Genomic DNA, 115343 nt, shown 5'->3' with positions numbered 1-115343 from the left:
CGGAGCGCAGCCAGGCCGCCGTGTCCTGGGGCAGCCGGCCCGCGTCGTCCAGCGGGCCGCTGGCGAGCAGCAGTCCGCACGGCGCGGGCAGGTCCACGGGTTGCGGGGACAGGTTGACGAGGCAGCTCAGCCCCTCCCCGCGGGCGAAGGCCAGCACGCCGTCCGGCGCGTCCAGCCAGCGGAAGTCGCCGCCGCCGAAGCCCGGTTCGCCGCGGCGGACCCGCAGCGCCGCGCGGTACAGCGAGAGCATCGACTCCGGGTCGTCCCCCTGGCGTGCCGCCGCGTACGGGGCCCAGTCCGCGGGCTGCGGCAGCCACGGCTCGGCGCCCTCCCCGAACCCGTACGGCGGCCGCGCGCCCTCCCACGGCAGCGGTACGCGGCAGCCGTCCCGGCCGGGGTCGACGCCGCCGGAGCGGAAGTGCATGGGGTCCTCGATGCGGTCCGGCGGGACCGCCGCTTCCGGAAGGCCCAGTTCCTCGCCCTGGTAGAGGTAGACGGACCCGGGCAGCGCGAGCGACAGCAGCGCGGCGGCGCGTGCGCGCCGGGTGCCGAGCGCCAGGTCGGTGGGGGTGTCGAAGCGCTTGGCGGCGAAGTCGAACCCGCTGTCCGTACGACCGTAGCGGGTGACCGTGCGGGTCACGTCGTGGTTGCACAGCACCCAGGTGGCGGGGGCGCCGACGGGGGCGTGCGCGGCCAGGGTCAGATCGACGGAGGCGCGCAGCCGTGCGGCGTCCCAGGGGCAGGCGAGGAAGTCGAAGTTGAAGGCGGTGTGCAGCTCGTCGGGGCGCAGGTAGCGCACGAAGCGGTCGGTGTCGGGCAGCCACAGTTCGCCGATGAGGACGCCGTCGTACTCGTCGGCGACCGCCCGCCAGGCGCGGTAGACGTCGTGCAGCTCGTCCCGGTCGACGTACGGATGCGGCTCGCCGTCGGCGAGGTCGGGCAGCGCGGGGTCCTTGCAGAGGAGCGCGGCGGAGTCGATCCGTACGCCGGCGGCGCCCCGCTCGAACCAGAAGCGGAGCACATCCTCGTGCTCCTTGCGCACCTCCGTGCGCGCCCAGTTGAGGTCCGGCTGGCGTGCCGTGAACAGGTGCAGGTACCAGTCCCCCGGTGTGCCGTCGGGGTTGACCGTACGGGTCCAGGCGGGGCCGCCGAACTCGGAGGTCCAGCCGTTCGGCGGCTCGGCGCCGTCCGGGCCGCGGCCGGGCCGGAAGTGGAAGAGGGCGCGCTCCTCGGCGTCCGGGTCGGCGAGGGCGGCGCGGAACCAGGGGTGCCGGTCGGAGATGTGGTTCGGGACGATGTCGACGATGGTGCGCAGGCCCAGTTCGCGCGCCTCGGAGATCAGCTTCTCGGCCTCGTCGAGGGTGCCGAAGGCGGGGTCGACGGCGCGGTAGTCGGCCACGTCGTATCCGCCGTCGGCCATCGGGGACAGGTACCAGGGGTTGAACCAGAGGGCGTCGACGCCGAGTTCGGCTAGATACGGGAGCCGCGCGCGTACGCCTGCCAGGTCGCCCGTGCCGTCGCCGTCCGCGTCGGCGAAACTTCGCACATAAACCTGGTAAATGGCAGCATCACGCCACCAGTCGTGACCGGAGTGGGGCACTGGTGTTCCTTTCAGTGGCCGTTGGGGGGCCGTTGAGGGCCGTCGGAGGGAGCGGGCGACGAGCGGCCGCCGGCGTCAGCCCTTCAGGCTGCCTGCGGTGAGACCGGACAGGATCTGCCGCTGGAAGACGAGGAACAGCGCGATCAGCGGGGCGCTGGCCAGCACGAGTCCGGCGATCAGGATGTTCAGCGGGATGTCCGGGGCCACTCGCTGCAGGAAGACGCTGATCGGCTGCTTCGCCGGGTCGGGCAGGACCACGAGCGGCCAGATGAAGTCCTTCCACGCCGTGACGATGGACAGGATGGACACCACCGCGATGATCGGCCGGGACAGCGGCAGCACGACGCGCACCATGGTGGTGACGGGCCCGGCGCCGTCCATGCGGGCGGCGTCGAGGAGTTCGTCGGGGACGCGGTCGAAGAAGTTCTTCAGGATGTAGATGTTGAACGCGTTGGCGCCGGCCGGCAGCCAGACGGCCGCCGGGGTGTCGATCAGGTTCAGGCCGAGCAGCGGCACGTCGACGACGGTGAGGTAGACGGGCACGAGCAGCGCCGTCACCGGCATCATCAGCGTGACGAGCATCAGCCCGAGCACCAGGTTCCCGTACCGCGGGCGCAGCTTGGACAGCGCGTACGCGGCGGGGATCTGCACGGCGAGCTGGAACAGCCACGCGCCGCCCACGAGCAGCAGGGTGTTGAGGAAGTAGCGGGTCAGGTCCAGCTCCTGCCAGGCCTCGGCGAAGTTCCCGAGTTGCCATTCCCGCGGCACGTACGTCGGCGGGTTCTGGGCCACCTCCGGCGCGCTCTTCACCGCCCCGGTGCCCATCCAGTACAGCGGTATGACGAACGCGACGGTGAACAGCAGGAGGACGAGGGCCAGCACCGCCCAGTAGACGGTCCTGCCGCGCCGGGTGCGGAGCACGGCGGGTCGGATCAGGGTGCGCATCGCGTCGGCTCCTCACGTCTCTCGGGTCCGGGTGAGCCGCAGATACGCGGCGGAGAACAGCGCCAGGACGAGCAGGAGCAGCAGGCTGAGCGCGCTGGCGGTGCCGAAGTCGTTGTAGACGAACGCGTAGCGGTAGATCAGCAGCATCACGGTGACGGTGGAGTCCTCCGGTCCGCCTCCGGTCATGACGAAGGGCTCCGTGAACACCTGCATGGTGGCGACGACTTGCAGCAGCAACAGGATCAGCAGCACGAACCTGGTCTGCGGGATGGTGACGTGGCGGATCCGCTGCCACAGGTTCGCGCCGTCCAGCTCAGCCGCCTCGTACAGCTCCCCCGGGATGGTCTGGAGCGCGGCCAGATAGATCAGCGTGGTGGTGCCCATGTTCGCCCAGGTGGCCACGATGACCAGCGAGACGAGCGAGGTGTCGGCGGAGTCGACCCACGAGGACGTCGGCAGGTGTACGGTCCGCAGCAGCTCGTTGATCAGGCCGGGCCCCGGGTCGTAGAACCAGTTCCACATCAGCGCGACGACCACCGGCGGGAGCATCACCGGCAGGTAGACGAGGATGCGGAAGTACGCGCGGGCGTGCCGGAACTCGTTGACGACGACGGCGGCCGCGAAGGGCACGGCGTAGCCGAGCAGCAGGGCGTAGAGCGTGAACAGCGCGGAGTTCTTCCAGGCGGTGCCGACGAGCGGGTCGTCGGCCAGCCGCCGGAAGTTCTCCAGACCCACCCAGCTGTTCCCGGTCGCGAAGTTCACGTCCTGGAAGGCGAGCAGCACGTTCCGCACGATCGGGTACCAGGAGAACAGGGCGAAGACGGCCAGCGCGGCGCAGAGGAACCCGTACGCGGTGGCGTGCTCGCCGAGCCGCCTGCGGCGCCGTGCCCGCAGCTGCTCCGCCGGGCGGTACGGGCCGCCGGGTGCGGCGGCGGGCCGCGACGTCACGGAGGTGCCCGTCGTGACGGTCATCGGACGCGTGCGTAGATCTGGTTGACCTCGTCCTCGGCCTTGTCCAGCAGGCCGCCGATGTCGGCGTCCTCCTTGGTGAGCACCGCCTGCATGGTCTTGTCGAGGGCGGCGTAGACCTGTTGGGCCTCGGGCGGTTCGATCACGCCGGGCACGTTCTTGTCGGTGAACGCCGCGTAGTTGCCCACCGGGACGTTGGCGTTCGCCTTCTTGATCTTCTCCACGGCCTGCCGGGTCGCGCCGTTCCAGTTGTCCGGGGTGGGCGCGACGGGCAGCCCCACGGGGAGCTTCCGCTTGTGGTGCCATTTGGCGGTCCGCTCGATGGTCTCCGGGGTGAGGAACCGCCAGTGGATCCACTTCACCCCGGCCTTGATCTGCTCGGGGGACGCCTTGGGGTTGAACATGTACCCCTCGCCGCCGATCAGCGTGCCCCTGCCCTCGGGGACCGGGGCCAGGCCGTAGTCGTCGTACTGGCCGTCGAACTCCTTGACGACGACGGGGATGTTGTCACCGGCGGCGACGTACATCCCGAGCTTGCCGGCCCCCATCATGCGCTGCAGGTCGGCGTCCTCGAGCAGCTGCTTGCTGCCCATGGAGCCGTCCTTCCAGCGCATGTCGTGCAGGGTGCGCAGGACGGCCTCGCCCCTCGAGTCGTTGAAGGACGCCTTCCACGTGTCACCGTCCTGCTTCGCGACGGTGCCGCCGCGCGAGTACAGCTCGGCGGTGAAGTGCCAGCCGCCCTGGTTGTTCTTGGACAGATCGGCGTAGCCCACGTGGCCCTTGCCGAGTCCGGAGATCTTCTTGGCCGCGGCGCGCACCTCGTCCCAGGTGGCGGGCGGCCGGTCGGGGTCGAGCCCGGCCTGCTCGAACAGCTTCCGGTTGTAGACCAGGCCCATCGAGTAGTTGGCGGTCGGGAGGCCGAACTGGCGGCCCTCCTCGTCCTGGTAGATCTTCAGCAGCTCGGGCTTGATGTCCCCGTAGTGCGGCAGGTCCTTCACGTGCTCGGTGATGTCGGCGGCCTGCCGCTTGGCTATGAGGCCCGCGGGGTCCGTGAAGTAGGTGTAGAAGACGTCCTCGAGCTTGCCGCCGGCGAGCTTCGTCTGGAACGTCTTCGGCTCCATGAAGCCCTCGTGCGGCACCAGGTCGATGTCCGGATTGGCCTTCTCGAACGCCTTCACGTCGGCGTCGAAGAGCGCGCGCTCCTGCTGCTGGCTGCTGGGCGGCTGGCCGTTGATGTCCAGCTCGACCTTGCCGCCGCCTCCCCTGTCGCCGTTGTCGCCGTCGGAGCCGCAGGCGGCGGTGACGGAGAGGACGAGCGCGGTGGCGAGTGCGGTGGTGACCGCGGTCTGGATACGGCGGGACCCGGTGCGTCTCATGGGTGGTTCCCCTCGTGGGCATGCGGGGTGACCGCCACGGCATGCTGCTGTGGCGTGGCGCACACTCAACCACCGTCGACACGGATCCGCAATATCCAGAACACAAGCTGCAAAATTTTGACAGCCACGGCATCGGAGCCCGACGGCTCGTTGCCGTGGCTCCGCTCAGCCCTCCCCGCCGCCGTCCGTGCCGCCGTCCGCGGGGCCGTCGGCCGCCGGCCCGGTGGACGCCCGTACGACCAGCTCCGGCTCGAACAGCAGCTCGTCCCGCGCCACCTCCCGGCCCGCGATCTGCGCCGTCAGCAGGTCCACCGCGGCACGCCCCATCGCCTCGATCGGCTGCCGTACGGTGCTCAGCGGCGGGTCTACGCACGTCATCAGCGCCGAGTCGTCGTAGCCGATGACCGACAGGTCGCGGGGCACCTCCAGCCCGCGCCGCCGCGCCGCCCGCACCGCTCCCAGCGCGATCGGGTCGCTCGCGCAGATCACCCCGGTGACCCCGCGCTCCAGCAGCCGCGTGGTGGCGGCCTGGCCGCCCTCCAGCGAGTACATCGCCCGCGCCACGTACTCGTCCGGCAGCCGGCCGCCGCCGGCGCGCGCCACCGCGCGCGCGGCGTCCAGCTTGCGCCGGGACGGCACGTGGTCGGCCGGGCCGAGCACCATGCCGATCCGCTCGTGCCCGAGCGAGGCGAGGTGCCGCCACGCCTGCTCCACGGCGCTGGCGTCGTCACAGGACACGCAGGGGAAACCGAGCTTGGCGATGGCCGCGTTGATCAGGACGACCGGCAGCCGGCGGTCGGCGAGCAGCTGGTAGTGGTCGTGCGGCGCGTCGGCCTGCGCGTACAGCCCGCCCGCGAAGATCACCCCGGAGACCTGCTGCTGCAGCAGGAGGTCGATGTAGTCGGTCTCCTGGATGCCGCCGGGCGTCTGCGTGCACAGCACCGGGGTCAGCCCCTGCTGCGCGAGCGCGCCGCCGACCGCCTCGGCGAAGGCCGGGAAGATGGGGTTCTGGAGCTCCGGCAGCACCAGCCCGACAAGGCGGCCGCGCTCACCGCGCAGCTGCGTGGGGCGCTCGTAGCCGAGCACGTCCAGCGCCGTGAGAACGGCCTGCCGGGTGGCCTCCGAGACGCCCGGCTTCCCGTTGAGCACCCGGCTGACCGTGGCCTCGCTGACGCCCACCTTCTGTGCCACCTGAGCAAGTCGTCGTGTCATACACGCAAGATTAGCGCAAGACACGCAAGCTGCTTACGGAAAAGCCCGGGACCAGCGGGATCGTCCGCACCCGTACCGTAGGAACACCCCACCCGCGGCGTACGAGCCCCCACGCCGGCGCCCGTACGGGCTACCGTCCGCCTGTGAACGGAACGGACATACGGACCCGGCCCCGGCGCCGCCCCCGCCTCCGCCTCGGCTGGCCGAAGCGGGTCTTCTCGCAGGTGCTGCTCATGCAGCTGGCCATCGCCACCGGCGTGACCGCGCTCGCCACCGGGTTGTTCCTGGCGCCGCTCAGTGCCGAGTTCGACAACCGGGCGACCCAGCGCGCGCTGGCCATCGCGCAGTCCACCGCCGTCCAGCCCGGCCTGGCCGACCTCCTCGACTCGGGCACCGGACCCGATCCGGACGGCCCCGTGCAGCAGCGCGCCCAGCGCGTGCGGAACGCGTCCGGGGCGAGCTACGTGGTCGTGCTGGACACCCGCGGCATCCGCTGGTCGCACCCCACCGCCGCCCGCATCGGGCAGCGCGTCTCCACCGACCCCGGCCCGGCCCTGGCCGGACGGGAGGTGCGGCACATCGACGTCGGCACCCTGGGCCGATCCGCGCGCGGCAAGGTTCCGCTGCGCGACGAGCACGGCCGGGTGGTCGGCGCCGTCTCGGTCGGCATCGGCTACGACAGCGTGCACGACAAGCTTCTGGCCGCCGTACCCGAGCTGCTGGCGTACGCGGGGGGCGCGCTGGGAGTCGGTGCGCTGGCCGCGCTGGTGGTGTCGCGGAGACTCCAGAAGCAGACGCACGACCTGGCCTTCTCCGACATCTCCGCGCTGCTGTCCGAGCGCGAGGCCATGCTGCACGGCATCCGCGAGGGCGTGGTCGCGCTCGACCGGAAGGAACGCATCCGCCTGATCAACGACGAGGCCCAGCGCCTCCTCGAACTCCGCCCGGAGGACACCGGCCGCCCACTGGAGGACGCCCTCGGCCCTGGCCGTACGACCGAGGTACTCGCGGGCCGGGTCACCGGCGCGGATCTGCTGACCGTACGCGGCAGCCGGGTGCTGGTCGCCAACCGCATGCCCACGGACGACGGCGGTGCCGTCGCCACTCTCCGCGACCGCACCGAGCTGGAGTTGCTGGGCCGCGAACTGGACAGCTCCCACGGCCTGATCGACGCCCTCCGCGCGCAGGACCACGAGCACGCCAACCGGCTGCACGTCCTGCTCGGCCTCCTCGAACTCGGGCTGTACGAGGACGCCGTGGACTACGTATCCGACGCCGTCGGCGTGCACCGCGCCACCGCGGAGCAGATCACCGGCCGGGTACGCGACCCGCTCCTCGCCGCGCTCCTGGTGGGCAAGGCGACCGTGGCCGCGGAGCGGGGCGTCGCGCTGACCGTCGCCCCGGGCACGCTGCTGCCGGACCGGCTGGTCGACCCGCGCGAACTGGTCACGATGGTCGGCAACCTCGTCGACAACGCCCTGGACGCGGCGGCCGGTTCGCAGGACGCACGGGTGGAGCTGGAGCTGCGGCCCCTGGAGGCCACGGACGGCGCGGAGGGTACGGAGGGCACTGGGGACACCGGGGACATGCAGCACGCCGGGGGCGCGGACGGCGCGGACCGTACGGGCGCCTCCGCGGACGGCACCGGCCTGCGGCTGCGGGTGTGCGACAGCGGGCCCGGCATCCCGTACGAGCAGCGCGAACTCGTCTTCGCCGAGGGCTGGTCCACCAAACCGCCGCCCGCGCACGGCAAGCGCGGCCTCGGGCTGGCGCTCGTACGGCGGCTTGCGGAGCGGCACGGGGGCAGCGCGCGGGTCGGCGAAGGGGCGGGCGGCGGCGCCGAGTTCACGGTCGTACTGCCGGACGCGCTCCGTCCTGATCCGGCCGAGGACGGCGCGGCGGACGGTGCCGACGGGCCGGACCGGGCGGACGCCCCCTCCCGTACGGCTTCCCCCGCGCCTTGACCCGTGGCCGTACGGCCGGGCTACGCCGCGCCCGCGCCCGTGAGCGCCCGTACCTCCGTCTCCGCGTGCCGCGCCGGGTCGGCCGGTTCGCGCGAGGTGACCGTGCCGAGCCAGCCCGCGAGGAATCCGAGCGGGATGGAGACCAGTCCGGGGTTCTCGAGTGGAAACACCGCGAAGTCCACGCCGGGGAACAGCGACCGCCCGCCGCCCGACACCACCGGCGAGAGGACGACCAGCAGCACGGCCGGCACCAGCCCGCCGTACACCGACCAGACGGCGCCCCTGGTGGTGAAGCGGCGCCAGAACAGCGAGTACAGCAGGACCGGCAGGTTGGCGGACGCGGCGACAGCGAAGGCCAGCCCGACCAGGAACGCGACGTTGAGGTTCTGTGCCGGGAGCGCCAGCCCGATGGCGACCGCGCCGGTGCCGACGGCCGCCGCGCGGCCGACCGCGACCTCGCCGCGGACGCGCCGCTTGCTCAGCGATGCGTACAGGTCGTGCGACACGGCGGCCGAGGAGGCCAGCGTGACACCGGCGACAACTGCCAGGATCGTTGCGAACGCGACCGCCGCCACGACCGCGAGCAGTGCCGAGCCGCCCGCGGAGCCGGCGCCTCCGCCCAGCTCCTCGGCGAGCAGCGGAACCGCCGTGTTGCCCGCCGAGTTGGAGCCGCGTACGGCGTCCGGGCCGACCAGCGCGGCGGCGCCGAAGCCGAGCACGATGGTCATGAGGTAGAAGCCGCCGATCAGCCCGATGGACCAGACGACGGACCGCCGGGCGGCCGGCGCGGTGGGCACGGTGTAGAAGCGCGCCAGGATGTGCGGCAGCCCCGCGGTCCCCAGCACGAGCGCGACGCCCAGGCTGATGAAGTCGAGCCGCGCGGTCCAGTCGCCGCCGTAGCGGAGGCCGGGCGCGAGGAAGTCGCGGCCGTGGCCGCTGCGTTCGGCGGCGCCGGTGAGCAGCGCGCCGGGATCGCCCGAGTACCGCACCAGCACCAGCACGGTGAGGGTCACGGCGCAGCACATCAGCAGCGCGGCCTTGACGATCTGGATCCACGTCGTCGCCCGCATCCCGCCGCACGCGACGCAGACCACCATGAGGACGCCGACCACGATCACCGCCACGCTGCGCGCCGCACCGCCCGTACCGACGGACAGCATCGCCACGAGGGTGCCCGCGCCGACCATCTGCGCGACGAGATAGAGCACCGAGACGGTGACGGACGAGGCGCCCGCGGCGATCCGTACGGGCCGCTCGCGCATGCGCGCGGCGACGACGTCGGCGAGGGTGAAACGGCCGCAGTTGCGCACGAGTTCGGCGACGAGCAGGAGGACGACGAGCCAGGCGACGAGGAAGCCGACGGAATAGAGCATTCCGTCGTAGCCGTACAGCGCGATGAGGCCGGAGATGCCGAGGAAGGACGCCGCGGACATGTAGTCGCCGGCGAGGGCGAACCCGTTCTCCACGGGCGAGAACAGCCGCCCGCCCGCGTAGAACTCCACGGAGGAGCCCTGCCGCCGGGACGCGGCCCAGCGCGTGATGGCCAGCGTGGCGGCGACGACCGCGGCGAACAGGAGCAGCGTGAGGGTCTGGTGGCTGCCGCTGCCGTTCAACGGACGGACTCCCGCTCCCGTACGGCGTCCTGCGGGGCGGCGTGCTCGGGGGCCGGGTGCTCGGGGGCGGCGTGCTCCGGAACGGCATCCTCCGCGGCCGTGGACGCCCCCGGTGCGGCTCCCGCGACCGGGGCCGCCGCGGCGCCGCGCGTCATGTCCTGGGTCTCCCAGCGCAGTTCGAGCGCGGCCCGGTCGCGGTGCCGCCGGGCGTGCCGCACGTACGCCCACGTGAGCAGGAACGTGGTGGCGAACTGCGCGAGGCCCGCGACCATCCCCACGTTCAGCACCCCGGCCACCGGGCGGGCCATCAGGCCGGGGGCGGCGGTCGCCACGACGACGTAGGCGAGGTACCAGCCGAGGAACGCCACCGTGGCGGGCAGCACGAAGCGCCGGTAGCGCCCGCGTACGCGCTGGAAGGCGGCGCTGCGCTGCACGGTGAGGTAGACGGCGGCGGTCGCCTCGGGGCCGCGCTCCGGTGGATCGTTCCTGCAGCCGTCCGCACGCCGAGCGCCGGGCGGGCCGGTCGGGCCGGGCGCGGGCGCACCGGATACGGCGGCCGGCCGGGGTTCCTCCGCCCGGCCGGAGGCGAGATCGTCGTGCCAGGGATCGTCGATGGGCATGTCCAAGGATGGACACGGACACAGGAGCGCAGAGGGGGCAATACGGCCCGCACCACTCGTTCAGGTGACAATGCCGTGCCGGTACGCGTACCGCACCGCCTGCGCCCTGTCCCGCACCCCGGTCTTGGCGAAGAGGTTGTTGATGTGCGTCTTCACGGTCGCGGTGCTGATGTGCAGCGCGCGGGCGACCTCCTGGTTGCTCAGCCCTTCCGCGACGAGCGTGAGCACCTCCGCCTCGCGTTCCGTCAACCCGTCCGGATGCCCGGCGCGTTGCCCCTGCCGCGCGCCCCCCGCATCCTCGCTCCGCGCCTCCTCCCGCGGCGCCCCGCCAGCCAGCCGGTCCAGCAGCCGCGCCTGCACGGAGGCCGCGAGCCCGGCCTCGCCGGACAGCACGGCGCCGACAGCCCGTACGATCGCGTCCGCGTCGGCGTCCTTCGTCAGATAGCCGCGCGCGCCGGCCCGCAGCGCGGGGAAGAGCGAGTCGTCATCGTCGTACGTGGTGAGCACCACGACCTGCGTCCCGGGATGCTCCGTACGCACGTGCCGCGTCGCCTCCACCCCGTCGCAGCGCGGCATCCGCAGGTCCATCAGCACCACGTCCGGGGCGAGTTCACCGACGAGCCGTACGGCCTCCTCGCCGTCCGCCGCCGACCCGACGACCTCGATGCCGGGCAGCAGCCCCAGCATCATCACCAGCCCCTCACGCACCACGGTCTGGTCCTCTGCGACCAGCACCCGCGCCGGGCCCGTACGTTCCGTCCGCCCGGTCATACGGGCACCCTCAGCCGCACCGCGAAGCCCCTCCCGTCCGGGCCTTCGTACGGGCCCGACTCCAGCGTGCCGCCGAGCAGTTCGGCGCGCTCCCGCATCCCCACCAGACCGTACCCGGCGCCGGTCGCCGCCAGCTCGCCCGGCGCCGGGCCGCCGCCCGAGTCCCGTACCTCGAGGGCCACCTCGTCCCCCTCGTCCCCGTCGAGGTAGTCCAGCCGTACGGACACCCGCGCGCCCGGGGCGTGCTTGCGCGCGTTCGTGAGCGCCTCCTGCACCACCCTGCGCACCGCCAGCCCGGCCTCGGCGGGCAGCGCGCGCGACTCCCCCGTCACCTCCAGAGCGGCGCCCTCAGTGGCCGCCACCGTCCGCAGGAAGTCCTCCACGGGGACCATCTCGCCGCGCAGCGCGGAGAGCGCCTGACGGGTCTCCGCAAGGCCCTCACGGGCCATCCCCCGGGCGACCACGACGCGTTCGAGCACCGCGTCCGGCTCCCCGCCGCGCTCGATCAGCAGCCGCGCGGCCTCCAGGTGCACCAGCTGGGCGCTCAGACTGTGCGCCAGGATGTCGTGGATCTCCCGTGCGATGCGCGCCCGTTCGGCCAGCGCGGCCGACTCGGCCTCCGCCGTACGCGCGGCGCGCTCCTGCGCCAGCAGCCGGAAGCCGGTGCCGCGCGCCTCCGCGTCCAGCCGGATCGTGTAGCCGGACAGCAGCGTGATGGCGAGGATCACCGCCGACTCCGTCAACTCGCCCCGCCCGCTGAGCGCGTAGCCGCCCAGCGGCAGTACGGCCGCGGGCAGCGCGGCGGCGAACGGCAGCCGCCGCATCGCCAGCCCCGCGGCCACGATCCACAGCGCCAGCCCGGGGGTCTCGGCCCCGGCCGCCAGCACGCCCGCACCGGCCGCGGAGATCACCAGCAGCAGGCCGAGCGCGGGCAGCAGCCGGTGCCGTACGGTCGCGACGTGGAAGCCCGCCATCGCGGCGGCCACGCAGACGGCGCCGGCGGTCAGGGCCGCCAGGCCCCAGCCGCCGAACGACCCCTCCCGCACGGCCCGCCAGACAAGCCACGCGCCCAGTCCTGTCCAGGCCAGCCCGTCGAGTACGCGGCGCGCGCGGGGCACGCCCTCGCCGGACAGGGCCTCACGCAGGGGCCATGCCAGCCATCGGTTCACCGGGTCGTGCGCCCCTTCCCGTGTACGCCGCCGTGACCTGCGGGGTGACCTGCGGGGTGACCTGCGGCATGTCCCGCGGCGTGCCCGTACAGGTCCCGGTCCCGGTCCGGGCCGTGCCCGCAGCCGCCACCGTGCCCGCAGTCGTGCGCGTCCTCGTGCACCGCCCGTACGAGCGCGCCGGGCCCGTCCGTACGCAGCACCACCACGGCACTGCGCGTGAGCAGCGCCGCCGCGAGTGCCAGCGTGGTCGCCGCGCTCCCCTGGTGCACGCCGGCGAGCAGCGCCAGCCCGTGCAGCGCCCCGCGTACCAGCAGGGCGCCGGCCCAGACACCGAGCGTGGTCAGCCGGCCCTGGGCCCAGTACGCACCACTGTCGTCCTCCCACACCCGCGTCGTCCACGCCCACGCCATCCCGGTCGCGGCACCGGCCAGCACCGAGGCGGCCAGCAGGAAGACGGACACCGTACGGTGCCGCGGATCGACCAGCCCGCCATCGCTCACCGTCGCCACCACGAGCACCGCGGGCAGCACCCACCACGCCCGCGCCTCCGTGGCCACGCGCTGCGGACGCAGCTGCGCGACCAGTACGACCACGATGATCCCGGCGATCACCACACCGTCAGGCACACCACCCATGACACCCGCCTCCGTCGGCCGAGGGACTTCCGAACGCCCTCGACGCTACGGAGCACGGCACGCCGGCGGATCGGCTCCAGGGTGGGGCCGCGGGTGGATTCCGCCGGGGCGCACCGGAGCGCGGCTCCACCCGCGGGTGGAGCTCAGACGTCGATACGGGACCGGTCCAGCGTCGCCGCCGAGCCGGTGATGAACTCCCGCCGCGGCGCGACATCGTTCCCCATCAGCAGGCTGAACGCCTCCTCCGCGGCCTCCAGATCACTGATGTTGATCCGCCGCAGGGTGCGGTGCCGCGGGTCCATGGTGGTCTCCGCGAGCTGGTCGGCGTCCATCTCGCCGAGGCCCTTGTAGCGCTGGATGGAGTCCTTGTAGCGGACACCGGTGCGTTCCAGCTCCAGCAGGGTCTGGCGCAGCTCGTTGTCGGAGTACGTGTAGACGTACTTGTCCTGGCCCTTCTTCGGATGCGTCAGCTCCACGCGGTGCAGCGGCGGCACCGCCGAGAACACCCGGCCCTGCTCGACCATCGGACGCATGTAGCGCTGGAAGAGCGTGAGCAGCAGGCAGCGGATGTGCGCGCCGTCGACGTCCGCGTCGGCGAGGAAGATCACCTTGCCGTAGCGGGCCTGGTCGATGTCGAAGGTCCGCCCGGAACCGGCTCCTATGACCTGGATGATCGAGCCGCACTCGGCGTTCTTGAGCATGTCCGAGACGGAGGACTTCTGAACGTTGAGGATCTTGCCGCGGATCGGCAGCAGCGCCTGGAACTCCGAGTTCCGCGCGACCTTCGCGGTGCCCAGCGCCGAGTCGCCCTCCACGATGAACAGCTCCGTACGGTCCACCTCGTCGCTGCGGCAGTCAGCGAGCTTCGCGGGCAGCGCGGAGGACTCCAGCGCGGTCTTGCGCCGCTGCGCCTCCTTGTGCTGCCGCGCCGCGATCCTCGTACGGGCCGCGGCGACGACCTTGTCCAGCACCGAACGCGCCTGCTGCTTCGCGTCCCGCTTCGTGGACGTCAGGAACGCCTTGAGCTCCTTGCCGACCACCTGCGCCACGATCCGCGACGCGGCCGAGGTGCCCAGCACCTCCTTGGTCTGCCCCTCGAACTGCGGCTCCGCGAGGCGTACGGTCACCACCGCCGTCAGGCCCTCCGTGGCGTCGTCCTTCGCGATGTCGTCCTCGGCCACGCGCAGCATCTTCGACGAACGCAGCACCTCGTTCACGGTCCTGGTCAGCGAGCGCTCGAAGCCGGACACGTGGGTGCCGCCCTTCGGGGTGGCGATGATGTTGACGAACGACCGCACGGTGGTGTCGTAACCGGTCCCCCAGCGCAGCGCGATGTCGACCGTCAGCTCGCGCTGCACCTCGGTCGGGATCATGTGGCCGCGGTCGTCCAGCACCGGCACGGTCTCCTTGAACGTGCCCGAGCCCTGCAGCCGCAGCACGTCGCACGCCGGCTTGTCCGGCGCCAGGTACTCGCAGAACTCGCTGATACCGCCGTCGTAGCGGAAGACCTCCTCGGACACCGGGGCGCCCTCCAGGCCGCGCTCGTCCCGTACGACGAGGGTCAGCCCCGGCACCAGGAACGCGGTCTGGCGGGCCCGCGCGTGCAGCGTCTCCAGCGAGAGGCGGGCGTCCTTGAGGAAGATCTGCCGGTCCGCCCAGTACCGGACGCGGGTGCCGGTGCGGTTCTTCGGCACCTTCTTGCCCTTGAGGAGCCCGCTGGACGGGTCGAACGGCGCGTCCGGGCCGGACTCCGTGAAGATGCCGGGGACGCCGCGCCGGAAGCTGATGGCGTGCGTACGGCTGTTCCGGTCCACCTCGACGTCGAGCCGCGAGGACAGCGCGTTGACCACGGAGGCGCCGACGCCGTGCAGACCGCCGGAGGCGGCGTACGAGCCGCCGCCGAACTTCCCGCCCGCGTGCAGCTTGGTCATCACGACCTCGATGCCGGACAGCCCCGTCTTGGGCTCGACGTCGACGGGGATGCCGCGCCCGTTGTCGCGGACCTCGACCGAGCCGTCCTCGTGCAGGGTCACGTCGATGCGGTCGCAGTGGCCGCCGAGGGCTTCGTCGACGGCGTTGTCGATGATCTCCCAGAGGCAGTGCAGCAGGCCACGGCTGTCGGTCGAGCCGATGTACATGCCCGGGCGCTTCCGCACCGCCTCGAGTCCCTCGAGGACCAGCAGGTGCCGAGCGGTGTAGTTGGAGCCGCCGTCCCGGTCTGCTCCGGACAGCAGGGCGGTGGACGACGGCACGGACGTCTCGGCGGTCACGCGGTTCGCTCCTCGCTGAATTCTGATTTCGTGGTGGCTGTGTTGCCGTCAGAGAGTACCGATGCCCAGGACAGCACGTGTGCAAGGGCGCTCAATCCTACCGCAGTCTCGCATGTACGTTCGAAAACACGTGGGCGTGACAGGTACATCACGTTCCCTTTGAGGCATGAACCATTTAGGCTCCGGGCACGTCCTCATGAACGAACCGGTAGCCGGTTCGGGGATCGACAACCAGACAACAACCGCCAGACAACGTGAACAGCAAGCAACCGACGTAAAACGGCTCATTCGCCGCCACCGGCAGCATCGGCCATTCCGCGGAGAGTTCTCCCAGAGTGAAATCTCCACGGGGAAGCCCAGAGCGGGAACGTTTTCGGCCTGGTTGGATGTTGACCCTGGTACGACAGCTCGTCGAGCTAGAGAAGAGGCGACGTGACTACTGTTCTGACACCCGCGACCCCGCTGACGGCCGCTGACCGCTGCGACCGCTGCAACGCACAGGCGTACCTGCGCGTCGTGCTCCTCAGCGGCGGAGAGCTGCTGTTCTGCGCCCACCACGGCCGCAAGTTCGAGCCAGAACTCAAGAAGATCGCCGCAGAGATACAGGACGAGACGGAGAAGCTGACCGCGACTCCTGCCACAGCGGACGACGACGGCCGATGACCGTCTGACCCGACGCAGCACGTCCCATCCGACGAGCTCGGACCGGCCCAGGGCCGGAGCGGCGGGCGGCCACCCCGGAACCCCGGGCAGGCCGCCCGTCGCCGTGTCTGCGTCCGATCACCGACCGACCACCCACCACGGGCGGCGCCCGCCGGACCGGCCTGGTTACGGCGCGTCACCCCCGTACTCCCCGACGGAACCGCGTTCCTTCACCGACCCGGACTTCCCGACGGACCCGTGTTCCCTGACGAGCGGCAGCGCGTCGGACATCCGCGTGTAGACGCCGGGCCGGCCCGTCTCGCCGCAGCCCGTCCCCCACGACACCAGCCCCACCAGCCGCCCCCGCGCGACCAGCGGCCCGCCGCTGTCGCCCTGACACGCGTCGCGGCCGCCGCCGGTGAGCCCGGCGCACACCATCGACTCCGCCTGGAACGTGCCGTCGGCGCTGCCCGGATAGGCGCTCTCACAGACCGTGTCCGCCAGCACGTCCACCTCTGCGGCGAGCAGCCGGGAGGCGTAGCTGCCGTTCCCCTGCGTGTCCCCCCAGCCGTACACGGTGGCCGGGGTGCCCGGCTTGTACGCGGCGTCGCCGGGGCCCGCGACGCCGATCACGTACGACTCCGGGAGCGGCTCGGCGAGCGTGATGACGGCGATGTCGCCCGCGTTCGTACGGGCGTCGTAGTCCGGGTTGACCCACACCCGCGCCGGTGCCGTCTCCCGCCCGGCGTCGCCGGTGAGGTCGCCGCGGCCGGAGACCACCCGCAGATCGCGGATCTTGGCGCGGTCGGTGCCCAGCACCTCGCGGCTGAGGCAGTGCGCCGCGGTGACGACCGTACGGGTGCCGACGACGGCCCCGCCGCAGAACTGGCCTGAACGTTCCTCGCCGAAGCGGTCGCGGCTGGCCAGGGCCACGACCCAGGGATGCTCGGCGGCTTCGACCGGCTGGCCCCCCACGACCACCCGGTCCTTCTCCGGTGCCCCCGCCGCCACCAGGGCGGTGAGCAGCAGGGGTATCAGACACGCGAGCGGGCGGCGGGAACGGAATGGGCGAGGGCGCATGCGGTCTCCTGTCCGTACGAGAGCACGTGACCACCCAGGGTCACCCCCGCAGCGGCACTCCGCATCTCGAACGGCGGCCCCCGTTCCCGGCTCTCTCCGCGGCCCCGGACACACGCAAGGGCCGGCACCCGCGGCGGGTGCCGGCCCTCGTACGCCGTGCGGCGTGCGCCGCGGCGCTCAGTCCAGGTAGTCCCGGAGGACCTGGGAACGCGACGGGTGGCGGAGCTTCGACATCGTCTTCGACTCGATCTGGCGGATTCGCTCGCGGGTCACGCCGTAGACCTTGCCGATCTCGTCCAGCGTCTTGGGCTGGCCGTCGGTGAGGCCGAACCGCATCGAGACCACCCCGGCCTCACGCTCGCTGAGCGTGTCGAGCACGGAGTGCAGCTGCTCCTGGAGGAGCGTGAAGCTCACGGCGTCGGCCGGGACGACGGCCTCGGAGTCCTCGATGAGGTCACCGAACTCGCTGTCCCCGTCCTCACCCAGCGGAGTGTGCAGCGAGATCGGCTCACGGCCGTACTTCTGCACCTCGACGACCTTCTCGGGCGTCATGTCCAGCTCCTTGGCCAGCTCCTCCGGAGTGGGCTCGCGGCCCAGGTCCTGGAGCATCTGGCGCTGGACGCGCGCGAGCTTGTTGATGACCTCGACCATGTGCACCGGGATACGGATGGTGCGCGCCTGGTCGGCCATGGCGCGGGTGATGGCCTGGCGGATCCACCACGTCGCGTAGGTCGAGAACTTGTAGCCCTTGGTGTAGTCGAACTTCTCGACCGCGCGGATCAGACCGAGGTTGCCCTCCTGGATCAGGTCCAGGAACAGCATGCCGCGTCCGGTGTAGCGCTTCGCCAGCGAGACCACGAGCCGGAGGTTGGCCTCCAGCAGGTGGTTCTTGGCGCGGCGGCCGTCCTCGGCGATGATCTCCAGCTCGCGCTGGAGCTTCGGGGCGAGCTTGTCGGCCGCGGCGAGCTTGTCCTCCGCGAACAGCCCCGCCTCGATGCGCTTGGCGAGCTCCACTTCCTGCTCGGCGTTGAGCAGCGGAACCTTGCCGATCTGCTTGAGGTAGTCCTTGACCGGGTCGGCGGTGGCGCCCGCGGCGGCGACCTGCTGGGCCGGTGCGTCGTCCTCGTCGTCGTCGGAGAGGACGAAGCCCTCGTTCTCGTTCTTGGCCTCGGCGGCCGGGCCGTCCTGGGCACCGGGCTTGCCGGGCTTGCCCACCAACGGCTCCTCCGGCGCCTCCTCGTCGCCCTCGAGCAGCTCGTCGACGACGGACTTCTTCGTGGTGGCGGCCGTCTTCTTCGCGGGCGCGGCGGCCTTCTTGGCCGTCTTCTTCGCCGCTGCCTTCTTCGCGGGCGCGGCCTTCTTCGCGGCGGACTTCTTGGCGGGCGCGTCCACATCCGTGGCCGGCTCCGCGGCGGCGGACTCCTGAACGCCGTTGGCCCCCGCGGCCGGTACCGGATCGCTCTCGGCGGTGACCGGGGCGGGTTTCTTGGCCGTGGCGGCCTTCGTCGCGGCAACCGTCTTGGTGGCGGTGCGCTTGGCCGGAGTCTTCGCTGCGACGCTCTTACGGGTGCGCTTGGGCGCCTCTGCGGCACTCACCATCAGCGTCACACCCTCCTCGTCGAGGATCTGGTTGAGGCTGCGCAGAACGTTCTTCCACTGGGTTGGCGGAATCTGGTCAGCCTCGAAGGCCCGACGCACGTCGTCGCCGGCGATCTGCCCCTCAGCCTTTCCCCGCTCGATGAGCGCCATCACAGACTCGGACTCGGCGATCTCCGCAGGGAGCGTACGGGATGTGCTGGCCGACACGAACAACCTCTCGGAACGATGGAAATGGCGGACCGTCGGCGGAGAAGAACCAACGGCGCGGGCTGAGCCGGGACGTCCTACAGCGGCCGGGACGGCCTCCGTATTCCTTTCACGGCTGTCACCTCTTGAGTCATCGCACTGCGGCGCGAAGCGTTACGTGCTATCCACGTGGCCCGAGTCACACCCAGTATCGGCCTGTATACGGTGAGAGTCGGGCGAAACCGGATCTTTTACCGGCTCCTTACATGCGGCAGCGCCGCCGGATTCCCGACGGCGCTGCCGGCACCGCTGCGGAACGCTCAGTGCTCGCGCGGAGCGGGCACCACGTGATCAGCACCGCCGGCTCCGGCCGCGCCGCCCGCGACTCCGGGCTGACCCGCGGTGGGCGGGGCCTCCACGTGCGCCGCGAGCAGCTGGCGCATCGCGCCCTCCGCGGTGGCCGACTCACCGGAGGCCACCGCCTCGACGATCTGCCGGTGCTGGGCGACGGCGGACTCGCTGGGGCGTACGCAGCCGCTGGCCGGGCCGCCGGAGACCTGCAGTGCGGACGACACGATCCCGGACAGGTGCTCGAGCATGCGGTTCCCGCCGGACTGCAGCAGCAGCGTGTGGAACTCCGCGTCGGCGCGCGAGAACGTCAGCGAGTCGCCCTGGCCCAGGGCCTGGCCCATGATCCCGACCATGTCGGCGAGGCGCTGCTGCACGTCGTCGCGGCAGCGGCCGGCCGCGAGGCCGGCGGCCAGCGGCTCGATCGTCCAACGGAGTTCGCAGAGCTCGCGGCGCTGGTCCTCACGCTGGGGACCGAAGGCGCGCCACTCGATGATGTCGGGGTCGAGGAGGTTCCAGTCGCTGACGGGGCGGACGCGGGTGCCGACGTTGGGGCGGGCGCTGACGAGACCCTTGGCCTCGAGGACGCGGAGGGATTCACGGACGACGGTGCGGGAGACCTCGAAGCGCTGGCCGATCTCTTCGGGGACGAGGGGGCGGTCGGCGCCCAGATCGCCGGAGACGATCATCTGACCGAGCTGCTGGACGAGTTGGCCGTGCAGGCCGCGACCCCGGCTGCCCGCGGCGCGCCGGCCGGCACGGCCCATATCGGCCTCCGGGCCTTCCCAGGCCGGGATGTTGGTGGTCGTGCGTGCCGAACCGGAGGACTCGGCGTACGCGTAGCGGTCCAGCTCGCCCGGGCCGACGAGGCCGGCTTCGAGGGGGCGAGCCGCGGTCATCGTGGAGTGCGCAAGGGTAGTCACGAGACCTTTGTCGGCGGGCCCCAGGACCGCCTTGAGGGCTTTGGTGAAAAGCACACGAAAGGGTGATCGCTGGCTTTCGCATAATTGACGCCTTATCGGAAAGAAACAGGCTTCAGGGCGCGGTGTTCGATCGTTTCTGCGGCTTGGGCACTGGGGCGGAACGTTGCCGCCCGCGGGCACGAAGTCCCACTAGCAGATAACCGCAGAGGAGCACGAACGCCGACAACACCGTTGCCTGGCCCACGGGTTGGCTGAGCACGCGCCAACAGGCGGGCGCCACGCGCTCGACGACGGACGGCCAGGAGACGAAGTACGCCGGCTCGAGGCGGCCCGGGAAGCCCTCGAAAGCGCGTCCGGACGGACCGGCGAACAACTCCCGTACGGACGGCACCACCAGCATCGGGACGGCGAGCACCGCGGCGAGGCCCACGAGCGTCGACCGGCAGACCGCGGCCGCGAGCAGACCCGCCCAGCCGCAGCCGACGGTGACGGCGAGCGCGGACAGCGCCTGGACCGACTGCGCCGGTGCGCCGGCCGGGACCGCCAGCACGTCGCCGCCGAACAGCAGGCTGAGCACAAGTGCGTTGACGGTGGCAGTGACGGCGACGAGGGCGGCGGCGGTCGCGGCCGAGACGGCGAGCTTGGCTCCGAACAGTCCGGGGCTGCGCGGCACGGGCGTGTTCGCGGGGGACAGCGCCGGATACGCGAACTCCTGGCCGTACGCGAGCGCGCCGAGCACTCCCGCCACCACCGCGGCGGGCGACAGCAGGAACGCCGGGCCGGGAGGCCAGCCCGCCAGCAGCGGCAGCGGGTGCGCGGGCCCGTGCCCATACAGGCTGCTCTCCATGGCGACCAGGGCGACGGCCATGCCGAGCGCGAGGAGCACCGCGGCGGCCATGGCCCACCAGGTGGCGCCCAGGCCGAACATCCGGTGCAGCTCGTAGCGGAACGGCGCGGCGGGCCCCGGCCGCGGAATGGCGGGCAGCCGGGGCGTCGTGTCGGTCCCGGCGCCGTAAACGGTCCCGGCGGGCACCGCGACGGCGCTGCCGATGCCGGCGTCGGCGTCGGTCGCGGCCGCGTTCACTCGGGGGCCGGTGCCGTTATGGGGCTCGTCCACGTCACGGGAACCGCCGGCCTTGCGCCCGTCGGCGCGTGCCAGCGGCGTCTCGAGGGTGACGCCGACGTCTGCCGTCTCGTCCGCGAGGCGGTGTACGAGGATGCCGTTGCGGTAGGCGATCTCGCCGACGGCCGCACAACTGCTGCCGTAGACCGAGAGCCGGGCACCTCCTTCCCTGACGACTTCCACCGTGTCGTGCGTACTGTTCTCTGTTTCCGCCGGAAGCGCGGCGCGCGCCTCTCGCGAGAGCAGCATCGCGAGCCGCTCGGCGTGCGGCGAGCTGACGGCCACGCGAGGGCGGAGCCTGGCGCGTGCGTACTCGGCGGTCTCCTGGTCGGCGATCAGGCGGCCGTTGTCGATGGTGACCACGCGGTCCGCGATCCGCGTCGCCTCCCGGGGGTCCCGGACGGTGGTGAGCACCGCCCCGCCCTGGTCCGCGTACTCGCGCAGCAGACCGTGCAGCCAGCTCGCCTCGCGCGGGGACAGCCCCTGCGACGGTTCGTCCAGCACCAGCGTGTGCGGGTCTCCCAGCAGGGCGGCCGCCACGCCGAGCCGACGGTCCATCCCCAGCGAGAAGTTGCCCAGCGGCTCGTGGGCGAGGCCGCTGAGGCCGACGAGGTCGAGCAGGTCGTCCGCCCGCTCGGCCGGGACGCCGGCGACCGCGGCGAGCATCCGCAGGTGTCCCCTGGCAGTTCGGGCCGGATGCCCGGGAACATCCCCGAGCAGCACGCCGACTTCGCGCACCGGGCACGGGACGCGGTACAGCGGCCGCCCGCGGAGGAGTGCCACGCCACGTCCGCTGTCGAGCCGCAGGATCAGCCGCAGCGCGGTCGTCTTGCCCGCGCCCTGGGGTCCGAGCAGGGCGGTGACACGGCCGGGGCGCGCCTCGAATGTGAGGTCGTCGACGCGCGGCCGCTCGTGCCGCCGGGGCACACTGGTGAGTCCGATGGCCTGGATCATCGCTGGCGTCGGGGAACGCGTGGACAGCACACGCGAGCACGATAGCGCGATATGTCCGATTTTCCGTGCAGGGCCCGGGGTTGTCAGACCTCGGGTCGCAGCATCGGCGGATTCAGCAGCGTGGCTCCGCCGGCCCTGAACAGCTGGGCCGGGCGCCCTCCCTGACGGGTCGTCGACCCGCCGGTCGGGACCAGGAAGCCGGGCGTCCCCGTCACCTTGCGGTGAAAGTTCCGCGGGTCCAGAGCGACACCCCACACCGCCTCGTAGACCCGGCGGAGCTCTCCCACGGTGAACTCCGGCGGGCAGAACGCGGTGGCGAGCGAGGAGTATTCGATCTTGGACCGCGCGCGTTCCACCCCGTCCGCGAGGATCCGGCCGTGGTCGAAGGCCAGCGGGGCGGGCTGGCCCGCGTCCCGGCCGCCGCCTCCCTGGGGCGCGATGAACGTATCGACGGGCGCCCACCGGACGCTGTGCGCGTCACCGCCGGGTGTGGGTGAGGGAAGGTCGGGCGCGAGCACCAGGTGGGCGACGCTGACGACGCGCATCCGAGGGTCGCGTTGCGGGTCGCCGTATGTGGCGAGCTGTTCCAGATGTGCCTCCGTGGTACTGCCGCCCGACTCGTGAGCGCGCAGGCCGGTCTCTTCGTTGAGCTCCCGTGCCGCGGCCGATCCGAGGTCCTCGTCGGCTTTGACGAATCCTCCCGGCAGCGCCCATCGCCCCTGGTAAGGCGGCTCACCGCGGCGGACAGCCAGGGCACAGAGAGCATGCCGGCGCACCGTGAGCACGACCAGGTCAACGGTGACGGCGAAAGGCGGGTAAGCCGACGGATCGTAGGGCATGGCGCGATGATAGTCGTCTCCCTGACGATAAACAGGTCCCTCCCGTCACTGGCGTCGCCCACTTCACCCACCTCCGTACGGCGCGCGTGGCACCGTGCGGCGCGTGCCCCTCGTCCGCCTGCGTCGCTTCCTGCGGCGCACGGCTCGCTCCTGGCGCATGCACCGCCGCAAGGGCTCCGGATCGAGCCCTTCGTTGCAGGCCCGGTGCATCAACTGCGCGAAGACGCAGTCCGGATCGGTCTGCAGGGCACGGCCGAGCGCCACGCGCGCCGCCGGTTCGTCCCCGGTGGACCACGCGATCCAGCCGGCGAGGCTGAGCGTCGCGACCGCGTGCTCGTCGTACGCCCCGACGCAGCGGCGGCAGAGGGCCCGCCACAGCCGCAGAGCGGTGGCGGCGTCCCGGCCCTCCATCCACTCCGCGGCCTGGTCGCGGGTGCGGTGGTCCTGGAGGCCGAGGATCAGCGTGGCGGCCTCCTCGTGCGAGAGCAGCGCGTCGTCCTGCGCGTCGGCCGCGGTCTGGCCGACCGAGCCGTCGGCCGCCGAAGCGGCGTGGAGCCGCTCCATCAGCCGGCGCGCCAGCCTGAGGGTCTCGCCGGCCAACGCATCGCGGCCGGCGGTGTTGAGCATGCGTGGCATGAGGGCCGCGGCGGCCTTGTCGAGAGCGCACTCCTGTGGTGTCGCGAACGGCTCCCCCAGCGGTTTCAGCCGGGCCTCCATCTCCTTCTGCGTGCCCCGCACCTGGATCCCCGCGAACGCGGCCGCGGCCGCCATGGCCGAGGTGCCGGGAGGCGAGAGTGGCTTCCCCTCGGCCGGACAGCAGGCCGCGTCCGGGCAGCAGTACGACCAGTACCTCTTGTCGGAGATGCACAGTGCCTCGTAGACGGGCATCTCCAGTCCACCGCAGGCGACGCGGAGCCGCTGCGCGAGCGGCCGCAGCCGCTCCGTCACGGCCCGGCCGGACTCGCCGTCGGCCGGGTCCTGGCAGAGGAAGAGCAGGGCGCCCTCCGGTGCGGCGCCGCGTGCCACGGAGTTCCCCTTCAGGCAGGCGGCGAGCTGGTCCGCCACCGCGGGCCATTCGTCCGGAGCCGTGGGAATGCCGATCCGGAGCCTGCCGCCGAAGCGACCGCGTTCGCCGTGCAGGGCGACGACGACGATGGAGTCGTCCGGCTGGAATCCCAGCAGATACGGCAGCGCGTCGGCCAGTTCGCCGGGGCTGCGCAGGGAGATACGGGGGCGGTGGGTCTCGGAGAGCAGGTGGTCAGGGCTTGGCTTGCTGCTGCCGTGTTGTGTCATGCGTCGAGAGTGACCCGAAGTGGGCTTCCGGCGTCGGCCGTTGTCCACAGGCAGCCTTGATAGTCATACAAGCGCACTTGTCAGGTGTTTTCCACAGGCCGGGTTCGCCACTGTCGGCGGCATGGGTTTGCATGGGGGTATGACCGACCCAGACCTGCGTGCCGCGGCCGATGCCGTCCTGTCCCGTCTCGTGGGCGAGCCCGCCGAAGGGGCCCGCCTCCGTGAGGACCAGTGGCGGGCGATTGAAGCGCTCGTCGCCCACCGGCGCCGTGCCCTGGTGGTGCAGCGCACGGGCTGGGGCAAGTCCGCCGTGTACTTCGTAGCGACGGCACTGCTGCGGCACCAGGGCAGCGGGCCGACCGTGATCGTCTCGCCGCTGCTGGCCCTCATGCGGAACCAGGTGGCGGCGGCCGAGCGGGCGGGCATCCGGGCGCGCACGATCAACTCCGCGAACACCGAGGAGTGGGAGACGGTCCGGACCGAGATGAGCGCGGGCGAGGTCGACGTGCTGCTGGTCAGCCCCGAGCGGCTGAACAACCCGGAGTTCCGGGACCAGGTGCTGCCGGAGCTCGCCGCGGCCACGGGCCTGCTCGTCGTGGACGAGGCGCACTGCATCTCGGACTGGGGCCACGACTTCCGTCCCGACTACCGTCGGCTGCGGACCATGCTGGCCGGGCTGCCGCCCGGCGTCCCGGTGCTGGCCACGACCGCCACCGCCAACGCCCGTGTGACGGCCGACGTGGCCGAGCAGTTGGGCACTGGTGCCGGCGTCGAGCAGGGCGGCGCGGGCGGTTCCGCGGAGGCCCTGGTGCTGCGCGGGCCGCTGGACCGCGAGAGCCTGAGCCTCGGCGTCCTGCAGCTGCCGGACGCGGCACACCGCATGGCCTGGCTCGCGGAGCACCTGGAGAAGCTGCCGGGCTCCGGCATCATCTACACGCTCACCGTCGCGGCCGCCGGCGAGGTGACGGCGTTCCTCCGGCAGCACAGACACGCCGTGGCCTCGTACACGGGCCAGACCGAGAACGCCGACCGCGAGGCGGCCGAGGGAGACCTGCTCGCCAACCGCGTCAAGGCCCTTGTCGCCACCTCCGCGCTGGGCATGGGCTTCGACAAACCCGACCTCGGCTTCGTCGTCCATCTCGGCTCCCCGTCCTCCCCCATCGCCTACTACCAGCAGGTGGGGCGCGCCGGGCGCGGCGTGGAGCACGCCGAGGTGCTGCTGCTGCCCGGCCGTGAGGACGAGGCGATCTGGCGGTACTTCGCGTCCCTCGCCTTCCCGCCCGAGGACCAGGTGCGCCGCACCCTGGACGTGCTGGCGGCGGCGGACCGGCCGATGTCGCTGCCCGCGCTGGAACCGCAGGTGGAGCTGCGGCGTTCGCGCCTGGAGATGATGCTCAAGGTGCTCGACGTGGACGGCGCGGTGCGGCGGGTGAAGGGCGGCTGGACCGCGACCGGTCAGCCGTGGTCGTACGACGCCGAGCGGTACGCCTGGGTGGCGCGGCAGCGCGAGGCGGAGCAGCGGGCGATGCGGGAGTACGCGTCCACGGACGGCTGCCGGATGGAGTTCCTCCGCAGGCAGCTGGACGACGAGGAGGCGGCCCCGTGCGGGCGCTGCGACAACTGCGCCGGGGCCCGTTTCACCACCGAGGTGTCGGCAGGCGCGCTCGATGCCGCGCGCGGCGAGCTGGGCCGGCCGGGCGTGCGGGTGGAGCCCCGCAAGATGTGGCCCACCGGGCTGCCCGCGATCGGCGTGGACCTGAAGGGGCGTATCCCCGCGGAGCAGCAGGCCGCACCGGGACGGGCGCTGGGGCGGCTCTCCGACATCGGCTGGGGCAACCGGCTCCGCCCCCTGCTGTCGCCGCAGGCCGCGGACGGCCCGGTCCCGGACGATGTGGTCAATGCCGTGGTGACGGTCCTCAGCGACTGGGCGAAGGGCCCGGACGGCTGGGCCTCCACCGCCCCGGGCCCGGAGGGCTCACCGGAAGCCGTTGCCCGCCCAGTCGGGGTGGTGGCGATGCCCTCCCGTACGCGGCCCGAGCTGGTGCGTTCGCTGAGCGAGCGGATCGCCGAGATCGGCCGGATGCCGCTGCTGGGCACGGTGGCGTACGCGGACGGGCAGCCGGACACGGGCGTCCCCCGGAGCAACAGCGCACAGCGGCTGCGCGCGCTCGACGGCGCCCTCACGCTGCCGCCGCAGCTCGGTCAGGCGCTCGCGGAAGCGGACGGACCGGTGCTGCTCGTCGACGACTTCACGGACACCGGCTGGACGCTGGCGGTGGCCGCGCGGCTGCTGCGCGGGGCTGGGGCGGCCGGTGTGCTCCCGCTGGTCCTCGCGGTGCAGGGATGATCTTTCCGGGCCCGCACATTGCCGCACGGCGGCAAGTGCGGGGACAATTGAACTGGTTCGACGGACGAAGGGAGGACCGTGAGCTTCGGTTTCAGCCCGCCTCCCGCCACCGACTCCGCCTCCCGGCTCGCCCGCACCCTCGAGCCCTCCGAATGGGCCGCCGCGGGCATCCCGTTGCTGCGGAGTCCGCGCGCGGTCGTCAACAACCTGTGCGAGCGCCACCGGCCCCGGCTCTCCACGGCGGTCGTCGCGGTCATCGGCCCGGACGAACGGCTCACCGCCAGCGCCTCGTTCACCCAGGACACGGAGCACCCGGACGGCTGGGAGTTCCGCAACGCCCTGCTCGACCGGCTCCGCCGGGTCACCCCGCACGATCTGCGGCGCCGCACTCCGGCCCGTACGGCCGTGCTGCTGTTCTGCCGGGACGGCGCGCCCCACTGGACCGAGGTGGACGGCGCCTGGATGTGGGGCCTGCGGGACGCCTGCACGCTGCACGGCCTGCGGTGCGGCGCGTACATCACGCTGACGCGCTCGGGCTGGCAGGTGCTGGGCGAGGGGCGCGGCGGACGGCGGCCGCACGCGACCCAGTCGGGCAGAACGGAGCCGGACGCACCCGCGGAGCCCGCTGTTCCGCTCCCCGTGCCCGTACGTTCCAAGGTCCCGCCGCAGCCCGGCGGCGAGCCCAGGGAGGAGCTGCGCCAAGCCGCCGGCTGACGGGCTGACGAACTGACGGGACGCGCACTCCGGCGGGACGCTCAGAGGAGGGCGCGCAGCCGCTCCGGGTCGCCGCAGACGATCAGTTCCCTGCCCGCCTTCGCGAGCGCCGCGGGGAGCGCCTTGGCGGCCTCCGCGTCCGTGCCGCCGTTGACGGCGAGCACGACCACGGACCGGCTGCCGACACGTTCGGCCGCGGAGGCGTGCGCGCAGAAGACGTCCTCACCGTCGGTGAGTTGGCGCCAGTACGACTCCTCGCCGAAGGACCGTTCGTGCTGCGCCCACGGGTGCTCCTCACCGGTGGTGAGCACCAGGATGTCGCCGGGGGCGAGACCGCCGTCCAGCAGCCTGTCCACGGTCTCGTCAGCGGTGTCCACGGCCGTCGCGTCGGTGGCCTCGACGAGCTGGATCTGAGCGGTGCCACTCGCCTCGGCGGTGGCGTTCTGTGCCGACGGGCTGCCGGCACGTCCGCTGCCCGGGCGGCTCGGGCCCGGCCGGTTCCGGTCCGCGCGCGGCGGCGCGGGACGGGGTGTGGGCCGGGGGCCGGGGAGCGGTGGTACGGAGCGGGAGGCCGCAGCGGTGCGGGATCCCGGAACACTCTCGTGAATCTGTGGCTCCTCAGGGGTGAGAGGCATGGTGAGTTGTCTATCAAACGCCGGTGCGGGTCGCGTCGGCGGGTTGTCCCAAGGTCGGTGCCGTACCGGCAGGACCGGCGGGGAGGTCCGCGGGTGTGCCGCGTGCCTCCTCAGAAGAGTTCGGCCTGCTCGACCGGCTCGACCCTGGGGCGCTTCAAATGCTTCCAACGCGGCAGGGCGTCCAAGTATGCCCAGGAGAGCCGGTGCTGGGGAGTGGGGCCGTGCTGTGCGAGTGCGGAGCGGTGCACGGGTGAGGGGTACCCGGCGTTGTCCTCGAAGGCGAACGGGGCGTGCTCCACGCCGAGTTCGGCCATCATGGCGTCGCGGCGGACCTTGGCCAGCACCGAGGCGGCGGCGACCGCGATGCACGACTGGTCGCCCTTGATCACCGTACGCACGCGCCAGGGGCCGCCCAGGTAGTCGTGCTTGCCGTCGAGGATCACCACCTCGGGCCGCACGGGCAGCTCCTCCAGCGCCCGCAGGGCCGCCAGCCGCAGCGCGGCCGTCATGCCCAGCCGGTCGATCTCCTCGGGCGAGGAGTGGCCGAGGGCGTGCGAGGTGACCCAACTCTCGAGTTCTCCGGCGATTTCGGCGCGGCGCTTGGGGGTGAGGAGCTTGGAGTCCGTCAGCCCCTCTGGCGGCCGGCGCAGGCCCGTGACGGCGGCGCACACGGTCACCGGACCCGCCCAGGCTCCGCGGCCGACCTCGTCAACTCCCGCGATCACCTTGGCGCCTGTGGTGGCACGGAGGGATCGCTCAACGCGGTGTGTGGGCGGCTCGTACGGCATGTCGGGTGCCAGCGTAGCCGGTGCGTCTTCCGTCGTTTCAGCCGGTCCGTGGGGCGAGCAGGGGCAGCATGACCTGGTCGACCATCTCGGCAATGTCGGACTCACCGAGACGTGAGCCGGTGACCTTGTGCCGGTACATCATCATGGCCGGGGCGACGTCGACGACGAGCTCTCCCGTCGCGTCCTCGCGCACTTCGCCGCGTTCGATGCCGCGGCGCACGATGTCACCGATGAGCCGCTTGCCGGGCTCCACGACACCGCCCATGACCAGTTCGTGGAAGCGCTCGGCCTCGGGGCGGTCACACTCGTCGAGGATCGCCCTGAGCGCGTTCCCGGAACGGGAGTACATGGCGTCGAGCATGCGGCCGCACATCTCGATCAGGTCCTCCCGCAGGTCCCCGTGGTCCGGCGGAAGGCCGGTCTCCGGCAGCCCGGCGCGCAGGGCGTCGGCGACCAGGTCGCCCTTGGTGGGCCAGCGGCGGTAGACGGCGGCCTTCCCCGTACGGGCCTTGGCGGCGACGCCCTCCATCGTCAGGCCGGTCCAGCCGTGGGTGCCCAGCTGTTCCAGCGTGGCATCGAGGATCGCGCGTTCGAGCTCGGCGCCACGGCGTCGTATGGCCGGTGGACGGCAGGTCACCATCGCCTTCTTTCTTTAGGGAACGCTTGCGTTCCCTACACGGGGTCATTACAGTGGTCGACTTAGTGAACGGTGGCGTTCACTCTTTCTCAAGTGGGGGATCTCCAGAGTGACAACCTCTTCATTGACGACGTCTGACAGCAGTCCACCGAAACCCGCTCCCCGCGAGAGCCGGCGGGGCATCGCGCTGGCCGTGATCGCCGCGTGCCAGCTCATGGTCGTTCTCGATGTCACCATTGTGAACATTGCGCTTCCGCACATCCAGGGTGCGCTCGACTTCTCCACCACCGGGCTGTCCTGGGTCGTCACGGCGTACACCCTGACCTTCGGCGGGCTGCTCCTGCTCGGCGGGCGGGCCGGGGACATCCTGGGCCGCCGGCGGGTGTTCATGGTCGGCATCCTGCTGTTCATCGCGGCCTCGCTGCTGGGCGGGCTCGCACAGGAGCCCTGGCAGTTGCTGACCGCGCGGGCGCTGCAGGGGGCGGGCGGCGCGATCGCCTCGCCGACCTCGCTCGCGCTGATCGCGACGACCTTCCCGGAGGGGCCGGAGCGGAACCGCGCCTTCGGTGTGTTCGCCGCGGTCTCCGCGGGCGGCGGCGCGGTCGGCCTGCTGGCGGGCGGCATGCTCACGGAGTGGCTCGACTGGCGCTGGGTGCTGTTCGTGAACGTGCCCATCGGCCTTCTGATCGTGGTCCTCACGCCGCTGTACATCTCGGAGTCGGCGCGGCACCCGGGACGGTTCGACCTGATGGGCGCGCTCACCTCCACCGGAGGCATGGCCTCGTTGGTGTACGGGTTCGTGCGCGCGTCGGAGGACGGCTGGACCGACGGATACACGCTCGCGGCGTTCGGGGCCGCGGTCGTGCTGCTGGCGGCGTTCGTCGTGGTCGAGTCGCGCGCGGCGGAGCCGATCACGCCGCTGCGGATGTTCACCGACCGCAACCGCTCCGGCTCTTACGTGATCATGCTGAGCCTGTCCGCCGCGATGTTCGGGATGTTCTTCTTCATCGTGCTGTTCGTGCAGAACGTGCTGGGTTACAGCCCGATCAGAGCCGGCTTCGCGTTCCTGCCGGTGACCGTCGCGATCGTGGTCGGGGCGGGGCTCTCCCAGCGCTATCTGCCGGTGCTCGGGCCCAAGCCGTTCATGGTGGTCGGCTCGCTGCTGACGGCGGTGGGCATGGCGTGGCAGACCCTGATCGAGCCGGACAGCGGCTATATGGGCGGCGTTCTCGGGCCGATGGTGCTGTTCGGGTTCGGCATGGGCCTCAACTTCGTCACGCTGACCCTGACCGCCGTCTCCGGTGTGGCCCCGCACGAGGCGGGTGCGGCGTCCGGGCTGCTGAACGCCACGCAGCAGGTGGGCGGTTCACTGGGGCTGTCGATCCTGCTGACCGTCTTCGGCACGGCGAGCCGGGACGAGGCCAAGGCGCAGATACCCGACTTCATGGCCAACGCGTCGCCCGCGGAGAAGGCCGAGTTCGCCAGAACGCACGAGCTGCCCGGGCCCTGGGGCAGCGAGGTCCTGGCGCACGGGATATCCACGGCGTTCATCGCCGCCGTGGCCCTGGTGGTCGTGGCGCTGATCACGGCGGCCACGGTGATACGGGTGCGGCGCAGCGATCTGGAGGCGCTCAGCGGAGTGGCGGGGCCGGGCGGGGTGGCCTGATCCGCGGCGGTACGGGTCTCGCCGCCCTGCGGGCCCGTACCACCGCGCCGCCGAAGACGGCCGGATCCGGCCTCCGCGGTGCGGAGGCAGCATCGGTCATCGGCCGGGACGGTCACACGGTCCAGTTCGGCTCCAGGTCGATCACGTCGCCCGCGATGGCCGCCACGTCCGCGCCCGTCTGGGCCCGCAGTGCCAGCCGTTCGACGCGTTCCGTCCGGTACTTGCCGTGTTCGGCGGCCGAGTCCCACATCGACAGCACCAGGAACTCGTCCTCCGGTTGCGCCTGGGCGAAGATGCCGCGGAGCATTCCCGGCGAGCCGGCCATCGCCGGGTTCCACACCTTCTCCTGCATCAGGACGAAGTGGTCCACGCGGTCGTGCCGGATCCGGCAGTGCGCCACCCGCAGCAGATCAGCCTCGGTGAAGACCGGCTGGAAACCGGTCTTCACATCGAAGCGGTATTCGAAGAGACGCACTTGGAGGTCTTTGTACGTGCCGACCTGTGAAGCGTTCAGCCGGTCGTGCGAGCGCGCCATGAAGGAGTCGTAGAAGGCCCTGCTCTCCCAGAAGCCGAACAGGTGCACCACGCCGGCCTTGGACCGGCTCCATCCGCCGCCCTGCCCGCGGAATCCCGGCTCGCCGAGCAGCCCCGCCCACTTTCGCTGAGCCCGCTCGAACCCCCGACGGTCGACGACGGTGCAGCGCATCCACTTGACCAGCACCGCGCCATGGTACGGCCATCCAGGTGACAGACCGTACGGTCGGGGCGCGCGAGCCGGTTCGCGCGCCCCGTTCCGCTGCCGTACCCCGGCCGTCGAGCCGGCCCGAACACCCCGCCGTACGCGCCCCGTTGGCCCGGCGGCAGGGCGCGGCGTGTCCGGTGTCAGCCGCGCGGCTCCACCGGTGTCAGTACGCCGACGCGCTCCTCGATCACCGCGGCGGCGTCCAGACACTGATCCTCACGGAAGAACCTCCCGATGACCTGCACACCCTGCGGCAGTCCGCCGAACACCCCGCCCGGCACGGCCACGGCCGGCACACCCACGAAGCTGGTGACGCTGCACAGCCCCAAAGCCCTACCGAAGAACTCGTGGCCCTCCGCGCTCGCCGACTCGGCCCCCGGCGCCACCGGCGGCTGTGCGAACACCGGCCCGAGCAGCAGCGGATACTCCCGCTGGAACTCCGCCCAGGCCCGCTGGATGTTCAGCCTGACCCCGGTGAGCCGCAGATACTCCGCGAGTTCCACCGGCGCGGACTTGTCCATCGACATCTCGATATAGCGGTGACCGTCCTTGCCCAGCAGGGTCCTGACCACCGGCCAGCTCCCGCTGAACTCCGTCATCACCATCGACGAGTAGGCGTCCAGCGCCTCCTGGAACCGCGGTACGTCCTGCACCTCCTCGACCGCGTACCCGCTGTCCGAGAGCGCCGACGCCGCCGCGTCCACCGCCGCCCGTACGTCGGGGTGCGTGTCCCTGCCGCCCGCCCGCGCGACCACGCCGACCCGAGGCGGCCGTCCTCCCGGCCCGCCGAGCCGGGTCGGCACCGGTACGGCCCGCGGGTCAGCCGGGTCGGCCCCCGGCCCTGCCAGCGCCTCGAAGGAGAGCCACAGATCGCGCACCGTACGCGCCAACGGCCCGTCCACCACGAACACCTGGGAGCACAGCGCCGGATCGTCCGGCCCCAGGCGGTGGTCGGCGGGAAACCGCCCGGTGGTCGGCTTCAGCCCGGCCGTGCCGCAGAACGCCGCGGGCAGCCGGACCGAGCCCCCGGAGTCGTTGCCGAGGCCGATCGGCACCATGCCGGCGGCCACGGCCGCGCCGTCGCCGCCGCTGGTGCCGCCGGGGCTGATGCCCCGGTCCCAGGGGTTCCAGGTGTCGCCGAAGAGTTCACTGCGCGGATGTACACCGGCGAGGATCAGCGTGGGCATGTTGCTGTGCCCCACGGGGATCGCCCCGGCGGCGCGGAGCCGGGCCACGGGCGGCGCGTCACGCGGCGCCACGTGGTCCTTGAAGCGGACGGCGCCGAAGGTGGTCGGCAGGCCCTCGATCGCGGTGGTCTCCTTGACCGTGAACGGCACGCCGGCCAGCGGCCCCAGCTCCTCCCCCGTCGCGCGCCTGCGGTCCAGGGCGGCCGCCTCCTCACGGGCCCGGTCGGCGAGGAGCTGGGTCACGGCGTTCACGGCGGGGTTCACCGCGGCGATCCGTTCCAGGTGACTGTCGATCACCTCGGCGGCCGTGACGTCCCCGGCCCGTACGGCGGCCCCCACGGCCGCCGCGTCCTGCTTCCACCACTCGCTGCCCATGCCTGCCGCTCTCCTCGTCGTTCCTGCCCGCGATCGTTCCGATGCGGACGCATCACAACGGGCAGGGTAACCTCGAACCGATACAAGCGCATCGGAATATGGAGTGAGCTGCCGCATGCCCCGTCAGATCGACCACGACAGCAGGCGCCGGCACATCGCGGACGCCGTCCTGCAACTAGCCGACGAGAGCGGCCTGGAGGGCGTCACCCTGCGCGACGTGGCAGCGCGGGCCGACGTGTCGATGGGAGCGGTGCAGCGCTGCTTCCGTACGAAGGAGGAGATGCTCGTCTTCGCCCTCCGGCAGGTCGGCGCCCGCGTCAGCTCCCGGATCGGCGCCAGCATCGGTGCGTCACCCGCGCAGTCGGCCCGCACCGTCCTCGGCCACGCGCTCACCGAGGTCACGCTGATCGGCGAGCCGCACCGGGCGGAGGCACGCGTATGGCTCGCGTTCGTCGCCCAGGCGGCCGTCACGCCGGCCCTGGCGGCCACCCTCCGCGAGAATTACGCGAGCCTGCACACCCTGCTCGTACGCCTCGTCACCGAGGCGGTCCCCGGCATCACCGCGGAGGACGCGGCGTGCGAGGCCCGTACGTTCCTCGCCCTCGCCGACGGCCTCACCACCCACCTGCTGATCGGCCACCTCTCCCCCGCCGACGCGCTCACCGTGCTGGACGACCGGCTGAACCGCCTGTGGCAGCGAGATGATCCTCGAAAGTGAGCCGCCCGACCGCCCTCTCCGGCGCCAGGTGCCCGCCCGCGCGGTACGCACCGAACGCCCGCCCCGGCAGCCGCAGCGGTACGACCCGGCGCCGCCTCACGTACGCGTCGAGGGTGCTGCGCGCCAGGTCACGGGCCGTACGCACCTCGGGCCCGCCCATGTCGGCGACGCGGCCCGCCGGTTCGGCCTGCGCCAACTCCACCAGCCGGTCGGCGACCTCGCCGGAGTCGACCGGCTGGAAGCTGACGCCGGAGAGCGTGAAGACGACCGGCAGCCGCCGCTGGCAGGTGGCCATGAGGGCGATCAGGTCGTGGAACTGCGTGGTCCGCAGCACGGTGTACGGCAGCCCCGAGCTTTCGAGTACGCCCTCGGCGGCCAGCTTCCTGCGGTAGTAGCCGAGGGGCACGCGGTCGATGCCGACGATCGACACGTAGACGAAGTGCCTGAGCTCGGTGTCCGATTCCCGCACCGCGCCCAGGAGCCGGCGTGCGGCCGCCTCGTCGTCGCCGGTGAGGGTGGTCGCACAGTGCACGATCGTGTCCACTCCCGCCACGGCCGCGTCGATGCCGCGCCCCTTCGCGAGGTCACAGGACGCCCACTCGTACGGCGCGCGGTCACCCGCCGGCCGGGCCCGCCGGCTCATGACCCGTACGGCGCGTTGCCGGTCCAGCAGCCGCCGCACCACCTGGCGGCCGAGCGTGCCGGTGCCGCCGGTCACCAGGACCGGCCTCCCCGGCGCAGCACCGCCCGTGCCACCTGCGCCACCCGTGCCTTCCGCACCTGCTGTGCTGTCCGTGCTGTCTGTGTTCATGGATACGGCCTCCGGGATCTCGTACGAGTGCCTTCCGGGAGGCTGACCGGGCAGCCGTCAGAAACGTGACAGCGCCTCCGCCTGCCGGGCCACGGTGCGGAGCTTGTCCGGGTTCGCCACGATCCGCAGGCCCGCTATCCGCTCGCCGTCCGGCTCCGCGCCCGCCACCTCCACCGTGACCACACCGGCCAGCCGCCCGCCGGCCCACGCCAGCGCCGCGGGGCCGCCGTTCACTTCCGCCACCGTGAAGTCCACACCGGCCGCGAACCTGGCCAGCCCGCCGGTGAGGTAGCGCGCGACGCGCTCGCGGCCGGTGACAGGCCGCCGTGCCGTGCCGACCACGCCGCCGCCGTCCGCCCACGAGGTGACGTCGGCGGCCAGCAGCCGTTCCAGGCCGGCCATGTCGCCGTCGCGGGCGGCCGCGAGGAAGCGTTCCACCAGCCCGTGCCACCGTTCCCGGTCGGCGGGCGCGGAACGGGACGCGGCCGACGGCGGTGCCGCGCCCAGCCGTTGCCGTGCGCGGCGCTGGAGCTGGCGGCAGTTCGCCTCGCCCAGCTCCATGATCCCGGCGATCTCCCGGTGCGGATAGCCGAACGCCTCCCGGAGGACGAACACCGCGCGCTCGGCCGGAGTGAGCCGCTCCAGCAGGACGAGAAGGGCCATCGAGACGGATTCCCGCTGCTCCACGGTGTCCAGCGGGCCGAGCGCGCCGCCCTCGGTCAGCACCGGTTCCGGCAGCCAGGCCCCCACGTACTCCTCGCGCCGCACGCGCGCGGAGGCCAGCCGGTTCAGGCAGAGGTTCGTGACGGCCTTCGTCAGCCAGGCCGCCGGGACCGCGATCGCCGCGCGGTCCGCTGACTCCCAGCGCAAGTACGCGTCCTGCACCGCGTCCTCGGCCTCCGCTGCGGAGCCCAGCAGGCGGTACGCGAGCCCGAACAGCCGTCCGCGCTGTGCCTCGAATTCACTCACCGTACGGTCGGCCACACGCAATATTCTCGCAAAGCCTCGGCGCGCGGCCCCGCGCGCCCGGCGCGTGAACAGCGTCGGTGAACGCCGCCCGCGCGGCCTTTCCGCCCGTTCCGGCGCCCCCGCCACTGCCCGTCTGACGTGGCAACATGGGTAATTCGCGTACAGCCCCTGGAAGTTACGGACATGATCTTGTGACGAGGTGTGTTCGCCAGGGGCTGCCGTCTGTCCGCGGCCGTGCTCCGGTCATCCGGTCCGCCGGTGTACGGGGAGAGGCGTACGCGCTCCACGCCGGCGGGGAATCCGAGGAAGGGAAGTCTCGTGAGTAGTCTCAACAAGGGCATCGGAAAGGTCGAGGTGACGCTCAAGTGGCAGCCCAGCCCCCTGGGTGAGCCGGACCACGACCTCGACATAATCGCCGCCACGTACCCGGCCGACGACCCGTACGGCGACCCCGCCTATCTGGTGCACTTCGACAGCCGGTCACCGGACGGCACGATCACCCTCAACCGGGACAGCAAGACCGGTCAGGGCTTCGGCTTCGACGAGGTGATGACCCTGGAGTTCGACCGGCTGGCCGAGTCGTACGGGCGTGTGGTCGTCGGGGTGGCGATACAGCAGACGGAGGTGCGTACGACGTTCGGCGAGGTCGCCGACACGGATGTACGGATCATGGAGGGGTATCACGAGCTGGCCGCGAACGATTTCGCCGTGGTCTCGGGGGCCACGGCCGCGACCGTCGCGGAGTTCACCCGGCAGGGCTCGGCCGAGTGGTCGTTCCACGACTTCGTGTGCGGATTCGACTGCGACCCGGCGGAGTTCGTCCGGGTCATGGGGCGCCGGCAGCCCTGAGGCCCCGCGGGCCCGCACCGCGGCCAGACAGGCCGTGGAACGGCACGGAGGGAGCCGGTCCAGGAACGGCTCCCTCCGTGTACCGCTTCCGGCGGCGGCCGTTGAGCCGGGCACGCGTCACGCGTGCCCGCTCGGCCCGGCCCGCTCAGCGCCTCAGGCCGACCCGGCTCAGCGCAGACCGCTGAGCCGGGCTCCCGCTCAGCTGCAGCCGCTCGTCGAGCCGCAGCCCTCGCAGAGGTAGCAGCTGCCCGCGCGGCGCATCTTCGTGCCGCAGGAGAAGCAGAGCGGGGCGTCGGCGTTCAGCCCCAGCTGCATCTCGACCAGTTCGGTGGAGCTGTGCGCCTCCACCGGGGCGGGGGTGGGCGCCTGCGGTTCCGTGGACGACCCGCCCGACCGGTTCTCGCTGTGCAGTGGCGCGGACTGCGCCAGGCTCTCGACATCGAGCTCCTCAGACGAGGACTCGTACGAGCCCGTCTCCAGGTGCCGCTGCCGTTCCTCGGCGGAGTGGATGCCGAGGGCGGAACGGGTCTCGAAGGGCAGGAAGTCCAGCGCCAGCCGGCGGAAGATGTAGTCCACGATGGACTGCGCCATCCGTACGTCCTGGTCGTCGGTCATGCCGGCCGGCTCGAAGCGCATGTTTGTGAACTTCGAGACGTACGTCTCCAGCGGCACGCCGTACTGCAGGCCCACCGAGACCGCGATCGAGAAGGCGTCCATCATGCCCGCGAGGGTCGAGCCCTGCTTGGACATCTTCAGGAAGACCTCGCCGAGGCCGTCGTCCGGATACGAGTTGGCCGTCATGTAGCCCTCGGCGCCGCCGACCGTGAAGGAGGTGGTGATGCCGGGGCGGCCCTTGGGCAGCCGGTTCCGCACGGGGCGGTACTCGACGACCTTCTCCGGCTCCGCCGCCTTCTCCTTCCGCTTCGCCGAAAGCGGCTGGCCGACCTTGGAGTTCTCGACGTAGACGGCGAGCGCCTTGGTGCCGAGCTTCCAGCCCTGGAGGTAGATCTCCTCGACGTCCTCGACAGTGCTCGTGGACGGCATGTTCACCGTCTTCGAGATGGCGCCGGAGAGGAACGGCTGGGCCGCGGCCATCATCCGTACGTGGCCCATCGGCGAGATGGAGCGCTCGCCCATGGCGCAGTCGAACACGCTGTAGTGCGCGGGCTTCAGGCTCGGGGCGTCGACGACGTTGCCGTGCTCGGCGATGTGCTCGACGATCGCCTCGACCTGCTCGGGCTGGTAGCCGAGCCGCTTGAGCGCCTTGGGGACCGTGTTGTTCACGATCTGCATGGAGCCGCCGCCGACCAGCTTCTTGAACTTGACCAGGGCGAGGTCGGGTTCGACGCCGGTGGTGTCGCAGTCCATCATCAGGCCGATGGTGCCGGTGGGCGCGAGCACGGACGCCTGCGCGTTGCGGTAGCCGTGCTTCTTGCCCAGCCGGACGACGTCCTGCCACGCCTCGGTCGCCGCGGCCCACACCGGGGTGTCCAGGTCGTCGGAGCGCTTGGCATCGTCGTTGGCGTCCGCGTGCTGCCGCATGACGCGCTGGTGCGCCTCGGCGTTGCGTGCGTAGCCCTCGTACGGGCCCACCGCGGCCGCGAGTTCGGCGGAGCGGCGGTAGGAGGTGCCGGTCATCAGGGAGGTGATGGCGCCCGCCAGGGCGCGGCCGCCATCGCTGTCGTACGCGTGCCCGGTGGCCATCAGCAGGGCACCGAGGTTGGCGTAGCCGATGCCGAGCTGGCGGAACGCGCGGGTGGTCTCGCCGATCTTCTCCGTCGGGAAGTCCGCGAAGCAGATGGAGATGTCCATCGCGGTGATGACCAGCTCGACGACCTTGGCGAAGCGCTCGGCCTCGAACGCCTGGTTGCCCTCGTCGTCGTCCCGCAGGAACTTCATGAGGTTCAGCGAGGCGAGGTTGCAGGAGGAGTTGTCCAGGTGCATGTACTCGCTGCACGGGTTGGACGCGCTGATGCGGCCCGACTCGGGCGAGGTGTGCCAGTGGTTGATGGTGTCGTCGTACTGGATGCCGGGGTCGGCGCAGACGTGTGCCGCCTCCGCCATCCTGCGCAGCAGCGCCTTGGCGTCCACCTCTTCGACGGTCTCGCCGGTCATGCGAGCGCGCAGCGGGAACTTCACGCCGGCCTGGGCGGCCTTCATGAACTCGTCGGTCACGCGGACCGAGTTGTTCGCGTTCTGGTACTGGACGGACGTGATGTCGTCGCCGCCCAGGTCCATGTCGAAGCCCGCGTCGCGCAGCGCGCGGATCTTCTCCTCCTCCTTGACCTTCGTCTCGATGAACGCCTCGACGTCGGGGTGGTCCACGTCGAGCACGACCATCTTCGCGGCGCGCCGTGTGGCGCCGCCGGACTTGATCGTGCCGGCGGAGGCATCGGCGCCGCGCATGAAGGAGACGGGGCCGGAGGCGTTCCCTCCGGAGGACAGGAGCTCCTTGGAGGAGCGGATGCGGGACAGGTTCAGACCGGCTCCGGAACCGCCCTTGAAGATCATCCCCTCTTCCTTGTACCAGTCGAGGATCGACTCCATGGAGTCGTCGACGGACAGGATGAAACAGGCGCTGACCTGCTGCGGCTGCTTGGTGCCGACGTTGAACCAGACCGGCGAGTTGAACGCGAAGATCTGGTGCAGCACGGCGTAGGCCAGCTCGTGCTCGAAGATCTCGGCGTCCTCCGGGGAGGCGAAGTAACCATTCTGCTCACCCGCGGTCCGGTAGCTCTTGACCACGCGGTCGATGAGCTCCTTGAGGCTCTTCTCGCGCTGTGGAGTGCCGACCGCGCCGCGGAAGTACTTGCTGGTGACGATGTTGACCGCGTTCACCGACCAGAAGTCGGGGAACTCGACGCCACGCTGCTCGAAGTTGACCGAGCCGTCGCGCCAGTTGGTCATGACGACGTCCCGGCGCTCCCACGTCACCTCGTCGTACGGGTGTACGCCGGGGGTGGTGTGGATGCGCTCGATACGCAGACCCTTGTTCGCCTTGCCGCCCTTTGCGCGGGAGCCGCGTGCCGGGCCGCTCGTCGTCTCTGTCATTCCGCCTCCCTGTACGGGCATAACGCCCCCATGTGTCCCGATTCTTCCCGGGACACGGTGTCTGTCTCATGGCCGTGGCACCGTGCTGCCGTGCCGTCGTAGTGCTGTGGAGCTGTGGCGCCTCGGCCGGTCTCGCTTGAGCCGTCAGCCGGCGGCCTGCGTCGCGGGAGCGGGGACCTCAGCGCCCCCACCCGCTCCGCTCTCCCCCGAGGGAGGCGGCGCGTCGCGGAGCTCCGCGATGGCGGCCTCGAAGTCCTCGAGCGACTCGAACGCCCGGTACACGGACGCGAACCTCAGATAAGCGACAAGATCAAGATCCTGGAGCGGACCGAGTATGGCGAGGCCGACGTCGTGAGTGGACAGCTCCGCGCTGCCCGTACTGCGTACGGCCTCCTCGACCCGCTGGCCGAGCTGTGCGAGGGCGTCCTCGGTGACCGGCCGCCCTTGACAGGCCTTGCGCACCCCCGCGATCACCTTGTCCCGGCTGAACGGCTCGGTGACCCCGCTGCGCTTGATCACCATCAGCGACGCGTTCTCGACCGTGGTGAAGCGCCGGGAGCAGTCGGGGCACTGGCGGCGGCGCCGGATCGCGGTGCCGTCGTCGGTCGTACGGCTGTCCACGACGCGGCTGTCGGGGTGCCGGCAGAAGGGGCAGTGCATCGTTCCCCACCCTCCTTGAGCCCTCACCGTGCATGACTGAACAGCCCTCTCGGGTGACCCTTCCGGGCCCCCTTGAGGTTGCCACCAGCATAGTCGAAACCCGAGCCCTTGAGCGACGAGGGACCACAACTTGTAGGTGACTCTCGTCAAACTACCCACTAGATCTGGTGCCGGGGAAGCAAGGAGGTCCTGCGCGTGTCGCGCCGCCGCCGGGCCCGTCGAGCGTACGTGAGCGGGCCCGTGCGGCCCTCGCCGGGGGCTCACACGGGGGCCGGCGCGGGGCCCGTACGGGACGGGCGCGGGAACCGGCGGGAGAGTGCACACGGAAGCCGGCGGCGGGGCCGGGCACGGAACGGCGACACCTCCGGGAGAGGGCGCGCCGGAAGGTCTCCGGTGAGCACCGAAGCTCTCCTCCTACACCGGCCCGCGTGATCACGTCAGACGAATAACGAATTTTCACTCGAACGTGTGTTTGGCGCAACCTTTCGAAACCAACTACCGTTGTCCAACTAGGGACAACCGCTCGAGAGGGGCTGACGTGACCACGACTGCAGACAGCGCCACCATCACCACTCAGGACCGTTCTACACCGGCGTCCGAATCCGCACACCAGATCCTGGAGAACCCGCCGGGCACGGACGGGGACGCGCCACCACCCGTCCGGGCGCTGCCCGGACGACCTCCCGGCATCCGGGCGGACAGCTCCGGGCTCACCGACAGGCAGCGGCGGGTCATCGAAGTGATCCGCGACTCCGTGCAGCGCCGCGGATACCCGCCGTCCATGCGCGAGATCGGCCAGGCCGTCGGCCTGTCCAGCACGTCCTCCGTGGCACACCAGCTGATGGCGCTGGAGCGCAAGGGCTTCCTCCGGCGCGACCCGCACCGCCCGCGGGCGTACGAGGTGCGCGGCTCCGACACCCCCAGCACGCAGGCGGCCACCGACACCACCGGGAAGCCGTCGGCGTCGTACGTGCCGCTGGTCGGCCGGATCGCCGCCGGTGGCCCGATCCTCGCCGAGGAGTCGGTGGAGGACGTCTTTCCGCTGCCGCGCCAACTGGTGGGCGACGGCGAGCTGTTCGTCCTCAAGGTCGTGGGTGACTCGATGGTCGACGCGGCGATCTGCGACGGCGACTGGGTCACCGTCCGGCGCCAGCCCGTCGCGGAGAACGGCGACATCGTCGCCGCCATGCTCGACGGCGAGGCGACGGTGAAGCGCTTCAAGCGGGAGGACGGGCACGTGTGGCTGCTCCCGCACAACGCGTCGTACCAGCCGATTCCCGGCGACGACGCCACCATCCTCGGCAAGGTCGTGGCAGTGCTGCGCCGCGTGTGACGGATGCGGCCAGTGCGACACGCGTGACCGGCTGTCCCAAGGACGGGCCCCGGAACCCCTGCGCCGGTTCCGGGGCCCCGAACACCTCGTTCTCCACGCGCTCCCGTTCGCCGGGCGGGATCGCGTCCGATCACGGCGCGGGGCCGGTCGACGCACTCACATGACCGCGCCTATGCGTCCTGTTCGTCCTGCTGGGCCGCCGCGTTGATGGCGGCCAGCGAACGGCGCACCTGGTTGCGGTCCGTCGTGTACCAGAAGTCGGGCATCGAGGCGCGCAGGAAGCCGCCGTAACGCGCCCGCTCCAGCCGGGGGTCGAGGACCGCCACGACCCCCCTGTCCCCCATCGCCCTGACGAGCCTCCCGGAGCCCTGCGCCATCAGCAGCGCGGCGTGCGACGCGGCGACCGCCATGAAGCCGTTCCCGCCGGCCTCCTCGACCGCCTTCTGCCGGGCGCTCATCAGCGGATCGTCCGGGCGCGGGAACGGAATCCGGTCCATCACCACCAACTGGCAGCTGGCACCCGGCACATCGACGCCCTGCCACAGCGAGAGCGTCCCGAACAGGCACGTGCCCGGATCGTCCGCGAACCGCCGGATCAGCTCGCCGAGCGTCTCCTCCCCCTGCAGCAGGATCGGCACGTCCAGCCGCCCGCGCAGCTCCTCCGCCGCCGCCTGCGCGGCCCGCATCGAGGAGAACAGGCCGAGCGTACGGCCGCCCGCCGCCTCCACCAGCTCGGACAGCTCGTCCAGCATGTCCGCGCGTGCGGCGTCCCGGCCGGGCTGCGAGAGGTGCTTGGCGACGTAGAGGATCGCCTGCTTGCGGTAGTCGAACGGCGAGCCCGCGTCCAGCCCCTTCCACGGCGGCTGGTCCTCGCCGCCCTGCCCCTCGGGAGCCAGCCCGAGGGACGCGCCGACACCGTCGAAGTCGCCGCCGAGCTTCAGCGTCGCGGAGGTCAGCACGACGGAGCGGTCCGTGAACAGCTTCTCCCGCAGCAGCCCCGAGACGGACAGCGGCGCCACCCGCACCGAGGCGCCGAAGCGGTCGTGCCGCTCGTACCAGATCACGTCGTACTCGGAGCCCTGCACGATCCGTTCGGCGACGTCGTGCACGTTCTCCATCGCGGCCAGCGCCTGCTTGCGGACGGCGTCCTCGTCCTGGACGGACTTGTCCCGCGTGTTGCCCAGCGCCGTGACGCAGGAGCGCGCGGCGTCGCGCAGCGCCATCAGCGCGTACCCGAGGTCCTCCGGGACGGTCTCCAGCCGGCCGGGGAGCGCCAGCTCCATCAGCCGCTCGAAGGACTCGGCGGCGGTCTGAAGCTGGTCGGCGGTCTTCTCGTCGATCAGCTTCCCCACGCGGCGTACGGCGCGGTTGACGCCGCCGGGCGACAGCTCGCCGGTGGCCACACCGGTGACCCGCGAGACCAGCTCGTGCGCCTCGTCGACGACCAGCACCTCGTGGCCTGGCAGCACGGGTGCGCCCTCGATGGCGTCGATGGCGAGCAGCGCGTGGTTGGTGACGATCACCTCGGCGAGCTTGGCGCGCTCGCGGGCGCCCTCGGCGAAGCACTCCGCGCCGTACGCGCAGCGGCTGGCGCCCAGGCACTCGCGCGCGGACACCGACACCTGGGACCAGGCGCGGTCGGAGACGCCCGGCCGCAGGTCGTCGCGGTCGCCCGTTTCGGTCTCGTCCGACCAGTCGCGCAGCCGCAGCAGGTCCTTGCCGAGCTTGCTGGTCGGCGCGGCCGCCTCGAACGGGTCGAAGAGGCCGTCCTCCTCTTCCTGCGGCACGCCCTCGTGCAGCCGGTGCAGGCAGAGGTAGTTGGATCTGCCCTTGAGCATGGCGAACTCCGGCCGGCGGCGCAGCTGCGGCTGCAGCGCCTCGACCGTGCGCGGCAGGTCGCGCTCGACGAGCTGCCGCTGCAGCGCGAGCGTCGCCGTGGCGACAACGACGCGCTCGCCGTGCGCGAGCGCCGGCACCAGATAGCCGAGGGACTTCCCGGTGCCGGTGCCCGCCTGGATGAGCAGGTGCGAGCCGTCTTCCAGGGCCTCGGCGACGGCTTCCGCCATGGCCACCTGGCCTGGGCGTTCCGTGCCTCCGACGGCGGTGACGGCGGCGTGCAGGAGATCGGTGAGGGCGGGCTCGCTCATAGATCAGACACCCTACGCGGCCCCACTGACAGCCGGCGCCGCTTCCCCTCCCGCTCCATCGGCGTACGGTGCCGCACCAGGCCCTCAGACGCCGTGCAGCGGGTTGGGGACGGTGCCGTGTACGGCGGCGTGCGGGCGCTCCGCCCGGTCGCGGTAGCCGTCGAGATGGAGCCGGTTCCGGTTGAGGCAGAGCCGGGCGATGCGGGGCGTGAGCAGGTCGAAAGTGCCGAAGCGGTCCTTGAGCTCGGGGAACCGCTCCTGATAGCGCAGGATCTCCGCCCGTACGAGCGACCAGAATTCGGCCTCGGCGACCCCGAGCTGCTCCTCGCACAGCGGCGCCAGATACCGGAAGACGCCCACGAACAGCCCCGAGTGGATGAACTGCGGGAGGAATCCCGCCTCTTCGGTGAGCAGCACCTCGCGCACGTCCGCGGGCATGGAGTCCTGCTCGGGCAGGCGCAGCGCGCTGACGTTGATGTCGTCGACGAAGTCCTTCACCGCCAGCCGTACGGGCACGTCCCGCTCGTCGAAGACGACGATGGCGTTCTCCCCGTGCGGCGAGAACACGGTGCCGTAGCGGTAGAGGAAGTGCAGCAGCGGCGGCAGCAGCGCGGCGAACAGGTGCCGCAGCCACACCACCGCGTCGAGGCCGCTGCGCGCCACCAGTTCGGCGGTGAACGCCCGCCCCTCCGGGGCGGTGTGCAGCAGCGCCGCGAGCGTACGGGCCCGCTCCCCCGGGTCGAGGCGCGTCGCCAGCGGCTCGCGCCAGATGCAGCCGAGGAGTTCGCGGTACTGGTACGGGACCGCCGGCAGCGCGTCGTACGAGGGGTGCGCCACCGTCACGGAGGCGACCTCGCCGAGCAGGATCACCCGGCACTCGTCGCGCAGGAACGCGTCGCCGTCGCGCAGCCCGTGCACCCAGGAGGTGACGGCGGGGGCGGCGAGGGTGCGTTCGGTCGGCAGGCCGCGCCAGACCAGGGTGTTGAGGACGGACAGCGGCAGCTTGACGGTGTGCCGGTCGGGGCGGGTGGTGTTGAGGAAGGTGCGGATGGACTGCTGCGGGAGGCGTTCGTCGGGGTCGGCGGGGAGCGGCACGACGGCGCCCCGCGCGATCTCGGGTGCGAAGAGCGGCACGACCGTTTCTTCCCACTGCCACGGGTGGACTGGAAGCAGGAGATGGTCCGCCGGATCGAGGCCGCGCTCCCTTAACACCGCGGCGAACCGTTCGCGGGTCGCGGCGTCCAGCTCGCGCGCGTACAGCTGCTCCGCGTCGGCGAGTGCGGGCACGCCTCGGTACACGGCGAGGTCCCGGTGGACGGCGATCCAGGGCAGCCGGTGGCTGCGGCGCGCCTCCGGGGCCCACTGCTCGGCGTCGGCGTCGGAGAAGCCGAGGCGGCCCTTGTTGGCGACGATCCAGGGGTGGCCGTCCATGTGGCCCTCCAACTCGGCGTAGCCGAGGTCGGCGAGCTCGCGGGCGCTCAGGGCGGTGCCGCTGATACGGGCGTCGGCGGTGAGCGTCGCGGTCAGCTCGCGGAGGAGGTGGCCGGTCGTGTCGCCGCACAGGCCGAGCAGCCCGTCGTGTGCCAGTGCCAGGAAGCGGAGGGGATCGCACTCCGGCGTGAGGGATGCGGGATCGATCCGCCAGTTTCCGTACGCGCCCCTGCGCGCGCGGAAGCGGAGGGTGAGGTCGGGGGTTACGGGGAGGCGGTATGTGTCCGGGCCCTCGGGCTCGGGCCGGATGATCTCCTCGTACGCGAATTCGGCGAGCATCTTGATGAGGAGCCGCCGTGCGGCGCGTGTCCACGTGTCCTGATCGAGGCCGGTGGGCAGCCGCAGGGCGGCGGGGTGCTGGGGCACCGGGGGTCTCCCTTGTCCGAGGTCGTCGGTTACAGAGGTGCGGTTCCGGAGGTGCTTTTCCAGGTGGGGGGGTTCCGTGTCGGGCTCGTCTCAGCGGTCGTTGCGGTGGGGTGGTCGCGATGGGATCGGCCAGGGGGTCGTCGCGGTCAGAGGAGGTCGCGCAGGGCGCGGTCGCGGATCATCAGTGCGGCGCGCTTCTCCGGCAGGTCCACCTCGGCGGACAGCCGGAAGCCCGCGCCGAGGAACGCCGCGACCGACGGGGTGTTCCGCAGGTCGGGCTCGGCGATCACACGGCGGCAGGCCGGCCGGTGGTCGAGGATCAGGTCGCCGACGGCGCGCAGCAGGGCGGTGCCGAGCCCGCGGCCCCGGTCGGCCACGCCTCCGACGAGGAGGTGGATGCCGGTGTCGTGGGGGCGCGCCGGGTAGTGGCGGGCGACCGGGTCGAGATCGGCGCGGTAGATCTCCCAGTAGCTCATCGGGGTGCCGTCGAGCACGCCGAGGCAGGGCACGCTTCTGCCGTCGCCGCCGAGCTGGGCGCGCAGATGGGCCGCCGTCGTCTCGGCGGGGCCGGCCAGCTCCCAGAACTCCGCCACCGCGGGGTCGTTCATCCAGGCACTGATCAGCGGCAGGTCGCGGTCGAGGCGTACGGGGACGAGCTGGAGCAGCCCCGCCGGGGTGTCGGCGGGGCTCCAGTCCGGCACGGAGTCGAGCAGGTCGGGCTCGGTGAGGTGGGTCAGGGTGCCGCCGCCCGTACGCGCGGTTGCGTCCGTACGCGCGGGGGCGCCCGTACGGGACGCGCTGTCCGTAAGGGCGGAGCTGTCCGTACCGGCCGGGGTGCCGGCGGGCGGCGCCATCGCCCTGACTTCGTCGGGCAGTTCGAGGTCCAGCGTGTCCGCGTTGCTGGGGTGTGTTCCGGTCTGCGGTGGCTGTGCTGCTGGTGTGTGCTCCATGTCGGGGCCTCCTGCCGGATTCGTCAGAGGCTGAGGGGGTTGCGGACGGGCACGTACACGGACTGCGTGTCGACGGGGCCGACGAGCTCGTCCATGCCGTGCAGCCGGGTGAGCAGGTTCGCCTTGCAGCGCAGCGTCGGCGCCCCCAGCAGCAGCGCAGGCAGCGGCGACACGGGGCCGCCGGTCACGCCGCGCGCCGCGCTGTCCAGGAACCGCCGGAACGCGGCCAGCAGCAGCCGCTCGTCCGCGAGCCCCTGGGAACCGAACGCGCCGATGAGGCCGAGGACGTTGTTGATGCCGAGGTAGTACGCGAAGCGCTCGTCGGTGACCTCGTCGGCGACGTACGAGTCGCTGGCGAGGCCGGCGCCGGGCAGCCGGCGTTCGATGGCGTCGCGGTGGGAGGCGCGGAAGTAGTAGCCCTGGTTGTCGCGGTAGCGTCCGCCGCGCGGCCAGCCGTCGGCGTCGAGCAGCACCAGGGTGTTCTGCTGGTGCGCCTCCAAGGCGATGCCCGCGTGTGCGTCCAGCCACAGGACGGGGGCGACGACGACGTCGAGGTAGCGCAGGAACCACTCGGTGGCCACCGCGGGCAGGGGGCGCTCCGTACGGTCCGCGAGCCGGCGGACGATGTCCGCGAGCCGGGAGCGCAGCTCCCGCCCGGGCGCGCCGGGCCAGGGCCGGGGCGAGGTGAGGGAGGCGACGCAGACGGCGTCGTCGTGCGGGCCGAAGGGGTTGTGCCGCAGGACGGTGTCGAGTCCGGGCACGGGCTCGCCGTACTGGTCGTCGACGCCGATCCAGGCCGGGTCGCGGACGATGTCGAAGCCGGGGTGTGCCGCCTGCCAGGCGGCCGCGAGTCCCGTACGGAGCAGCTGGTGCACCTCGGCACCGCGCAGCAGCTCCTTGCGGAGGTTCTCACGGCGGGAGTTGGTGATGCGCAGGCCGAGCGAGAGCTTCAGCATGGCGGGCGCGCCGGGCCGGTGGACCGTACGGACGGAGGAGGTGGGGTGCCACGGTCGGCCGCCGGGTCCGAGGTCGTGCAGCTGCCCGGCCGCCAGCAGCCGCGCCACGGTGGGCCGGTGCCGCAGCTCGCGGGCCTGCCAGGGGTGCAGCGGCAGCAGCGCGGCGCCCTCGGGGAGCCGCGCGGTCACCTCGTCGCCCGCGAGCCGGGCGGTGAGTTCGGCGGCGGACAGCGGGCCGTCCGCCGGGCCACCGCCGCCCGCGGGCTCCTCGTACCAGTGCGAACCGGTCGCGAGCACCGAGGCGTCGACCGCCATCCAGTACAGCGGGAACGCGCCGCGCAGCTCCGGCGAGTACGCCAGCGCCTCCGTCTCGGAGAGCCCTTCGCGGCTCTTGGGCGTGGGGTGGAGCGGGTGGCCGAGGACGAGAGCCTGCTCGGCGTCGAGGAAAGGGTCCGCACCCTCGGCGGCACCCGGCGCCACGCGCCGCTCGGCCAGGAAGACGGCGGTGCGCTGTACGGAGTCGGCCACCCGCCCGACGAGCGCGCGCCCCTCGCCCAACGCGTCGGCGCCGCCCCGGGGTTGCGCGGCGCCCGCGAGGTGCGCCGCCTCGCGGCCGAGCAGCGCGGCCAGCGTCACCGCGTCGAGCGGCGCCGCGTCCAGGGGTGCGCCGTCCAGCAGGGGCGGCCCGAACCGGTGCCAGCCGGTGGGCGACCAGCGGCGTACGGGGGCGCACAGGGTTGTGCCGGTGGCGTGCAACGGGATGCGCAGCGCGCCGTCGTCGGGGCACGGCAGGTCGTTCTCGCGGACCCAGCAGCGCAGCAGGTTCTCCGCCGCGGCGGCGTCGGCGACGGCGGCGGGGTCGGCCTGCTCCAGCGGGTCGGGGAGAGAGGGGCAGTCGGGGCGGTCGGGGCGGTCGGCGGTGGCGTCCTCGGCGGCGGGCGGTGCCTCCGTGACGGTACGGGTGCCGGTGCCCGTACTCGTCGCGGTACCTGTACTCGTAGCGGTGCCCGTGCCCGTACTTGGGCCCGTGCTCGTACCGGCGCCGGATTCGCCCGGTTCGGCGGCCGAACGCGACGGCTGGCGCGGGACGGAGGTCCCGATGCCGTAGGCGGAGCGATGACGGACCGGGAGCGTCCCGTCGGCAGGAGTTCCCTCGGGTCCGGAGCGCGCGTTCACTGCTGCAGCCTCCTGGTGCTGTCGAATCGGCGCGCTGACGAGCGGGCCGCTGTCCCCCGTACGTACCAACGAAGCAGGCGGCGGGGGATCACGGCCCGTAACAAGATCATCACCAACCGAGTCCGGACCACCCGGAATTCACGGGAACCGAGGACCCTGCCGCTTCCGTCCCCAACCTCACCGGGCATAGTGGGGGGCCGCCCCGCCCCGGCGAGGTGCATGACAAGTCCAAGGCACATTGATCCACACAGGGGGAGTTCATTCCATGTCACCCATTGGCAGTTCTGTGCGCCGCCGCCGGCGTGCGCTGGCCGCGGCGGCGGCCGTGGCCGCACTGGCGGTGACGGCGACCGCGTGCGGCCCGGAGGACGACGGCGCGGACTCGAAGCCGAGCGAGTCGAGTTCGCAGCAGCCCGAGAGCGACCTCAAGGAGGACCTCGGGCTTCCGGACAAGCTGCCGGATGACCTCCCCGACTCGCTGAAGGACCTCGAGAAGTGGAAGAACGGCGGCTGGAAGAACTGGGACAAGGACCAGTGGCTGCGTGAGGCCGAGGACTTCATCAACCCGATCATCGACGACTTCTGGAACCGCGACCGGATGGACGACGCGGAGGAGAACGACCGCAAGCGCGACGTCGACGACTCCGACATCGACCAGGGCGTCACCGACCCCGTGCCGGACCCGGTGAAGGCCGCCGCGGTGCCCTCGCCGTACACCGACAAGGCGCCGCCCGTCGGCAAGATCTTCATGGAGACCCCCGAGGGCTCCATGGTCTGCTCCGGCTCCGTGGTCAAGGACCCGAAGAACCCGGGCAAGTCCAACCTCGTCGCCACCGCCGGCCACTGCGTGCACGGCGGCCAGGGCAAGGGCTGGTTCCGGAACGTCGTCTTCGTCCCGCACTTCAACAGCAAGGGACTGGGGCAGGCCGAGCTGGAGAGCGCGCCTAAGACGGACATCGCTCCGCACGGCGTCTTCTGGGCCCAGCACGCCCGCACCACCGACCACTGGATCGAGAACGGTGCCACGCAGGGCGGCAGCGGCGCCCCGCAGGACTTCGCCGTGCTCAAGGTGAAGCCGGAGGACGGCGGCAGCAAGAGCCTGGAGGAGACCGTCGGCAAGGCCGTGACGGTCAACTTCAAGACCCCGGGCGTGAAGAACATCCCGACGCTGACGGCCCGCGGCTACCCGGCGGCGCCGCCGTTCACCGGCGAGAAGATGTACGCCTGCCAGGACAAGCCCAGCCGGCTCTCGCTCGACACCTCGCAGCCCACGATGTACCGCATCGGCTGCACCATGACCGGCGGTTCCTCCGGCGGTCCCTGGCTGAGCGCGGACGGTACGGAGCTGCTGTCCGTCACGTCGATCGGCCCCGTCCAGCACACGTGGCTCGCGGGCGCGGCCCTGGGCAAGGAAGCCAAGGGCGTCTTCGACGCCGTCGGCGGCCTGAGCTGAACCGAGGAGACCGTCAACTCATGTCATCCACAACGTATCCGCGCCGCCGGCGCCACGTGTTCGCGGCGACCGCCGTCGCCGCCGCCCTCGCCCTGACCGTCACCGCGTGCGGCGGTGACGACGGGGACGCCTCAGCCGAGGGCAAGCCCAGCGCCTCCGCCGAGGAAGCCGCCAAGAACGACGAGGGCCTCGCGGACAAGCTCCCCGAGGACCTGCCGTCCTCGCTCCAGGACCTCGACAAGTGGAAGAACGGGGGGTGGAAGAACTGGGACAAGGACGAATGGCTCCGCAAGGCCGAGGACTTCGTGAACCCCTACGTCCCCGACCACTGGAAGCCGGAGCGGCTGAAGGAAGCGGAGGGCAACGACAACACGGTGACGGCGGACGTCAAGACCTCCGCCGGCAGCACCGACAGCGAGCCCTCAGCGGTGCAGGCCAAGCCGGTCAAGACGCCGTACACGCAGAACGCGGCGCCCGCCGGGAAGATCTTCATGGAGACCCCCGAGGGCCCCATGGTCTGCTCCGGCACGGTGGTGAAGGACCCGCGGAACCCGGGCAAGTCCAACCTCGTCGCCACCGCCGGCCACTGCATACACGGCGGCCAGGGCAAGGGCTGGTTCCGGAACGTCATGTTCGTGCCCGCCTACAACAACAGCGGGCTGCCCGAGTCCCAGGTCAACGGCGCCCCGCAGAGCGATGTCCACCCGTACAAGGACTGGTGGGTGGAGTGGATCCAGACCACCGCGTACTGGATGGAGCAGGGCGCCGCGAGCGGCGGCGGGGGCGCGCAGCAGGACTTCGCGGTCATGAAGGTGCGTTCCGACCAGGACACCGGCAAGTCGCTGGAGGAGACGGTCGGCACCGCGGTGAAGATCAACTTCAACGCGCCGTCGATCGAACGGTTCACGGGCATGAGCTCGTACGGCTACCCCGCTGAGGCCCCGTACAAGGGCGCGCGGATGTTCCAGTGCACCGACAAGCCGGGCCGCTACACGCTGGACCCGTCCGAGGAGCCGATGTACCGCATCGGCTGCACCATGACGGGCGGCATGTCCGGCGGCGGCATCTTCGCCTCCGGCTCGGACGGCAAGGCCCAGCTGGTGTCGGTCAATTCGCTGATCAACCGGCCCGACGTCAGCTACGCCGCCGGGCCCCGGCTCGGTGCCGCGGCCAAGGGCGTCTTCGACGCGATCAGCAAGAAGTACGCGGGCAAGAGCTGACGCTCCCCCGCGCGGCGGACAGCACGGAGGCCCGCCTCCGGCCAAACGGCCGGGGGCGGGCCTCCGTTCGTGTTCCGTCCTGAGCTCCGTCCGGTGCTACGTGGCGGACGGCGCCGCCGGCGCGTACGCCCGCAGCTCCGCGGCCAGCGCCTCGTGCACCCGCGCCTTGAGCAGCGTGCCCTCCTCGGTGTGCACCTCGGAGATCACCTCGCCCTCGGCGTGCGCACGGGAGACGAGCGCGCCCTGCGTGTACGGCACCAGCACCTCGAGCTCGACCGAGGGCCGCGGCAGGTCCTGGTCCAGCAGGGCCAGCAGCTCGTCGATGCCCGCGCCGGTGCGCGCGGAGACGACCAGGGCCTGCTTCTCCAGGCGCAGCAGCCGCTGCAGGACGAGCGGATCGGCCGCGTCCGCCTTGTTGATCACCACGATCTCGGGCACGTCGGCGGCGCCGACATCGCGGATGACCTCGCGTACGGAGGCCAGCTGCTCCTCGGGCGCCGGGTGCGAGCCGTCGACCACGTGGAGGATGAGATCGGAGTCGCCGACCTCCTCCATCGTGGACCGGAACGCCTCCACGAGGTGGTGCGGCAGATGCCGTACGAAGCCGACGGTGTCCGCCAGCGTGTACAGCCGCCCGCTCGGCGTCTCCGCCCGGCGCACGGTGGGGTCGAGGGTGGCGAACAGCGCGTTCTCCACCAGGACGCCCGCGCCCGTCAGCCGGTTGAGCAGGGAGGACTTGCCCGCGTTCGTGTATCCGGCGATGGCCACGGACGGCACCTTGTGCCGCTTGCGGTCCTGGCGCTGGATGTCGCGGCTGGTCTGCATCTCCGCGATCTCACGGCGCATCTTCGCCATCTTCTCGCGGATGCGCCTGCGGTCCGTCTCGATCTTGGTCTCACCGGGACCACGCGTGGCCATGCCGCCGCCCGCGGAACCGGAACCGCCGCCGCCCATCTGCCGGGAGAGCGACTGGCCCCAGCCGCGCAGCCTCGGCAGCATGTACTGCATCTGTGCCAGCGCCACCTGGGCCTTGCCCTCACGGGACTTGGCGTGCTGCGCGAAGATGTCGAGGATCAGCGCGGTGCGGTCCACCACCTTGACCTTGACGATGTCCTCGAGGTGGATCAGCTGGCCCGGGCTCAGCTCACCGTCGCAGACGACGGTGTCGGCGCCGGCCTCGAGCACGAGGTCCCGCAGCTCCTGGGCCTTGCCGGAGCCGATGTACGTCGCCGGGTCCGGCTTGTCGCGCCGCTGGATCACGCCGTCGAGCACCTCGGCACCCGCGGTCTCGGCCAGCGCCGCCAGCTCCGCCAGGGAGTTGTCGGCGTCCTGCGCCGTGCCGGAGGTCCAGACGCCGACGAGCACCACGCGCTCCAGCCGGAGCTGCCGGTACTCGACCTCGGTGACGTCCTGGAGCTCGGTGGAGAGCCCGGCCACGCGGCGCAGCGCCGCACGGTCGGAACGGTCGTGCTGGTCGCCGTCGCGCTCACCGTCGACGTCGTCACTCCATGCCACGTCCTCTTCCATCAGGGCGTCGGCTCGGCGGTCCGTCTCGGCGAGGCGCTGGCCGGGGTACGGCTTGGAAGAAGAGGAGATGGTCATTGGATCCTTACGTCGTGGGATGGGTTATGTCCCGGGAACGCTTCCGGCACCGGGATGATTCCCCGGAGCGGCGGTGCGACCCGTCGGTGCCCACGATGGTGACACGGTGCGGTCCGGGCGTCACCGCAATTACGCGCAGGACCAGGACCAGGGCCAGACCCCGCCCAGCACTGCGATGAGGCCCGCGGCCGCGTTCAGCCCGCCGGTACGCGGCGTACGGCGCGGCTCACGTCGTACACACCCGGCACCCGGCGCATCGCGCGCATCAGGGCGGGCAGGCCCGTGGCGTCGGGCAGGTGGAGCGTGTACGTGTGCCGTACGCGCTGTTCGCAGGGCGGCTCCACGTCGGCGGAGACGACGGCGGCACCCTCTGAGGCGATCGTCTCGGTGAGGTCGGCGAGCAGCTGCGGGCGCCCGAACGCCTCCGCGAGCAGCGTGACCCGGCAGCCCGCCTGCAGCTTCCGCCACCGTACGGAGACGGACGAGCGGCCTGCCGCGGCCATCCTGACCACCGTCTGACAGGAGTCCCGGTGCACGGTGACGGCGCCGCCGCGTACGGGGAAGCCGGTCACGGCGTCGGGCGGCACGGGCGTACAGCAGCGCGCGAGACGGACCGGTGCGTCCGGGTGCGGGGTGACGACGGAGACGCTCTCAGCAGAGGATGCAGCGGAAGAGGCAGCAGCGGAGGACGCGGAGGAGGAGGCGGGGGCGGGGGTCGGCGGTGTGGTTGACGGTGGGCAGCTGGGGGCGGCCGGCCCGCTTGGGCGCCGTCTCTTGTACACCTCCGACGCGTGCCGCGAAGGGCTCGGGGGCGTCCTGGCTGGTTCGGGGTCACTTACCAATCACAATGGACCCGTCCGCGCATGCGTAACTCGACCTCGCTCGGCCTGCTCGGCTGCATCGACACCCGCACCCACCCCATACGACAACGTCGGCCTTCAAGACCACAACCGGGTCTTGAAGGCCGACGTCACGCGAGCCCCCGAATTAACCAACAGCGTCCGTCCGTCCGGTGCGGGGGCCGATCAGCGTGCGGGGAGCGGTACGGTGGCTCAGCCGGCGGGCGCCGCCGTACGCCGCTCCCGCGGACGCGCGGACAGCGCGGACAGCGCCTTCCGCACCGAGGCGATCACCTCGTCCACCGCCCCGTCCGTCATGTGCGGGCCGTTCGGCAGGCTCAGCACCTCCTCGGACAGCCGCTCCGACAGCGGGAACGCGCCCCGCGGGTACGCCAGTTCGGCGTACGCGCCGGACAGGTGCGCCGGCACCGGGTAGTGGATGAGCGTGCCGATGCCCGCGTCGGTGAGGGCCGTACGCAGCACCTCGCGCCGGTCCGTACGGACCACGAAGAGGTGCCAGGACGTCTCCGCCCACGGCTCCGTGTACGGCAGCGCCAGCCCGTCCACGTCCGCCAGCCCCGCCAGATAGCGGGCGGCGACGGCGGCGCGCCGCGCGTTCCACTCGTCCAGCCGGGACAGCTTCACGCGGAGCACGGCGGCCTGGATGTCGTCCAGCCGCGAGTTGGTGCCCTTGACCTCGTGCTCGTACTTGACGCGGCTGCCGTAGTTGCGCAGCAGCCGGACGCGGTCCGCCAGCGCGGCGTCCGACGTGACCACGGCGCCGGCGTCGCCCATCGCGCCGAGGTTCTTCCCCGGGTAGAAGCTGAACGCCGCGGGCGCGCGCCCCGAACCGACCCTGCGGCCGTGGTACCGCGCGCCCTGCGCCTGCGCCGCGTCCTCCAGCACGGCCAGGCCGTGCCGGTCCGCGGCCTCCCAGACGGCGCTCATGTCGGCGGGCTGCCCGTACAGGTGCACCGGCATGACGGCCTTCGTGCGCGGCGTGACGGCGGCCTCGATCCGGGCGGGGTCGAGGTTGCACGTCCGCTCGTCCGGCTCCACCGGCACCGGCACGGCGCCGCTCGCGGACACCGCCAGCCACGAGGCGATGAAGGTGTTCGCGGGCACGATCACCTCGTCGCCCGGCCCGACGCCCTGGGCGCGCAGCGTGAGCGCCAGCGCGTCGATGCCGCTGCCGACGGCCACACAGTGCCCGGCGCCGCAGTACGCGGCGAACTCCGCCTCGAACGCCTCCAGTTCGGGCCCGAAGAGGTACCAGCCGGAATCCAGCACCCGCCGCACGGCCGCGTCGATCTCCGTACGGAGCTCCACGTAGGCGGCGCGCAGATCGAGAAAGGGAATGGTCATGGCAGGCTCCGCGCGTCGCGTAGGAAGTCGTCGTAGTGCCGGTAGTAGTCGGCCTCGTCGTAGTGCTCGGAGGCCAGGACGAGCCCGACCGCCTCGGGGGAGAAGTTCACGAGGTTCCGCCACACCATCGGACCGATGTAGAGGCCGTACGTCGGGTTGTCCAGGTGAAACGTCGCCTTGCTGCTGCCGTCCTCCACGACGACGTCGAACGAGCCGTGCATGGCGAGGAGGAGCTGCTGCAGATTGCGGTGCGCGTGGGCGCCGCGGACGGTGCCGAGCGGCATGTTGTACAGGTAGTAGACGCGCTTGAAGTCGAACCCGAGTGCCTCGCCGCCCTCGATCGCCGACAGGCTGCCGCGGGAGTCCACGATCTCCGGCACCTTGATGATGCGGCACGGTTCGATCCGGCCGACGGAGACCTCGTACGGGTATGCCTCCTCCATGATCCTGTCCCTTCAGCCGAGCCACGGGGGCGTGCCGACGATCTCGACGACCGCGCTCGAGAGGGTGACCCCGGGCGCCATGCCGGCCAGCAGCACGCGGTCACCGGGCCCCAGTTCACCGGTCTCGAGCAGGTGGTTCAGCGAGACGATCTGGTCGCTGGCGCCGAGATGGCCGACGGTGCGCCCGTACTCCCAGGTGGACTTGGACAGCGGCAGGCCGAGGGCGCCCATGCAGCGCTCGCCGACGGTCTCCCGGTCGTTGTTCATGAAGATCACCCGGGCGATGTCCGCCAGTTCGACGTCAGCCTCGGCCAGCGCCCGGTGCACGGACTCCGCCAGCTTCTGGTGCACGCGCAGCCACAGCGAGGGCCCGCCGCCGGCCGCGCTCGCCCGCGCCTTCGCCTCGGCGAGGAACGCGGCAGCCCGCACGTTGAAGTCCATGGTGCTGCCGGTCGTGGCGCCGGGCGGGAACAGCGGCTCGCCCGCCCGGTGCAGTTCCTCGCCGTCCGGGACGGTGACGGACCCCACCGACAGCAGCCGCGCGAAGCCCTCGTCGCGGCTCAGGACGACGGACGCGGCGGCGTCCCCGACGACGAAGCCGGGGCCCGCGTTCCAGCGGTCCACCAGCGGCGTGCCGTAGTTGTCCGCGCTGACGATCAGCGCGGCCCGGCGCGCGTCGTCGGCGCCCAGGTAGGCGGCCGCCAGCTCCAGCGCGCTGAACATGCCGTTGCACCCGTGCTGGGTCTCCACGGCGAGCACGCCGTCACCGACGAGGTGCCGCTGCAGGTAGTACTGCGGCTGCCAGCCGTCCGGGCCCTGATGCCAGGTGTCCGTGTAGAGCAGCAGATCCACCTCGTCGGGCCGCTGCCCGCCCCGCTTGCACGCGTCCTCCGCCGCCCGCAGCGCCATCTCGGGGGCCGGGACGTCGCCCGCCACCGTGGCTCCCGTGAGCCCGTGCGCTGCGGCACTGCCTGCGGGGTGCAGCCCCTGGGCCACGGCCCACTCGACGCTGACGGGCTCCGGCAGACAGACGCCGATCCCCTTGACGAACACATCCGTTGTACGCACGTCTCTGCTACCTCGTTTCTCGGGCCCGTACGGCGGTCCGTCAGGCGCCGACCATGGGCATGGGCTCGTCGGCCGCGGCGGTGTCGGGAGTCGCGGTGGTGTCCTCTGTGTCCGCGGCGGACAGCAGCCCGGCCAGGTGCTCCGCGATGGCGAACACCGTCGGCTGGTGCCACAGCAGCGTCGCGGGCAGGCTCTGCCCGAACCGCTTCTCCAGGCGCCGCCGGATCACCACCGTCATCACCGAGTCGAGCCCCTGCTCGGCCAGCGACCGGCGCGGGTCCAGGCGCTGCGCGGACAGCCGCATCTCGGCGGCGATCTGCCCGCCGACCTCCTCCAGCAGCCGCTCCCGCAGCTCCTCCGGTGCCAGCCCGGCCAGTTCGTCCGCGGCGCCCGGCGAACCGGCCGCCGCGCCGGCCTCCGTACCGGCCGACAGCTCGCTCAGCAGCGGCAGCCGTTCGCCGCCCGGCTCCAGCGCCGTCAGCCCCAGCACCGCGTACGACCCGGCGCCGTGCCGCGCCGCCAGGTCCCAGGCGCCGAACGCCTCCGGGACCGAGATGTCCGTGACGCCGCGCGCCTGCAGCTCCAGGTCGACGACCTTGTTGACGGCCATGCCCTTGCCGCGCCACGACGTCCAGCCGAGGCTGAACGTGTCCGCGTGGCCCGCCGTACGGCGGTGTACGGCGAGGGCGTCCAGGAACGCGTTCGCCGCGCCGTAGCTGGCCTGGCCCGGCAGCCCGAGCAGCTGGCCGCAGGAGGAGAAGAACGCGAGGAAGTCGACGCTGCCGGGCGGGAACAGCTCGTGCAGCGTCCACGCGCCCGCCACCTTGGGCCGCATCACCGTACGCAGCGACGCCTCGTCCACGCCCGCCAGCATCCGGTTGTCCAGCACACCGGCCGCGTGCACCACACCCCGTACGGGCGGCAGGCCCAGCGCGTCCGGGTCCAGCACCCGCGCGGCCTCCGCGGCGTCGGCGACGTCCAGGGCGACCGTACGGACGGTGACTCCGGCCGCCTCCAGGGCGCGTATGCCGTCGATCTGCCGCCGTACGTCCGCGTCCGTCCGCCCGTCCCAGTCCGCGCGGACTGGGAACGGCCGGCGGCCCGCCAGTACGAGGCGGCGCGCGCCCCGTTCGGCCAGCCAGCGGGCGACCTCCAGGCCGAGGATGCCCAGGCCGCCGGTGACCAGATACGTGCCGTCGGCCCGGCACTCCACCGGGCGGCCCGACGGCTCGCCCTCCGGCCTGGCCAGCCGGGCGGTGAACGCGGCGCCGTCGCGCAGCGCGACCGCGTCCTCGCGGGGCGCCGCCCGCAGCGTCTCCAGCAGGGTGCCCGCGACCGTGCCGGGCCCGCCGGCCGGCACGTCGACCAGGCCGCCCCACAGCTCCGGGTGCTCGCCCGCGACGATCCGGCTCAGTCCCCACAGCGGCGCCTGCGCGAGGCCCGCCGCGTGCGCGCTCTCCCGTACGCCGGAGGTGACGCACCACAGGCGCGGCGGCTCCGCCGCGTCCAGGGCCGCCAGGCGCTGCGCGGTGCGGGTGAGCAGCCACGCGGAGCGGACCGCGGCGTCGGCGACGGGACCGTCCCCGTGCTCCGCGGCGGGCAGCAGGAGTACGTCGGCGGGTGCGGCGAAGTGCGCGCCCGCGTCCAGGTCTTCGGGGCCGGAGACGACGGCGCAGTCGGCCCCGGCCTTGGCCAGCAGGGCGCGCAGCTCCTCCGTCCGGTCGCCGTCCGCGCCGACCAGGACGACGCGCCGCGCGGCCTCCTCCGGGTCCGCGGCGGCGAGGTCCAGCGGCCGCCACACCATCTCGTGCACCAGCTGCTCCGGCGTCGCGGTGGCCGACGGATCGCGGTCCATGCCCGCGTACCGCAGCCCCGCCAGCCGGGCCAGGACACGGCCGCCGGCGTCGGCGATCAGCACGTGCACGGCGTCGTCCTCGTCCGGGTCGAGCGCCACGTCGACGACCGCCTCCGCGGGCGGCTCACCGGCGACGTGCACCTCGTCCACGTGCGCGACCATGCGCAGCACGGCCTCGCCCGGATACGCGGCGGGCGCGATGGACAGGGCCGCGTCCAGCAGCGGCGCCCAGGTCGGCGCGGCGTGCTCCGGCTGGTCCGTACGCACGCGGGCGCGCAACCCGCCGCCCGTACGCGTCAGTTCGTCCACCGTCCATTCGAAGCCCATCGTGGGCACCCCGACCGACGTCAGGTGCCGCCGGACCAGGCCGGGGTCGGCGGGCTCCGCCGCGCCGTCCGGCTCCGGCAGGGCCGCGGGCGGCGCGCCGGCCGGGCCGGCGGCGACATGCGCGGTGGTGTGCGTGAGCCACTGCCGGGTGCCGGCGCCCGGTCCGTCCTCCTCCTGCACGCGGGACGCGATCCGCGCCCCGGCGTCGTCGTACAGCACCTGCACCTCGCGGCGTTCCGCCGTCGTCAGCGGGAGCCGCAGCGACACGTCGGTCAGCGTGGGCGTGCGTACGCCGTCCGAGGCCGCGGACAGGAAAGAGTTGACGAGCACGGCGGCGGGCACGATCTCCACGCCGTTGATGGTGTGGCTGCCCGGGTACGGCCGGTTCGCGTCCTCCAGCAGCGTCCGCCACAGCCGCAGCTGCCGCCCGGCCACCGGCGACTCCGCGCCCAGCAGCGTGTGCGCGTCCACGTCGTGCCGCAGGCCCGCACCGCCGCCGCCCGGCACCGCGTCCCGCCAGTGCCGCGCGCGCTGCCAGGCGACCTGCGGCAGCGCGACCAGGTCGCCGCGCGGGTGCAGCCGCGCCCAGTCCAGCGGCACGCCGTGGCAGTGCAGCGCGCCGGCGCCCGCGAGGAGCGTCGCGCGCTCCGGCTGGTCGCGCCGCAGCGAGGAGCCCGTGAACGCGTCGTCGAAGCCGAGTTCGGGCAGCGTCTCGTTGACGGAGTGCGCCACCACGGGATGCGCGGAGACCTCCAGGAACGCCCCGTACCCGTCCTCGGCCGCCGCCTGGACGGCCGCGGCGAGCCTTACGGGATTCCGCAGGTTCGCCGCCCAGTACGCGCCGTCCGCCGTGGGCGTCGCCCGCGGGTCCTCCAGCGCCGTGGAGTACATCGGGATGACCGGCCCGGTGGGGGAGAGGTCCCCTGCGGCGGCGGACAGTTCGGCGAGCAGCGGGTCCATGTGCGCGCTGTGGAACGCCACATCGGAGGCCACCCGGCGCATCGGGATGTCCTCCGCCTTCCACTGCGCGATCACCTTCTCGACGGCCGCCGTGTCTCCCGCTATGACCGTCGACAGCGGCGACGAGGCGATCGCGGCCACCACGTCCGTACGCCCCGCCAGCTTCTCCTGCGCGTCGGCGAACGACAGCGACGCCATCGCCATGGCGCCCTTGCCCGCCACCCGGCGCAGCAGCACCGAGCGCCGGCAGATCAGCCGGGCGCCCTCCTCACGGGTCAGCGCGCCGCAGGTGACGGCGGCGGCGATCTCGCCGACGGAGTGCCCGATGACGGCGGCGGGGGTGACGCCGCGGGCGCGCCAGACCTCGGCCAGGCCCAGCTGCATCGCGAAGATCATGGTCTGGACGCGGTCGACGTCCTCGAAGTCGCCGTCCGCCAGCACCTGGCGCGGCGAGAAGCCGATCTCCTCCAGGAAGACCGGCTCCAGCGAATCGATCACCGACGCGAACGCCGGCTCCGTGGCGAGGAGTTCGCGGCCCATCCCCGTCCACTGCGAGCCGTGCCCGGAGAACACCCAGACCAGGCCCGCGTCCTGCGCCGTGGCGGCCGGCACCGTACCCGTGAGGAGGCCCGGGCCCGCTTCGCCCTCCGCCAGCCGGCGCAGGCCCGCCACCAGCTCCGTACGGTCGGACGCCACCACCGTCGCCCGGTGCGGGAGATGGGAGCGGCGCTGCGACAGGGTGTGCCCGACCGAGTCCAGCGACGCGCCGGAGCCCAGCCCGGTCAGCCAGCCGGCGAGATCGCCCGCGTACTGGCGCAGCGCCGCCTCGGACGCGGCGGACAGCGGGAACAGCCGGGGCGCGGGGCCGTGTTCGCCGGCCTCGGCGCCTGCCGCGGCCTCGGCGAGCTCCCGGCCCGCCGCATCCCCCGCCGCATCCTCCGCGGTGGTCCCCGCGGCTCCGCCGGCGGGGGCCGGGGCCTCCTCCAGCAGGACGTGGGAGATCGTCCCGCCGTAGCCGAAGCCGGACACCCCGGCCCGCCGTGGCCGCTCGCCGCGCGGCCAGGGGGTGCGGTCGGTGACGACGCGCAGGCCGGCCGTGTCCCAGTCGACGGCCGGGTTGCCCGCGGTGTGGTTCAGGGTCGGCGGGATCTCCCCGTTGCTCAGCGAGAGCACCGCCTTGATCAGGCTGGCGACGCCCGCGGCGGCCTCCAGATGCCCGATGTTGGACTTCACCGAGCCGATCAGGCACGGCTTCCCCGCGTCGCGGCCCGCCCCGTACACGGCGCTGAGCGCCGATGCCTCCAGCGGGTCGCCGAGCCGGGTGCCGGTGCCGTGCGCCTCGACGTAGTCCACCGTCGCCGGGTCCACGGCGGCCTGGCGGCAGGCCCGTTCGAGCACGTGCTGCTGCGCGTCTCCGCTCGGCGCCATGATGCCGTTCGTACGGCCGTCCTGGCTGACCGCGCTGCCCGACACGACGGCCAGCACGCGGTCACCGTCACGCTCCGCGTCCGCGAGCCGCTTGAGTACGAGAACGCCGCAGCCCTCGCCGCGCCCGTACCCGTCCGCCGACGCGTCGAACGACTTGCAGCGGCCGTCCGGGGCCATCGCGCCCGCCGCGTCGAGGGTCAGCGTCAGGCCGGGCGACACGATGAGGTTGACGCCGGCCGCGATCGCGACGGAGCTCTCCTCCAGCCGCAGGCTCTGGCACGCCAGATGCATCGCCACCAGCGACGCCGAGCAGGCGGTGTCCACGGCGAGGCTCGGGCCGCGCAGATCCAGCGCGTACGAGATGCGGTTCGCGACCGCGCACATGGCGGCGCCGATGCCCGTCCACGCCTCGATGCGCGGCAGGTCCTCCAGCATCCGCCGGCCGTAGTCGTCCGAGCCGACCCCGACGAACACGCCGGTGCCGCCGCCCGCCAGCTCGCGCGGCGGGATGCCGGCGTGCTCCAGCGCCTCCCAGGTCACCTCCAGCAGGATCCGCTGCTGCGGGTCCATCAGCTCCGCCTCGCGCGGAGTGAGGCCGAAGAACTCGGCGTCGAAGCCCTCGATGTCCGACAGGTAGCCGCCCCAGCGGGTGGCGCGGCGCAGCGCGGCGGCGTAGTCGGGGCCCATGGCCTCGTAGAACTCCCACCGCTCCGGCGGCACTTCGCCGATGCCGTCGCGGCCGTCGAGCAGCAGCTCCCAGAACCCCTCGGGCGAGTGGACGTCCCCGGCGAACCGGCAGCCGAGCCCGATCACCGCCACGGGTTCCGCGCCTGCTGCGGGCGGTTGTACGGACCGGTTCCCCTTGACCATCGCTGTGTGCCCCTTCTGACCTCTGCCGGGCTGGCTGTGCGCCTTCGGACGGGCGCTGCTTCTCACGGGCGTGTCGCGCCCGTCGTTCTGACTGGCCGGTACGTGACCGCCGCCGGGACGTGCTCGTACGTGACCGCCCGCCGCGGTGTGCTCAGGCGGTCCACGGCGGCGGTTCGAGGATCTTCACCACGGCGCACGAGATGGTGATGCCGGGCCCTACGCCGACCAGCAGCATGTGGTCGCCCGGGCCCAACTCGCCCGCGGCGAGCAGGTGGTCGAGCGAGACGATCTGGTCGCTGGCGCCGAGATGGCCGACGGTGCGGCCGAACTCCCAGGTGGACTTGGACATCGGCAGACCGAGCGCCAGCATGCCGCGCTGCTCGACGATCTCCCGCGAGTAGTTCATGAACGCGGCCCGCGTGACGTCGGCGGTCCCGATCCCGGACTCGTCCAGGCACCGGTTGACGGCCTCGACCATCTTCTGGTGGACCGTCATCCACACCCTGGAGCCGACACCCTCGGCCATGGAACGGCGGTTGAAGTCCGCCGTACGGCCGCTGAAGTCCAGCCGCCGCCCCGCAGTGGGCCCCGGCGGGAACAACGGCTCGCCGCTGCGGTGCACCTCCTCGGCCTCCGGGACGGAGGCGGTGCACACGGACAGCAGCTGCGCGAAGCCCGGTTCGGTGGTGAGCAGGACGGCGCTGGCGGCGTCGCCCGCGATGTAGCCGGGGCCGAACCGCCACCGGTCGATCATCGGGGTGCCGAAGTTGTCGGTGGCCACCGCGAGCGCGGCGCGCATCGAGGGCGCGCGCAGATAGCTGGCGGCCAGCTCCAGCGCGCTGAACATCCCGTTGCAGCCGTGCCGGATCTCCACCGCCAGGGCGTCGCCGCCGACCAGATGGCGCTGCAGGTAGTACTGCGGCTGCCAGCCGTCGGGCCCCTGGTACCAGGAGTCGGCGTACAGCAGCAGGTCGATCTCGTCCGGGCGGTGACCGCACCGTTTGAACGCCTGCTGCGCGGCCCACAGGGCCATTTCGGGCGCCGGGGTGTCACCGGCGACGGCCGCTCCGGCCAGCTCGTGCAGTTCCACGTCCTCGGCGGGGTAGCGCCCCTCCGCGACGGCCTGCTCGACGCTCACCGTTTCCGGCAGAAACACCCCGAGCCCTTTGACGAATACGTCGGGTGTGCGCACGCGGCCTCCTCGATTGTCAGGCTGAAACGACCTTCTCCTGACGCACTTAAGGGGCCCTAACAGCAGGCCAAACCAGTCGGCAGCACGCTCCGGGACGGCTCGGACCGGAGCGCTGAGACCGCGAGGGCTCGGACCACGGGGCTCAGACGTCCCGGCGGCGGAACAGCACGTACGCCGCCGCCAGCACCGCCCCCACGCCCGCCGCCATCATTCCGAACGCGGCCCAGGCGGGTATGCCCAGTTCGATGTTCGTCGACATGATCATCATGCCCGACATGACCGGCCAGGCGCCCCGCGCCAGCGGCGGCAGCATCGGTCCCACCATGTACGGGATGATGACGGTCGCCACCACCAGCAGGATGATCGCGCCCGCGGTGGACCGGACCAGCAGCCCCAGCGCCAGCCCGAGCAGCGCCACCATCGACAGGTACAGCCCGGTGCCGATGACGGCCCGCAGCACGTGCGGCTGCCCGAGGGTGGCGTATGGCACGTCCATCCCCTTCAGCACCGGCTGGCTGATCAGGAACCCGGCGAAGCCGATGAGTTCGCCCGCCACCAGCGCCACCCCGCCGATCACCACGGCCTTGGCGGCCATCAGCCGGCCGCGCCGCGGCACCACGGTCAGACTCGTACGGATCATCCCGGTCGCGTACTCGCCGCTGCTGCTCAGCACGCCCAGCGCGCCGATTGCCAGCTGCGCGAACAGCGTGGCGCCCAGCAGCGAGGTCAGCGTCGGATCCCACTCCTCCTTCTCCGACGCGGACGAGCCGGCGTACCCCTCGCCCGTCCCGCTGGTGAAGAAGAACGCCATGGCCACGCCGAGGACGACGGCGCTCAGCAGCGTGTACGTGGACGAGCGCAGCGTACGGAGCTTCGTCCACTCCGAGTGCACCGCGTCCGCGAAGGTCGCCCGGTCGTCCAGCGGCACGTCGGCGGGCCCGGAGGCGGTGGCGGACCCGGACCCGGCGGCGGTGATCGGTGGGTTCATCACCCGGCTCCTTCGGTGACATGGAACTGGACGCTGTCGTGTGTCAGATTCATGAAGACCTCCTCGAGCGACGTGCGCTGCGGCGTGAGTTCGGAGAGCACGACGCCGTTGGCGGAGGCCACCTTCCAGATCTCGGTGCTGGCCATCCCGGAGACGCACAGCGCCCCCTCGGGCGCGAACCGTACGGTCGCCCCCAGGCCCGTCAGCCGCCGCGCGAACACGTCCGCGTGCTCCGTGTGGACGAGCACCTGCTGCCGCCCGGCGGACCGCATCAGCTCGTCCACGCCGGTGTCGGCGAGCAGCCGGCCGCGGCCGATGATGACCAAGTGGTCGGCGGTGAGGGCCATTTCGCTCATCAGATGGCTGGACACCAGCACCGTGCGGCCCTCGTCCGCCAGCTGCCGGATCAGGGCCCGTATCCACACGATGCCCTCCGGGTCCAGCCCGTTGACCGGCTCGTCGAAGATCAGGATCGCGGGGTCGCCGAGCAGCGCGGCGGCGATGCCGAGGCGCTGGAACATGCCCAGCGAGAACGTACGGACCCGGTGCCGCGCCACCTTGTCCAGCCCGACCTGCTGCAGCACCTCCGGCACCCGCCACGCGGGGATGCCGTTGCTGTGCGCCAGGCACAGCAGATGGTCGGCGGCCCTGCGGCTGCCGTGTACGGCGTGCGCGTCCAGCAGCGCGCCCACCTCGCGCATCGGCGCGGGCATGTCGCCGTACCGGCGGCCGCGGATGGTCGCGCTGCCGGCCGTCGCGGTGTCCAGCCCCAGCAGCACGCGCATCGTGGTGGTCTTGCCGGCGCCGTTGGGGCCCAGGAAGCCGGTGACCACCCCCGGCTGGACCGTGAACGTCAGATCGTCCACCGCCAGGGTCGGCCCGAAGGTCTTGGTGAGGCCCTTGACCTCGATCATCAGCGTCCTCCGCGTCGGTGGGGCGGCCTGGTGGGAGCGGTGGCGCGGCCCCGGCGCCGCCTTGGGGGAGAAGGAAGCGCCGGGGCCGCTGCTCGGTGGGCTACTCGTTGGTGGCGATGGCGTCCAGGACGTCCATGTTCGACGCCCGGCGGGCCGGCCAGAGCGCGGCGACGACGCCGATCAGCGCCGCGGTCAGGACGTACAGCCCCAGCTGGGCCACGGGGATGGACAGGACCTTCATCCCTTCCGCGGCCGCCGCGTTCTGGATGCTCCACGCGAGGACGACGCCGACCGCGAGGCCGAGCACCGCGCCGAAGGTGGAGATCACCACGGACTCGTAGCGGATCATCTGGCGGACCTGGCGCCGCTGCATGCCGATCGCCCGCAACAGCCCGATCTCCCGGGTCCGTTCGACTACCGACAGGGCGAGCGTGTTGAGGATGCCCAGCGCGGCGATCGTGATCGACAGCGCGAGCAGCACCAGGACCATCCGCAGCAGCAGGTCGATGCTGCTGGTGTACTGCTTCTTGATGGCGTCGCGGTTCTTCAGGTCCACGTTGGGCCACGGCTGCAGCGTGGTCTCCAGCGCCTTCTCGGTGGCCGCCGCGTCGGCTCCGGGGCTCTTGATGATGTCGACGGTGCCGATCTGGTCCGCAGAGTAGTGCTCCCGGTAGCTGTTCATGCCGAGGATCAGCGTCGGCACGGTCTCCAGCACCGTCTTGACGTCGGTGTAGATCCCGCCGATACGGAACGTGGCCGGTGAGCCGTCCTGGTACTCGCCCTCGAGCCGGTCACCGGTCTGCCAGCCCTGGTCCACCGCCGTCTGATGGCTGATCAGCAGCTCGTCGCGGCCGAGCGCGGTGTCGCCCGACTCCAGCTTCAGCTTGTACAGCTTCACCAGCTGCGCCGGGTCGCCCGCGGCGGCCTTGCTCACCTTGCCGTCCAGCCGGAAGCGGGCGTCCTGCGACGCCACGGCCTCCTCCACGCCGGGCGTACGGGCCAGCGCCCGCTGTACGTCGGCGCTCAGCGGCGACTGCGAACTCGGCGCGTCCACGCGGTAGTCCGAGGTGAGACCGCTGTCGATCTGCTTGTTCGTCGACGCGATCATCGACGACGCGATCACGCTGACCCCGCTGATCAGCGTCAGGCCGATCATCAGCGCCGAGGCCGTGGCGGCCGTACGGCGCGGGTTGCGCTGCGCGTTCTCCCGGCCGATCCGGCCGGTGGCGCCGAAGAGGCGCGCGAACGGCCAGCCGAGCGCGCGGGTCACCGGCTTGCTGATGATCGGGCTGAGCGTCGTGATGCCGATGAAGAACACGCCCGCGCCGCCGCCCGCCAGGGTCAGCGCCGCCGTACCCGTGCCCGTGAAGCCCACGGCCATGCCGACCGCGCCCGCCGCCATCGTCGCCGTGCCCGCGACGGCGCGGAACTTCAGCGACCGGTCGGTCGGCGCGAGCTCCGTACGCATCGCCGCGACCGGCGCCACCTTGGACGCCCGCCGCGCCGGCAGATAGGCGCCGACGAGCGTGACGAGCATCCCGACCGCGTACGACCACACCACGGCCGAGACCGGGAACGTCAGCTGGCTGGCGGGAATCCCCAGGTCCAGCGTGCTGAACAGCCACCGCAGGCCGAGGCCGAGGCCGCCGCCCAGCGCCAGCCCGAGCGTAGAGCCGACGAAGCCGATGCCGAGCGCCTCGCCCATCACCATCAGCGTGACCTGCGACCGCGAGGCGCCGACCGCGCGCAGCAGGGCCAGTTCGCGCATGCGCTGCGCGACCAGCATGGAGAAGGTGTTGAAGATGATGAACGAGCCGACGAAGACCGCCACCCCGGCGAAGACCAGGACGAAGTTCTGCAGCAGCCCGAGGATGTCCTTGACCGCCTCCGTCTTCTCGTCGATGGCCTTCTGCCCGGTGATCGCCTCGTAGCCGCCGGGCAGCGCCTTGGTCACCGTCTCGGTCAGCTCCGACTGGGACACGCCGTCCTCGGCGTGCAGGTCGATCTCCCGGTAGCTGTCCGGGCGTTCCATCAGCAGCCGCTGCGCGGTCTCGGGCTCGAACGCCGTCACCACCGTGCTGCTCAGGTCCTCCGACTCGCCGTACCGGAAGACGCCGGCGAGCGTGAACGTACGGGTGCCGTCCCCGAGCACGATCTTGATCTTGTCGCCGACCTCGTACCCGGTCTTCTTCGCCGTACGGGCGTCGATGGCGACCTCGCCGGCGGTCCGCGGTCCGCGGCCCTCCTTGAGGGACATCGGGGACACGTCGGCGTCGTCGTTCCAGTCCACACCGGTCTGCGGGGGCGAGCCGAAGACCTTGCCGCTCTTGTCGACGGGCGCGGCGTAGCCGTTGGCCACGCCGCGCGCCTTCTCGACACCGGGCAGATCGCGTACGGAGTCGAGAACCGAGCTGGGCACCGGTTTGTCGGGGGCGTCGGTGCCCAGCTCGGTGGCGAACGCCTGCTTCGTACGGACCACGGTGTCCGTGCCCTCGCCGATCTCGGCGAAGACCCCGCCGATGGACTTGTCCATCGTGGCGGAGAGGATCATCGTGCCGGAGACGAAGCCGACACTGAGAATGACCGCGAGCGAGGTGAGCCCCAGTCTCAGCTTGTGCGCGGCCAGCCCGCGGAGGGCGAGTTTGGCCATCATCGGGACGTGCCCCCCGACAGGTCGAAGCCCTTCATCTGCTCCAGGACGCGGTCGGCCGTCGGGTTGTACATCCGGTCGACGACCCTGCCGTCGGACAGGAACAGGACCTGGTCGGCGTACCCGGCGGCGTCCGGGGCGTGGGTCACCATGACGATGGTCTGGCCCAGGTCCCGTACGGAGTCGCGGAGGAACGACAAGACCTCGGAGCTGGAGCGCGAGTCGAGGTTCCCGGTCGGCTCGTCCGCGAAGATGATCTCCGGCCGGGAGGCGAGGGCCCGCGCGCAGGCCACCCGCTGCTGCTGGCCGCCCGACAGTTCGCCGGGCCGGTGCGACAGGCGCTGCCGCAGGCCCACGGTCTCGATGATCCGGTCCAGCCACTCCTGGTCCGGCTTGCGGCCCGCGATGTCCATCGGCAGCGTGATGTTCTCCAGCGCGCTGAGCGTCGGGATCAGGTTGAACGCCTGGAAGACGAAGCCCACCTTGTCCCGGCGCAGGCTGGTGAGGCGCTTGTCGTTCAGGGTGGACAGCGCGGCGTCGCCGATGTAGACCTCGCCGCCGCTGATCCGGTCCAGCCCGGCCATGCAGTGCATCAGCGTGGACTTGCCGGAACCGGAGGGCCCCATGATCGCGGTGAACCTGCCCCGCGGGATTTCGACGCTGACGCCGTCGAGCGCGGTGACCTTCGTGTCGCCGCTGCCGTAGACCTTGGAAACGTCCTCGGCCCGGGCGGCCGCGGCCGTCTCCGGCACGGAACGCGGTGGTGTTTCCGCGGGTGCTGTGCTCATCGGTGCTTCCTTTGCTGAAGGCTGACGAAAATGCCCATCGGGGCGTGCTGGACGCCTCGGGACAAATTCCAGCCGCCGGCGTACGGCGCCGGTAGCGAGCAAGGCAGGGGATGCGGTTGTCGAAGGTCGGGGCTGCGCGGAGCCGTATATGACTTTCGTAGGGTCTTGGTCCCGCGGTCCGGCGGCCGCCCTGGCGGAAACCGGCCCGCTGCGTACTGTGGGTGTGTGAAGCGCCCATACGGGAATCCGCGGTTCGAACCGTGGCGGGACGCCGTCTTCGACGCCGTCGTCGTGGTGACCACGCTGCTCATCGGCCTCGGTCTGGCACCGGCCTCCGGCTCGCCGCTGAAGCCGTTCGGCGGCGCGACTGCCGTGCTCCTCGGCGCGGTGGCGCTGCCCCTGTTCTGGCGGCGCCGCGCCCCGCTCGCCGTCGCCTGGATCGTCGCCGGCACGGCCGTCCTGGTCCCCGTGGCGGAACTCGTCGCGGAGGGCTCGGTCATGCGCGCGGGCGAGTCCGTCGACTTCGAGACGATGCTGATGTGGACGCCCGCCGCGCCGTTCGCCGCGTTCGCCGCGATGGCGTTCGCCGGGGACCGCCGGGCCCGCTGGCTGCCCGTGGCGGGCATGCTGCTGGGCGCGCTGCTCATGGGCTGGGCGCTGCCGCTGGGCCCCGGGATCTCCGCGGCCGAGGAGGAGAACGCCGGGCCGACCGGCGAAGTGGCCTTCCGCAGCCTCATGCTGATCGTCGTCGGCATGCTGCTCGGCATGTACGGCGCCGCACGCAAACGGGTGCTGCGCGCGCTCACCGAGCGGGCCGACCGCGCGGAGCGCGAGCGGTACATGCTCGCCGAGCAGGCCCGCGCCGAGGAACGCGCCCGGCTGGCCGCCGAGATGCACGACGTGGTGACCCACCGCGTCAGCCTGATGGTGCTCCAGGCGGGCGCGCTGCGCGTCACCTCGCAGGACGAGAGCGTGCACGCGGCGGCCGAGGCGCTGCGCGCGACCGGCTGCCAGGCTCTGGAGGAACTGCGGGACGTGGTCGGCCTGTTGCGCCGCGACGACGGTGCGGACGCGGACGCCGGGGCGGCGCCCGGCGCCCCGGACGCCGCCGGGGACGGCGGCGGCACCGGGGAACGGGCTTCCGTGCCGGGTCTGTCGGAGCTCATCGCGGAATCCGAGTCGGTAGGTGTGGCGGCGGAGTTGACCGAGGAGGGCGATCCGCCGCTGGCCTCACCGGTGATCGGCCGTACGGCGTACCGCATCGTGCAGGAGGCGCTGACGAACGTGCGCAAGCACGCGCCCGGCGCCCGCGTGGAGGTACGGGTGCGCTACCGCCCCGACGGCGTACGGCTCAGCGTGCGCAACTCCGCCACCGACCGGCCCGCCGACTCGCTGCTGTCCGCGGTCGGTTCGGGCATGGGCCTGACCGGGCTGCGGCAGCGCGTCGAGCTGATCGGCGGCACGCTGACCGCGGGCCCGGACGGCGGCGGCTTCCACGTACAGGCCGAACTGCCCGCGTACGTGCCCACGACGGCGGCACCGGCGGAGCCGGCGCCGCTGCGCGCGTGAGGCGTGGCGGCCGGGCGGGGGGTTACGGGGTGTCAGCGTCCCCGCAGCCGGTACGCCCGCACCGCCAGCGGTACGAACACCACCAGCAGCACCGCCGCCCACAGCAGGCTGGCCTCCACCGGGTGCTGGAGCGGCAGCGGGGCGTGCTCCGGCAGGTTGCCGGGGCTGCCGAACAGCTCGCGGCAGGCCTCGACGCCCGCGCTCACCGGATTCCAGTTCGCGATCGTCCGCAGCCAGGCCGGCATGTCGTCGGTGGGCACGAACGCGGTCGAGATGAGCGCCACCGGGAAGAAGAACGGCGCGAGCCGCCCGGCCATCTGCTCCGACCCGGCCACCAGCCCGATGTACACGCCGACCCAGCTCATCGCGTAGCGCAGCAGCATGATGATGCCGACCGCGGCCGCCGCGCGGATCATGCCCTCGTGCGGCTGCCAGCCGACGGCCAGCCCGCAGCCCACCATCAGCGACAGCGCGATGCTGCCGATCACGATGTCCGCGCCGGTCTGCCCGAACGGCACGGCGAGCCGTGACATCGGCATGGAGCGCAGCCGCTCCATGATGCCGCGCGCGTTGTCGGCGGCCACGTCGGTGGCGTTGGTGGACACGCTCGTGAACGACATCATCACGAACAGGCCCGGCATCAGGTACTCGCGGTAGTCACCGCCGCCGGGCACCTCCACGGCGCTGCCCAGCACGTAGCCGAGCAGCACCACCATGATCACCGGGAAGGCCAGCGCGGCGATCAGCACCTGCGGCCGGTGCCGCAGCTGCACCAGCGGCCGTACGGCGAGGGTCATCCCGTCCGTGAGCGTCCAGCGGACGCGGGAGAGGGGCGACAGGGGAACGGCGGGGGCCTCCATCAGACCGTCTCCTTCTCGTGGGTGCCGTGCGCCGCGAGGGCGCCGGCCTGGTCAGGGGTCTGGTCGGGGGCCTGCTCGGGGGCGGCGGTCCGCTTCGTCAGATGCAGGAACACCTCGTCGAGGGTCGGGCGGCGCAGCGCCACGTCGGCGGCGGCCGCGCCCGCCCGGTCCAGCTCCCGTACGACGTCCACCAGCGTGACCGCGCGGCCCACGATGGGCAGGCTGATGCGCTCGTCCGCCACCTTCGGTTCGCCCGTGCCCGCGAACTCGGCGAGCAGCTTCGCCGCGCGCTCCAGCCCCGAGGGGTCCTCCAGCACCACGTCGAGCCGGTCGCCGATGAGGGCCTTCAGCTCGTCCGGCGAACCGGAGGCGATGATGCGGCCGTGGTCGACCACGGCGATGTCGTCGGCCAACTGGTCGGCCTCGTCCAGGTACTGGGTGGTGAGCAGCACCGTCGTGCCCTCGGCGACCAGCTCCCTGACGGTGGCCCAGATCTCGCTCCGGCTGTGCGGGTCGAGCCCGGTCGTGGGCTCGTCGAGGAAGAGCACCTTGGGCGCGATGATCAGGCTCGTGATCAGGTCGAGGCGGCGGCGCATGCCTCCGGAGTACGTGCTGACCAGCCGGTCCGCGGCGTACTCCAGGCCGAACCGGTCCAGCAGCTCGTCCGCCCGCTGCCGGGAGGCGCGCCGCGACATGTGGTAGAGGCGGCCGAACATCCGCAGGTTGTCGCGGCCGGTCAACGCCTCGTCCAGGGCGGCGTACTGGCCCGCGAGACCGATCCGCGCCCGCACCTGGTAGGCCTCGCGCACGACGTCGTGTCCGTCGATCCGCGCCTGCCCCTCGTCGGGGTCGCAGAGCGTGGTGAGGATGCGGACGGCGGTGGTCTTGCCGGCGCCGTTGGGCCCGAGCAGGCCGCACACGCGGCCCACGGGCACCTGGAGGCTGAGCCCGTCGAGTGCGGGAGCTCCGTCGAATCGTTTGTACAGCCCCTCGGCCCATATCATCGCGTCATTCATTGATCCTCCGAGGAGATGTACGCCGATAATGTTCGTCAGGCTAAGTCGGGGGACTCGGAATTCGCAACAAGAACCGGCCCTGAATATCGGCTGGTTCGGCCGCTTGGGAGAGACTTTGGCGGCGCCTTACGGGGGCTTCAGAAGGCCGCCGTGTAATAGCGTTCAAAGACGCTGACGGAGGCGCCCGGTGACCAAGGAAAATGCCACCTCGCAAGCTGGCTCCGATGGGGAAATCGCCTCGGAGTTCACCTTGTCGGCGACTTCCGCGGGCCGCGAGGTGCGGCCGCTGTCCCACTTCCACGAGTGGTGGGCCGACCGGCACCGGAACGGGAACTTCGAGGTCACCCGGGTGCCGTTCGAGCAGCTGGACGACTGGCACTTCGAGTCCGGCACCGGCAACCTGCGGCACACCAGCGGCCGTTACTTCACGGTGGCCGGGCTGCGGGTGCGGGACGGCTCGGCCGGAACGCCCTGGGAACAGCCGGTGCTGAACCAGCCGGAAATTGGGATTCTGGGCATCCTGGCCAAGTATTTCAACGGCGTGCTGCATTTTCTGATGCAGGCCAAGATGGAGCCGGGAAACGTCAACTCGTTACAGCTCTCACCGACCGTGCAGGCCACCCGCAGCAACTACAGCCGGGTGCACCGCGGCGCGCACACCCGTTATCTGGAGTATTTCCGGGAGCCGCGCCAGGGCCGCGTACTGGTCGATGTGCTACAGTCCGAGCAGGGCGCCTGGTTCCTGGGCAAGCGGAACCGGAACATGGTTGTGCGGACGGACGGCGACGTCCCGGAGCACGAGGACTTCCACTGGCTCACGCTCCGTCAGCTGCGCGCCCTCCTCGGCGTCGACCACCTGGTGAGCATGGACGCCCGTACGGTGCTGGCCTCTCTCCCGCTGGCCCCGCCGCGCGCCTCACTCGCGCGGACCGGCGCCGCGCCCGGCACATCCGGAACGACCGCGCACCCGCGCCCGTTCACCGACGCGCTGCTGCGCTCGTACGAGCCGGAGCACGAGGGGGGCGGCGCGCTGCACACCCGCTACGAGCTGCTCAGCTGGTTCACCGAGCGGAAGACCGCGCTGGACTGGTCCGTCGACCTGATCCCGCTGGCCGACGTGCGGAACTGGCGCCGCGACGCCGACGAGATCGCCGACGACGAGCGCCGCGAGTTCCGCATCATGGCCGCCCGGGTACTGGCCGAGAACCGCGAGGTCAGCAAGTGGTCGCAGCCACTGCTCGCACCGCGCGGCGAGGCCGCTGCCGTCTTCCTCACCCGTACGATCCGCGGCGTGCTGCACGTACTCGTGCAGGCGATGCCGCAGCCGGGCCTGCGGGACCTGGTGGAGCTGGGCCCCACCGTGTACGTGCCACCCGGCGGCGACCCGGCCGCGGCCGCCGCCGGACTGCCGTTCGGCGGCGCGGCGACGGGCACCGATCCGGAACGGGTGCGCTTCGACACCACGCTGTCGGAGGAGGGCGGCAGGTTCTTCCACGCCCGTACGCGCTACCGCGTGGTCGAGGCCGGACCGGACTTCCCGGTCGAAGTCCCCGCCACGCACTGCTGGATGACCGTCCGCCAGCTCAACGACCTGGTGCAGCACGGTCATTACCTGAACATCGAGGCACGCAGCCTGCTGGCCTGCGTGCACAGTCTGTGGTGACGGGATGGTGCGTTGACGATGGGGCCGAGCCGGACGCCGCTGCGGATGGGGCTGCTGGGCTGCGCCGAGATCGCCTGGCGGAACGCGCTGCCCGCCATGGCCCGCGTGCCCGAGATGGAGCTGACCGCCTGCGCGAGCCGGGACCGGGCGAAAGCGGAACGGTTCGCGACGCGCTTCGGGGGCGTGCCCGTGGAGGGCTACGAGCGGCTGCTCGCCCGCACTGACATCGACGCCGTCTACATCCCGCTGCCCACCGGGCTGCACCACCGGTGGGCCCACCGCGCGCTCAGCGAGGGCAAGCACGTACTCGTCGAGAAGCCGCTGGCCGGCACCCTCGCGGAGGCCGAGGACCTGGTGAAGCTGGCCGCGCGGCGCGGGCTGTGGGCCGCCGAGAACTTCACCTTCGTCCACCACTCGCAGCACGCCTTCGTCCGCGAGCTGACAGCCGGCGGCGCCATCGGCCGGCCGAGGTCATTCAGCGCCGCGTACGGCATCCCGCCCCGCGAACCGGACGACATCCGGTACCGGGCGGACCTCGGCGGGGGCGCCCTGCTCGACCTCGGCTCGTATCTCGTACGGGCGGCCCGGCTGTTCCTCGGCGACGGCCTGCGCGTGCTGGGTTCCGTGCTCCGTACGGCCCCGGGTGAGGGCTCGGGTGGGGGCCCCGGAGACGGCGTCGACCTCGGTGGAAGCGCCCTGCTGTGCTCGGGCGAAGGTGTGCCCGCCGATCTGGCGTTCAGCTTCCAGACCTCCTACCGGTCCGCGTACACGGTGTGGGGCAGCTCCGGACGGCTCACGCTGGAAAGGGCGTTCAGCCCGCCGCCCACGCTGCGCACGGTCCTGCGGGTGGAACGGCAGGACCATGTCGAGGAGCTCACGCTGGCCGCCGACGACCAGTTCGCCAACGGCTTCCGGCGGTTCGCGGAGGCGGTGCGCGGCGGCGCGGACTTCGGGCCGCAGGGACAGGAGCTGCTCGAGCAGGCGGAGTTGCTGGACCACGTGCGCGACAGCGCTTGCCGGGTTCCGGCGCACGGCTAGCGCGGAGTTGCGGCCCGGCGAGTTACGGAGGCTTTTCATTCCCATTTGCAATGGATTTGCACCTGAAGCCTCAGGTCACGCCCGATGCATCACCGTGCGAAGGCGTGCCATCACGGATTGCGTATGGTCCGCGTCCCGTCCTTGTGGCAAGCTCAACACAGAGTGTCCTCAACGCCCTTCATTTCCGTGAGCAGTTGAGGACGGGGGGAGCCTGCGGGCCGCGGCCGTTAAAGGCATGAGTACGGGGGACCGCCGTGAGCGGGGGAGAAGATGTCCGGGGGAGAGCGGGCCAGTGGACGCCGGAACCGGCGCCGGATGCCGTGGTGGCTCCGGCGTGACCGGTGTGCGCGCCACAAGTGGCCGCGAGATTGTCGCGTACAGGTCAGGCCGCATGCCGGGCCGGCTGCCCGGTCCGGCATGCGCCGGGCGAGCGGCCCGCGCACGGCCCGCCGGACGCGGGGCCTGATCCCGCCCGTGTACCCAGGAGTCCGTTTCGCTGAGTGCTCGTGCGCGCCCGCGCACGCGGTGGCTCGCCCGGAATTCGTTCGGAGTACATCGACCACACCGGCAACCTTGCGGCCTGCGAAGGGATGTGTGAACTACGGGTGTGCCCCATAAGCTTGGTGGAACGCGCCGAAGAAATCTCATGCCTGGAACAGCTTTACGCCGAGTGCGCCCAGGGCCGGGGGAATATCGCGCTCATCAGCGGACCGGTCGCAGGCGGGAAGACCGCGCTCCTGCAGCGGTTCGCGGACCACGTGGAGTCTGTCGGCGGCGTTTTCCTCAAGGCCACCGCCTCCCTCGCGGAGTACGTCCTGCCGCTCGAGGTCGTAGGGCAGCTGACCGCCGCGGCCGGACTCCTCGCCGAACGCGGTGACGTCGCCGCGCCCCCGCCCGGCGCCCGCGCCGCCGCACCGCCGGCAGTGGAGTCCGTCGTGCAGTCCGTCCTCGGGGTGTCCGAGGAGACGGCCGAGCCCGATCCGCGCCGGCTCGGCAGAATCCTGTTCGGCCTCGCCGAACGCGGCCCGCTCGTGGTCGGCGTGGACGACGTCCACTACGCCGATCCCCGCTCCCTGCAGTGCCTCCTCTATCTCGCCCGCCGCCTGCCCTCCACCCGCGTGCTGCTCGTCCTCACCGAGGAGGCCCTGCTGCAGCGCGAGTACCCGCGGTTCCGCGCCGAGCTGTTCCGGCAGCCGCACTGCCACCACCTCAGACTCAAGCCGCTGTCCAAGTCAGGCGTGGCCGCCCTGCTCGCCGGCTATGTGGGCCGGTTCCGCTCCCGCCAACTGGCCACCGCCTGCCACCGGATCAGCGGCGGCAACCCGCTCCTCGCCCGCGCCCTCGCCGAGGACCACCTCAACGACGCCACCGAGAACGGCGAACTCACCCCCGGCCCCGCCTTCAGCCAGGCCGTGGCCACCTGCCTCTACCGCTGCGAACCCGCCATGCTGCGCACCGCCAAGGCGCTGGCCGTCGTCGGGGACTACGCGTCACCCGAGGTCCTCGGCGAAGTCGTCGCCCTCGACCCGGAGATGACCGAGCAGGCGCTCAGCGGCCTGAACGCCGTGGGCCTGCTCGACGGCGGCGGCTTCCGGCACCCGGCCGTCACCGCCGCCGTACGGCAGACCACCCGCGCCGGCGAGAACGCCGCGCTGCACGGCCGCGCCGCCCGCATCCTGCACGGCCACGGCGTCTCCGCCGCGCGCCTGGCCCCGCACCTCGTCGCCGCGGGCCGCGTCAGCGAGCCGTGGGGCGTACCGGTGCTCCGCGAGGCGGCGACCGAGGCGCTGGCCGGCGACCGCATCGGCTTCGCCGTCGACTGCCTGTCGGCCGCGGCGCGCGCGGCCACCGACGAGGACGAACAGACCGCGATCCGGATGGCGCTGGCCCGCGCCAAGTGGCGCGTGAACCCGCTGGCCGCCGCCCGGCACCTGCCGGAGCTGACGGCCGCGGCACGCGCCGGGCGGATGACACCGGACGACATGGCGACCCTGATCGGCCTGCTGGTCTGGCACGGGAGCAGCGACGAGGCCACGGCCGTACTCGAACTCCTCGACCAGCGCGAGCGCGCGGGCACGTGCGCGGAGACCGTCGAGGGCGCCGAACTGATCCGGCTGTGGCTCGGGTTCGCGCACGCCGGGCAGTTCGGCCGGGTCAGACCCGAGGTCGAAGCGGCGGAGGCGGCCCCCGCACCGGGCAGCCGGCCCACCCGGGCGGCGGCGCTGCTGAGCGCCGTGCTGACCCGCGGCGCCGACGAGGACACCGTGACCCGCGCCGAACAGATCCTCCAGGGCGCCCGGCTGGACGACGCCACGCTGCTCACCGAGGTCGCGACGCTCAGCGCGCTGATGTACGCGGACCGGCTGGACGAGGCCGGGCACTGGTGCGACACGCTGCTGCGCGAGGCAGGCAAGCGGGGCGCGCTGACGTGGCAGGCGTTCTTCGCGACCGTACGCGCCGACATCTCCGTACGGCAGGGCCGTATCGCCGCCGCCGAGGAGCCCGCGCACCTGGCGCTCAGCCTCATCTCACCCGGCAGCTGGGGCGTGGCGATCGGCGCGCCGATCGCCAACATGGTGCTCGTCACGACGGCACTCGGCCGGTACGACGAGGCCGCCGCGTATCTCAACATGCCGGTCCCCGAAGGGGCGTTCCAGAACGTCGCCGGACTGCGCTACCTCGCCGCGCGCGGCCGCTACTACATGGCCGTCGACCGCCCGCATGCCGCCCTCGACGACTTCTGGACCTGCGGCGACCTGATGCGCAAGTGGGGCGCCGACATCCCCACCGTGCTGCCCTGGCGGACCGACCTGGCCGGCGCCTGCCTGGCGCTGGGCAAGCGCGACCAGGCCCGTGACCTGGCGCTGGAGCAGCTGGCCCGGCTCGGCGCCGAGTACCCCTCCGTACGCGCCCAGTCCCTGCGCGTCCTGGCCCGCGCCGGCGACGCGGCGAAGGCACCGGCGCTGCTGCACGAGGCCGTCGAGAACCTGAGCAGCGCCGGCCAGGGCTACGAGCTGGCGCTGACCGTCGCCGAGCTCAGCCGCGCCTACCACGCGCTGCGCGACGAGACCCGCGCCCGCCTCCAGGCCCGCCGCGCCTACCGGATCGCCGAGGACTGCGACATGGAGCTGCCGCGCGGCATCCTGCCCCGCGAGATCGTCGGCGCGGCGCTGCCGTTCGACGGCGTCGGCACCCCCGTCGACGACCCGGTCAACGAGCTGAGCGACGCGGAGCTGCGGGTCGCCGCGCTCGCCTCGCAGGGGCACACGAACCGGCAGATCGCGAGCAAGCTGTTCGTCACCGTCAGCACGGTCGAGCAGCATCTGACCCGGGTGTACCGCAAGCTCAACGTGAGCCGGCGTACGGACCTGCCCCTCGAACTCCCCGTGCCGGGCGACGAGTCGGCGGCCGCGGGCGGCTGACGCGGGGGCAGCCCGCGTACGAGAGCAGCCCTGTACGAGAGCAGCCCTGTACGAGAGCAGACCGCGTACGAGAGCAGCCCCCGTACGGGCGCGGGCGCACCTCCGCCCGGCGTCCGGCCGGCCCTGGCGGGGCAGGCGGACACCGGGCGGGCGGCGACGGCTGCGGAGGGGTCAGCCGTTGCGAGGGCCAGGGAAGATCCCGGGCCGTGAGTCGTGCGGGGCGGCCGTGGCGGTGCGTCCCGGCACGGAGCGCGCCGCCGGGACGGCGGGCGCGGGTGGCGCGCCGGCGGGGCCCTCGTCCGGCCGCCCGGGGGCGTCACCGGAGCCGCCCGGGTGCTGGCCGCCCGGGTGCGCGCTCGGCACGTGCTGGTCCGCCGTGTGCTGGGCCGTGCCGCGCCGGGTGCCGTAACGGCGGTGCACCGCCTGCTTGGTGACACCGAGCGCCGAGCCCACCGCGTCCCAGGAGAAGCCCAGCGACCGGTCGAAGTCCACCGCGGCGGTCACCAGCGTCTCCACGCTGTCGCGCAGCTCCTGCGCGAGCCGCACGGTGGGCGCGGGCGCCCGGCCGTAGACGACGAAGCCCGCCGAAGGGCCGGTGCGCCGGGGGCGGTAGACGTTGCCGAGCTGCGCCGTCAGCGTGCGCAGGGCATCCACCTGCCGGCGGACCCGTTCGATGTCCCGCACCAGCAGATGCAGGCTGGCCCTCGCCTGGGCGTCGTTGGTTGCGTGGTCGGCCATGAACAAGCCTCTCGAACCGGCATGGAAAGGACAGATCAGGGATATACGGGTAACGACGGCCGCTGAGCGGCCCGTTGCGTCCCGTTCGGTCAATCCCTCTTGACCAACGTCGGAACGCCCGCTCTGGTCACGCACCGGGGGCGCATCGCACCCCGCGCGGGGCGCACGCGCCGGGACTGCGAGGGTGCGTGCGCCCCCTTCGAGCGGCGGGTCCGCTGACGGACCGTAGACTGAACCGCCGTCCGCCGCCGCCGTTCGCGAGAGGTTGCTCCCCACCGATGAGGCTCGTCTTCGCCGGGACCCCCGAGGTCGCCGTACCGTCCCTGGACGCCCTGCTCGCGTCGGAGCGGCACGAGGTGGCGGCCGTCGTCACCCGCCCCGACGCGCCCTCCGGGCGCGGCCGGCACCTGGTGGCCAGCCCGGTCGCGCAGCGCGCGCAGGAGGCCGGCATCGAGGTGCTGCGCCCGGACAGGCCCCGCGACCCGGACTTCCTCGCCCGGCTGCGCGAGATCGCCCCCGACTGCTGCCCGGTCGTCGCGTACGGCGCGCTGCTGCCCCGTACGGCGCTGGACATCCCCGTACACGGCTGGGTCAACCTGCACTTCTCGCTCCTCCCCGCCTGGCGCGGCGCCGCCCCCGTGCAGCACGCGGTGCTCGCGGGCGACGAGACGACCGGCGCCACCACCTTCCTGATCGAGGAGGGCATGGACTCCGGGCCGGTCTACGGCGTCATCACCGAGGACGTACGCCCCACCGACACCAGCGGCGACCTCCTCACCCGGCTGGCCTTCGCCGGCGCCGGGCTGCTCGCCGCGACCATGGACGGCATCGAGGACGGCACCCTGGAGGCCGTGCCGCAGGCCGCGGACGGAGTCAGTCTCGCCCCGAAGATCACCGTCGAGGACGCCCGCATCGCCTGGACGGACCCGGCACTCCGCGTCGACCGGCTCGTACGCGGCTGCTCGCCCGCCCCCGGCGCCTGGACGGTCTTCCGCGGCGAGCGCCTCAAGGTGCGCGCCGTGGCCCTCGACCCGGAGCGCACCGGGCAGGCGCCGGGCGAGCTGCACGTGGCGAAGAACTCCGTGCACGCCGGGACCGGTTCGCACGTCGTCGAGCTGCAGTGGGTGCAGCCCCAGGGCAAGAAGCCGATGCGGGCCGCGGACTGGGCGCGCGGGGTGCGGATCGAGAACGGCGAGCGGCTGGGCGAGTAGCCCCCGAGACGGCGCGGGCGGCGCGGGGACGCCCGGCCCGCGCCCCTCCCGTACCGCCTACGCTGGGACGCGAGCACATACGCCCTGGCGCGCACCCGCCACCGCGCCCCCGGGGTCGTCCCCCGACAGTCACCGCAGACCGGAGCACCTTCACCCGTGAGCACTCGGCCACGCCGTCCCGCCAAGCCCTACCGCCGCCCCCGCAAGGACCCCGTACGGATCCTCGCGTTCGAGGCGCTGCGGGCCGTCGACGAGCGGGACGCGTACGCCAACCTCGTGCTGCCGCCCCTGCTCGCCAAGGCCCGCGAGAAGGGCGAGCTGGACACCCGGGACGCGGCCCTCGCCACCGAGCTCGTCTACGGCACGCTGCGCTGGCAGGGCACGTACGACGCGATCATCGCCGACTGCGTGGACCGGCCGCTGCGCGAGGTCGACCCGCCCGTGCTCGACGTCCTCGCGCTCGGCGCGCACCAGCTGCTCGGCACCCGCATCCCCAGCCACGCAGGCGTCAGCGCGACGGTCGAGCTGGCACGGGTGGTGCTCGGGGACGGGCGCGCCAAGTTCGTCAACGCCGTCCTGCGGAAGATCACCGCCGACGGCATCGGCCTCGAAGGCTGGCTGGACCGCGTCGCGCCGCCGTACGAGGAGGACGCCGAGGAGCATCTCGGCGTCCGCCACGGCCACCCCCGCTGGATCGTCTCCGCCCTGTGGGACGCGCTCGGCGGCGGCCGCGCCGGCATGGAGGACCTGCTGACGGCGGACAACGAGCGCCCCGAGGTCACCCTCGTCGCACGCCCAGGCCGTGCCGGCACCGACGAGCTGCTGACCGGCGGCGGCGTGCCCGGACGCTGGTCGCCGTACGCCGTGCGGCTGGCCGAGGGCGGCGAACCGGGCGCGGTTGCCGCCGTACGGGAGGGCCGCGCCGGAGTGCAGGACGAGGGCAGCCAGCTGGTCGCGCTCGCCCTCGCCGACGCCCCGCTGGGGGACGGGCCCGACCGCCGCTGGCTGGACGGCTGCGCCGGACCCGGCGGCAAGGCCGCCCTGCTCGGCGCCCTCGCCGCGCAGCGCGGCGCCGCGCTGACCGCCGCGGAGAAGCAGCCGCACCGGGCCCGGCTGGTCGCCCGCGCGCTGGCGGGCAACCCCGGCCCGTACCAGGTCGTCGCCGCCGACGGCACCCGGCCCGCCTGGCGCCCCGGCACCTTCGACCGGGTGCTGGTCGACGTCCCGTGCACCGGGCTCGGCGCGCTGCGCCGCCGCCCCGAGGCGCGCTGGCGGCGCCGGCCCGAGGACCTGGACCGGTTCGCGCCGCTCCAGCGCGGGCTGCTCGAACGGGCCCTGGAGGCCGTACGCGTCGGCGGCGTCGTCGGCTACGTGACGTGCTCCCCGCATCTCGCCGAGACCCGCGCCGTCGTGGACGACGTACGCAAGCGGCACCCCGGCGCCGAACTCCTCGACGCGCGGCCCCTGTTGCCGGACATGCCCGCACTCGGCGACGGGCCGGACGTACAGCTGTGGCCGCACCTGCACGGCACCGACGCGATGTACCTCGCGCTGCTGCGCCGCACCGCCTGACCCGCGCGCCCCCGCCCCGTACGCGCCCGCGCCCTCCCGCACGCGCGCCAGCGGACGTCCGTACGCGCGCCCGCACCCCGGCCCGCCGCGCGCCCCGCGCGGACGACATACTGGAGGCATGCCCGCGCAGATCAGCCCCAGCATCCTGTCCGCCGACTTCGCCCGGCTCGCCGAGGAGGCCCGTGCCGTGGACGGCGCCGACTGGCTGCACGTCGACGTCATGGACAACCACTTCGTCCCCAACCTCACCCTGGGCGCCCCGGTCGTCGAAGCGCTCTCCCGCGCGACGGCCACCCCGCTGGACTGCCACCTGATGATCGAGGACCCGGACCGCTGGGCACCCCGGTACGTCGAGGCCGGGGCAGGATCGGTGACCTTCCACGTGGAGGCCGCGGCGGCGCCCGTACGGCTCGCCCGCGAGATCCGCGCCAAGGGCGCGCGGGCGTCGATGGCGCTCAAGCCCGGCACCCCCGTCGAGCCGTACGAGGACCTGCTGCCCGAGCTCGACATGCTGCTCGTGATGACGGTGGAACCGGGCTTCGGCGGGCAGGCGTTCCTGGACATCATGCTGCCGAAGATCCGCCGGACCCGGCAGCTCATCGACAAGCACGGACTGGAGATGTGGCTCCAGGTGGACGGCGGCGTCTCCGCCGAGACCGTCGAACGCTGCGCCGAGGCCGGCGCGGACGTCTTCGTGGCGGGCTCCGCGGTGTACGGCGCCGACGACCCGGCCGCGGCCGTGCGTGCCCTGCGCGGTCAGGCCGAGGAGGCCGCGCACCGTACGGGCGTGAACTGATCCCCAGCCGTGGCCGGAATCCGTCGGAACGGGGGCCGCACGTACGGGAAACCCTTGAATGCCCTGTGCATCGGACCGATCAAGGCGCCCCGGATCTGCGAGGATGAACACGCGGCGCAAAAGCGCCTGTACGGCTGAACAGTGAGGTGAATGCGGTGTCGACGGGTCGAGCCACAAGAATGGGACCCGCCGAGCTCATGCAGGCTGCGGCGATGGCCCGCCGTTTCTACCTCGAGGGCAAATCGAAGATCCAGATCGCCGACGAGTTCGGGGTCAGCCGCTTCAAGGTGGCCCGCGTGCTGGAGACCGCGCTGGAACGGGACCTCGTACGGATCGAGATCCGCGTCCCCGCCGAGCTGGACGCGGACCGCTCCGACGCGCTGCGCGCGCGGTACGGCCTGCGGCACGTCGTGGTCGTCGAGTCCCCGACCGAGGTCGCGGACGCCGACGACGCCGCCGCCGACCCCGAGAACCTCGGCGAGGTCGCCGCCGACCTGCTCGGCGAGCTGGTCACTGACGGGGACGTGCTCGGGCTGGCCTGGGGCCGGTCCACCATCCACATGGCGGCCGCGCTGCGCCAGCTGCCGCCGTGCACCGTCGTGCAGCTCACCGGCGTGTACGACGCCGGGACTGCCGACCGCGGCTCCGTCGAGGCGGTCCGCCGCGCGGCCGAGGTCGCCGGGGGAGAGGCGCACCCGATCTACGCCCCGATGCTGCTGCCGGACTCCGCCACCGCGGCGGCGCTCCGCAGCCAGACAGGCATCGCGCGAGCCTTCGAGTACTTCGACAAGGTGACCGTCGCGGCCGTGTCGATCGGCTCCTGGGAGCCGGGCATCTCCACGGTCCACGACATGCTCAGCGACGAGGAGCGGGACCACTACTCCTCGCTGGGCGTCGCCGCCGAGATGTCCGCGCACCTCTTCGACGCCGAGGGCCGCCGTATCGGCCGCGACCTCGGCGAGCGGTGCATCACGGTCGAGGCCGAACGGCTGCGCCGGGTGCCGGAGGTCGTCGCCATCGCGGGCGGGCTGCGGAAGGCCGCCGCGATCGACGCCGTCCTCCGTTCCGGGCTGGTGACCAGCCTCGTCACGGACACGGCGGCGGCGGACCAGCTGCTCGAGACGCTCCCCGGGCCACGCCCGGCGCTCGACCGCGCGGACCCCGACGGGCGCTAGGCTCGGCAGCGGCAGGCGGCCGGGAATGCCCGGTCGGCCCGGATCGTTCCCCGGACCGCCGGTGCTCACAGGGCGCCCCGGAGGTCCGGTCTTCCGGGCGGCCCGCCGGCCGCAGTCCGCGAGGAGAGAGAGCCATGACCACCCGTAAGACCTCGCTGCCGGGTGTGGGCGTGCAGTACGACATCGCCACCCGCGCCGACGACAGCCGCCACATCTCGGTGGTCGTGCACCAGGACGGCCGCCGCTTCCTCGGCTTCTACGACCCCGAGGACCCCGACGCCTGCCAGGCCACCGTCGCGCTCGACCCGGACGAGGCCGCCGCGCTCGCGGAGCTGGTGGCGCCCGGCGACACCACGTCGCGCTGGGGCGGCGACGAGATCGACCTCGACCTGGTCACCGAGCGCATCGCCGTCAGCGCCCGCTCCCCGTACCGCTGCCGGCCGCTGGGTGACACCCAGGCCCGCAGCCGTACGGGCGCCTCGATCGTGGCGGTGCTCCGGCGCACCGGCGCGTACCCCTCGCCGGCACCCGACTTCCGGCTGGAGGCCGGCGACACCCTGGTGGTGGTCGGCACCCGCGAGGGCGTCGACGATCTGACGCAGCTCATCGCCGAGTCCTGAGGCCGCCGCGTGCACGACATGGCCGTCATGCTCATCGAGCTCGGCGCGGTCATCCTCGGCCTCGGTATCGTCGGCCGGTTCGCCGGGCGCATCGGGATGTCGCCGATCCCGCTGTATCTCGCGGGCGGGCTCGCGTTCGGCAACGGCGGCCTCTTCCAACTGTCCACCAGCGAGGAGTTCTTCGAGGTCGGCGCCGAGATCGGGGTCATCCTGCTGCTGCTCATGCTCGGGCTGGAGTACAGCGCGACGGAGCTGTTCAGCAGCCTTCGCACCCAGTACCCGGTCGGCGTCCTCGACTTCCTCCTCAACGCCACCCCCGGGGCCATCGCCGCGCTGCTCCTCGGCTGGGGCCCCGCGGCTGTCCTGGCGCTGGCCGGAGTCACCTGGATCTCGTCCTCCGGCGTCATCGCCAAGGTCCTCACCGACCTCGGCCGCCTCGGCAACCGCGAGACCCCCGTCGTGCTCGGCATCCTCGTGCTCGAGGACCTCTCGATGGCGGTCTACCTCCCGCTGCTCACCGCCGTACTCGCCGGCGCGGGGCTGGCGGGCGGCAGCGTCACGCTGCTGATCGCGGTCGGCACGGTCGGTCTCGTGCTGTACGTCGCGCTGCGGCACGGCCGGGTGATCAGCCGTGTCGTCGGCACCGACAACCCCGAGATGCTGCTGCTCGTGGTGCTCGGGCTGACCCTGCTGGTGGCCGGGGTCGCGCAGCGGTTCCAGGTGTCGGCGGCCGTCGGCGCGTTCCTTGTCGGCATCGCGCTGTCCGGGGAGACCGCCGAGAACGCGCGGAACCTGATGGCGCCGCTGCGCGATCTCTTCGCCGCGGTCTTCTTCGTCTTCTTCGGCCTGTCCACGGTGCCCGCCGAGATCCCGCCGGTGCTGCTGCCCGCGGCGCTGCTGGCCGTCGTCACGGCCCTCACGAAGGTCGCCACCGGCTGGTACGCGGCCCGGCGCGCGGGCATCGGCACGAAGGGCCGCTGGCGTGCGGGGGGTGACCTCGTGGCCCGCGGCGAGTTCTCCATCGTGATCGCAGGGCTGGCGGCCGGTACGGACACCCGTATCGGGCCGCTGGCCACCGCGTACGTGCTCCTGCTCGTCGTCCTCGGCCCGCTGGCCGCGCGGTGGGCGGAGCCCGCGGCGGGGGCGGTGCGGCGCCGTCTCGGCCGGCGCTCGCCCCATTCAGCCCCGTCCGCCTCTTGAGGACGGCCCTGGCCCAATCCAGCCCGTCCGCTTGCTGGGGGCGGCGCTCCGCCACATCAAGCCCGTCCGGCGATTGAGGACGAACCCCGGCCCGTTCCCGGGCCGCGCCCGGCGCACAATGCGGTGACCGCCCACTGGCGGCTGCCGCGAATCGCTGGCTGAGGGCCGTCCTCAAACGCCGGACGGGCTGGATTCGGCTGGGCGCCATCTTCTGCTGCCGCGCCGGACGGGCTGGATTCGGCGAGGGCCGTCCTCAAGCGCTGCACGGGCTCGTTCTCAAGGCGTCGACGACGACGCCTTCTCGCCGTCCGGCGTGACGGCCCACCACAGACCCATCTTGCCGTGCCCCTCCGTGTCACCGGCGCCCTTGTCGCCGGTGAACCAGTAGACCGGCCAGCAGTCGATCGCCAGCTGCTTCGTGCCGTCGGCACGCTCGTACGTGCTCACGAGCTTGCGCGCGACTCCGTTCAGCTTGTCCTTGTCGACCGGCTTCGCGGGCTTCCACGTGTCCAGGCACGCGCCCGTGCAGTTGGACTTCATGGGCCATGCGGAGTCCTTGTCGAAGCGGTAGAGCGTACGGCCCTTGGCGTCCGACACGATCTCGCCCAGCGCCGGGTCGTCCTCGGCGCGCAGCTGCGTCGTGTCCCGCGGTGGTGCCTTCTTCTGCTGACCGGCCTTCTTGCCGTCCGGCGCGAGCGCGTTCCACGTCCCGGCGACGCCGTGGCCCTTGGTGTCGCCGGGGGCGGTGTCCTTCGCGTAGCGGTACACCGGCCAGCCGCCCAGCGTCAGCTGCCGGGTGCCGTCCGGGCGTTCGACCTTGCCGAGCTTCTCGGCCTTGATGCCCGCGGAGGCGGCAGCGTCCTCGGCCGGTACGGGCGGCCAGGCGTCGGCGCACGCGTCCTCGCAGCTGGAGGCGGGCGGGTCGGTGCTGTCGTCGTCGAAGCGGTAGAGCGTCCAGCCCTCGCTGTCGGTGACCACCGGGCCCAGCTCCGCCACGTCCCGTACGGCGAGGGTCTTGGCGGCGCCGGTGCGGGCGCCGCGGTCCGCGCGGTCGCCGTAGCCGTCGTCGCCCTCTCCGTCCCCGTACGCGCCGCCGTCCGTGTACCCCCCGGCGCCGGGGTCCGCCGCCGAACTGTCGCCCGCGGGCCGCACCCCGCCGTCGTCCTTGGCCTCGCCCTGGCCGTAACCGCAGGACGCCGTCATCGCCACCAGTGCGAGCGCCGCGCCTGTCACCGCCGCCGGACGCCTCTTCCTCATGGTCACTCCCTCGGTCCCGGAACGGCTGTGTGCCGTTCCTCTGCGGAGACCTGTAGTCTGGTGCGGATGGGGCGGAAGTGGCAGGAAGTTAGCGGGAGTTGCTAAAAGCTGAGATGCCGGTCATGGGAGGCAGCGCGGCAGCCCGAAAGGGATCAGCCCTCGAGCCGCAGCGCCAGCGCCGGACAGCGGCGTACGGCGCGCTGCGCCTGCCGGCGCAGGTGCTCCGGTACGGGCGCGGCGGCCCGCGCCGGATAGCCGTCGGCGTCGAGCCGGATCGTGCCCGGCGCCACGCCCGCGCACAGCCCGTGGCCCTGGCACAGCGTCCAGTTCACCACCAGCCGCGCGGGCTCCGCCGGGTCCGCCGGGCCCGGCCGTGCGCCGTCCCCGCCGCCCGTGTCCTCCGGCAGCCCCAGCGTCCCGAGCACCGGTCGCCCGCAGCCGGAGCCGTGCGCGTGCAGCCGGAAGTCGTCGTCGAGCACGTCGAGGGCGGACCGTACGAATCCGGCCGTACCGTCCGGGTGCGCGCACGCCCCGCGCCGGTCCACGGCGTCGGCCCGGCGCCGTACGGCCTCCAGCGCGGCGGTGCCGCCCCCGTCCGCCGCTCCCGCCAACGCGCGTGCCAGCGACGGCAGTCCGAGCACGCACGGGCCGCACTGCCCGGCCGACTCGCCGGCCAGCCAGTGGGCGACCCGTACCGTCTCGCCCACCGGGCACGTGCCCTCGGGCAGCGGCAGCACCGCGCCCGCGCCCAGTGTCGCGCCGAGCGCGGACAGCGAGGCGCGCGACACCAGCGCGCGCCGGGCGTCGTACGGGCGCAGCCAGCGGCCGTGGTAGCCGCCGAGCAGCACGCCCTGGCCGTGTCCGAGGCCGCACAGCTCCAGCACGTACGGCAGCGGCACGCCCGTGGGGGTCTCCACGACGTGCTGCCCCGCGACGGTGAGGAGGGCGGTGCCGGGCTCGTCGGGCAGGCCCGTCTCGCGGTAGCCGAGGGCGCCGAGGCGGGCGGCGACGGCGAGTTGGGCGAAGGTCTCGGTGTTGGAGAAGAGGGTGGGCAGGCCGCCCAGGCCGCGTTCGCTCGTACGGACGCCGCGGCCCGCGGGCAGCGCGGGGCCCTCGTCGAGGCCGCGGGTGAGCGCCGAGGACTCGCCGGTGACAAACCGCTCCGGCAGCCGGGTCACGCTCAGCGGCGGGCGCACCGGACCGCGTTCGGCGATCGCCGCGCCGACCGATGCCTCGACGTCCCGGCGGGTCACCCCGACCCGTACGGTCTCGGCCCGCAGCGCCCGCGCCACCAGCTGCGCGCCGTCCAGCACGAGGTGCGGTGCGTGCAGCAGCAGGGCGGTGTCCTTGAGGCAACTCGGCTCGCCCTCACTGCCGTTGACCACCACGGCCGTACGCCCGTCGGTGCGGCGCCGCGCCGCCGCGAGCACCGCGCGCAGCTTCCGCGCGAACGGGAAGCCCGCGCCGCCGCGGCCGCGCAGCGAGATGTTCTCCGCGAGGTCCACCAGCTCCGCGGGGCGCAGGTCGGGGAGCGAGCCGTGCACCGTCAGGTGCGCGACGCGGTCGAGCCGCGCCGCCTGGTCCAGTCCGGCCAGCAGCCGCGGCGGGCCCAGGCAGGCGAGCGAGGGCGCGGCGGCGGGCCCGTGACTGCGCGGGACGAGCGGTTCGACGGACGTCACACGGCCCTCCTCGCGTGCGGCTCGGGGGCGGCCGGCGACTCGGGCGTACGGGACCAGGGCACCCCGGCCGCGGGCGCGCGCGGGCCGCTCGCGGCGGGGGCCGGAGCGCCGGCCGTACGGGCTTCCTGCGTACGGCCCTCGGGTGCGGGAGCGGGTGCTTCCGGCGTACGGGCCTCGGCCGTGCGCGCTTCTGGCGTACGCCGCCCGGGCGTACGCGGCGGGTTGCGCCCCGGCGCGAGCCGCAGCGCGAGGACGACGGCTGCCCCCGCGACGCACAGCACGTACGCGCACGTCACCCATGTCCCGGGCGTACGCCCGGCCTTGAGGCCGTGCACCAGCGCCAGCGCCCACGCCAGATACGCGCCCATGTGCAGCGCGCGCCACCACCGCGAGCGCCCCGTGGTGGCGAACGCGCTGCGCGCCGCGCCCGTCACGGCCACCGCCACGAACAGGTAGCCCGCCAGCGTGCCCAGCCCGATGAGCACCGGCCGCTGCCCGTCGGTGAACGGCACCGCGGCCGCCCGCCCGCCGGTCGACTCCTCCGCGACCTTCACCCACACGTGCAGTACGAGGAAGCCCAGCCCCGCCACGGCCGTACCCCGGTGCACGCCCTGCGCGAGCAGCCGGTGGTCCGCGCCGAGCAGCCGCCGGTCGGCGGCGGCCAGCCCCCACAGCGCGGTGAGGGTGAGCGAGACGAGCGCGAGCACGCCCGCGCCCCAGTCCAGGAAGGCCCAGGCGCGCCCGGCGGCGCTGCCGCTGACGGTGAGGAACAGCGACAGCAGGAGCGCGACGGCGAAGACCGCGTTCAGCCGTGCGGGCCTCCCTGCGGAGGCGATCCGTACGGCAGCACGCGCACGTGACGTACGGAGGCCGGGCATACGGCGGCTCCGGGACCGGTGGGTGCGCGGAACACGGGAGGAGGGGGATGTGCGGGGGTTCTGCAGCTGGCCTGTGGGCATCTCGATCTCCCCATCAAAACCATGAAGTTCATTCTTGTACGGAATCTGCCCGGCGGCGGTCGGTACGGCCTCCGGTGCTCTCCGCTTTCCGTGCCAATGCGGCGGCACGTGAGTCGCAGCATCTCGGAAGGGCACGAGACCTTCACGAGTTTTATCGCGCTGTGACAAATTCCTGCATGGGGATCGCCGCTGGACCCGGCGGCTGCCGATGATGCCCCCCCAGGGGATGCAGGGGGACCCTCAACTCCGGTGCCGGGCCGGGAAACCGGGGCCGGAGGCAACCTCCGCGGGCCTGACCGTCCCGTGCCGGGCGGGCCCAATCCGGCAGGAACGAGGTAGAGATGTGCGACCTTCTTAACCGCATCTGGGCACGCCCGCGCGGCGAGTGGACGCGCGTTCTGAGAAAGGAACTCCCCACCATCGCCGACCGGATGGTGGATGTCCTGCAGCAGAATATTCCGGGTATATCCGCGCTTCTGGAGGAAATGGAGCGCGAGGACCTGCAATGGGCAGTCGAGCAGGCTCTGCTGACGGCACTCGGATACCAGCGGAAACGTACCGGAACTGCCGAGGAGCCCGTCCGTACACAGCCGCAGGCCGTACGGCGCGTCGCCGCGGCCGTGCCCATCGACCGGGCGCGCAGGCACCTCTTCGCCGTCCTCACCGGCGCCGCCGAGGCGTCCGAGGTGCCGCTGCCCGAACTGGCCAGATCCGCCCGGTGGCCGCTGCCCGACACGGTGCGCGCGGTCGCCCTCGGCTCGCCCTGCGAGGCGCCCCAGCTGGCGGCCGCCCTCGGCAACGTCCTGGCCAGCCCCGTCGAGGGTGAGCTGTGCCTGCTGCTTCCGGACCCCGCGACAGACGAGCACGCGGGCGCCGCCCTGGAGACCGCGCTGCGTGGACGTACGGCAGCGGTCGGGCACGTCGTGCCCCTCAGCGACGCCGCGTCCTCCGTACGGTGGGCGCGCCGGCTGCTCCAGCTGGGGCCGCCGCGCGGCGCCGAGCACGAGGTCGCGTTCGTCTCCGACCACCTGTCGATGCTCCTGCTGCTGCAGGACGAGTCGCTGGCGCGCGCCCTGTCCTCCCGCTGGCTCGCCCCTCTGGCGGACCTCACCCCGAGACAGAGCGAACGGCTCGAAGTCACGCTGCTCGCCTGGCTGGAGGGCGGCGGCGCCCCCGAGGCGGCGAAGACCCTGCGGGTGCACCCGCAGACGGTGCGGTACAGGCTGCGCCAGATCGAGAAGCTGTTCGGTGCGGCCTTACGGGACCCGTACACGCGCTTCGAGCTCGAAATGACCCTGCGCGGACGGCGGCTGATGGCCGAGATGCGCTGTCGCCCCGCGCGGGCGGCCCGCCGGGCCCGTGCCGTCACCGCGGGCATCCGCTCGCTGGGCGTGGCCCGCGAGGCCCGCGTCAACGGGCTGTGACCCTGCGGGAGTTCGTACCGTAGGCCCCGGCCCCCGGCCCGTACGGCGGCATTCCGTACGGCGGCGGCCCCGGACACGGGATGCGTTCCGTGTCCGGGGCCGCCGTTTCCCGTGGCCGGCCGCGGCATCAGCCGCAGTCGCGGCCCTCGTTGATGCAGTCCACGGCCTCGTCCATCAGCTCCTCCGGCATCACGTTGATGAAGTCGCTGTGGTCGGTCACCGGCTTGTGCAGTTGCTCCGGGAAGCTGTCCACGGCGAACGGCGTGTCCTCCGCGGCACCGGCGCCGCGCGGCACGTCGTACGTGATCCGCTGCACCAGCTTCGGCACCGCCGTGAAGCCCTCCGGGCACGAGCCGTCCTCGGCGGCGAACGCCACATGGTCGCGGTGGTTGCCGCTGTCGGTGTTCCGGCCGTCCCAGCAGCTCTGGAACGAGAACGTCCGGACGACCTCGCTGCCCTCGGGGCAGAGCGGGTACCTGTCACGGAGCTGACGGTCCTCGAAACCCTCGCAGCTCCAGGAGGCGTTGGCGTTCGCGTCGCCGTTCGTGAACGCCTTGGCGTCGCCGGTGATGATGCGCAGGAAGCGGGGCATCGCGGTCACGTCGCCCTGCGGGCTGCCCTCGAACTTCAGGGACACGCTGGCGGGTTGGAGGACCTCGCCGACGTTCCCGTCGTCGTGGCCCGCGCCGCCGCCGTGCTGCTCCTGCTGCCCGCCCTGCTGCTCCTGGCCCTGCTGCTCCTGGCCCTGCTGCTCCTGCCCGTCTTGCTGGTCCTGCTGGTCCTGCTCCTGGCCTTGGTCCTGGGCGCCGTTGAGGGAGCGCAGCACCGGCCAGTAGTGGCTGGACAGGTCACCGTTCTCGCAGGTCGTGTCCGCCGCCGCGAGGCTCTCGTCGGTCGAGAAGGCGTCGGTGGACACGTTCCCGACGTAGTCGTGCACGTGGTGGGCGCCGTTGGCGACACCGGGGGCGGCGATGACGTTGTCCGAGTTGAAGTGCCCGTTCTCGTTGCGGCCGCACTCCGTGGTGAACGAGCCGGAGGACGCGTTCTCGCCCTCCTCGGGCGCCGGGGCGTTCGGCTGCACGGTGGTGATGTCGACGAAGTCCTCGGGCACGGGCCCGGTCTGCTGCTCGCCGCCGTCCCCCTCGCCGCCGCCGTCCTCGTTCCCGCTCTGGTCCCCGTCGCCGTCGCCGTCAGCCGGCTGAGCGGTCGTCACGTCGTTCTTCATCCGGCACTCGTTCATCGTGTCCAGCCCGCGCGGAGGCTGCGCGCCCCCGCGCGTGATGCTGTCGGCGATGCCGTCGATGGTCCGGGCGCGCTGCTCGCCGAGTCTCCGCAGCGCGCCGTCCGGAGCGGCGTCGTCCGTGCTCACCTGCCCGTACGCGCCGGCCACCTGCTTGTCCAGCTCCGCCAGCCCCTTCGCGACCTCGGTCTCCGCGCCCTCGGGCACCCGGCCGAGTGCGAGGCCGACGTCGGGGCAGTCGACCGTACGGACCTGGACCCGGCCGTCGCGCGGCGGGCCCTCGTCGTCCTCCGGTCCCGCCGAGGCGTTGGCGGCCAGTGCGGCGATCCCGCCGCCGCTCAGCACCAGTGCCGAGACGACCGCGACCGTCCTGCTCGTCCTGAGTGATCGTTTGTGCGCCTTTTCTCTCATGTGCGGTTCACTCCAGTTCACTTCGCGAGTTCACTTCGCGTCGTCCAGTGCGTCGAAGTCCACGAGTCCGGTGTTCTCGAGGACCGTGATGTGGTCCAGAACGACCGTGTTGGCGCGGTCCGCCAGCGACCGCACGAGCGAGTTGCGCGTACGGTCGCGGACGATGCCGATCAGGCCGAAGACCTTGCCGTGCGCCCGGCGCAGCAGGTTGACGAGCACCCGGTCGAACTCCTCGCCCTGCGCCGCGTCCATCCGGGAGAGCCAGCCGCGCTGCTGCTCGGTGGGCTGGTTCGCCAGGGAGATCCCGAGCGAGCGGCCCGCCTCCACGGCGCGCCGGTCCAGCTCCGTGTGCCCGTCGACCAGGTGGTCGCCCGCCGTCCGTACGGACTTGCGGGTGCCGCGCTCCTGGGCCTGGCGGCCCGAGGGCAGTTCCCACAGCCCGGCGAGCCGCACCTTGCGTACGAAGTCCCGGTCCAGCGCGGTGAGCGGCCCGTACGAGGTGCTCTCCGTGCCGCCGCCGTCGTCGTCCCAGCCCTGCCGGGCCGCCGCCACCGAGCGGTTGCCGTTGAACATCTGGGCGGGGAGCAGCAGCGCGACCACGGTGGCCGCGAGGGCGACGACGATCAGCGCGGTGCCGACCGCCCGTCCCGACGCCAGCGGCGTGCCGGCGATGACGCGTCTCATCCGTCCACCTTCCGCAGTCGTCCTTCGGAGTGCAGACGGACGCTAACGGTGCGGAGGGGCGGCTCGTTCAGGGTTCGTCGTCACCTGACAAAGACCCGCTGAGGGGCGTACGGCGCTGCTACATTGCCGCGCGGACCGGCGTACGGGCATGACGCCGTGCCCGGACGACGCCGTGCCGCCGCGTCAGGCGTACAGCTCGTCGATCTCCGCCGCGTACATGCGGACGATCGCGCCCCGGCGCAGCTTCAGCGACGGCGTCATCATCCCGTTGTCCACGCTGAACTCCTCGGACAGGATGCGGAACGCGCGGATCGACTCGGCCCGGGAGACGGCGCTGTTCGCGGCGGCCACCGCGCGGTCGATCTCCCGCCGCAGCTCCTCGCCGATGGAGCGCCCGTGTACGTTTCCCTGGCCGTACCCGGAGCCCCGGCCCGTACGGCCGTACCGCTGCCAGTGCTCCAGCGCGTCGGGGTCCAGCGTCACCAGCGCCGCGATGTACGGCCGGTCCTCGCCCACGACCAGCGCCTGCGACACCAGCGGGTGCGCGCGCAGCCGCTCCTCCAGGACCAGCGGGGCGACGGTCTCGCCGCCGCTGGTGACGATCACGTCCTTCTTGCGGCCGGTGATCACCAGATAGCCGTCGTCGAGGTAGCCCACGTCGCCGGTGGCGAGCCAGCCGTCGGGCCGCGGCCCCTCGTCCGCCGCGCCGGCCACGTAACCGGCGCAGATCGTGCGCCCGCGCACCCACACCTCGCCGTCCCGCGCGATGTGCAGCGACGTGCCCGGCAGCGGCCTGCCCACCGTGCCGAACCGGGGCCGCTCGGGCGGCTGCGCGGTGACGGCGGCGGTCGTCTCGGTCAGCCCGTAGCCGTCGTAGACGGTGATGCCCGCCCCGGAGAACACCAGCCCGAGCTCGCGGCTGAGCGTCGAGCCGCCGGAGACGACGTTGCGCGTACGGCCGCCCAGCACCGCCCGTATCCGCCGGTACACCAGCCGGTCGGCGAGCGCGCGCCGGACGCGCAGCGCCGGGCCGGGTCCGGGGCCGGTGCCCAGCGCGCGCTGCTCGGCGGCCTCCGCATACTGCTCGGCCGTACGCACGGCCTGCTCGAACAGCCGCAGCCGCCCCTGCTCCTCCGCCGCCCTGCGGGCGCGCGCGAAGATCCGCTCGAAGATGTACGGGACGGCGAACACGCACGTCGGCCGGAACGACGCCAGCGCGGGCAGCAGCGCCTCCGGCGCCGGGTCGCTCTGGTGCCCCAGCAGGACGCCACCGCGCAGGCACAGCACCGACACCATCAGCCCGTACACGTGGCACATGGGCAGGAACGCCAGGATGGCCGGCTGCTCGCCCGGCTCCGCCATCAGCTGCCGCCAGCCCTTGAGCAGGGTGTCGCACTCCACGGCCAGGTTGGCGTGCGTGATGACGCAGCCGCGGGGCGGCCCGGTGGTGCCCGAGGTGTAGATGAGGGCGGCGGTCGAGTCGGGCGTGACCGCCCGCCGGTGCCGGTGCACCTCCTCGTCCGCGACCGGGGTGCCCGCGCTGGTCAGCTTCGCCACGCAGCCCGTGTCCAGCTGCCAGACCCGGCGCAGCGACGGCAGCGTGCCGCAGGCCGAGCCCAGCGTCATCGCGTGCTGCTCGTTCTCGACCACGATGGCGCACGCGCCCGAGCTGGCCAGGATGCGCCGTACCTGGTCCGGGGACGACGTGGGGTAGACGGTGACGACCCGGGCGCCGACGGACCACAGGGCGTAGCTGAACAGCGTCCACTCGTAGCTCGTACGGGCCATCACCGCGACCGGTTCGCCGAACCGTATGCCGTCCGCGAGCAGGCCCTTCGCCAGCGCCAGCACCTCGTTGCGGAAGGCAGCGGCGGTCATCGGGCGCCAGGCGCCGTCCCGTAAGCCGCCCGCACCCTCCTCGCGCCGTGCCAGCTGCGGCAGCCCGGGCTCGCGGGCGGCGGTCTCGTACACCGAGTCGGCGAGGCCGCCCTCGTACACCGGGTCCACCAGGGGAGGAAGGCTGTATTCGCGCATCGCATGCCCCTCCTTCCCGCACGGGTCCTCCCGCTCGGGACGCCGCCCCCGAGTCGGTGGCGGGGGAGCGAAAGGTACCCCTCGCCGGGGCGGCTGCCTAGAGCGTGCGGGGGGCTCGGGACGTCGTGTGATCCGACAAACGCGCCCGTCGGCGCCTGGGGGATCGTCCGTTCTCGTTCTGGTGTGCGGACGTGGGACACTGAGGTACGTGCGTTTTCTCAATGATCAGCGGCCCCCGTACGACCTCACGTACGACGACGTCTTCATGGTGCCCAGCCGCTCCGCGGTCGGGTCCCGGCACGGCGTGGACCTGTCCGCGCCAGACGGCACCGGCACCACCATCCCGCTCGTCGTGGCGAACATGACCGCGGTCGCGGGCCGCCGGATGGCCGAGACGGTCGCCCGGCGCGGCGGACTCGTCGCCATCCCGCAGGACATCCCGGTCGAGGTCGTCGCCGAGGTGGTCGGCTGGGTCAAGCAGCGGCACCTCGTGTACGACACGCCCATCACGCTGGACCCGCACCAGACCGCCGCCGACGCCCTGTCACTGCTGCCCAAGCGGGCGCACGGCGCGGGCGTCGTCGTACGGGACGGGCGGCCCGTCGGGGTCGTGACCGAGTCCGACCTGACCGGCGTGGACCGCTTCACGCAGCTGTCCGAGGTGATGTCGCGCGACCTGTTCCTGCTCGACGCGGGCACCGACCCGCAGGAGGCGTTCAACCAGCTCGACGCCGCCCACCGCAAGCTCGCCCCCGTCGTGGACGGCGACGGCCGCGTCGTCGGCATCCTCACCCGCAGGGGCGCCCTCCGGGCCACCCTCTACACCCCGGCCACCGACGCCCGGGGGCGGCTGCGGATCGCCGCCACCGTCGGCATCAACAACGACGTCGCCGGCCGGGCCAAGGCCCTGCTGGAGGCCGGGGTCGACACCCTCGTCGTGGACACCGCGCACGGCCACCAGGAGCGGATGCTGGATGCGCTGCGCGCCGTACGCGCACTCGACCCGCAGGTTCCCGTCGTCGCGGGCAACATCGTGTCGGCCGCGGGCGTACGCGACCTCGTCCAGGCCGGCGCGGACATCGTGAAGGTCGGCGTCGGGCCCGGCGCCATGTGCACCACGCGCATGATGACCGGCGTCGGCCGCCCGCAGTTCTCCGCCGTCCTCGAATGCGCCGCCGAGGCGCGCAAGTACGGCAAGCACGTGTGGGCGGACGGCGGCGTACGGCACCCGCGCGATGTCGCGATGGCGCTCGCCGCGGGCGCCTCGAACGTGATGATCGGGTCCTGGTTCGCGGGCACCTACGAGTCGCCCGGCGACCTCCAGCAGGCGTCGGACGGCCGGCTGTACAAGGAGTCGTACGGCATGGCCTCCGCACGCGCCGTACGCAACCGCACCAGCGAGGAGTCGGCGTACGACCGGGCCCGCAAGGCGCTGTTCGAGGAGGGCATCTCCACCTCGCGGATGTTCATCGACCCGGTACGGCCCGGCGTCGAGGACGTGGTCGACTCGATCGTCGCGGGCATCCGCTCGGCGTGCACGTACGCGGGCGCGGGCACGCTCGAGGAGTTCGCGGAGCGGGCGGTCGTCGGCGTGCAGAGCGCGGCGGGCTACGCCGAGGGCAAGCCGCTGCACAACAGCTGGTAGCAGTCGGCGGGGCGCCGGGCCGGGCTCCCGTACGCGCCTCGCCCGGCTCCGTACGCCCCGCTCAACACCCCACCACGGCCCGTACTTTCGGCCTCTCCCGAAACACTTCCCCCGCCCCGCCGCCGCTGCTGCCATGGCCCCATGACCGACACACCCCTGAGGGAAACCGAACACTCCGGCACCGGCCCCGGCGACATCACCCCGGACGGCTGCTCCGTCGAGCTGTACACACGGCTGCCCGCCAACGGCGAGCCCGAGATCATCGCGGCGGCCGTGCCCCCGGGCGCCACGCTCCTCGAACTCGGCGCGGGCGCCGGCCGGATGACCCGCCGGCTGCTGGAACTGGGCTTCCAGGTCACGGCCGTCGACGAGTCCGCCCCGATGCTCGCCCACATCCGGGGCGCCCGCACCGTACGCTCCACCATCGAAGGGCTGGCGCTGGGGGAGCGGTTCGCCGCCGTCACGCTGACCTCGTTCCTCGTCAACACCGCCGACCGCGCGCTCCGTACGGAGCTGCTGCGCACCTGTGCCCGCCATGTCGCCCCCGGCGGCAGCGTGATCGTGCAGTGCGAGGGCGAGTGGCACGCCACCCTCGAGCCCGGCTCCGCGTGGGAGCGGAACGGCATGCGGGTGCGGCTCGCCGTACGGGAACCGGCCGGTGACGCCGCGGAGGAGGGCGCCAAACGGGTCACGATGGAGTACGCCTTCGAGGACGCCGCGTGGAGCCAGACCTTCCTCTCCCGCCACCTCACCGAGGGGCAGCTGCGGGAGGCGCTGGAGGAGGCCGGGCTTGTCCTCGACGCGTGGCTGACCGACGACCACACCTGGCTGCGGGCCGTACCGGCGGCACCCGGCGACCCGGCGTGAACGATCCCGCGGCATCGGCCTGTCCGCGCAACGAATCGCCGCGTACGCGCAAGACTCCCGCATTACGGGCCGCCGAGAACGCCTCGTAGGGTTCATCGCTGTACGTGGAGTGGCGGGGACCGCCTGCTCGGCGGTCCCCGGTCGCGACGTGGCCCTCGCCGCGCGGCGCCGGTCCGCCGCGGCCCGCCGTCGCCGTCACCGGACCCACCGCAGCCGACCGCTAGGAGCCACCCCGTGCTGGACCAGGGCGCAGCGCCATCCGCACCACCTCCCGCCCCCTCCTCCCTCGGGGCCCGGCTGATGCGGCGCAAGCCCGTCGACGTGCTGGTCGCGGAGGGCGGCCACGGCGAGGGCGGCAGCCTGCGCCGCACCCTCGGGCTCTGGCAGCTGACGATGATCAGCATCGGCGCCACCCTCGGCACCGGCATCTTCGTGGTCCTCGGCGAAGCGGTGCCGGAGGCGGGCCCCGCGGTCGTCGTGTCGTTCGTGATCGCCGGGCTCACGGCGCTGTTCTCCGCCCTGTCCTACGCCGAGCTGGCCGGCACCATCCCGGTCGCGGGCTCCTCGTACTCGTACGCCTACGCCACCCTGGGCGAGCTGATCGCCTGGGTGTGCGGCTGGTGCCTGATCCTCGAGTACGGGGTGTCGGTGGCCGCCGTCGCCGTCGGCTGGGGCGAGTACCTCAACGAGCTGCTGGACGGCACCCTCGGCCTGACCATCCCGGAGGCCGTGGCGGGCCCGCCCGGCGAGGGCGGGATCTTCAACCTGCCCGCGCTGCTGGTCGTGCTCCTCGCGATGGCCTTCCTGCTGGGCGGCGCCCGCGAGAGCGCCCGCGCCAACGCGGTGATGGTCGCCGTCAAGATCGCGGCGCTGCTCCTGTTCTGCGCCGTCGCCTTCAGCGGCGTACGCGCCGGGAACTACGCGCCGTTCATGCCCCTGGGCATGGCCGGGGTGAGCGCCGCCGGAGCCACGCTGTTCTTCTCGTACATCGGTTTCGACGCCGCCTCCACCGCTGGCGAGGAGGCGAAGGACGCGCAGCGCGACCTGCCCCGCGCGATCATGCTCTCGCTGGTCATCGTCACCGCGCTGTACTGCCTCGTCGCGGTCGCCGCGGTGGGCGCGCTGCCCTGGCAGCGGTTCGACGGCTCCGAGGCGGCCCTCGCGGGCATCATGCACGACGTCACGGGCCAGAGCTTCTGGGCCACCATCCTGGCGTTCGGCGCGGTCGTCGCCATCGCAAGCGTCGTGCTGACCGTCCTCTACGGCCAGACCCGCATCCTGTTCGCCATGTCACGCGACGGGCTCATGCCCCGCGTGCTCTCCAAGGTTCACCCCCGTACGGGCACGCCCCGCGCCAACACCGTGCTCGTCTCGCTGTTCTGCGGCGGGCTCGCGGCGGCCGTACCGCTGGGCCAGCTGGCCGACGCCACCAGCATCGGCACGCTCTTCGCGTTCGCGCTGGTGAACGTCGCGGTCATCGTGCTGCGCCGCACCAGCCCCGGCATGCGGCGCTCCTTCCGGGTGCCGCTCGCGCCGCTCTTCCCGGCGGTCGGCTTCGGCCTGTGCATCTGGATGATGACCAGCCTGGACATCGTGACCTGGGCGGTCTTCGGAATCTGGATGGCGGCCGGGCTTGTGTTCTACTTCGCGTACGGCATGCGCCGCTCCCGACTGGCCACCGCAGAGAAGTGACCCGACCCGCCGTGCGACACCTGAACCCACTCGACGAACGCATCGTCCACGTCCTCGCCGAGGACGCCCGCCGCAGCTACGCCGACATCGGCGCCGAGGTCGGCCTGTCCGCCCCCGCGGTCAAACGGCGTGTGGACCGGCTGCGGGCGGAAGGCGCGATCACGGGGTTCACCGTACGGGTGGACCCAGCCGCGCTGGGCTGGGAGACGGAGGGGTACATCGAGATGTACTGCCGCTCCAACACCGCCCCGGACGACATACGGCGCGCCCTGTCCCGCTACCCGGAGGTGGCGTCCGCGTCCACCGTCACCGGCGAGGCGGACGCCATCGTGCAGATCTTCGCCTCCGACATGCGGCACTTCGAACGGGTGCTGGAACGCATCGCGGGCGAGCCGTTCGTCGAGCGCACCAAGTCGGTGCTGGTGCTCTCGCCGCTGCTGCGCCGCTACTCCGCGGGCTCGCCCGCCTGACGCCGTACCCCCCCTGGTGCGCGGTGCCCGTACCCCCGTGCCGGGCACCGCGCGGTCCATGGCGTACGCGCCCCTCCGCGCCGGAGCTCAGAGCCCGGGCTGAGAGCGCCCGGGCTCAGAGCTCCGGTTCGAACGGCACCACGTCGAAGCCGCCGCGCTCCACCCGCTCGTACGGCGCCGAACTCACGCACTGCGGCAGGTCCTTCGCGCTCCGCGGGTCGCTGGTGGCGGCCCAGCTGTAGCCGAGCCGCTGCCCGTCGTTCGTGACGGAGAAGCCGACGCGCTTGCCCTTCAGCCCGGGCAGATCGGACTTGGTCACCACGCCCGTGGCCACCGTCACCGGGCCACCCGAGACCAGGCAGTCCATCCGGCCCTGCGCGTACGACCCCTCGCCCTCGACGTAGTGGCTGAAGCGGAAGGTGCCGCGGGTGTCGATACCCCCGCCGTGCGCGTCGAACGAGAAGTGGATCACGTCGCCGGCCGTCCGGTGCAGCTTGGCCGTGCCGGTCAGCCGCGGCTCGGCGACCCCGCCGCCCGCCGCCTTCCGCGGGGCGTCCAGCGGCGCCTTGTCCGCGGCGGCCGCGGAGCCCGCCGCGGCGACGAGCAGCAGCGCGCCGCCGGCCGCCGCGAGGCGCGTACGGCCCGCGAGGGCGCGGGCAGGCGTGCCGCCGTCGGCGCGTGCGCGGCCTGCGGTCGTACGGCCTGCGGGCGTGCGGGCAGAAGTCAAACGGTTCATGACAACCCTTCCTGAGGGATGTGGCCGCCGGCGGCCCCCTGCCGCCGGCCACTCCACGGTCCCGCCCGCACACGGTCCGCCACATCGCGCCGCGGGTTGATCGCCGTGCGCCGCTGGGGGGAGCCGCGGCACGCGCGCGTTCGACCACAGGGGTACGGGCCGTGCGACCACGGGCTGACCCGGTCCGGAAACGGGCCGGTCCGGGCGCCGCGGCACGACCGGTCCGCGGCCCCCGTACGGCCTCGCACGCCCCCTGGCCGCACCCGCGCAACGATTCGCCGCGACTCCCTCCGTACACGCAAGAAATCGCCCCTGAGTGCACAACGGACCCGTCTTGCCGCCGTCCGGCCCCGAAAGTAGCGTCGAATCGTCCCGCCGCACCCGCCCCGCACCCCAGCTCACGAGGTCCCATGCCGCCGCTGCGCACCGCGCTGTCCCAGGGCCCCGCAGGCGTGCCCGGCTCCGCCGAGGCGGGCCTCGACGCCCTCGACCGCGCCGCCCGCCGCGCCGCCGCCGCCGGAGCGCGGCTGCTGGTCACCCCTGAGCTGTCGCTGACCGGCTACGCGCTGGGGGACCGGCTGCCCGAGCGCGCCGAGGCCGCGGACGGCCCGTCCGCGCACGCCGTCGCCCGTATCGCCGCCGCACACGGTGTCGCCATCGCGTACGGCTACCCCGAGCGTGCCGACGGCCTCCTCTACAACTCCGCCCGGCTGATCGCCCCCGACGGCGCCCCGCTCGCCAACTACCGCAAGACCCACCTCTACGGCGGCTACGAGACTGAGCACTTCACCCCCGGCGCCGAACTCGTCGTCCAGGCCCGCCTGGACGGCATCCGCGTCGGCCTGCTGATCTGCTACGACGTGGAGTTCCCCGAAGCCGTACGCGCCCACGCGCTGGCAGGCACCGATCTGCTGCTGGTGCCGACCGCGCTGATGCGCCCGTACGAGAACGTCGCCCGCACCGTCGTGCCCGCCCGCGCCTGGGAGAGCCAGCTGTACATCGCGTACGCCAACCGGTGCGGCCGCGAAGGGGAGTTCACCTTCACCGGGCTGAGCTGCCTGGCGGCGCCCGACGGGACCGTACGAGCCCGCGCGGGCACCGGCGACGACCTGATCACCGCCGACGCCGACCCGGCGCGGCTGGCCGCGTCCCGCGCCGAGAACCCGTATCTCGCGGACCGCCGCCCCGAGCTGTACAGCACGCTCCACGCGCACCCGCACCCCCACCCGGAACCGCACGCCCCGCTGCAAGGAGAACCGCGCCGATGACGTCCACGGTGCCCACCGCCGTCCACGAAGAACCGCAGGACGCGGCCCGTCCACTCACGATGTTCGGCCCGGACTTCCCGTTCGCCTACGACGACTTCCTCGCCCACCCGGCCGGGCTCGGCGCCGTGCCCGCGACCGAGCACGGCACCGAGGTCGCGGTGATCGGCGGCGGCCTGTCCGGCCTCGTCACGGCGTACGAGCTGATGAAGATGGGCCTCAAGCCCGTCGTCTACGAGGCCGACCAGCTCGGCGGCCGGCTGCGTACGGCCTCCTTCGAGGGCTGCGAGCAGGGCCTCACCGCGGAGATGGGCGCGATGCGCTTCCCGCCGTCCTCCACCGCGTTCCGGCACTACGTCGACCTGACGGAGCTGGAGACGACGCCCTTCCCGAACCCGCTGGCGCCGGACACCCCGTCGACCGTCGTCGACCTGAAGGGCGAGACGCACTACGCCCGCACCCTCGACGACCTGCCCGCCGTCTACCACGAGGTGATGCGCGCCTGGAACGCCTGCCTCGAGGACGGCGCCGACTTCTCCGCCATGCAGCAGGCCATCCGCGAACGCGACGTGCCGCGCATCCGCGAGATCTGGGCGGAGCTGGTCCGGCGGCTCGACAACCAGACGTTCTACGGCTTCCTCTGCGACTCCCCGGCCTTCGCCTCGTTCCGGCACCGCGAGATCTTCGGCCAGGTCGGCTTCGGCACCGGCGGCTGGGACACCGACTTCCCGAACTCGATCCTCGAAATCCTCCGCGTCGTCTACACCGGCGCCGACGACGACCACCGCGGCATCGTCGGCGGCAGCCGGCAACTGCCGCTGCGGCTCTGGGAACGGCAGCCGGAGAAGATCACGCACTGGCCGCACGGCACGTCGCTCGCGGCCCTGCACGCGGACGGCCGCCCGCGCGGCGCCGTCACGCGGCTGCACCGCACGGCGGGCGACCGCGTCACGGTCACCGACGCGGACGGCGCCGTACGCACGTACCGGGCCGCCGTGTTCACCGCGCAGTCCTGGATGCTGCTCAGCAAGATCGACTGTGGTGACGGGCTGCTGCCGATCGACCACTGGACGGCCGTCGAACGGACGCACTACATGGAGTCGTCCAAGCTGTTCGTGCCGGTGGACCGGCCGTTCTGGCTCGACGAGAGCGTCGCCGACGACGGCACGCCCACCGGGCGGGACACCATGAGCATGACGCTCACGGACCGCATGACCCGCGGCACGTACCTCCTGGACGACGGCCCGGACCGGCCCGCCGTCATGTGCCTCTCGTACACGTGGTGCGACGACAGCCTCAAGTGGCTGCCGCTGAACGCCAACGAGCGGCTCGAAGTCATGCTGAAGTCGCTCCGCGAGATCTATCCCCGCGTCGACATCCGCAAGCACATCATCGGCGACCCGGTCACCGTCTCCTGGGAGAACGAGCCGTACTTCATGGGCGCCTTCAAGGCGAACCTGCCCGGCCACTACCGCTACCAGCGCCGTCTGTTCACCCACTTCATGCAGGACCGGCTGCCCGAAGGCAAGCGCGGCCTGTTCCTCGCGGGCGACGACGTGTCGTGGACGGCGGGCTGGGCCGAGGGCGCGGTGCAGACGGCGCTGAACGCGGTGTGGGGAGTGATGCACCACCTCGGCGGCGCGACGGATCCCGTCAACCCGGGGCCGGGTGACGTCTACGACGCCATCGCGCCGGTCGAACTCCCCGACGACTGAGCCCTCCCGGCCCAACCCGGCCACCCACCCACCCACCAAGCCCGTCCGGCGTTTGAGGACGGCCCTGAGCCGAATCGAGCCGTTCGGTCTCATGCGGGCGGGGCGTGGCCACCCACCAAGCCCGTCCGGCGTTTGAGGACGAACCTGGGCGGCCACCGACTGACAGTGGGCCAACAGGCCCGGGCCGAGCGCGCGTGCGTCGTGGCCGGGGGCCGTCCTCAAGCGCCGGACGGGCTTAGAGGCGTCAACGTCGCAGCGGGGTGAGGAGGCAGCGCCCCGCCATCCCCACGTTCGCCCCCAACCGTTCCGCCAGCTCGGCCGCCAGCTCAGGGTGGCCGCGCAGGCCCCACAGCGCGCGGAATCCGGCCCACGCGCTGTCCCGCGCCATCTCCAGGCTCCACGAACCCGCCAGGTGCGTGAGCGGGTCCGTCACGTCGAGGACGTCGGGGCCCGGCAGCAGTTCGTCCCTGATGCGTTCCTCCAGGCCGGTCAGCAGCTCGCCGAGCTGGTCGAAAGCGCCCTCCAGCAGGACCGGTTCGGTGCCCCGCGTCCCGCACACGTCCAGCAGCGCGAGCGGCAGGTCGTGCCCGACGTGCGCGTTGATGCCCGCCAGTGCGAACTGCAGCGGCCGTACGGCAGGATGGCGCCGCAGCTGGAACAGCGGGCGCCAGCACGCGGGCGTACGGTGCCCCGCCGCCGCCGCGTCGACCGCGGCCAGATACCGCTCGGCGAACCGTACGCCCAGCTCGCCCGCGGCGGCCGCCGTCCGGTCCTCGAAGTGCCCCCGCTCCAGCCGCTGCCGCAGCTCCTCGGTCACGGAGAGATACACCCGGTTGAAGACCGCCACCCCGTCCTCCGGCGGCAGGATCGCGCCGAGCGCGCGCATCCGGCGGACCACCCAGTCCGCGTTCACCGCATGCTGTACGGGAAGTTGCTCTGCTGACGTCATGGCGTGCAGCGTCCCAGCTACGCCGGGCCGTTGGGTGCCCCCGCTCCGCAGTGCCCTCGGACGGGGGACGCGGACCCCCGAAATCCGTGACTCTCTGTTACCATGGCCTCGCCCGGGTCAGCCGCGGTCGGCACCGCTGCGGGGCTCCGTCGCGTGCGCGCCCGAGACACCCGGCGCGCCCGAGCCGCCTGGGGGCCCAGGAGTACCTGACGCGTCCGGGGAAACATCCGCCCGCACCGCGTGCTCCCCGCGCTCCCCGCGCTCACCATGCTGCCCGTGCTCCGCCCCGCGCCCCAACACCCCGGCGAACAGCACCAGCCCGGAGGTCAGCACGGTCACGAGCCCGAACGACACCGAGAGCGTGGTCAGTTCGGCGATCCAGCCGACCGCCGCCGGCGCCGCGAGCCCCGAGGCGTACGCGAGGGTCGCGACGCCCGCGATGGCCTGGCCCGGTGCGGCGGTCTGCGTCCGGCCCGCCGCGGCGAAGCAGAGCGGCACGACGACCGCGATGCCGACACCGATCAGCGCGTAGCCGGCGACGGCCGCCCCCGGCACCCGGGACACCACGACGAGCAGCCCGCCCGCCGTCGCGAGGACGCCGCCCGCGCGGACCGTACGGACCGGCCCGTAGCGCCGTACGACCGCGTCGCCCGCGAGCCGGGCGGCGGCCATCGTGCAGGCGAACGCGGTGTACGCGGCGGCTGCCAGGCCCGGCCCCGCGTCGGTCACGTCGCGCAGGTAGATGCCCGACCAGTCCATGGACGCGCCCTCGGCGAAGACCGCGAAGAATCCGACGGCGCCGATGGCCAGCACCCCGCGGCCCGGCAGCGCGAACCGCGGCGGTTCCTCGCCGGCCGCGTCGCCCGGCGCCGAGCCGGGGGCGCGGATGTCCAGCGTCCAGCGGCAGGCCGTCAGCGCCGTTGCCGCCAACACCGGCGCGACCAGCGCCAGATGGACGCGCGCGTCCAGCCCGGCGTGCGCCGCGAGCGCGCCGGCGGCGCCGCCGGTCAGCGTGCCCACGCTCCACATGCCGTGCAGCCCGGACATCACGGAACGCCCGTACCGCTCCTCGATCTGCACGCCGTGCGCGTTCATCGCGACGTCCATCAGGCCCAGCCCGCAGCCGAACACGAACAGGCCGACGCAGAGCCAGCCCAGCGCGGGCATCAGCGGCGGCAGCACCAGCCCCGCGCAGCACAGCAGCGACAGCCAGCGCAGCGAGGCGCGCGGCCCGTACCGGTGCGCCAGCCGCGCGGAGAGCGGCATCGCCGCCGAGGCGCCCGCCGTCATGCACACCAGCGCCAGCCCCAGCCACCCCGGGCTCAGGTCCAAGTGCTCGCGGATCCACGGGATCCGGGTGGCGAACGTGCCGCTCGCCGCCCCGTGCGCCGCGAAGACGACGGCGACGGCACGCCGTGCGTTGCGGGTGGCCTGCCGGCCGCCGGTCTGCTCCATAGCCGGGAACGTTCCCACTCGCGCCGTCGCACACGCCTCCGCTCTCGTACCGTGTACGGGCGCCTCCAGCAGGTTGTGAGAGAGCCCACAGCGGCCCGCCAGCGCGCCGCGAGCCTGCCGTGGCAGACTGGACGCGTACCAGTGACGCAAGCGCACTCCGGGGTCGGTGAAAGTCCGAACCGGCGGTTAAAGTCCGCGACCCGACCGCAACCAGCGGCCGGTTGACCAGGTGAAACTCCTGGACCGACGGTTAAAGTCCGGATGGGAGGCAGTGCGCGGCGGGCCGAGACCGGTACACCGCCGTCGTCAGGCGGTCCGTCCCAGATTTGGGGCTGGCTCCTGCCGTCCGTCCGGTGTCCCCGATCATGTGCCCGTTCACCGCTGTTCTCAGCGCCCCGGAGTCCGTGCCCGAAGAGGCAGGAGGACCCGGTGGCCCCCGAAGCCGCAGCCGCAGCCGACGCGTCGGCATCCGAGGCCGAGCGCGCCGCGATGCGCCGCGCCGTAGCCCTCGCCGCCCGCGGCCTCGGCTCCACCAGCCCCAACCCCGTCGTCGGCTGCGTCGTCCTGGACCGCGCGGGCGGCACCGTCGGCGAGGGCTGGCACCAGCGGGCCGGCGGCCCGCACGCCGAGGTCCACGCGCTCGCCGAGGCCGGTGACGACGCGCGTGGCGGCACCGCCGTCGTCACCCTCGAGCCGTGCAGCCACACCGGCCGTACGGGCCCCTGCACGCAGGCCCTCGTCGACGCCGGGATCGCCCGCGTCGTCTACGCCGTGCCCGACCCCAGCCCGGCCGCCCGCGGCGGCGGCGACACCCTCGCCGCCGCCGGGCTCGACACCGCGTCCGGGCTGCTCGCCGCGGAGGCGGCCGCGGGCAACGCCGCCTGGCTCACCGCCGTACGCCGCGGACTCCCGTACGTCACCTGGAAGTACGCCGCCACCCTCGACGGCCGCAGCGCCGCCGCCGACGGCACCAGCCGCTGGATCACCTCCGAGGAGTCCCGCGCCGACGTGCACCGGCTGCGCGCCGAGTCGGACGCCGTGCTGGTCGGCTCCGGCACCCAGCTCGCCGACGACCCGCACCTCGCCGTCCGCGGCATCGAGGGCGCCACGCAGCCGCTGCGCGTCGTGCTCGACACCGAGGCCCGTACGGCGCCCACCGCCCGCGTGCTGGACGGCGCGGCACCGGCGTTGGTCGCCGTCGCCGAGGACGCCGACGCCACGCGGCTGGCCGCGGCCGCCGAGGTCGTACGGCTGCCGCGGGACGGCGACGGGCGCGGGCTGGAGCTGACCGCGCTGCTGCGCGAGCTGTACGCGCGTGACGTCCGCTCCGTGCTGCTGGAGGGCGGGCCCGCGCTGGCCGGCGCGTTCCTGGCGGCGGGCGCCGTGGACCGCGTGATCGGCTACCTCGCGCCCGTGCTGCTCGGTGCCGGACCGGCCGCTCTGGGTGACGCCGGAATCTCCACCATCGCCGCGGCGTTGCGGCTGACCGTGACCGAAACCGCGCGGCTGGGACCCGACTTGCGCCTCACCGCCGTACCGGGCACCGCCTCCGGCGCACCGCCCGTAGCCGCCCGCGAAGCCGCCGGGACCGCCGCCGACACTGCTGCCGACACCGCCACCGAGGCCGCTCCCGAGGCCCGTAAGGAGAACCGTCCCTGATGTTCACCGGAATCGTCGAAGAGCTGGGCGAGGTCGTCGCCGTGGAGAACCGGGGCGACTCCTCCCGCTTCCGGCTGCGCGGGCCCCTCGTCACCGCGGACGCGCGGCACGGCGACTCGATCGCCGTCAACGGCGTGTGCCTGACCGTGGTCGCAGTGGATGACGGCGAGTTCACCGCCGACGTCATGGCCGAGACCCTGCACCGCTCGGCGCTCGGCGCCCTGCGCACCGGCTCCCGCGTCAACCTCGAACGCCCCATGGCGCTCGGCGGACGACTCGGCGGCCACCTCGTACAGGGCCACGTCGACGGCACCGGCACCGTCACCGAACGCACCCCCGGCGACCACTGGGAACTGGTCAGGATCGCGCTCCCGGACGGCCTCGCCCGCTACGTGGTGGAGAAGGGCTCCATCACCGTCGACGGCGTCTCGCTCACCGTCGTCGAGGCCGGCGAGGACTCGTTCACCGTCAGCCTGATCCCCACCACCCTCGAGCTGACGACGCTCGGCGTGAAGCAGCCCGGCGACCCCGTGAACCTGGAGGTCGACGTGCTGGCCAAGTACGTGGAGCGGCTGCTGGGCGCGGGCCGCGACGCCCGTACGGAGGGCGTGCTCGACGCCCGTACGGAGACCGCGCCCGACGCCCGTACAGAGGCACTCCGATGAGCGCCTTCGACTGGCTGAACGGCGATGCCTTCGCCGCGTTCGGCCAGCACGTCAAGTGGTCCGACATGCTCGGCAACCTCATCGGCCTGCTCGCCCTCGCCCTCGGCTGGCGCCGCTCCCTGCTCACCTGGCCCGCGCAGCTGCTGTCCGGGCTGATCCTGGTCACCGCGTACGCCTCCGCGCAGCTCGCGGGCGGCGTCGGCAAGCAGCTGCTGGTCATCGTGGTCGCGGTGTGGGGCTGGCAGCAGTGGCGCAGCGGCACCCGGCGGGCCCAGGACGGGCACGTCGCCATCCGCTTCGCCACGTGGCGCGAGCGCGGGGTGCTGGCCGCCGGTACGGCGGTGGGCACGCTCGCCGTCGGCTCCCTGTTCACGCTGGTGCCCTCGCTGTCCTGGAACCCGTGGCCGGACGCGTACATCTTCGTCGGCACGCTCGCGGCGATGGCCGCGCAGGCGCGCGGGCTGGTCGAGTTCTGGTTCGCCTGGCTGCTCGTCGACCTGGTCGGGGTGCCGCTCGCGTTCAGCAGCGGGCTGGCGTTCTCGGGGCTCGTCTACGTCGTCTATCTCGGTCTCGTCCTGTGGGGCATGCGCGCCTGGTGGCTGCACTCGCGCAGGCACACGGCACAGCAGCAGCCCGTCCTGGAAGGAGTTGCGGCATGACCGCACTGCACGGCCCGACCGGCGGCACACTCGGCGACGCCTACGAGGCGGACGCGTACGAGGCGGACGCCGGCGCCACGGGCAGCGTCCCGTACGGCCCGCCCGTCCTCGGCCCCGACGAACGCGACCTCGCCCTCGACCCCGTCGGGCGCGCCGTCTCCGACATCGCCGCCGGCCGCCCCGTGGTCGTCGTGGACGACGAGGACCGCGAGAACGAGGGCGACCTCATCGTCGCCGCCGAGATGGCCACCCCCGAGATCATCGCGTTCATGATGAGCGAGTGCCGCGGCCTCATCTGCGTCCCGCTCGAGCCCGCCGAACTGGACCGGCTCGAACTGCCGCAGATGGTCGAGCACAACAGCGAGTCGATGCGTACGGCGTTCACCGTCTCCGTCGACGCGGCCCCCGCGCACGGCGTCACCACCGGCATCTCGGCCGCCGACCGCGCCGCCACCATCCAGCTGCTCGCCGACCCGCGCGCCGAGGCCGCGGACTTCGTACGCCCCGGCCACGTCTTCCCGCTCCGCGCCCGTGCCGGCGGCGTCCTCGCCCGCGCCGGCCACACCGAGGCCGGCGTCGACCTGGCGCGGCTGGCCGGGCTGCGGCCCGCCGCCGCCATCGTCGAGATCGCGGGCGAGGACGGAGCGATGCTGCGGCTGCCGGAGCTCGTGCCGTTCGCACGCAAGCACGGCCTGTCGATCATCTCCATCGAGGACCTGGCCGCGTACCGCCGCTCCGCCGAACCCCTCGTCCACCGGGAGGCCGCCACCCGGCTGCCCACCCGCCACGGCGACTTCCGCGCGTACGGCTACCGCTCCACGACCGACGGCGTCGAGCACATCGCGCTCGTCGCGGGCGACATCGAGGCGGACGGCGGCGAGGACGTGCTCGTACGCGTCCACTCCGAGTGCCTCACCGGCGACATCTTCGGCTCGCTGCGCTGCGACTGCGGGCCGCAGCTGAACGCGTCCCTGGAGCGCGTCCAGGCCGAGGGCCGAGGCGTCGTGCTGTACCTGCGCGGCCACGAGGGCCGCGGCATCGGGCTGCTGTCCAAGCTGCGCGCGTACGAGCTCCAGGAGCACGGGCACGACACCCTCGACGCCAACCTCGCCCTCGGCCTCCCCGCCGACGCGCGCGACTACGGCGCCGCCGCCCAGATGCTCACCGACCTCGGCGTCCGTTCGCTGCGGCTGATGACCAACAACCCCGAGAAGACCGCCGCGCTGGTCCGGCACGGGCTGCGCGTCGAGGGGCGCGAGCCGATGCCCGTACAGGCCGGCGAGCACAACATCCGCTACCTGCGCACCAAGCGGGACCGGATGGGCCACGACCTGCCCTGGCTGGACGCGGCCCTCGCGTCCGCGTGCGGCAACCAGTGAGCACCTGAACCCGTACGGCCCGTAGACCCGTACGGCCCGTAGACCCGTACGGCTCCTAGACCCGAAGACCCCGTACGACCACCCCCCGAGTACCGGCACCGAGAACGAGGAGCGAAGAGCGACGTGAGCGGCAAGGGCGCACCCGAACTGACCGTCAGGAACTGCGGTGACCTCCGCGTGGCCGTGATCGCCGCGCTGTGGCACGAGAAGGTCATGGACGGCCTCGTCGACGGCGCGCTGCGCGCCCTCGGCGAACTGGGCATCGCGGAGCCCACCGTGCTCCGCGTCCCCGGCAGCTTCGAACTGCCCGTTGCCGCCAAGGCACTCGCCGGGCGCGGCTACGACGCGATCGTCGCCCTCGGCGTCGTCATCCGCGGCGGCACCCCGCACTTCGACTACGTCTGCCAGGGCGTGACGCAGGGCCTCACCCAGGTATCCGTCGACACCGGCGTCCCCGTCGGCTTCGGCGTGCTCACCTGCGACACCGACGAGCAGGCCCTCGACCGCGCCGGGCTGGACGGGTCGAGCGAGGACAAGGGGCACGAAGCGGTCACCGCCGCGGTGGCCACGGCAGTGACCCTGCGCACGGTGCCCGCACCGGCACGCTGAGCCGGGGCGCCGAGCACGTAGAGTTGGACCACCATGGCCAACAAGACATTCGAGGAGCTCTTCGACGAGCTCCAGCAGAAAGCCGCCACAGGCGACCCGATCACCTCCCGCACCGCCGAACTGGTCGGACAGGGCGTGCACGCCATCGGGAAGAAGGTCGTCGAGGAGGCGGCCGAGGTGTGGATGGCAGCCGAGTACGAGGGTGAGGACCGGACGGCGGAGGAGATCTCCCAGCTGCTCTACCACGTGCAGGTCATGATGATCGCGCGCGGCGTCTCGCTCGACGACGTATACGCTCATCTCTGAGCCGGGACCGGTCCGCCCGCCCCGTCTCGGCAGGGGCCCCGCGGAGCCCGCCGGCGCCGCCCCGTCCGCACGCACCCACGCACACCGCACGTAACCCGCACACCGCACGTACCTCCCCGCACCGAAGGAAGCCCGTTCATGCTGCGCATCGCCGTCCCCAACAAGGGTTCACTGTCCGAGCCTGCGTCGGAGATGCTCCATGAGGCGGGCTACCGCCAGCGCAAGGACCGCCGCGAACTGGTGCTCGTCGACAGCGACAACAGCGTCGAGTTCTTCTTCCTGCGGCCCCGCGACATCGCCGTGTACGTCGGTTCCGGCAAGCTCGACATCGGCATCACCGGCCGCGACCTGCTCCTCGACTCCGGCGCGAACGCCGAGGAGATCCTCCAGCTCGGCTTCGCCGGCTCGACCTTCCGGTACGCCACCCGGCCCGGCACCGCGAAGGACGTCTCCGAGTTCGGCGGCATGACCGTGGCCACGTCCTTCCCCGGCCTGGTCAGCAGCCACCTCGCCGACAAGGGCGTGGACGCCTCCGTCGTACGCCTCGACGGCGCCGTCGAGACCGCCATCCAGCTCGGCGTCGCCGAGATCATCGCGGACGTCGTGGAGACGGGCACCACCCTCCGGAACGCCGGACTCGAGATCATCAGCGAGCCCATCCTGCACTCCGAGGCCGTCGTCATCCGCCGCGCCGGGGCAGGCACGGACGACCCCAAGGTGCAGCAGTTCCTCCGCCGCATGCAGGGCGTCCTGGTCGCCAGGCGGTACGTGATGATGGACTACGACATCCGCGCCGAACGCCTCGAATCCGCGGTCGCCCTCACCCCCGGGCTGGAGTCGCCCACCGTCTCCCCGCTGCACGACCAGGGTTGGGTCGCCGTGCGCTCCATGGTGCGTACGAAGGAGGCCCAGCGGATCATGGACGACCTGTACGAGCTGGGCGCCCGTGCCATCCTCACCACCGGCATCCACGCCTGCCGCCTCTGATCCGCGGGGAGCACACGTGACCCAGCCGCCCGACCAGCCCGGCCCGCCCGCGCTCCCCGACCTCCCCGTCACGTTCCGGCCCACCCGTACGCGGGTCGTCCTGATCGGCGTGGGTGTGGCCGCGTGCGCGGTGATCAGCGTCATCGCGTTGGTCCTGGACACCCTGAGCGCGGCGGAGCGGATCAGCTTCGTCTTCACCGGACTGCTGTTCCTCGCCGTACTGCTGCTGCTCAGCCGCCCCCACGTGACCGCGGCCGCGGACGGCGTCACGGTCGTCAACCTCACGACCAGCAGGTGCCTCTCCTGGGCGGAGATCCTCAAGGTCAACCTGCGCCCGGGCGACCCGTGGGTCTACCTCGACCTCGCGGACGGCACGATCCTTCCGGTCATGGGCATCCAGCCGGGCGTCGCGAAGGCGCAGGCCGTAAGCGACGCCCGTACGCTCCGCGCACTCGCGGAGAAGTACGGCACGGCGGAACGCTGACCGGAGCCGAGCTCGAGCCGGCGAGCGAGCCGAGCCCCAACCTCGCGAGCGAGCCAAAGGCCGCGCCGGTGCCGAAAGTGATGAGACCGAGTGAGCGAGGTACGAGCGAGTGCGGGTCGGAGAGCGTCGGGACCGGACACAAGCGGCCGGCAGCGAGCCGAGCCCAATCAGGGAGCCTCCCCGCCTTCGCGTCCTTTGATTAGTCTTGTCCTGGCCGGCGCCAGCCGCACCCGCCCTCCCGCGCGGGCCCCTGCGAACCGAGGAGTGACACCCTCCAGCGATGGACGGATCGTCCTGTAGTACCTGCGCCGTCGCCCCCTCCGGGACGACGGCCTGCCGCGAGGAACCGGGACACGGCGGCGAGTCGGGAGCCGCACGGGGTGAACGCCGGTGAGCATGCCCCTGCTGCTGCTCGCCGCGGCCTTCCTGCTGATCCTCGCCAACGGCTTCTTCGTGGCCGCCGAGTTCGGCCTCGTCACCGTCGAGAAGCCCGAAGCGGAACGTGCCGCCGCCGGCGGCGACCGCCGCGCCCGCAGCGTCGTACGGGCCCTGCGCGAGCTCTCGTTCCAGCTGTCCGGCACCCAGCTCGGCATCACCCTCACCTCCCTCGTCGTCGGCATGCTCGCCGAACCCGCGCTCGCCTCGCTGCTCGACGGGCCGCTCACCGCTACCGGGCTGCCCGAGGGCGCGGTGTCCGGAGTCGCCGTCCTCGTCGGCATGTTCACGGCCTCCGCCGTCCAGATGGTGATCGGCGAACTGGTGCCGAAGAACTGGGCCGTGTCCCGGCCCATGGCCGTCGCCCGTTTCGTCGCCGGCCCGCAGCGGCTCTTCGCGCGCTTCTTCCGGCCGGTCATCGCCCTGCTCAACGCCGTCGCCAACCGCCTCGTACGGCTGCTCGGCGTCGAGCCCGCGGACGAGCTGGCCTCCGCCCGTACGCCCGGCGAACTCGTCTCGCTCGCCCGGCACTCGGCCCGCGCCGGCGCCATCGAGCAGGACATCGCGGACCTGTTCGTGCGCACCCTGTCGCTCGGCGGGCTCACGGCGCAGCACGTGATGACCCCGCGGGTGCGCGTCTGCGCGCTCCAGACCGCGGCGACCGTACAGGACGTGCTGAACCTCACGCGCGCCACCGGCCTGTCCCGCTTTCCCGTCTACGAGGAGCGGCTGGACGAGGTCACCGGCATCGTCCAGCTCAAGGACGCGCTCACGGTCCCGGTGCACGAGCGGCTGCGGACGCCCGTGTCCCGTATCGCCGTGCCCGCGCTGCTCGTTCCGGGCAGCCTGGCCGTCCGGCCGCTGCTGGAGCGGCTGCGCAACGAGCAGCCGATCGCGGTCGTCGTCGACGAGTACGGCGGCACCGCCGGCGTGGTCACGCTGGAGGACATCGTCGAGGAACTCGTCGGCGAGGTACGGGACGAGCACGACGACGAGGACCCGCCCCAGCTCGCCGTCGTCCACGACCCCGACGGCCTCCCCGCGTGGGACGCCGACGGCGCCTGCCGCGTCGACACCCTGCGCCGCATCGGACTGGACGCGCCCGACGGGCCGTACGAGACCGTGGCCGGCCTCGTCGCCGACATCCTCGGCCGCATCCCCGCGCCCGGCGACACCGCGCGGCTGCAAGGCCCCGGCGGCTGGCAGCTGCGCGTACGGCTCGTCACGCACCACCGCGCCGAACGGGTGCGGGTGGTGCGTACGGAGCCCGCCGTGCACGGGCCCGTACGCGCGGACGCGCAGCCGGGGGCCGTCGTACGGGCTGGGGCCGCGTCGTGAGCGTCCTGCAACTCCTCTTCGCCGCGGTACTGGTGCTCGCCAACGGCTTCTTCGTCGGCGCCGAGTTCGCCCTCGTCTCCGTGCGCCGCAGCCAGATCGAACCGCTCGCCGCCGAGGGCTCGGCGCGCGCCCGCCGGGTGCTGACCGGGCTGGAGAACCTGCCGCAGATGATGGCGGCGGCGCAGTTCGGCATCACGATCTGCTCGCTGACCCTGGGCGCCGTCGCGGAGCCGACGGTGGCGCACCTGCTGGAGCCGGTGTTCCACGCCGTACGGCTGCCGGAGCCGCTGATCCATCCGCTCGGCTACGTCATCGCGCTCGCCGTCGTCGTCTTCCTGCACCTGGTCATCGGCGAGATGATGCCGAAGAACCTGGCGATGGCGGCGCCCGAGCGCACGGCGCTCTGGTTCAGCCCGGCGCTCGTCACGTTCGCCCGGCTGTGCCGCCCGTTCACGGCGGCGCTGGGGGCGTGTGCGCGGGTCATCCTGCGGGCGTTCGGCGTCGAGCCGAAGGACGAGGTCGACGCGGTGTTCACCAGCGAGCAGCTGACACACCTGGTGGCGGACTCCCGGCAGGCCGGGCTGCTGGACCACGAGGAGCACGAACGCCTCTCCGACGCCCTCGGGCTGGGCTCCCGGCCGGTCACCGACGTACTCCTCGACCCGGCCGACCTGGTCACGGTCGGCGCGTCGGTCACGCCACGCGAGATCGAGGAGCTGACGGTCAAGACCGGTTACTCCCGCTTCCCGGTCTGCGCCGCCGACGGCGCGTTCATGGGCTACCTCCACGTCAAGGACGT

Annotated in this window: 88 protein-coding genes, 2 pseudogenes and 1 riboswitch (2 of these 91 only partly in view); of the genes and pseudogenes, 37 read left to right on the top strand and 53 right to left on the bottom strand. The window is 72.8% G+C overall.

Going from position 1 to position 115343, the window contains the following annotated elements:
• The 5 genes from DVA86_RS12720 to DVA86_RS12700 all read right to left on the bottom strand — a co-directional run.
• On the bottom strand, positions 1 to 1600 hold the 5' portion of the coding sequence (locus DVA86_RS12720; RefSeq protein WP_208878230.1) for a glycoside hydrolase family 13 protein. The gene continues 5 nt to the left of window position 1, outside the view; 1600 of the gene's 1605 nt are visible here — the first part of the coding sequence; its start codon is at positions 1598 to 1600; the stop codon falls past the left edge of the window.
• A 75-nt stretch (positions 1601 to 1675) separates the two neighbouring features.
• The gene (locus DVA86_RS12715) at positions 1676 to 2545 is read right to left on the bottom strand and encodes a carbohydrate ABC transporter permease (protein ID WP_208878229.1); all 870 of its coding nucleotides are present in this window, start codon (positions 2543 to 2545) and stop codon (positions 1676 to 1678) included.
• 12 nt (positions 2546 to 2557) lie between these two features.
• Positions 2558 to 3517: a carbohydrate ABC transporter permease gene (locus DVA86_RS12710; RefSeq protein ID WP_208878227.1), complete on the bottom strand. Its 960-nt coding sequence runs from the start codon at positions 3515 to 3517 to the stop codon at positions 2558 to 2560.
• Complete coding sequence (locus tag DVA86_RS12705; RefSeq protein ID WP_208878226.1) at positions 3514 to 4890, bottom strand: extracellular solute-binding protein; 1377 nt, start codon at positions 4888 to 4890, stop codon at positions 3514 to 3516. Before DVA86_RS12705 ends, DVA86_RS12710 begins: the two co-directional genes overlap by 4 nt.
• 165 nt (positions 4891 to 5055) lie before the next feature.
• Entirely contained in the window at positions 5056 to 6102 is a 1047-nt protein-coding gene (locus tag DVA86_RS12700) for a LacI family DNA-binding transcriptional regulator (RefSeq protein WP_208878224.1), read from the bottom strand.
• A 233-nt stretch (positions 6103 to 6335) separates the two neighbouring features.
• Here DVA86_RS12700 and DVA86_RS12695 point away from each other — a divergent pair, with 233 nt between their 5' ends.
• Positions 6336 to 8066 (top strand): ATP-binding protein, encoded by a 1731-nt coding sequence (locus DVA86_RS12695; protein WP_208884646.1) that lies wholly within the window; start codon positions 6336 to 6338, stop codon positions 8064 to 8066.
• A 20-nt stretch (positions 8067 to 8086) separates the two neighbouring features.
• On the opposite strand, the gene DVA86_RS12690 is transcribed toward DVA86_RS12695, so the two are convergent.
• The 6 genes and pseudogenes from DVA86_RS12690 to DVA86_RS12665 all read right to left on the bottom strand — a co-directional run bounded on the left by DVA86_RS12690 (position 8087) and on the right by DVA86_RS12665 (position 15144).
• Entirely contained in the window at positions 8087 to 9679 is a 1593-nt protein-coding gene (locus tag DVA86_RS12690) for a solute symporter family protein (RefSeq protein WP_208878222.1), read from the bottom strand.
• A 143-nt stretch (positions 9680 to 9822) separates the two neighbouring features.
• Positions 9823 to 10299: pseudogene (locus DVA86_RS12685) on the bottom strand (DUF485 domain-containing protein); the annotation flags it as partial.
• A 60-nt stretch (positions 10300 to 10359) separates the two neighbouring features.
• Entirely contained in the window at positions 10360 to 11070 is a 711-nt protein-coding gene (locus DVA86_RS12680) for a response regulator transcription factor (RefSeq protein ID WP_208878218.1), read from the bottom strand.
• A complete protein-coding gene (locus tag DVA86_RS12675; RefSeq protein ID WP_245996526.1) occupies positions 11067 to 12239 on the bottom strand; it encodes a sensor histidine kinase in 1173 nt (390 codons plus the stop codon). Before DVA86_RS12675 ends, DVA86_RS12680 begins: the two co-directional genes overlap by 4 nt.
• Entirely contained in the window at positions 12236 to 12874 is a 639-nt protein-coding gene (locus tag DVA86_RS12670; protein WP_208878216.1) for a DUF1453 domain-containing protein, read from the bottom strand. Before DVA86_RS12670 ends, DVA86_RS12675 begins: the two co-directional genes overlap by 4 nt.
• A 143-nt stretch (positions 12875 to 13017) precedes the next feature.
• Complete coding sequence (locus DVA86_RS12665) at positions 13018 to 15144, bottom strand: DNA gyrase/topoisomerase IV subunit B (RefSeq protein ID WP_208878215.1); 2127 nt, start codon at positions 15142 to 15144, stop codon at positions 13018 to 13020.
• A gap of 432 nt (positions 15145 to 15576) precedes the next feature.
• Here DVA86_RS12665 and DVA86_RS12660 point away from each other — a divergent pair, with 432 nt between their 5' ends.
• Positions 15577 to 15807 carry a DUF7455 domain-containing protein gene (locus DVA86_RS12660; protein WP_121519241.1) on the top strand — a complete coding sequence of 77 codons (231 nt, stop codon included), beginning with the start codon at positions 15577 to 15579 and terminating at the stop codon, positions 15805 to 15807.
• 165 nt (positions 15808 to 15972) lie between these two features.
• Here the strand turns inward: DVA86_RS12660 and DVA86_RS12655 are convergent, their stop codons facing one another.
• From DVA86_RS12655 to DVA86_RS12630, 6 genes are all read right to left on the bottom strand, one after another.
• Entirely contained in the window at positions 15973 to 16866 is an 894-nt protein-coding gene (locus DVA86_RS12655) for a S1 family serine peptidase (protein ID WP_208878213.1), read from the bottom strand.
• 177 nt (positions 16867 to 17043) lie between these two features.
• Complete coding sequence (locus DVA86_RS12650) at positions 17044 to 18672, bottom strand: RNA polymerase sigma factor (protein ID WP_208878212.1); 1629 nt, start codon at positions 18670 to 18672, stop codon at positions 17044 to 17046.
• Between the two features lie 299 nt (positions 18673 to 18971).
• Positions 18972 to 19976, bottom strand: a complete 1005-nt coding sequence (locus DVA86_RS12645; RefSeq protein WP_281279283.1) for a FadR/GntR family transcriptional regulator — start codon at positions 19974 to 19976, stop codon at positions 18972 to 18974.
• A 58-nt stretch (positions 19977 to 20034) separates the two neighbouring features.
• On the bottom strand, positions 20035 to 21999 hold the full coding sequence (locus DVA86_RS12640) for an ABC transporter ATP-binding protein (RefSeq protein WP_208884642.1): 1965 nt from the start codon (positions 21997 to 21999) through the stop codon (positions 20035 to 20037).
• Between the two features lie 83 nt (positions 22000 to 22082).
• Positions 22083 to 22838 carry an NUDIX hydrolase gene (locus tag DVA86_RS12635; RefSeq protein ID WP_208878210.1) on the bottom strand — a complete coding sequence of 252 codons (756 nt, stop codon included), beginning with the start codon at positions 22836 to 22838 and terminating at the stop codon, positions 22083 to 22085.
• 63 nt (positions 22839 to 22901) lie between these two features.
• A complete protein-coding gene (locus DVA86_RS12630; protein WP_208878208.1) occupies positions 22902 to 24131 on the bottom strand; it encodes a DUF4192 domain-containing protein in 1230 nt (409 codons plus the stop codon).
• A 139-nt stretch (positions 24132 to 24270) separates the two neighbouring features.
• Here DVA86_RS12630 and DVA86_RS12625 point away from each other — a divergent pair, with 139 nt between their 5' ends.
• Together DVA86_RS12625 and DVA86_RS12620 are read left to right on the top strand one after the other, a co-directional pair.
• Positions 24271 to 26478 (top strand): DEAD/DEAH box helicase, encoded by a 2208-nt coding sequence (locus DVA86_RS12625; RefSeq protein WP_208878206.1) that lies wholly within the window; start codon positions 24271 to 24273, stop codon positions 26476 to 26478.
• Between the two features lie 78 nt (positions 26479 to 26556).
• Complete coding sequence (locus tag DVA86_RS12620; RefSeq protein WP_208878204.1) at positions 26557 to 27192, top strand: hypothetical protein; 636 nt, start codon at positions 26557 to 26559, stop codon at positions 27190 to 27192.
• Between the two features lie 41 nt (positions 27193 to 27233).
• Here DVA86_RS12620 and DVA86_RS36100 read toward each other — a convergent pair whose 3' ends face one another.
• The 3 genes from DVA86_RS36100 to DVA86_RS12605 all read right to left on the bottom strand — a co-directional run bounded on the left by DVA86_RS36100 (position 27234) and on the right by DVA86_RS12605 (position 29255).
• Positions 27234 to 27569 (bottom strand): hypothetical protein, encoded by a 336-nt coding sequence (locus DVA86_RS36100; protein ID WP_342776355.1) that lies wholly within the window; start codon positions 27567 to 27569, stop codon positions 27234 to 27236.
• A gap of 368 nt (positions 27570 to 27937) precedes the next feature.
• Positions 27938 to 28615 carry a ribonuclease HII gene (locus tag DVA86_RS12610; RefSeq protein ID WP_208878202.1) on the bottom strand — a complete coding sequence of 226 codons (678 nt, stop codon included), beginning with the start codon at positions 28613 to 28615 and terminating at the stop codon, positions 27938 to 27940.
• 37 nt (positions 28616 to 28652) lie between these two features.
• Positions 28653 to 29255, bottom strand: a complete 603-nt coding sequence (locus DVA86_RS12605) for a TetR/AcrR family transcriptional regulator (protein WP_208878200.1) — start codon at positions 29253 to 29255, stop codon at positions 28653 to 28655.
• 106 nt (positions 29256 to 29361) lie between these two features.
• On the opposite strand from DVA86_RS12605, the gene DVA86_RS12600 reads away from it, so the two are divergent.
• On the top strand, positions 29362 to 30918 hold the full coding sequence (locus DVA86_RS12600; RefSeq protein WP_425470821.1) for an MFS transporter: 1557 nt from the start codon (positions 29362 to 29364) through the stop codon (positions 30916 to 30918).
• A 112-nt stretch (positions 30919 to 31030) separates the two neighbouring features.
• On the opposite strand, the gene DVA86_RS12595 is transcribed toward DVA86_RS12600, so the two are convergent.
• Together DVA86_RS12595 and DVA86_RS12590 are read right to left on the bottom strand one after the other, a co-directional pair.
• The gene (locus DVA86_RS12595) at positions 31031 to 31639 is read right to left on the bottom strand and encodes a YdbC family protein (protein WP_208878198.1); all 609 of its coding nucleotides are present in this window, start codon (positions 31637 to 31639) and stop codon (positions 31031 to 31033) included.
• Positions 31640 to 31800: 161 nt separating this feature from the next.
• Complete coding sequence (locus tag DVA86_RS12590) at positions 31801 to 33222, bottom strand: amidase family protein (protein WP_208878196.1); 1422 nt, start codon at positions 33220 to 33222, stop codon at positions 31801 to 31803.
• A gap of 115 nt (positions 33223 to 33337) precedes the next feature.
• Between DVA86_RS12590 and DVA86_RS12585 the strand changes: the two genes are divergently transcribed.
• The gene (locus DVA86_RS12585) at positions 33338 to 33940 is read left to right on the top strand and encodes a TetR/AcrR family transcriptional regulator (RefSeq protein WP_208878195.1); all 603 of its coding nucleotides are present in this window, start codon (positions 33338 to 33340) and stop codon (positions 33938 to 33940) included.
• On the opposite strand, the gene DVA86_RS12580 is transcribed toward DVA86_RS12585, so the two are convergent.
• Both DVA86_RS12580 and DVA86_RS12575 read right to left on the bottom strand, forming a co-directional pair.
• A complete protein-coding gene (locus DVA86_RS12580) occupies positions 33882 to 34751 on the bottom strand; it encodes an SDR family oxidoreductase (RefSeq protein WP_208878193.1) in 870 nt (289 codons plus the stop codon). The two genes, DVA86_RS12585 and DVA86_RS12580, sit on opposite strands and share 59 nt — an antisense overlap.
• Positions 34752 to 34808: 57 nt before the next feature.
• A complete protein-coding gene (locus DVA86_RS12575; RefSeq protein WP_208878192.1) occupies positions 34809 to 35735 on the bottom strand; it encodes an RNA polymerase sigma-70 factor in 927 nt (308 codons plus the stop codon).
• A gap of 303 nt (positions 35736 to 36038) precedes the next feature.
• Here DVA86_RS12575 and DVA86_RS12570 point away from each other — a divergent pair, with 303 nt between their 5' ends.
• The gene (locus DVA86_RS12570) at positions 36039 to 36569 is read left to right on the top strand and encodes a TerD family protein (protein ID WP_208878190.1); all 531 of its coding nucleotides are present in this window, start codon (positions 36039 to 36041) and stop codon (positions 36567 to 36569) included.
• A 198-nt stretch (positions 36570 to 36767) separates the two neighbouring features.
• Here the strand turns inward: DVA86_RS12570 and DVA86_RS12565 are convergent, their stop codons facing one another.
• Positions 36768 to 39620 (bottom strand): vitamin B12-dependent ribonucleotide reductase, encoded by a 2853-nt coding sequence (locus tag DVA86_RS12565; protein ID WP_208878189.1) that lies wholly within the window; start codon positions 39618 to 39620, stop codon positions 36768 to 36770.
• A 144-nt stretch (positions 39621 to 39764) separates the two neighbouring features.
• Positions 39765 to 40280, bottom strand: coding sequence for a transcriptional regulator NrdR (nrdR, locus tag DVA86_RS12560; protein WP_208878188.1), 516 nt, complete (start codon positions 40278 to 40280; stop codon positions 39765 to 39767).
• A gap of 538 nt (positions 40281 to 40818) precedes the next feature.
• Here nrdR and lexA point away from each other — a divergent pair.
• Entirely contained in the window at positions 40819 to 41613 is a 795-nt protein-coding gene (lexA, locus tag DVA86_RS12555) for a transcriptional repressor LexA (protein ID WP_208878186.1), read from the top strand.
• 170 nt (positions 41614 to 41783) lie between these two features.
• Here the strand turns inward: lexA and DVA86_RS12550 are convergent, their stop codons facing one another.
• The 4 genes from DVA86_RS12550 to DVA86_RS12535 form a co-directional block, all read right to left on the bottom strand.
• Entirely contained in the window at positions 41784 to 43760 is a 1977-nt protein-coding gene (locus DVA86_RS12550; RefSeq protein WP_208878184.1) for an ATP-dependent DNA helicase, read from the bottom strand.
• Between the two features lie 84 nt (positions 43761 to 43844).
• The gene (locus DVA86_RS12545) at positions 43845 to 45617 is read right to left on the bottom strand and encodes an IucA/IucC family protein (RefSeq protein WP_425470820.1); all 1773 of its coding nucleotides are present in this window, start codon (positions 45615 to 45617) and stop codon (positions 43845 to 43847) included.
• 146 nt (positions 45618 to 45763) lie between these two features.
• Positions 45764 to 46567 carry a GNAT family N-acetyltransferase gene (locus DVA86_RS12540; RefSeq protein ID WP_208878183.1) on the bottom strand — a complete coding sequence of 268 codons (804 nt, stop codon included), beginning with the start codon at positions 46565 to 46567 and terminating at the stop codon, positions 45764 to 45766.
• A 23-nt stretch (positions 46568 to 46590) separates the two neighbouring features.
• A complete protein-coding gene (locus tag DVA86_RS12535; RefSeq protein ID WP_245996525.1) occupies positions 46591 to 48699 on the bottom strand; it encodes an IucA/IucC family protein in 2109 nt (702 codons plus the stop codon).
• Between the two features lie 265 nt (positions 48700 to 48964).
• Here DVA86_RS12535 and DVA86_RS12530 point away from each other — a divergent pair, with 265 nt between their 5' ends.
• Positions 48965 to 50152 (top strand): trypsin-like serine peptidase, encoded by a 1188-nt coding sequence (locus DVA86_RS12530; RefSeq protein WP_208878182.1) that lies wholly within the window; start codon positions 48965 to 48967, stop codon positions 50150 to 50152.
• Between the two features lie 20 nt (positions 50153 to 50172).
• Positions 50173 to 51372, top strand: a complete 1200-nt coding sequence (locus DVA86_RS12525; protein ID WP_208878181.1) for a trypsin-like serine peptidase — start codon at positions 50173 to 50175, stop codon at positions 51370 to 51372.
• A gap of 96 nt (positions 51373 to 51468) precedes the next feature.
• Here the strand turns inward: DVA86_RS12525 and hflX are convergent, their stop codons facing one another.
• The 11 genes and pseudogenes from hflX to DVA86_RS12470 all read right to left on the bottom strand — a co-directional run bounded on the left by hflX (position 51469) and on the right by DVA86_RS12470 (position 68661).
• Positions 51469 to 52974 carry a GTPase HflX gene (gene hflX / locus DVA86_RS12520; protein ID WP_208878180.1) on the bottom strand — a complete coding sequence of 502 codons (1506 nt, stop codon included), beginning with the start codon at positions 52972 to 52974 and terminating at the stop codon, positions 51469 to 51471.
• Positions 52975 to 53168: 194 nt separating this feature from the next.
• Positions 53169 to 53600 (bottom strand): annotated as a pseudogene (locus tag DVA86_RS12515) (ACT domain-containing protein); the annotation flags it as partial.
• A 426-nt stretch (positions 53601 to 54026) separates the two neighbouring features.
• A complete protein-coding gene (locus DVA86_RS12510) occupies positions 54027 to 55178 on the bottom strand; it encodes a DegT/DnrJ/EryC1/StrS family aminotransferase (RefSeq protein ID WP_208878178.1) in 1152 nt (383 codons plus the stop codon).
• Positions 55175 to 55621 carry a sugar 3,4-ketoisomerase gene (locus DVA86_RS12505; RefSeq protein WP_208878177.1) on the bottom strand — a complete coding sequence of 149 codons (447 nt, stop codon included), beginning with the start codon at positions 55619 to 55621 and terminating at the stop codon, positions 55175 to 55177. Before DVA86_RS12505 ends, DVA86_RS12510 begins: the two co-directional genes overlap by 4 nt.
• 12 nt (positions 55622 to 55633) lie before the next feature.
• On the bottom strand, positions 55634 to 56689 hold the full coding sequence (locus tag DVA86_RS12500) for a ketoacyl-ACP synthase III family protein (protein ID WP_208878175.1): 1056 nt from the start codon (positions 56687 to 56689) through the stop codon (positions 55634 to 55636).
• A 40-nt stretch (positions 56690 to 56729) separates the two neighbouring features.
• Positions 56730 to 62129 (bottom strand): type I polyketide synthase, encoded by a 5400-nt coding sequence (locus DVA86_RS12495; protein ID WP_208878173.1) that lies wholly within the window; start codon positions 62127 to 62129, stop codon positions 56730 to 56732.
• 151 nt (positions 62130 to 62280) lie between these two features.
• Entirely contained in the window at positions 62281 to 63321 is a 1041-nt protein-coding gene (locus DVA86_RS12490; RefSeq protein ID WP_208878171.1) for a ketoacyl-ACP synthase III family protein, read from the bottom strand.
• A 142-nt stretch (positions 63322 to 63463) separates the two neighbouring features.
• Complete coding sequence (locus DVA86_RS12485) at positions 63464 to 64309, bottom strand: ABC transporter permease (RefSeq protein ID WP_208878170.1); 846 nt, start codon at positions 64307 to 64309, stop codon at positions 63464 to 63466.
• Positions 64309 to 65223, bottom strand: coding sequence for an ABC transporter ATP-binding protein (locus DVA86_RS12480; RefSeq protein WP_208878168.1), 915 nt, complete (start codon positions 65221 to 65223; stop codon positions 64309 to 64311). Before DVA86_RS12480 ends, DVA86_RS12485 begins: the two co-directional genes overlap by 1 nt.
• 100 nt (positions 65224 to 65323) lie before the next feature.
• Positions 65324 to 67876, bottom strand: coding sequence for an ABC transporter permease (locus DVA86_RS12475; protein WP_208878167.1), 2553 nt, complete (start codon positions 67874 to 67876; stop codon positions 65324 to 65326).
• The gene (locus DVA86_RS12470) at positions 67873 to 68661 is read right to left on the bottom strand and encodes an ABC transporter ATP-binding protein (RefSeq protein ID WP_208878165.1); all 789 of its coding nucleotides are present in this window, start codon (positions 68659 to 68661) and stop codon (positions 67873 to 67875) included. The genes DVA86_RS12475 and DVA86_RS12470 overlap by 4 nt, the downstream gene beginning before the upstream one ends.
• Before the next feature lie 225 nt (positions 68662 to 68886).
• On the opposite strand from DVA86_RS12470, the gene DVA86_RS12465 reads away from it, so the two are divergent.
• The gene (locus tag DVA86_RS12465) at positions 68887 to 70230 is read left to right on the top strand and encodes a sensor histidine kinase (RefSeq protein ID WP_245996523.1); all 1344 of its coding nucleotides are present in this window, start codon (positions 68887 to 68889) and stop codon (positions 70228 to 70230) included.
• A gap of 32 nt (positions 70231 to 70262) precedes the next feature.
• On the opposite strand, the gene DVA86_RS12460 is transcribed toward DVA86_RS12465, so the two are convergent.
• Together DVA86_RS12460 and DVA86_RS12455 are read right to left on the bottom strand one after the other, a co-directional pair.
• On the bottom strand, positions 70263 to 71090 hold the full coding sequence (locus DVA86_RS12460; RefSeq protein WP_208878163.1) for an ABC transporter permease: 828 nt from the start codon (positions 71088 to 71090) through the stop codon (positions 70263 to 70265).
• Positions 71090 to 72106, bottom strand: a complete 1017-nt coding sequence (locus DVA86_RS12455; RefSeq protein WP_208878161.1) for an ATP-binding cassette domain-containing protein — start codon at positions 72104 to 72106, stop codon at positions 71090 to 71092. Before DVA86_RS12455 ends, DVA86_RS12460 begins: the two co-directional genes overlap by 1 nt.
• A gap of 250 nt (positions 72107 to 72356) precedes the next feature.
• Here DVA86_RS12455 and DVA86_RS12450 point away from each other — a divergent pair, with 250 nt between their 5' ends.
• From DVA86_RS12450 to DVA86_RS12440, 3 genes are all read left to right on the top strand, one after another.
• Positions 72357 to 73769 carry an NDP-hexose 2,3-dehydratase family protein gene (locus DVA86_RS12450; protein WP_245996521.1) on the top strand — a complete coding sequence of 471 codons (1413 nt, stop codon included), beginning with the start codon at positions 72357 to 72359 and terminating at the stop codon, positions 73767 to 73769.
• Between the two features lie 18 nt (positions 73770 to 73787).
• Positions 73788 to 74807: a Gfo/Idh/MocA family protein gene (locus DVA86_RS12445; RefSeq protein WP_208878157.1), complete on the top strand. Its 1020-nt coding sequence runs from the start codon at positions 73788 to 73790 to the stop codon at positions 74805 to 74807.
• 623 nt (positions 74808 to 75430) lie between these two features.
• The gene (locus DVA86_RS12440; protein ID WP_208878155.1) at positions 75431 to 78229 is read left to right on the top strand and encodes an AAA family ATPase; all 2799 of its coding nucleotides are present in this window, start codon (positions 75431 to 75433) and stop codon (positions 78227 to 78229) included.
• 171 nt (positions 78230 to 78400) lie between these two features.
• Here DVA86_RS12440 and DVA86_RS12435 read toward each other — a convergent pair whose 3' ends face one another.
• Positions 78401 to 78967, bottom strand: coding sequence for a hypothetical protein (locus DVA86_RS12435; RefSeq protein WP_208878154.1), 567 nt, complete (start codon positions 78965 to 78967; stop codon positions 78401 to 78403).
• A gap of 278 nt (positions 78968 to 79245) precedes the next feature.
• On the opposite strand from DVA86_RS12435, the gene fmt reads away from it, so the two are divergent.
• The 6 genes from fmt to DVA86_RS12405 all read left to right on the top strand — a co-directional run bounded on the left by fmt (position 79246) and on the right by DVA86_RS12405 (position 85541).
• Positions 79246 to 80178, top strand: coding sequence for a methionyl-tRNA formyltransferase (fmt, locus tag DVA86_RS12430; protein ID WP_208878152.1), 933 nt, complete (start codon positions 79246 to 79248; stop codon positions 80176 to 80178).
• Between the two features lie 156 nt (positions 80179 to 80334).
• Entirely contained in the window at positions 80335 to 81750 is a 1416-nt protein-coding gene (locus tag DVA86_RS12425) for an RsmB/NOP family class I SAM-dependent RNA methyltransferase (protein ID WP_208878150.1), read from the top strand.
• Positions 81751 to 81868: 118 nt separating this feature from the next.
• Positions 81869 to 82546 carry a ribulose-phosphate 3-epimerase gene (rpe, locus tag DVA86_RS12420; protein ID WP_208878148.1) on the top strand — a complete coding sequence of 226 codons (678 nt, stop codon included), beginning with the start codon at positions 81869 to 81871 and terminating at the stop codon, positions 82544 to 82546.
• A gap of 179 nt (positions 82547 to 82725) precedes the next feature.
• Positions 82726 to 83721 carry a sugar-binding transcriptional regulator gene (locus DVA86_RS12415; protein WP_208878147.1) on the top strand — a complete coding sequence of 332 codons (996 nt, stop codon included), beginning with the start codon at positions 82726 to 82728 and terminating at the stop codon, positions 83719 to 83721.
• A gap of 134 nt (positions 83722 to 83855) precedes the next feature.
• Positions 83856 to 84341, top strand: a complete 486-nt coding sequence (locus DVA86_RS12410) for a cation:proton antiporter regulatory subunit (protein WP_208878145.1) — start codon at positions 83856 to 83858, stop codon at positions 84339 to 84341.
• Positions 84342 to 84359: 18 nt separating this feature from the next.
• Positions 84360 to 85541, top strand: coding sequence for a cation:proton antiporter (locus tag DVA86_RS12405; RefSeq protein ID WP_425470978.1), 1182 nt, complete (start codon positions 84360 to 84362; stop codon positions 85539 to 85541).
• A 276-nt stretch (positions 85542 to 85817) separates the two neighbouring features.
• Here the strand turns inward: DVA86_RS12405 and DVA86_RS12400 are convergent, their stop codons facing one another.
• From DVA86_RS12400 to DVA86_RS34960, 3 genes are all read right to left on the bottom strand, one after another.
• A complete protein-coding gene (locus tag DVA86_RS12400) occupies positions 85818 to 86798 on the bottom strand; it encodes an SCO0930 family lipoprotein (RefSeq protein WP_208878143.1) in 981 nt (326 codons plus the stop codon).
• Positions 86799 to 86950: 152 nt separating this feature from the next.
• Complete coding sequence (locus DVA86_RS12395) at positions 86951 to 88477, bottom strand: NADH-quinone oxidoreductase subunit NuoF family protein (protein WP_222623316.1); 1527 nt, start codon at positions 88475 to 88477, stop codon at positions 86951 to 86953.
• A complete protein-coding gene (locus tag DVA86_RS34960) occupies positions 88474 to 89355 on the bottom strand; it encodes a ferric reductase-like transmembrane domain-containing protein (RefSeq protein ID WP_222623315.1) in 882 nt (293 codons plus the stop codon). The genes DVA86_RS12395 and DVA86_RS34960 overlap by 4 nt, the downstream gene beginning before the upstream one ends.
• A gap of 422 nt (positions 89356 to 89777) precedes the next feature.
• Here DVA86_RS34960 and DVA86_RS12390 point away from each other — a divergent pair, with 422 nt between their 5' ends.
• Positions 89778 to 90860 carry a PucR family transcriptional regulator gene (locus tag DVA86_RS12390; RefSeq protein ID WP_208878140.1) on the top strand — a complete coding sequence of 361 codons (1083 nt, stop codon included), beginning with the start codon at positions 89778 to 89780 and terminating at the stop codon, positions 90858 to 90860.
• A 127-nt stretch (positions 90861 to 90987) separates the two neighbouring features.
• Here the strand turns inward: DVA86_RS12390 and DVA86_RS12385 are convergent, their stop codons facing one another.
• The 3 genes from DVA86_RS12385 to DVA86_RS12375 all read right to left on the bottom strand — a co-directional run bounded on the left by DVA86_RS12385 (position 90988) and on the right by DVA86_RS12375 (position 95229).
• The gene (locus DVA86_RS12385; RefSeq protein WP_208878139.1) at positions 90988 to 92511 is read right to left on the bottom strand and encodes a DUF1996 domain-containing protein; all 1524 of its coding nucleotides are present in this window, start codon (positions 92509 to 92511) and stop codon (positions 90988 to 90990) included.
• Positions 92512 to 92541: 30 nt separating this feature from the next.
• Positions 92542 to 93195, bottom strand: a complete 654-nt coding sequence (locus tag DVA86_RS12380) for a DUF4142 domain-containing protein (RefSeq protein WP_208878137.1) — start codon at positions 93193 to 93195, stop codon at positions 92542 to 92544.
• Positions 93196 to 93378: 183 nt separating this feature from the next.
• A complete protein-coding gene (locus tag DVA86_RS12375) occupies positions 93379 to 95229 on the bottom strand; it encodes an AMP-dependent synthetase/ligase (RefSeq protein ID WP_208878135.1) in 1851 nt (616 codons plus the stop codon).
• 208 nt (positions 95230 to 95437) lie between these two features.
• On the opposite strand from DVA86_RS12375, the gene DVA86_RS12370 reads away from it, so the two are divergent.
• The 4 genes from DVA86_RS12370 to DVA86_RS12355 all read left to right on the top strand — a co-directional run bounded on the left by DVA86_RS12370 (position 95438) and on the right by DVA86_RS12355 (position 99903).
• Complete coding sequence (locus DVA86_RS12370; protein ID WP_208878133.1) at positions 95438 to 96874, top strand: GuaB1 family IMP dehydrogenase-related protein; 1437 nt, start codon at positions 95438 to 95440, stop codon at positions 96872 to 96874.
• Positions 96875 to 97015: 141 nt separating this feature from the next.
• Positions 97016 to 97741 (top strand): class I SAM-dependent methyltransferase, encoded by a 726-nt coding sequence (locus DVA86_RS12365; RefSeq protein WP_208878132.1) that lies wholly within the window; start codon positions 97016 to 97018, stop codon positions 97739 to 97741.
• A gap of 234 nt (positions 97742 to 97975) precedes the next feature.
• Entirely contained in the window at positions 97976 to 99433 is a 1458-nt protein-coding gene (locus DVA86_RS12360) for an amino acid permease (protein ID WP_208878131.1), read from the top strand.
• Between the two features lie 20 nt (positions 99434 to 99453).
• Positions 99454 to 99903, top strand: a complete 450-nt coding sequence (locus tag DVA86_RS12355; protein ID WP_208884637.1) for an Lrp/AsnC family transcriptional regulator — start codon at positions 99454 to 99456, stop codon at positions 99901 to 99903.
• Positions 99904 to 100018: 115 nt separating this feature from the next.
• Here DVA86_RS12355 and DVA86_RS12350 read toward each other — a convergent pair whose 3' ends face one another.
• Complete coding sequence (locus DVA86_RS12350) at positions 100019 to 100639, bottom strand: hypothetical protein (RefSeq protein ID WP_245996520.1); 621 nt, start codon at positions 100637 to 100639, stop codon at positions 100019 to 100021.
• 410 nt (positions 100640 to 101049) lie between these two features.
• Here DVA86_RS12350 and DVA86_RS12345 point away from each other — a divergent pair, with 410 nt between their 5' ends.
• Both DVA86_RS12345 and DVA86_RS12340 read left to right on the top strand, forming a co-directional pair.
• A complete protein-coding gene (locus tag DVA86_RS12345) occupies positions 101050 to 101907 on the top strand; it encodes a carbon-nitrogen hydrolase family protein (protein ID WP_208878129.1) in 858 nt (285 codons plus the stop codon).
• Entirely contained in the window at positions 101904 to 103619 is a 1716-nt protein-coding gene (locus DVA86_RS12340; RefSeq protein WP_208878128.1) for a flavin monoamine oxidase family protein, read from the top strand. The genes DVA86_RS12345 and DVA86_RS12340 overlap by 4 nt, the downstream gene beginning before the upstream one ends.
• Before the next feature lie 244 nt (positions 103620 to 103863).
• On the opposite strand, the gene DVA86_RS12335 is transcribed toward DVA86_RS12340, so the two are convergent.
• Both DVA86_RS12335 and DVA86_RS12330 read right to left on the bottom strand, forming a co-directional pair.
• Positions 103864 to 104568 carry a DUF5995 family protein gene (locus DVA86_RS12335; protein ID WP_208878126.1) on the bottom strand — a complete coding sequence of 235 codons (705 nt, stop codon included), beginning with the start codon at positions 104566 to 104568 and terminating at the stop codon, positions 103864 to 103866.
• 117 nt (positions 104569 to 104685) lie between these two features.
• Positions 104686 to 106023 (bottom strand): MFS transporter, encoded by a 1338-nt coding sequence (locus DVA86_RS12330; RefSeq protein WP_208878125.1) that lies wholly within the window; start codon positions 106021 to 106023, stop codon positions 104686 to 104688.
• Between the two features lie 148 nt (positions 106024 to 106171).
• A riboswitch (FMN riboswitch) is annotated at positions 106172 to 106302 on the top strand.
• Between the two features lie 210 nt (positions 106303 to 106512).
• On the opposite strand from DVA86_RS12330, the gene ribD reads away from it, so the two are divergent.
• The 10 genes from ribD to DVA86_RS12280 form a co-directional block, all read left to right on the top strand.
• Entirely contained in the window at positions 106513 to 107682 is a 1170-nt protein-coding gene (ribD, locus tag DVA86_RS12325) for a bifunctional diaminohydroxyphosphoribosylaminopyrimidine deaminase/5-amino-6-(5-phosphoribosylamino)uracil reductase RibD (protein WP_245997603.1), read from the top strand.
• Entirely contained in the window at positions 107682 to 108347 is a 666-nt protein-coding gene (locus DVA86_RS12320; RefSeq protein ID WP_208878122.1) for a riboflavin synthase, read from the top strand. Before ribD ends, DVA86_RS12320 begins: the two co-directional genes overlap by 1 nt.
• On the top strand, positions 108344 to 109006 hold the full coding sequence (locus tag DVA86_RS12315; protein WP_208878121.1) for a nicotinamide mononucleotide transporter family protein: 663 nt from the start codon (positions 108344 to 108346) through the stop codon (positions 109004 to 109006). Before DVA86_RS12320 ends, DVA86_RS12315 begins: the two co-directional genes overlap by 4 nt.
• Complete coding sequence (locus DVA86_RS12310) at positions 109003 to 110385, top strand: bifunctional 3,4-dihydroxy-2-butanone-4-phosphate synthase/GTP cyclohydrolase II (RefSeq protein WP_208878119.1); 1383 nt, start codon at positions 109003 to 109005, stop codon at positions 110383 to 110385. Before DVA86_RS12315 ends, DVA86_RS12310 begins: the two co-directional genes overlap by 4 nt.
• Positions 110386 to 110508: 123 nt before the next feature.
• Positions 110509 to 110994 (top strand): 6,7-dimethyl-8-ribityllumazine synthase, encoded by a 486-nt coding sequence (ribH, locus tag DVA86_RS12305; RefSeq protein ID WP_208878118.1) that lies wholly within the window; start codon positions 110509 to 110511, stop codon positions 110992 to 110994.
• A 33-nt stretch (positions 110995 to 111027) separates the two neighbouring features.
• Positions 111028 to 111300 (top strand): phosphoribosyl-ATP diphosphatase, encoded by a 273-nt coding sequence (locus DVA86_RS12300; protein WP_208878117.1) that lies wholly within the window; start codon positions 111028 to 111030, stop codon positions 111298 to 111300.
• Positions 111301 to 111438: 138 nt separating this feature from the next.
• Positions 111439 to 112287: an ATP phosphoribosyltransferase gene (gene hisG / locus DVA86_RS12295; protein ID WP_208878115.1), complete on the top strand. Its 849-nt coding sequence runs from the start codon at positions 111439 to 111441 to the stop codon at positions 112285 to 112287.
• Positions 112288 to 112303: 16 nt separating this feature from the next.
• On the top strand, positions 112304 to 112771 hold the full coding sequence (locus DVA86_RS12290; RefSeq protein WP_208878114.1) for a PH domain-containing protein: 468 nt from the start codon (positions 112304 to 112306) through the stop codon (positions 112769 to 112771).
• A gap of 390 nt (positions 112772 to 113161) precedes the next feature.
• Positions 113162 to 114544, top strand: a complete 1383-nt coding sequence (locus DVA86_RS12285) for a hemolysin family protein (protein ID WP_208878112.1) — start codon at positions 113162 to 113164, stop codon at positions 114542 to 114544.
• Positions 114541 to 115343 carry the 5' portion of a hemolysin family protein gene (locus DVA86_RS12280; protein WP_208878110.1) on the top strand. It continues 235 nt past the right edge of the window, so 803 of the gene's 1038 nt are visible here — the first part of the coding sequence; its start codon is at positions 114541 to 114543; its stop codon lies beyond the right edge, outside the window. The genes DVA86_RS12285 and DVA86_RS12280 overlap by 4 nt, the downstream gene beginning before the upstream one ends.

The organism is Streptomyces armeniacus (assembly GCF_003355155.1).
Classification (GTDB): Bacteria; Actinomycetota; Actinomycetes; order Streptomycetales; family Streptomycetaceae; genus Streptomyces; species Streptomyces armeniacus.
This window is presented reverse-complemented; position numbering and strand designations above follow the sequence as displayed.

Excerpts from the sequence above, each read along its gene's own strand:
- DVA86_RS12715 (WP_208878229.1), bottom strand. The coding sequence starts at position 2,545 with ATGCGCACCCTGATCCGACCCGCCGTGCTCCGCACCCGGCGCGGCAGG.
- DVA86_RS12710 (WP_208878227.1), bottom strand. The coding sequence starts at position 3,517 with ATGACCGTCACGACGGGCACCTCCGTGACGTCGCGGCCCGCCGCCGCA.
- DVA86_RS12705 (WP_208878226.1), bottom strand. The coding sequence starts at position 4,890 with ATGAGACGCACCGGGTCCCGCCGTATCCAGACCGCGGTCACCACCGCA.
- DVA86_RS12700 (WP_208878224.1), bottom strand. The coding sequence starts at position 6,102 with ATGACACGACGACTTGCTCAGGTGGCACAGAAGGTGGGCGTCAGCGAG.
- DVA86_RS12695 (WP_208884646.1), top strand. The coding sequence starts at position 6,336 with ATGCAGCTGGCCATCGCCACCGGCGTGACCGCGCTCGCCACCGGGTTG.
- DVA86_RS12680 (WP_208878218.1), bottom strand. The coding sequence starts at position 11,070 with ATGACCGGGCGGACGGAACGTACGGGCCCGGCGCGGGTGCTGGTCGCA.
- DVA86_RS12670 (WP_208878216.1), bottom strand. The coding sequence starts at position 12,874 with ATGGGTGGTGTGCCTGACGGTGTGGTGATCGCCGGGATCATCGTGGTC.
- DVA86_RS12655 (WP_208878213.1), bottom strand. The coding sequence starts at position 16,866 with ATGCGCCCTCGCCCATTCCGTTCCCGCCGCCCGCTCGCGTGTCTGATA.
- DVA86_RS12640 (WP_208884642.1), bottom strand. The coding sequence starts at position 21,999 with ATGATCCAGGCCATCGGACTCACCAGTGTGCCCCGGCGGCACGAGCGG.
- DVA86_RS12635 (WP_208878210.1), bottom strand. The coding sequence starts at position 22,838 with ATGCCCTACGATCCGTCGGCTTACCCGCCTTTCGCCGTCACCGTTGAC.
- DVA86_RS12630 (WP_208878208.1), bottom strand. The coding sequence starts at position 24,131 with ATGACACAACACGGCAGCAGCAAGCCAAGCCCTGACCACCTGCTCTCC.
- DVA86_RS12625 (WP_208878206.1), top strand. The coding sequence starts at position 24,271 with ATGACCGACCCAGACCTGCGTGCCGCGGCCGATGCCGTCCTGTCCCGT.
- DVA86_RS12610 (WP_208878202.1), bottom strand. The coding sequence starts at position 28,615 with ATGCCGTACGAGCCGCCCACACACCGCGTTGAGCGATCCCTCCGTGCC.
- DVA86_RS12605 (WP_208878200.1), bottom strand. The coding sequence starts at position 29,255 with ATGGTGACCTGCCGTCCACCGGCCATACGACGCCGTGGCGCCGAGCTC.
- DVA86_RS12590 (WP_208878196.1), bottom strand. The coding sequence starts at position 33,222 with ATGGGCAGCGAGTGGTGGAAGCAGGACGCGGCGGCCGTGGGGGCCGCC.
- DVA86_RS12585 (WP_208878195.1), top strand. The coding sequence starts at position 33,338 with ATGCCCCGTCAGATCGACCACGACAGCAGGCGCCGGCACATCGCGGAC.
- DVA86_RS12580 (WP_208878193.1), bottom strand. The coding sequence starts at position 34,751 with ATGAACACAGACAGCACGGACAGCACAGCAGGTGCGGAAGGCACGGGT.
- DVA86_RS12565 (WP_208878189.1), bottom strand. The coding sequence starts at position 39,620 with ATGACAGAGACGACGAGCGGCCCGGCACGCGGCTCCCGCGCAAAGGGC.
- nrdR (WP_208878188.1), bottom strand. The coding sequence starts at position 40,280 with ATGCACTGCCCCTTCTGCCGGCACCCCGACAGCCGCGTCGTGGACAGC.
- DVA86_RS12550 (WP_208878184.1), bottom strand. The coding sequence starts at position 43,760 with ATGAGCGAGCCCGCCCTCACCGATCTCCTGCACGCCGCCGTCACCGCC.
- DVA86_RS12540 (WP_208878183.1), bottom strand. The coding sequence starts at position 46,567 with ATGGAGCACACACCAGCAGCACAGCCACCGCAGACCGGAACACACCCC.
- DVA86_RS12530 (WP_208878182.1), top strand. The coding sequence starts at position 48,965 with ATGTCACCCATTGGCAGTTCTGTGCGCCGCCGCCGGCGTGCGCTGGCC.
- DVA86_RS12525 (WP_208878181.1), top strand. The coding sequence starts at position 50,173 with ATGTCATCCACAACGTATCCGCGCCGCCGGCGCCACGTGTTCGCGGCG.
- hflX (WP_208878180.1), bottom strand. The coding sequence starts at position 52,974 with ATGACCATCTCCTCTTCTTCCAAGCCGTACCCCGGCCAGCGCCTCGCC.
- DVA86_RS12510 (WP_208878178.1), bottom strand. The coding sequence starts at position 55,178 with ATGACCATTCCCTTTCTCGATCTGCGCGCCGCCTACGTGGAGCTCCGT.
- DVA86_RS12505 (WP_208878177.1), bottom strand. The coding sequence starts at position 55,621 with ATGGAGGAGGCATACCCGTACGAGGTCTCCGTCGGCCGGATCGAACCG.
- DVA86_RS12495 (WP_208878173.1), bottom strand. The coding sequence starts at position 62,129 with ATGGTCAAGGGGAACCGGTCCGTACAACCGCCCGCAGCAGGCGCGGAA.
- DVA86_RS12485 (WP_208878170.1), bottom strand. The coding sequence starts at position 64,309 with ATGAACCCACCGATCACCGCCGCCGGGTCCGGGTCCGCCACCGCCTCC.
- DVA86_RS12480 (WP_208878168.1), bottom strand. The coding sequence starts at position 65,223 with ATGATCGAGGTCAAGGGCCTCACCAAGACCTTCGGGCCGACCCTGGCG.
- DVA86_RS12475 (WP_208878167.1), bottom strand. The coding sequence starts at position 67,876 with ATGATGGCCAAACTCGCCCTCCGCGGGCTGGCCGCGCACAAGCTGAGA.
- DVA86_RS12470 (WP_208878165.1), bottom strand. The coding sequence starts at position 68,661 with ATGAGCACAGCACCCGCGGAAACACCACCGCGTTCCGTGCCGGAGACG.
- DVA86_RS12460 (WP_208878163.1), bottom strand. The coding sequence starts at position 71,090 with ATGGAGGCCCCCGCCGTTCCCCTGTCGCCCCTCTCCCGCGTCCGCTGG.
- DVA86_RS12455 (WP_208878161.1), bottom strand. The coding sequence starts at position 72,106 with ATGAATGACGCGATGATATGGGCCGAGGGGCTGTACAAACGATTCGAC.
- DVA86_RS12445 (WP_208878157.1), top strand. The coding sequence starts at position 73,788 with ATGGGGCCGAGCCGGACGCCGCTGCGGATGGGGCTGCTGGGCTGCGCC.
- DVA86_RS12435 (WP_208878154.1), bottom strand. The coding sequence starts at position 78,967 with ATGGCCGACCACGCAACCAACGACGCCCAGGCGAGGGCCAGCCTGCAT.
- fmt (WP_208878152.1), top strand. The coding sequence starts at position 79,246 with ATGAGGCTCGTCTTCGCCGGGACCCCCGAGGTCGCCGTACCGTCCCTG.
- rpe (WP_208878148.1), top strand. The coding sequence starts at position 81,869 with ATGCCCGCGCAGATCAGCCCCAGCATCCTGTCCGCCGACTTCGCCCGG.
- DVA86_RS12415 (WP_208878147.1), top strand. The coding sequence starts at position 82,726 with ATGGGACCCGCCGAGCTCATGCAGGCTGCGGCGATGGCCCGCCGTTTC.
- DVA86_RS12410 (WP_208878145.1), top strand. The coding sequence starts at position 83,856 with ATGACCACCCGTAAGACCTCGCTGCCGGGTGTGGGCGTGCAGTACGAC.
- DVA86_RS12405 (WP_425470978.1), top strand. The coding sequence starts at position 84,360 with ATGGCCGTCATGCTCATCGAGCTCGGCGCGGTCATCCTCGGCCTCGGT.
- DVA86_RS12400 (WP_208878143.1), bottom strand. The coding sequence starts at position 86,798 with ATGAGGAAGAGGCGTCCGGCGGCGGTGACAGGCGCGGCGCTCGCACTG.
- DVA86_RS34960 (WP_222623315.1), bottom strand. The coding sequence starts at position 89,355 with ATGCCCGGCCTCCGTACGTCACGTGCGCGTGCTGCCGTACGGATCGCC.
- DVA86_RS12390 (WP_208878140.1), top strand. The coding sequence starts at position 89,778 with ATGTGCGACCTTCTTAACCGCATCTGGGCACGCCCGCGCGGCGAGTGG.
- DVA86_RS12385 (WP_208878139.1), bottom strand. The coding sequence starts at position 92,511 with ATGAGAGAAAAGGCGCACAAACGATCACTCAGGACGAGCAGGACGGTC.
- DVA86_RS12380 (WP_208878137.1), bottom strand. The coding sequence starts at position 93,195 with ATGAGACGCGTCATCGCCGGCACGCCGCTGGCGTCGGGACGGGCGGTC.
- DVA86_RS12375 (WP_208878135.1), bottom strand. The coding sequence starts at position 95,229 with ATGCGCGAATACAGCCTTCCTCCCCTGGTGGACCCGGTGTACGAGGGC.
- DVA86_RS12365 (WP_208878132.1), top strand. The coding sequence starts at position 97,016 with ATGACCGACACACCCCTGAGGGAAACCGAACACTCCGGCACCGGCCCC.
- DVA86_RS12350 (WP_245996520.1), bottom strand. The coding sequence starts at position 100,639 with ATGAACCGTTTGACTTCTGCCCGCACGCCCGCAGGCCGTACGACCGCA.
- DVA86_RS12345 (WP_208878129.1), top strand. The coding sequence starts at position 101,050 with ATGCCGCCGCTGCGCACCGCGCTGTCCCAGGGCCCCGCAGGCGTGCCC.
- DVA86_RS12340 (WP_208878128.1), top strand. The coding sequence starts at position 101,904 with ATGACGTCCACGGTGCCCACCGCCGTCCACGAAGAACCGCAGGACGCG.
- DVA86_RS12335 (WP_208878126.1), bottom strand. The coding sequence starts at position 104,568 with ATGACGTCAGCAGAGCAACTTCCCGTACAGCATGCGGTGAACGCGGAC.
- DVA86_RS12330 (WP_208878125.1), bottom strand. The coding sequence starts at position 106,023 with ATGGAGCAGACCGGCGGCCGGCAGGCCACCCGCAACGCACGGCGTGCC.
- ribD (WP_245997603.1), top strand. The coding sequence starts at position 106,513 with ATGCGCCGCGCCGTAGCCCTCGCCGCCCGCGGCCTCGGCTCCACCAGC.
- DVA86_RS12320 (WP_208878122.1), top strand. The coding sequence starts at position 107,682 with ATGTTCACCGGAATCGTCGAAGAGCTGGGCGAGGTCGTCGCCGTGGAG.
- DVA86_RS12315 (WP_208878121.1), top strand. The coding sequence starts at position 108,344 with ATGAGCGCCTTCGACTGGCTGAACGGCGATGCCTTCGCCGCGTTCGGC.
- DVA86_RS12310 (WP_208878119.1), top strand. The coding sequence starts at position 109,003 with ATGACCGCACTGCACGGCCCGACCGGCGGCACACTCGGCGACGCCTAC.
- DVA86_RS12300 (WP_208878117.1), top strand. The coding sequence starts at position 111,028 with ATGGCCAACAAGACATTCGAGGAGCTCTTCGACGAGCTCCAGCAGAAA.
- hisG (WP_208878115.1), top strand. The coding sequence starts at position 111,439 with ATGCTGCGCATCGCCGTCCCCAACAAGGGTTCACTGTCCGAGCCTGCG.